The sequence below is a fragment of the Paenibacillus psychroresistens genome, from assembly GCF_009728935.1.
Lineage (GTDB): Bacteria > Bacillota > Bacilli > Paenibacillales > NBRC-103111 > Paenibacillus_AC > Paenibacillus_AC psychroresistens.
In genome coordinates this window covers 2,457,400-2,572,742 of record NZ_CP034235.1, presented here as the reverse complement: position 1 = coordinate 2,572,742, position 115,343 = coordinate 2,457,400, and the positions used below count along the sequence as shown (strand labels likewise).

The 115,343-nt window shown below is 41.6% G+C and carries 97 protein-coding genes, 1 pseudogene and 4 other annotated features (1 of these 102 running past the window's edge); of the genes and pseudogenes, 11 read left to right on the top strand and 87 right to left on the bottom strand.

Annotated elements, in window-relative coordinates:
• The 7 genes from EHS13_RS11455 to EHS13_RS36230 all read right to left on the bottom strand — a co-directional run.
• Nucleotides 1-863, bottom strand: the 5' portion of a protein-coding gene (locus tag EHS13_RS11455) for a zinc-dependent alcohol dehydrogenase family protein (RefSeq protein ID WP_155700481.1). Its footprint begins 175 nt before the window's first position; the window shows 863 of its 1,038 coding nt (coding positions 1-863); the start codon lies at nt 861-863; the stop codon falls past the left edge of the window.
• Between the two features lie 295 nt (nt 864-1,158).
• The gene (locus EHS13_RS11450) at nt 1,159-1,947 is read right to left on the bottom strand and encodes an HAD family hydrolase (RefSeq protein WP_155700480.1); all 789 of its coding nucleotides are present in this window, start codon (nt 1,945-1,947) and stop codon (nt 1,159-1,161) included.
• Between the two features lie 13 nt (nt 1,948-1,960).
• Nucleotides 1,961-2,968, bottom strand: coding sequence for a LacI family DNA-binding transcriptional regulator (locus tag EHS13_RS11445; RefSeq protein ID WP_155700479.1), 1,008 nt, complete (start codon nt 2,966-2,968; stop codon nt 1,961-1,963).
• Nucleotides 2,969-3,151: 183 nt separating this feature from the next.
• Nucleotides 3,152-4,165 carry a LacI family DNA-binding transcriptional regulator gene (locus tag EHS13_RS11440; RefSeq protein ID WP_155700478.1) on the bottom strand — a complete coding sequence of 338 codons (1,014 nt, stop codon included), beginning with the start codon at nt 4,163-4,165 and terminating at the stop codon, nt 3,152-3,154.
• 145 nt (nt 4,166-4,310) lie between these two features.
• Complete coding sequence (locus EHS13_RS11435) at nt 4,311-5,537, bottom strand: RICIN domain-containing protein (RefSeq protein ID WP_155700477.1); 1,227 nt, start codon at nt 5,535-5,537, stop codon at nt 4,311-4,313.
• Nucleotides 5,538-5,581: 44 nt separating this feature from the next.
• Nucleotides 5,582-6,295, bottom strand: a complete 714-nt coding sequence (locus EHS13_RS11430; protein WP_155700476.1) for a glycoside hydrolase family protein — start codon at nt 6,293-6,295, stop codon at nt 5,582-5,584.
• Nucleotides 6,296-6,324: 29 nt separating this feature from the next.
• Nucleotides 6,325-8,334 carry a family 43 glycosylhydrolase gene (locus EHS13_RS36230; protein ID WP_162463070.1) on the bottom strand — a complete coding sequence of 670 codons (2,010 nt, stop codon included), beginning with the start codon at nt 8,332-8,334 and terminating at the stop codon, nt 6,325-6,327.
• A gap of 562 nt (nt 8,335-8,896) precedes the next feature.
• Between EHS13_RS36230 and EHS13_RS11420 the strand changes: the two genes are divergently transcribed.
• Complete coding sequence (locus EHS13_RS11420; RefSeq protein WP_155700475.1) at nt 8,897-9,841, top strand: zinc dependent phospholipase C family protein; 945 nt, start codon at nt 8,897-8,899, stop codon at nt 9,839-9,841.
• Nucleotides 9,842-9,868: 27 nt separating this feature from the next.
• Here EHS13_RS11420 and EHS13_RS11415 read toward each other — a convergent pair whose 3' ends face one another.
• From EHS13_RS11415 to EHS13_RS11390, 6 genes are all read right to left on the bottom strand, one after another.
• Nucleotides 9,869-11,128: an MFS transporter gene (locus tag EHS13_RS11415; RefSeq protein ID WP_155700474.1), complete on the bottom strand. Its 1,260-nt coding sequence runs from the start codon at nt 11,126-11,128 to the stop codon at nt 9,869-9,871.
• A gap of 67 nt (nt 11,129-11,195) precedes the next feature.
• Nucleotides 11,196-12,518 carry a replication-associated recombination protein A gene (locus EHS13_RS11410; RefSeq protein ID WP_155700473.1) on the bottom strand — a complete coding sequence of 441 codons (1,323 nt, stop codon included), beginning with the start codon at nt 12,516-12,518 and terminating at the stop codon, nt 11,196-11,198.
• A gap of 265 nt (nt 12,519-12,783) precedes the next feature.
• Nucleotides 12,784-13,542, bottom strand: a complete 759-nt coding sequence (locus EHS13_RS11405; protein ID WP_155700472.1) for a tRNA threonylcarbamoyladenosine dehydratase — start codon at nt 13,540-13,542, stop codon at nt 12,784-12,786.
• A 14-nt stretch (nt 13,543-13,556) separates the two neighbouring features.
• Nucleotides 13,557-15,347 carry an aspartate--tRNA ligase gene (gene aspS / locus EHS13_RS11400; RefSeq protein ID WP_155705309.1) on the bottom strand — a complete coding sequence of 597 codons (1,791 nt, stop codon included), beginning with the start codon at nt 15,345-15,347 and terminating at the stop codon, nt 13,557-13,559.
• A 7-nt stretch (nt 15,348-15,354) separates the two neighbouring features.
• A complete protein-coding gene (gene hisS, locus EHS13_RS11395; protein ID WP_155700471.1) occupies nt 15,355-16,608 on the bottom strand; it encodes a histidine--tRNA ligase in 1,254 nt (417 codons plus the stop codon).
• A gap of 56 nt (nt 16,609-16,664) precedes the next feature.
• Nucleotides 16,665-16,915: a binding site (T-box leader), on the bottom strand.
• 110 nt (nt 16,916-17,025) lie between these two features.
• Entirely contained in the window at nt 17,026-18,882 is a 1,857-nt protein-coding gene (locus EHS13_RS11390; protein ID WP_155700470.1) for an arginine--tRNA ligase, read from the bottom strand.
• 48 nt (nt 18,883-18,930) lie between these two features.
• Nucleotides 18,931-19,156 (bottom strand) — a binding site (T-box leader).
• A gap of 310 nt (nt 19,157-19,466) precedes the next feature.
• On the opposite strand from EHS13_RS11390, the gene EHS13_RS11385 reads away from it, so the two are divergent.
• Nucleotides 19,467-19,748: a hypothetical protein gene (locus EHS13_RS11385; RefSeq protein ID WP_155700469.1), complete on the top strand. Its 282-nt coding sequence runs from the start codon at nt 19,467-19,469 to the stop codon at nt 19,746-19,748.
• 74 nt (nt 19,749-19,822) lie between these two features.
• Here EHS13_RS11385 and EHS13_RS11380 read toward each other — a convergent pair whose 3' ends face one another.
• From EHS13_RS11380 to EHS13_RS11340, 9 genes are all read right to left on the bottom strand, one after another.
• Nucleotides 19,823-21,742 carry an FAD-dependent oxidoreductase gene (locus tag EHS13_RS11380; RefSeq protein WP_155700468.1) on the bottom strand — a complete coding sequence of 640 codons (1,920 nt, stop codon included), beginning with the start codon at nt 21,740-21,742 and terminating at the stop codon, nt 19,823-19,825.
• Between the two features lie 653 nt (nt 21,743-22,395).
• Nucleotides 22,396-22,836, bottom strand: a complete 441-nt coding sequence (dtd, locus tag EHS13_RS11375) for a D-aminoacyl-tRNA deacylase (RefSeq protein ID WP_155700467.1) — start codon at nt 22,834-22,836, stop codon at nt 22,396-22,398.
• Entirely contained in the window at nt 22,833-25,013 is a 2,181-nt protein-coding gene (locus EHS13_RS11370) for a RelA/SpoT family protein (protein WP_155700466.1), read from the bottom strand. Before EHS13_RS11370 ends, dtd begins: the two co-directional genes overlap by 4 nt.
• A 184-nt stretch (nt 25,014-25,197) precedes the next feature.
• Nucleotides 25,198-25,713 (bottom strand): adenine phosphoribosyltransferase, encoded by a 516-nt coding sequence (locus tag EHS13_RS11365; protein WP_155700465.1) that lies wholly within the window; start codon nt 25,711-25,713, stop codon nt 25,198-25,200.
• Between the two features lie 54 nt (nt 25,714-25,767).
• Nucleotides 25,768-28,224: a single-stranded-DNA-specific exonuclease RecJ gene (recJ, locus tag EHS13_RS11360; RefSeq protein ID WP_155700464.1), complete on the bottom strand. Its 2,457-nt coding sequence runs from the start codon at nt 28,222-28,224 to the stop codon at nt 25,768-25,770.
• 44 nt (nt 28,225-28,268) lie between these two features.
• Nucleotides 28,269-29,222 (bottom strand): cation diffusion facilitator family transporter, encoded by a 954-nt coding sequence (locus EHS13_RS11355; protein ID WP_155700463.1) that lies wholly within the window; start codon nt 29,220-29,222, stop codon nt 28,269-28,271.
• Between the two features lie 138 nt (nt 29,223-29,360).
• Nucleotides 29,361-30,266 carry a protein translocase subunit SecF gene (secF, locus tag EHS13_RS11350; RefSeq protein WP_155700462.1) on the bottom strand — a complete coding sequence of 302 codons (906 nt, stop codon included), beginning with the start codon at nt 30,264-30,266 and terminating at the stop codon, nt 29,361-29,363.
• A complete protein-coding gene (secD, locus tag EHS13_RS11345; RefSeq protein ID WP_155700461.1) occupies nt 30,256-31,488 on the bottom strand; it encodes a protein translocase subunit SecD in 1,233 nt (410 codons plus the stop codon). Before secD ends, secF begins: the two co-directional genes overlap by 11 nt.
• 96 nt (nt 31,489-31,584) lie before the next feature.
• Nucleotides 31,585-31,845 carry a post-transcriptional regulator gene (locus EHS13_RS11340; RefSeq protein WP_155700460.1) on the bottom strand — a complete coding sequence of 87 codons (261 nt, stop codon included), beginning with the start codon at nt 31,843-31,845 and terminating at the stop codon, nt 31,585-31,587.
• A 194-nt stretch (nt 31,846-32,039) separates the two neighbouring features.
• On the opposite strand from EHS13_RS11340, the gene spoVB reads away from it, so the two are divergent.
• Nucleotides 32,040-33,587 carry a stage V sporulation protein B gene (gene spoVB, locus EHS13_RS11335; protein ID WP_155705308.1) on the top strand — a complete coding sequence of 516 codons (1,548 nt, stop codon included), beginning with the start codon at nt 32,040-32,042 and terminating at the stop codon, nt 33,585-33,587.
• Nucleotides 33,588-33,593: 6 nt separating this feature from the next.
• On the opposite strand, the gene EHS13_RS11330 is transcribed toward spoVB, so the two are convergent.
• Nucleotides 33,594-34,835, bottom strand: coding sequence for a cation:proton antiporter (locus EHS13_RS11330; RefSeq protein WP_162463069.1), 1,242 nt, complete (start codon nt 34,833-34,835; stop codon nt 33,594-33,596).
• 68 nt (nt 34,836-34,903) lie between these two features.
• On the opposite strand from EHS13_RS11330, the gene EHS13_RS11325 reads away from it, so the two are divergent.
• On the top strand, nt 34,904-35,320 hold the full coding sequence (locus EHS13_RS11325; protein WP_155700458.1) for a TIGR04086 family membrane protein: 417 nt from the start codon (nt 34,904-34,906) through the stop codon (nt 35,318-35,320).
• Between the two features lie 85 nt (nt 35,321-35,405).
• Entirely contained in the window at nt 35,406-36,254 is an 849-nt protein-coding gene (locus tag EHS13_RS11320) for a phosphatase PAP2 family protein (protein WP_155700457.1), read from the top strand.
• Between the two features lie 128 nt (nt 36,255-36,382).
• On the opposite strand, the gene yajC is transcribed toward EHS13_RS11320, so the two are convergent.
• The 35 genes from yajC to EHS13_RS11145 all read right to left on the bottom strand — a co-directional run bounded on the left by yajC (nt 36,383) and on the right by EHS13_RS11145 (nt 69,590).
• Complete coding sequence (yajC, locus tag EHS13_RS11315; protein ID WP_155700456.1) at nt 36,383-36,700, bottom strand: preprotein translocase subunit YajC; 318 nt, start codon at nt 36,698-36,700, stop codon at nt 36,383-36,385.
• A 21-nt stretch (nt 36,701-36,721) separates the two neighbouring features.
• Nucleotides 36,722-37,861: a tRNA guanosine(34) transglycosylase Tgt gene (tgt, locus tag EHS13_RS11310; protein ID WP_155705307.1), complete on the bottom strand. Its 1,140-nt coding sequence runs from the start codon at nt 37,859-37,861 to the stop codon at nt 36,722-36,724.
• A 30-nt stretch (nt 37,862-37,891) separates the two neighbouring features.
• Nucleotides 37,892-38,950, bottom strand: a complete 1,059-nt coding sequence (gene queA / locus EHS13_RS11305) for a tRNA preQ1(34) S-adenosylmethionine ribosyltransferase-isomerase QueA (protein WP_155700454.1) — start codon at nt 38,948-38,950, stop codon at nt 37,892-37,894.
• A gap of 5 nt (nt 38,951-38,955) precedes the next feature.
• Nucleotides 38,956-41,082 carry a SpoIID/LytB domain-containing protein gene (locus EHS13_RS11300; RefSeq protein ID WP_155700452.1) on the bottom strand — a complete coding sequence of 709 codons (2,127 nt, stop codon included), beginning with the start codon at nt 41,080-41,082 and terminating at the stop codon, nt 38,956-38,958.
• Between the two features lie 67 nt (nt 41,083-41,149).
• The gene (gene ruvB, locus EHS13_RS11295; protein WP_155700450.1) at nt 41,150-42,154 is read right to left on the bottom strand and encodes a Holliday junction branch migration DNA helicase RuvB; all 1,005 of its coding nucleotides are present in this window, start codon (nt 42,152-42,154) and stop codon (nt 41,150-41,152) included.
• Between the two features lie 60 nt (nt 42,155-42,214).
• Nucleotides 42,215-42,847 carry a Holliday junction branch migration protein RuvA gene (gene ruvA, locus EHS13_RS11290; RefSeq protein WP_155700449.1) on the bottom strand — a complete coding sequence of 211 codons (633 nt, stop codon included), beginning with the start codon at nt 42,845-42,847 and terminating at the stop codon, nt 42,215-42,217.
• Nucleotides 42,844-43,347 carry a crossover junction endodeoxyribonuclease RuvC gene (gene ruvC / locus EHS13_RS11285; RefSeq protein WP_155700447.1) on the bottom strand — a complete coding sequence of 168 codons (504 nt, stop codon included), beginning with the start codon at nt 43,345-43,347 and terminating at the stop codon, nt 42,844-42,846. Before ruvC ends, ruvA begins: the two co-directional genes overlap by 4 nt.
• 190 nt (nt 43,348-43,537) lie before the next feature.
• Nucleotides 43,538-44,056 (bottom strand): BofC C-terminal domain-containing protein, encoded by a 519-nt coding sequence (locus EHS13_RS11280; RefSeq protein ID WP_227013893.1) that lies wholly within the window; start codon nt 44,054-44,056, stop codon nt 43,538-43,540.
• Nucleotides 44,057-44,235: 179 nt separating this feature from the next.
• Nucleotides 44,236-45,594, bottom strand: coding sequence for a LysM peptidoglycan-binding domain-containing protein (locus tag EHS13_RS11275; RefSeq protein WP_155700443.1), 1,359 nt, complete (start codon nt 45,592-45,594; stop codon nt 44,236-44,238).
• A 192-nt stretch (nt 45,595-45,786) separates the two neighbouring features.
• Nucleotides 45,787-46,671, bottom strand: coding sequence for a branched-chain-amino-acid transaminase (gene ilvE, locus EHS13_RS11270; RefSeq protein ID WP_405083557.1), 885 nt, complete (start codon nt 46,669-46,671; stop codon nt 45,787-45,789).
• A gap of 53 nt (nt 46,672-46,724) precedes the next feature.
• A complete protein-coding gene (gene pheA / locus EHS13_RS11265; protein ID WP_155700439.1) occupies nt 46,725-47,606 on the bottom strand; it encodes a prephenate dehydratase in 882 nt (293 codons plus the stop codon).
• Between the two features lie 112 nt (nt 47,607-47,718).
• Nucleotides 47,719-48,669: a homoserine kinase gene (gene thrB, locus EHS13_RS11260; RefSeq protein ID WP_155700437.1), complete on the bottom strand. Its 951-nt coding sequence runs from the start codon at nt 48,667-48,669 to the stop codon at nt 47,719-47,721.
• A 39-nt stretch (nt 48,670-48,708) separates the two neighbouring features.
• Entirely contained in the window at nt 48,709-49,995 is a 1,287-nt protein-coding gene (locus tag EHS13_RS11255; RefSeq protein WP_155700436.1) for a homoserine dehydrogenase, read from the bottom strand.
• An 81-nt stretch (nt 49,996-50,076) separates the two neighbouring features.
• The gene (locus EHS13_RS11250) at nt 50,077-50,514 is read right to left on the bottom strand and encodes an ACT domain-containing protein (RefSeq protein WP_227014013.1); all 438 of its coding nucleotides are present in this window, start codon (nt 50,512-50,514) and stop codon (nt 50,077-50,079) included.
• Between the two features lie 189 nt (nt 50,515-50,703).
• Nucleotides 50,704-51,699, bottom strand: a complete 996-nt coding sequence (locus EHS13_RS11245) for a type I glyceraldehyde-3-phosphate dehydrogenase (RefSeq protein WP_155700432.1) — start codon at nt 51,697-51,699, stop codon at nt 50,704-50,706.
• Between the two features lie 116 nt (nt 51,700-51,815).
• Nucleotides 51,816-53,924 carry a molybdopterin oxidoreductase family protein gene (locus tag EHS13_RS11240; RefSeq protein ID WP_155700430.1) on the bottom strand — a complete coding sequence of 703 codons (2,109 nt, stop codon included), beginning with the start codon at nt 53,922-53,924 and terminating at the stop codon, nt 51,816-51,818.
• Entirely contained in the window at nt 53,921-54,964 is a 1,044-nt protein-coding gene (locus EHS13_RS11235; protein ID WP_155700429.1) for an anthranilate phosphoribosyltransferase, read from the bottom strand. Before EHS13_RS11235 ends, EHS13_RS11240 begins: the two co-directional genes overlap by 4 nt.
• A 78-nt stretch (nt 54,965-55,042) precedes the next feature.
• A complete protein-coding gene (locus EHS13_RS11230; protein ID WP_155700428.1) occupies nt 55,043-56,275 on the bottom strand; it encodes a nitrate/nitrite transporter in 1,233 nt (410 codons plus the stop codon).
• 319 nt (nt 56,276-56,594) lie between these two features.
• Nucleotides 56,595-57,899 carry a GTPase ObgE gene (obgE, locus tag EHS13_RS11225; protein WP_155700427.1) on the bottom strand — a complete coding sequence of 435 codons (1,305 nt, stop codon included), beginning with the start codon at nt 57,897-57,899 and terminating at the stop codon, nt 56,595-56,597.
• Nucleotides 57,900-57,910: 11 nt separating this feature from the next.
• Nucleotides 57,911-58,645, bottom strand: a complete 735-nt coding sequence (locus EHS13_RS11220) for a Spo0B domain-containing protein (RefSeq protein ID WP_155700426.1) — start codon at nt 58,643-58,645, stop codon at nt 57,911-57,913.
• A gap of 74 nt (nt 58,646-58,719) precedes the next feature.
• Nucleotides 58,720-59,028, bottom strand: coding sequence for a 50S ribosomal protein L27 (gene rpmA / locus EHS13_RS11215; RefSeq protein ID WP_155700425.1), 309 nt, complete (start codon nt 59,026-59,028; stop codon nt 58,720-58,722).
• A gap of 6 nt (nt 59,029-59,034) precedes the next feature.
• Nucleotides 59,035-59,379: a ribosomal-processing cysteine protease Prp gene (locus tag EHS13_RS11210; RefSeq protein ID WP_155700424.1), complete on the bottom strand. Its 345-nt coding sequence runs from the start codon at nt 59,377-59,379 to the stop codon at nt 59,035-59,037.
• A gap of 9 nt (nt 59,380-59,388) precedes the next feature.
• Nucleotides 59,389-59,700 carry a 50S ribosomal protein L21 gene (gene rplU, locus EHS13_RS11205; RefSeq protein WP_155700423.1) on the bottom strand — a complete coding sequence of 104 codons (312 nt, stop codon included), beginning with the start codon at nt 59,698-59,700 and terminating at the stop codon, nt 59,389-59,391.
• A gap of 14 nt (nt 59,701-59,714) precedes the next feature.
• Nucleotides 59,715-59,802 (bottom strand) — a sequence feature (ribosomal protein L21 leader region).
• 92 nt (nt 59,803-59,894) lie between these two features.
• Nucleotides 59,895-61,103 carry an Rne/Rng family ribonuclease gene (locus EHS13_RS11200; protein ID WP_227013892.1) on the bottom strand — a complete coding sequence of 403 codons (1,209 nt, stop codon included), beginning with the start codon at nt 61,101-61,103 and terminating at the stop codon, nt 59,895-59,897.
• A 22-nt stretch (nt 61,104-61,125) separates the two neighbouring features.
• Nucleotides 61,126-62,004, bottom strand: coding sequence for a M50 family metallopeptidase (locus tag EHS13_RS11195; RefSeq protein WP_227013891.1), 879 nt, complete (start codon nt 62,002-62,004; stop codon nt 61,126-61,128).
• A complete protein-coding gene (locus EHS13_RS11190) occupies nt 61,997-62,659 on the bottom strand; it encodes a M23 family metallopeptidase (RefSeq protein WP_227013890.1) in 663 nt (220 codons plus the stop codon). Before EHS13_RS11190 ends, EHS13_RS11195 begins: the two co-directional genes overlap by 8 nt.
• A gap of 107 nt (nt 62,660-62,766) precedes the next feature.
• The gene (locus EHS13_RS11185; protein ID WP_155700420.1) at nt 62,767-63,912 is read right to left on the bottom strand and encodes an FtsW/RodA/SpoVE family cell cycle protein; all 1,146 of its coding nucleotides are present in this window, start codon (nt 63,910-63,912) and stop codon (nt 62,767-62,769) included.
• 6 nt (nt 63,913-63,918) lie between these two features.
• Nucleotides 63,919-64,716 (bottom strand): septum site-determining protein MinD, encoded by a 798-nt coding sequence (minD, locus tag EHS13_RS11180; protein ID WP_155700419.1) that lies wholly within the window; start codon nt 64,714-64,716, stop codon nt 63,919-63,921.
• Nucleotides 64,717-64,746: 30 nt separating this feature from the next.
• Nucleotides 64,747-65,397, bottom strand: coding sequence for a septum site-determining protein MinC (locus tag EHS13_RS11175; RefSeq protein WP_155700418.1), 651 nt, complete (start codon nt 65,395-65,397; stop codon nt 64,747-64,749).
• Between the two features lie 38 nt (nt 65,398-65,435).
• Nucleotides 65,436-65,975 (bottom strand): rod shape-determining protein MreD, encoded by a 540-nt coding sequence (mreD, locus tag EHS13_RS11170; RefSeq protein WP_155700416.1) that lies wholly within the window; start codon nt 65,973-65,975, stop codon nt 65,436-65,438.
• 3 nt (nt 65,976-65,978) lie between these two features.
• Nucleotides 65,979-66,854 (bottom strand): rod shape-determining protein MreC, encoded by an 876-nt coding sequence (gene mreC / locus EHS13_RS11165; RefSeq protein WP_155700415.1) that lies wholly within the window; start codon nt 66,852-66,854, stop codon nt 65,979-65,981.
• A 39-nt stretch (nt 66,855-66,893) separates the two neighbouring features.
• A complete protein-coding gene (locus EHS13_RS11160; RefSeq protein WP_155705306.1) occupies nt 66,894-67,928 on the bottom strand; it encodes a rod shape-determining protein in 1,035 nt (344 codons plus the stop codon).
• Between the two features lie 43 nt (nt 67,929-67,971).
• Nucleotides 67,972-68,661: a RadC family protein gene (gene radC / locus EHS13_RS11155; RefSeq protein ID WP_155700414.1), complete on the bottom strand. Its 690-nt coding sequence runs from the start codon at nt 68,659-68,661 to the stop codon at nt 67,972-67,974.
• A 24-nt stretch (nt 68,662-68,685) separates the two neighbouring features.
• Nucleotides 68,686-69,288, bottom strand: coding sequence for a Maf family protein (locus tag EHS13_RS11150; RefSeq protein ID WP_155700413.1), 603 nt, complete (start codon nt 69,286-69,288; stop codon nt 68,686-68,688).
• Nucleotides 69,289-69,347: 59 nt separating this feature from the next.
• The gene (locus EHS13_RS11145) at nt 69,348-69,590 is read right to left on the bottom strand and encodes a DUF4321 domain-containing protein (RefSeq protein WP_155700412.1); all 243 of its coding nucleotides are present in this window, start codon (nt 69,588-69,590) and stop codon (nt 69,348-69,350) included.
• A 151-nt stretch (nt 69,591-69,741) separates the two neighbouring features.
• Here EHS13_RS11145 and EHS13_RS11140 point away from each other — a divergent pair, with 151 nt between their 5' ends.
• Nucleotides 69,742-70,983 carry an N-acetylmuramoyl-L-alanine amidase gene (locus EHS13_RS11140; protein WP_155700411.1) on the top strand — a complete coding sequence of 414 codons (1,242 nt, stop codon included), beginning with the start codon at nt 69,742-69,744 and terminating at the stop codon, nt 70,981-70,983.
• Between the two features lie 40 nt (nt 70,984-71,023).
• On the opposite strand, the gene EHS13_RS11135 is transcribed toward EHS13_RS11140, so the two are convergent.
• The 7 genes from EHS13_RS11135 to EHS13_RS11105 form a co-directional block, all read right to left on the bottom strand.
• Nucleotides 71,024-72,217: an SPOR domain-containing protein gene (locus EHS13_RS11135; RefSeq protein WP_155700410.1), complete on the bottom strand. Its 1,194-nt coding sequence runs from the start codon at nt 72,215-72,217 to the stop codon at nt 71,024-71,026.
• Between the two features lie 92 nt (nt 72,218-72,309).
• On the bottom strand, nt 72,310-72,690 hold the full coding sequence (locus EHS13_RS11130; RefSeq protein WP_155700408.1) for a response regulator: 381 nt from the start codon (nt 72,688-72,690) through the stop codon (nt 72,310-72,312).
• Between the two features lie 214 nt (nt 72,691-72,904).
• Nucleotides 72,905-74,287, bottom strand: a complete 1,383-nt coding sequence (gene murC / locus EHS13_RS11125) for a UDP-N-acetylmuramate--L-alanine ligase (RefSeq protein ID WP_155705305.1) — start codon at nt 74,285-74,287, stop codon at nt 72,905-72,907.
• A 7-nt stretch (nt 74,288-74,294) separates the two neighbouring features.
• On the bottom strand, nt 74,295-75,650 hold the full coding sequence (locus EHS13_RS11120; RefSeq protein WP_155700407.1) for a bifunctional folylpolyglutamate synthase/dihydrofolate synthase: 1,356 nt from the start codon (nt 75,648-75,650) through the stop codon (nt 74,295-74,297).
• Entirely contained in the window at nt 75,647-78,322 is a 2,676-nt protein-coding gene (locus EHS13_RS11115) for a valine--tRNA ligase (protein WP_155700405.1), read from the bottom strand. Before EHS13_RS11115 ends, EHS13_RS11120 begins: the two co-directional genes overlap by 4 nt.
• Nucleotides 78,323-78,370: 48 nt before the next feature.
• Nucleotides 78,371-78,623: a binding site (T-box leader), on the bottom strand.
• A gap of 180 nt (nt 78,624-78,803) precedes the next feature.
• Nucleotides 78,804-79,814: a LysM peptidoglycan-binding domain-containing protein gene (locus EHS13_RS11110; protein WP_155700404.1), complete on the bottom strand. Its 1,011-nt coding sequence runs from the start codon at nt 79,812-79,814 to the stop codon at nt 78,804-78,806.
• 113 nt (nt 79,815-79,927) lie between these two features.
• Nucleotides 79,928-80,797, bottom strand: a complete 870-nt coding sequence (locus tag EHS13_RS11105) for an RluA family pseudouridine synthase (protein WP_155700402.1) — start codon at nt 80,795-80,797, stop codon at nt 79,928-79,930.
• Between the two features lie 265 nt (nt 80,798-81,062).
• On the opposite strand from EHS13_RS11105, the gene EHS13_RS11100 reads away from it, so the two are divergent.
• Nucleotides 81,063-82,211 carry a phosphodiester glycosidase family protein gene (locus EHS13_RS11100; RefSeq protein ID WP_227013888.1) on the top strand — a complete coding sequence of 383 codons (1,149 nt, stop codon included), beginning with the start codon at nt 81,063-81,065 and terminating at the stop codon, nt 82,209-82,211.
• Nucleotides 82,212-82,280: 69 nt separating this feature from the next.
• Here the strand turns inward: EHS13_RS11100 and hemL are convergent, their stop codons facing one another.
• Nucleotides 82,281-83,579 (bottom strand): glutamate-1-semialdehyde 2,1-aminomutase, encoded by a 1,299-nt coding sequence (hemL, locus tag EHS13_RS11095; protein ID WP_155700401.1) that lies wholly within the window; start codon nt 83,577-83,579, stop codon nt 82,281-82,283.
• 116 nt (nt 83,580-83,695) lie between these two features.
• Here hemL and EHS13_RS11090 point away from each other — a divergent pair, with 116 nt between their 5' ends.
• The gene (locus EHS13_RS11090; RefSeq protein WP_162463066.1) at nt 83,696-84,355 is read left to right on the top strand and encodes a Crp/Fnr family transcriptional regulator; all 660 of its coding nucleotides are present in this window, start codon (nt 83,696-83,698) and stop codon (nt 84,353-84,355) included.
• Nucleotides 84,356-84,369: 14 nt separating this feature from the next.
• Here EHS13_RS11090 and hemY read toward each other — a convergent pair whose 3' ends face one another.
• The 3 genes from hemY to hemE are packed head-to-tail and all read right to left on the bottom strand — an operon-like array spanning nt 84,370 to nt 87,810.
• Nucleotides 84,370-85,803 carry a protoporphyrinogen oxidase gene (gene hemY, locus EHS13_RS11085; RefSeq protein ID WP_155700399.1) on the bottom strand — a complete coding sequence of 478 codons (1,434 nt, stop codon included), beginning with the start codon at nt 85,801-85,803 and terminating at the stop codon, nt 84,370-84,372.
• The gene (gene hemH, locus EHS13_RS11080) at nt 85,803-86,744 is read right to left on the bottom strand and encodes a ferrochelatase (RefSeq protein WP_155700398.1); all 942 of its coding nucleotides are present in this window, start codon (nt 86,742-86,744) and stop codon (nt 85,803-85,805) included. Before hemH ends, hemY begins: the two co-directional genes overlap by 1 nt.
• 1 nt (nt 86,745) lies before the next feature.
• Complete coding sequence (hemE, locus tag EHS13_RS11075; protein WP_155700396.1) at nt 86,746-87,810, bottom strand: uroporphyrinogen decarboxylase; 1,065 nt, start codon at nt 87,808-87,810, stop codon at nt 86,746-86,748.
• A gap of 298 nt (nt 87,811-88,108) precedes the next feature.
• Here hemE and EHS13_RS11070 point away from each other — a divergent pair, with 298 nt between their 5' ends.
• Nucleotides 88,109-88,288 (top strand): hypothetical protein, encoded by a 180-nt coding sequence (locus EHS13_RS11070; protein WP_155700395.1) that lies wholly within the window; start codon nt 88,109-88,111, stop codon nt 88,286-88,288.
• A gap of 50 nt (nt 88,289-88,338) precedes the next feature.
• Here EHS13_RS11070 and melA read toward each other — a convergent pair whose 3' ends face one another.
• The 3 genes from melA to EHS13_RS11055 form a co-directional block, all read right to left on the bottom strand.
• Nucleotides 88,339-89,847 carry an alpha-glucosidase/alpha-galactosidase gene (gene melA, locus EHS13_RS11065; protein WP_155700394.1) on the bottom strand — a complete coding sequence of 503 codons (1,509 nt, stop codon included), beginning with the start codon at nt 89,845-89,847 and terminating at the stop codon, nt 88,339-88,341.
• A gap of 81 nt (nt 89,848-89,928) precedes the next feature.
• Entirely contained in the window at nt 89,929-90,840 is a 912-nt protein-coding gene (locus EHS13_RS11060) for an AraC family transcriptional regulator (RefSeq protein WP_155705303.1), read from the bottom strand.
• Nucleotides 90,841-90,869: 29 nt separating this feature from the next.
• Nucleotides 90,870-91,700 carry a helix-turn-helix transcriptional regulator gene (locus EHS13_RS11055; RefSeq protein WP_155700393.1) on the bottom strand — a complete coding sequence of 277 codons (831 nt, stop codon included), beginning with the start codon at nt 91,698-91,700 and terminating at the stop codon, nt 90,870-90,872.
• Nucleotides 91,701-91,858: 158 nt separating this feature from the next.
• On the opposite strand from EHS13_RS11055, the gene EHS13_RS11050 reads away from it, so the two are divergent.
• A complete protein-coding gene (locus EHS13_RS11050) occupies nt 91,859-93,919 on the top strand; it encodes a beta-galactosidase (RefSeq protein WP_155700392.1) in 2,061 nt (686 codons plus the stop codon).
• A 451-nt stretch (nt 93,920-94,370) separates the two neighbouring features.
• Here the strand turns inward: EHS13_RS11050 and EHS13_RS11045 are convergent, their stop codons facing one another.
• A complete protein-coding gene (locus tag EHS13_RS11045) occupies nt 94,371-95,306 on the bottom strand; it encodes a transposase (RefSeq protein ID WP_162463065.1) in 936 nt (311 codons plus the stop codon).
• 131 nt (nt 95,307-95,437) lie between these two features.
• Between EHS13_RS11045 and EHS13_RS11040 the strand changes: the two are divergent.
• Nucleotides 95,438-96,327: pseudogene (locus tag EHS13_RS11040) on the top strand (IS1595 family transposase).
• 295 nt (nt 96,328-96,622) lie between these two features.
• Here the strand turns inward: EHS13_RS11040 and hemB are convergent.
• The 14 genes from hemB to EHS13_RS10970 form a co-directional block, all read right to left on the bottom strand.
• Nucleotides 96,623-97,612, bottom strand: coding sequence for a porphobilinogen synthase (gene hemB / locus EHS13_RS11035; RefSeq protein WP_155700390.1), 990 nt, complete (start codon nt 97,610-97,612; stop codon nt 96,623-96,625).
• Between the two features lie 54 nt (nt 97,613-97,666).
• Nucleotides 97,667-99,202: a uroporphyrinogen-III C-methyltransferase gene (gene cobA, locus EHS13_RS11030; RefSeq protein WP_155700389.1), complete on the bottom strand. Its 1,536-nt coding sequence runs from the start codon at nt 99,200-99,202 to the stop codon at nt 97,667-97,669.
• A gap of 5 nt (nt 99,203-99,207) precedes the next feature.
• Entirely contained in the window at nt 99,208-100,167 is a 960-nt protein-coding gene (gene hemC, locus EHS13_RS11025) for a hydroxymethylbilane synthase (RefSeq protein ID WP_155700388.1), read from the bottom strand.
• A gap of 24 nt (nt 100,168-100,191) precedes the next feature.
• Nucleotides 100,192-100,839, bottom strand: coding sequence for a precorrin-2 dehydrogenase/sirohydrochlorin ferrochelatase family protein (locus EHS13_RS11020; protein WP_155700387.1), 648 nt, complete (start codon nt 100,837-100,839; stop codon nt 100,192-100,194).
• A gap of 16 nt (nt 100,840-100,855) precedes the next feature.
• The gene (locus tag EHS13_RS11015; protein ID WP_155700386.1) at nt 100,856-101,674 is read right to left on the bottom strand and encodes a cytochrome C assembly family protein; all 819 of its coding nucleotides are present in this window, start codon (nt 101,672-101,674) and stop codon (nt 100,856-100,858) included.
• A gap of 21 nt (nt 101,675-101,695) precedes the next feature.
• Entirely contained in the window at nt 101,696-103,081 is a 1,386-nt protein-coding gene (hemA, locus tag EHS13_RS11010) for a glutamyl-tRNA reductase (RefSeq protein WP_155700384.1), read from the bottom strand.
• Between the two features lie 107 nt (nt 103,082-103,188).
• On the bottom strand, nt 103,189-103,725 hold the full coding sequence (locus tag EHS13_RS11005) for a hypothetical protein (RefSeq protein ID WP_155700383.1): 537 nt from the start codon (nt 103,723-103,725) through the stop codon (nt 103,189-103,191).
• A 129-nt stretch (nt 103,726-103,854) separates the two neighbouring features.
• Nucleotides 103,855-104,256, bottom strand: coding sequence for an adenosylmethionine decarboxylase (gene speD, locus EHS13_RS11000; RefSeq protein WP_155700382.1), 402 nt, complete (start codon nt 104,254-104,256; stop codon nt 103,855-103,857).
• Nucleotides 104,257-104,567: 311 nt separating this feature from the next.
• Entirely contained in the window at nt 104,568-105,155 is a 588-nt protein-coding gene (locus EHS13_RS10995; RefSeq protein WP_155700381.1) for a non-ribosomal peptide synthetase module, read from the bottom strand.
• Nucleotides 105,156-105,347: 192 nt separating this feature from the next.
• Complete coding sequence (gene yihA / locus EHS13_RS10990) at nt 105,348-105,971, bottom strand: ribosome biogenesis GTP-binding protein YihA/YsxC (protein WP_155700380.1); 624 nt, start codon at nt 105,969-105,971, stop codon at nt 105,348-105,350.
• A gap of 15 nt (nt 105,972-105,986) precedes the next feature.
• Complete coding sequence (lon, locus tag EHS13_RS10985; protein ID WP_155700378.1) at nt 105,987-108,329, bottom strand: endopeptidase La; 2,343 nt, start codon at nt 108,327-108,329, stop codon at nt 105,987-105,989.
• A 52-nt stretch (nt 108,330-108,381) separates the two neighbouring features.
• Entirely contained in the window at nt 108,382-110,076 is a 1,695-nt protein-coding gene (gene lonB / locus EHS13_RS10980) for an ATP-dependent protease LonB (RefSeq protein WP_155700377.1), read from the bottom strand.
• A gap of 437 nt (nt 110,077-110,513) precedes the next feature.
• Nucleotides 110,514-111,356, bottom strand: coding sequence for a divergent polysaccharide deacetylase family protein (locus tag EHS13_RS10975; RefSeq protein ID WP_155700376.1), 843 nt, complete (start codon nt 111,354-111,356; stop codon nt 110,514-110,516).
• A gap of 85 nt (nt 111,357-111,441) precedes the next feature.
• Nucleotides 111,442-115,281, bottom strand: a complete 3,840-nt coding sequence (locus EHS13_RS10970; RefSeq protein WP_155700375.1) for a glycosyltransferase family 39 protein — start codon at nt 115,279-115,281, stop codon at nt 111,442-111,444.
• Between the last annotated feature and the right edge of the window lie 62 nt (nt 115,282-115,343).

Below are 115,343 nucleotides of genomic sequence, written 5' to 3'. Positions count from 1 at the left end.
ACACTCCGTTCAGTCGCAATAAGGTCGCTTGATACCTTCAGGTGCAATTCCTCCCCGTGTCCGACGCAGATGAGCACTCCTCTCTGGTTTAAAATATCCAAAGAAGACTGACGAGCTGAAGTTTTTCCACTGGTATCAATGGCAACATCAATACCCGTAAAACCCGCAGCTTGAATCGATTCAACCAAAGATTTATTTCCAAGATGAATGGGAATCGCCCCCATTTGCTCAGCTAGATCCAAACGATACTGAACAAAATCCATAATAAATACTGGGATTTCTTTGCCGAGCAATATTTTAGCCATTGCAAGCACGCCTAAACCTATCGGACCTGCACCTGCGATCAGAATCGAACTGATATCTTTGTGAACGAGTTGAGCTCGCTTGATAGAATGTCCGCCAGTACCCATAATGTCCAGTATTATTGTTGCTTCTGACAACGGAATGGAAGGATCAGTTGGATAGAATACATTTTCATTCACAACTATATAAGGAGTGTAGCCCCCATCATGTGTAAATCCATAGTCAGCCCGTTTGTTAAAACATTGATTGGTAAACCCTTTCTTGCAGCTGCGACACTCACCGCAGAAATCCATTAGAAATACTACTCCAGGTGTACCAATAGTTATTTGGACACCTTCCCCAACAGCTGCCACAATACCTGAGGCTTCATGACCTGGAGTCGTCTCTGAACCATCATAGAATTGAGTTCTATCGGAACCGCAAAGTGCGTTTGCTTTCACTTGCAGAAGAATCTGCCCTGGTCCAGGAGTGGGAATCGCTTTTTGCCCGTATTCGATTTTTCCAGCTCCAATAAATAAAGGAATATTCATAGATTCAGGTATGTTTTTTAAAGTTGTCATTTCATTTTTCCTCCATTTTGTTTTTTTGAGAATAGCTTTGTTTTGGCGAATACATTATCATGAATAAAATTACTAATGCACTGTCCTCTCTCTAAGTAAAATAAGAATTAGCATACTTGTTAGATCATTCATTTTCGACAACATTAATGTTAACATTAACGTTAATTAAACGATACCATCGATTCTTTATTATTGTCAATACTTTTTTGTTTGCACAGCATTATGAGATAAACTCTTCAAAATGAAAGGCAATCTTAAATACGCCATCCCTTTTCGATGACGTCTTTGCTATGAATTATAGGGTTATTGCCGTTTTAATAGCTTCTGCAACTGACATGACTGTAAACTTTGCTGATTGCTTAAGCTCTGGATGACTCTTGTTCATTACAAAGCTATTTGGTGTACAGTTAAACATAGCAAGATCATTGAATGAATCTCCTACACAAGCTAGTTCATCAGGAAAAATCCCTATAGAATTAATTAAAATGGCTATTCCCGATCCCTTATCTACATTCCTAGGCATAATATCAATCCCATCCGGATCTGAAAAAAAGGCTGTTATATTATCGCCAAATCTCTCATTTAGATAATTTAATAGTTTTTGGAGAGCGATTACATTTCCATATATAGATAATTTAGTTATATTTGAACCTTTTTCTATATCCTCAAGCAGCTCTCTATTTTCCTTTAACGGAGTTAAGAACCTCTCGCCTACTCTTATGGCTTCATTATTGTATTCAATCACATAATTATCGCTTGATGTACATGTGATAGTTACAAGTTCAGGAAACAGTAATAAAACGGAAGTAATAATCGATTTTATTATCGTATTATTGAATACCCTTGCGGCTATTAGTTTACCATTTTTATCATATATGGAAGCTCCGTTCTGGCAGACTGCATGATAATTCCCGCCTATCTGATTCATAATATTTATGATTTCACTATACATGCGACCTGAGGCTAGACAGAACTCTATCCCTGATTCATTCATAGCAACTATAGCTTCTATATCCGATTTTTTAATGTTTTTATTACTATCTAGTAAAGTTCCGTCGATATCGCTTACAAATAACTTTATCATCTAATCCTCCAAGTTATGTACTTTCTCTAATGATTAATCGAGTTTCGAGAACTTCACAAAATTTGTTTTTAATTAGCGGATCCTTTATTTTTCGAAGTAAAATATCAATTGTTCTTCGCGACATTGTGGTTTTAGAGTTGCTTACAGTTGTTAGCAGCATTGGAAAATAGAATCGTGATTGGATATTATCGAAACCAACCACAGAGAAATCTTTAGGAACACTAAAACCCTTTAAATTTAACATATAGATTGCTTCCCAAGCCATCATATCACTAAAAGCAAAAATGCCGTCGAACTCTATTCCATCCTGCAGCAGTTTTTTTATTTCATTACGAGATTCGCCCGCAGTAACCCCTATCTCCCTTATTAGTGCAGGATCAAATGAAGCACCAGCTTCTTGAAGTGCCAATTTATAACCCTGAAGCCGGTCTCTAGCACTAGAAATATAAGAGGGTCCATTTAGAAACAGGATTTTTTTTCTTCCTATATCCAACAAATGCTTTATTGCTATATACCCGCCATTTACATCGTCACACACAACATAATCAATGTCATGTTCTTCTTCAAATCGACGGCCCAATAGAACAAAAGGAATTCCCGTTTTCTGCAGAAAGTGAATGTTTTCAATTCCTCGTTGCGTCGGACATATAATAATACCATCTACATTCTGGGAGATAGCAGACTGAATAGCCTTTTCTTCAAGATGATCATCTTCTTCTGTGGTAATAATAAAAATGGTATATCCGCGTTTCCGCGCTAGGACTTCAATTTCCTTAACCGTAATCCCGAAGTGAGGATTCGAAATATCTCCAATAATTACTGCAATAGATTTCGTAAAGCCTGATCTTAATGAACTTGCTATTGTATTTACGAAATAGCCCATTAATTTAGCCGTTTCTTGAATGACTTTCCTTGTAGATAAAGATATTTCTTCTTTATTTTTTAAAGCTCTGGATACTGTATTAATCGTAAATCCTGTCCTTAGGGCTACATCCTTTAATTTGATTTTCTTAACTTCCATCTTCTAAACGCACTTCCTAATCTAGTATTAAGATGCTTCGCTCTCATCATAAAAAAACTTAATTAACGTTAATGTAACTGTTAATGTAATAATAACAAATTTATTTCGTAATGTCTATTCCTTTTCCACGCAAAAAAACCTGAAAGTCATTTATCATGATCTTCCAGGTTATGATGAATCCTTTTAGGTGCTGTCTCTTACAATTAGCTGAGTTTGAATAATTTCATTAAATATCGTATGTGATTTCGGATCATTTATTTTTTTGAGTAATATGTCCACAGCCCGTTTAGACATTTTGCTTTTTGAATTGGCAATGGTAGTAAGTGGAAACGGAAAGAAGAATCTAGACTGTATGTTATCAAAACCTACCACTGCGATATTGTCGGGCACCTTATACCCTCTTCTGTTCAAGGTATATATTACTTCCCATGCCATCATATCATTAAAAGCGACTACTGCTGTAAATTGGATGCCTTCATCTAAAACTCTCTTTATAACCTGCCTGCTGTCGCCTGAGACAACACCAACCTCTTGAATCAGTTCATTGTCGATCTCCATATGATGCTCATTCATAGCTTTTACATAACCATCAAGTCTATCTTTTGCGCTGGATATATAGTCAGGTCCTTTAAGAATCAAGATCCGTTTGTGCTCCTTTTCCAAAAGATGCTTCGTAGCCAAATACCCGCCATTGGTATCATCACAAATGACATAATCGAAATCTGTACGCTCGAATCTTCGCCCAAGTAAAACAAAAGGTATCCCTGTTCTTTTTAAGTATTCAATATTATCAACACTCTTTTGAACTGGACAAATAATAATCCCGTCTACTTGCTTTCCTAGAGCGGAGTTGATTGCTTGCTCTTCTAACTCACTATTTTCTTCCGTATTGATTACTAGGGAAACGTAACCATGTTTTCTGATTGATTTTTCAATTTCTTTCACCATAATTGCAAAATGTGGATTAGAGATATCTCCTAATATGATAGCTATTGTTTTTGTTGAACCTGATCTCAAAGAGCTGGCCAATGAGTTGTTTATGTAACCCATATCTTTAGCTGTCTTTTGAATTAGTTCTCTTGTCTGGGTTGAAATATCATCTTTATTCTTCAGAGCTCTAGAAACTGTGTTTATCGTATAACCAGTCTTTAAGCTTATATCCTTAAGCGTTACTCTTGTTATTCTCGAATCTGCCATTTTATAAGCTCCCTTGCAATATCTTGCATTCCATTGCTATCAAGAGCGTACCATTTGTTACTTATACAGTCAATTCAAAGAAAAATAGAATTCTTGCTATGCAAGAATTCTATTTCATGATACTTCACAATTTCCAGAGATTTTTTTATTGTGGTACAATCGTCCAATCTTGATCAGGATTGTTTCCAAGATAATCCCATAGGTGAAGAAGAGTATTATTGGCCATTGCACCATTTACACAGGATAGTGCTCGTAAGCTGTTTTGATTTAATATCTTAAAATATCCTGTACTGGCTGCACTAATACTCCATTTTTGATCTGTGGCATTTACAAAATCCCACAAATGAGCTTGAGAACCATTGGTTGTACCTCCTGAGACAATAGAAAGGGCTCTGCCGCTCTTCTTATTAATTAATTTATTGTAGCCACCTCCAACATCGACGATTTGCCATAGTTGATCATCTGCATTAACGAAAGCATATAGAATCGCAGGGCTTCCGTTAGAAGTTCCTCCGGCAGAGATGGATAATGCTTTACCACTCAGCTTATTAATAATTTTATAATACTTTGTTGGATCATAAATACCTGTGTCATCAACCGATACATTGTCAAAATAAGCTTGCCCCGCAGAACTTGTTGTTTGTAGATCCACATAACTAGATGAAGGATTAAGCGAATTGTCCGATGCTGTTAACACCAGTGTACCGTTGTCATAAAGTTGAATTGTTGTTCCCGATACAACTAACTTTAATTTGTAAGTGGTATTATAACTTATTTGTGAATCTAATCCCGTAGACACTAACTTCGTATTAACGCCATTTACAATTTTTCCAATTGCATACTTCCCTCCCCAAGATGCAATACCCGCATAATAATAGTTATTAAGATTAGTGCTTCTAATATGCAATGAATTGTCTTTCGATGTGCTAATTGGTGTGACATCTACTGAAAACGAATAGTTAGGCGTATTTATTTTGACATTTCCTTGTAAGACTTGACTACTACCGGAAGGCGCCACACCCATTGTTTTCAACCTTCCAGCATCTATGGTAAATGTGCCGCCTCCAGCATAATTGGCGCCAAATGTTTTTGACCACTTCGCTGGATTTATTAGCGGTATACTATTATTCCATTTCGCTAACCCTATTCTCTCGTTCCATCCGGATTGTTTGTCCTTCGCATTATAATACAAATACTCCGTGCCATTTACATTAACGATGTACTGCCTATATATCATATCATCTTCAAATGTTCCGGCATTTCCAAGGTCAATTTGCATTTTGTCACGCGTTAAGTTCCAATTAATTCCATCGGTTGAAACTAGTCTGCCACCGCGTGAAGGGTAATCATTTTGCCAACCCACAACAGACATATAGTACAAATTATTTTTCTTTAAAACATTAGGACCTCCAATACCTAGATTCGCCCATCCGCCATCGGACTTATGAGGGGATTACCACTGTATTTTGTCCATGGCCCCGTTATTGAAGTTGCTGTTGCATAACAAATGAATTCTGGTTCACCACCGGCAGAGGCAATTTTACCTGCCGTGTACCACATTTTCCATATACCATTGTCACTGTCATACATTAATGAAGTATTATAGAGAAAATTATCTTCCCATGCCAACGTCGGAGATAGAATTGCACCAAATTTGGTCCAAGGACCTTGAGGGTTGGTTGCGTATGCATAAGCTATTCTTGCAACTTGATTATCGTGTATCATATAAGTCATGTGATAGATACCATCCTTATAGACAACACTAGGCACAGTTGTTGCGCCATCATCAATTGCACCGTTGGGACCATTTGCCAAAATGGGATTCCCAGCATATTTGGTCCAAGTGACCCCATCATTAGAAGAAGCATATCCTATGCCGCCTCCGGAGGCTCCATACCACATTTTAAACAAAGCCCCTCCACCCTGGTTATAGAGAACCGAAGGATCTTGCAACATGGAACCTTCCCATGCTTGGGTTAAATTAACAACAACTCCTTGTTTATCCCAACCTGCTATATTTGAAAAATCATCCTTAAGAACATTTGATGCGAAAACGGAACTTGCCATTGTCAAAAGAATTAAAAAGAAAAATAGCGTTCCACCTAACCACTTATAACCTTTTTTCGTCATAACCACTTGCACCTCCCTTTAATATTGAATTACGTTAAAATGATAGACCAATCTTGATCATCAACTCCACCAAGATAATCCCAAAGATGCGCATACGTATTGTTCGCAGTTCCACCACTCACTAAGGAAAGTGCGCGATTGCTTGCTGCGTTCAATACTTTCAAATAGCCGGTACTTCCCTGAGAAATTGACCAATGTTGATCCGTGGCAGATAGATAATCCCATATATGCACTGTGGAGCCATTCGATGTTCCACCTAATAAAATGGAGAGTGCGCGACCACTTTTCTTATTCAAGAATCGCACCGTACCATTTCCATTACTCAGTACTTGCCAATATTGATCATCAGCCGAGATGAAGTCCCAAATAATACTCCGGCTTCCGTTCGTTGTTCCGCCGGCCTCAACGGATAATGCTCTACCGCTTTTCTTATTTAGAATCTTGTAATACCGGGTGGCATTCGCCGTAACGGCGAAATTCGTGTATTCAGCTTGGGTGTCTTCAGTCACCATTCCGATTTGCCCGTTGGAAATTGCTAAGCTCCGTACTTGTAGAAGATTGTTATTTACATGGAAGTAGAAGTTGTTACCATCCTTAACGACTTTAATGTTATTGGCATTGTTTAAGTTGGTGCCGGGAGGTAATGCTGTATTTTGCCAAGCCTGTGCGACGCCGCCTACAATGGCATACGTGGCAAGCACACCAAGATTCTTATCGATCATTGCCATTACGTAATTACTTGAATCCTTATAGTTCGCATATATCCCATATTTCGGATTAGGAGAGACCGTTCCGGTTTTCAGCCACTTCACATCGGCGGATAGTGTGTAAGATGTTTGATTTACATCCCCGCGGAAAACTTGTTTGAAACCGCTGCCAAGATTATAACTTCGAATCGAGTTCGTACTAAGATGCGTCCAATTCCCGATTTCCAAGGTTCCCGAGCTGGAATCTCCCCATCCGTAATCGTTCCAAGCTGGTTCGCCTGATGGCGCAGTTTGACGAACAGTCGGCGAGATTGGAGTGCCGAAATTAGGTGTATCGTCCGTATTCCAGGTGAATTTTTGAAGATTCATAATGCGATCCCAAGCGGAACCGGATTTTCTTGCCGAATGGTACACGATCCAGTCCTCCGTACCGTCGGGCGATTTGGTGAATGACGCGTGCCCAGGACCGAATACATCGCTTGTCTTTGAGAATACCGGTGTGGACTTTTTGACCCAGTTTGCGGGATTCATTAGATTACCAGTCGAGTTAGTCAGTAAACCCAAACAATAATCGTCAGTCCAGCTTCCACTCGCGGAATAGACGATGTTGACCTTGCCGTTTCGAATCAAAACGGTAGGGCCTTCATTGATGTAGTCCGGCCCTCCAATCTTTTCCCAACTGTAAGTCGGGGAAGCGATCAGTACCCGATCTCCAGATATCGTCCATGGATTGCTCATCGTAGCGATATAAGTGTTCTGTGCTCCACCCGACGTGGTCCCAGCCCAACCCGACCAAACCATGTACATTTGACTATTGTACGTGAATACGTGTCCGTCAATCGCCCATCGATCAGTCGTCGCAGCAATTTTGCCTTTATCCGTATAAGATCCCTGAGGATCGGAAGAATTGCTTTCCAGCACAAACATACGATGATTATTGTTGTTGTCGTCACAGGTGGTTGCTGCGTAGTACACATACCACTTGTTATTTAGAAAGTGAAGCTCAGGTGCCCAAACTCCAGTGCAGTTGGCGCCAGAACCTGTAGGGAAAGCTTTAATATTAACTCGGGTCCCTTCTGTGGCGATTCTCGTAAGACTGTTTGAGGGGGATTTTGTCACCCACAAGCCGCCGCCTACGCTCTCAATTAAATAATAGTAACCATCTTTGTATACTACCCAAGGATCATTACCCATATTGTTAATCGAATTATAAAATTTTCCCGTATTGCTTGCTGCTGAGGCTTTCTGTGCCGGGAATACCCCCGGTATGAAAGATAAAGTAAGGAATAAAATTAGAAATGCTGATATCCAACGCGTTTTATTAATTTTCACTGATCATTCTCCTCCTTATAGTCTTTAATAAATAACGAAGCCCATCTTAAAGCCCTCCTCTCCCGCTTATTCAATCAATCCAATGAAAAAGCACACGATGATTATCGCAAGTGCTTGAGGATCCATTCTTACATTAACGAAGAACATTATTGATAATAATCTAGATAACAAAGCAGCAAGGAATCTGCCTGCATAGAATCCTCGATTTTTGCTAATCTACGGTTAAATGAAATAATTTATTCAATACGATAATACTTTCGGTTTTAACATTGATGTATCCACCGAATTTGTGTTGTAACTGCTAACTTCCCTAAACCGAAATATGCATTGATATTGTTTTTTTCACCACTATGTATAATTACATTAACGTTAATGTTATTCTACAACAAGATTATCATTAACGTTAATGTTTTTCAATCAAAGTTTTGTTACCGCTTTCATTTTTTTCGAATTCTCAAGCCTTCGGAGTTCTTTTTGAGTAAGCCCAACTTATATTTCCCCTTCTATTTAGTAAATGGTATCCTAATCATAAGGGATTACAACTTAAAAGGGAGCCTAACCAATGCCGAATATATGGGCGCACTTGATTTTTGGACAGGAAGTTCTGCAAGAGCTTCAACTAAATCACATCCTGGAACAGCCGAAGCTGCTGAATACATTTAATTTGGGCTGTCAGGGGCCGGATTTTTTATTTTATCATAATTTTTGGCCATGGCAGCGAGATAAGAAGATGAATAAGCTAGGCAGCGCGATGCATAGCACAGAATGTGGACCTAATCTCGTAGAGATGGTTCATGCCGTACAAGGTAAGAGAATGGATGACCCTGCACTGGTTTATGTGCTCGGCTTTCTAATGCACCATGTGCTGGATCGGAATATGCATCCATATGTATTTTATCGCTCGGGATTTAAGAAATGGGATCATCAGCATTTTGAAGTTGCCATGGATACCTTGATTGTGAAACGAAAGCTTAATCTGGAAACCTGGAAAACGCCTGTTTGGAAGCAGGTTTATATCGGGGATCAGATGCCAGTGGGAACCTTACCGATGCTCAATCGAATTGCCCAGCAATTGTATCCAGAGCTAACCAGCGAGGTACAGGAAACAGATTGGAACAAGGCTTACCAGGATATGATTCAGGCTCAGAAAATATTTCACGATCCTAGTGGAATCAAACGTATCCTAACTTTTAATCAAATAGAACCTATGGTTTTTAAACGTATTCTCACACATCACGATTATTTAAATGAAGCTCGTAAAGAATGGTTTCATCCCGCACTGGAGAATCAATCCTACACTTCAAGTGTTTGGGACATGTGGAATCCTGCATTAACGGACGGCATAACTGTCATGCGCGTGGCGTTAAACTTTCTCCAAGAAAACAAGCAACAAAAAGAAAAAGACGACCAAGATCTGCAAGCAGCCATTGGCAATCTTTCTTATGAAACAGGACTCTCTTGTGAAGAAGGACTGGAAATTAAATATGCGGATCCCAGCTTCTGGTGATCGGGATGGAGCGATTTAGGCGGAAGCTTAGATCGCTTCTTTTGCGCCTTTTTCGAGATTGACTTTCATTAGCAGCAGGATCCCTACAGCAAAGAATAAGAAAAGTGAAAGGATTCCAAATCGTGCTGAGCCCGTAAGCAAACTAACCATTGAGAAAACAAACGGACCTAATATAGAAGAAAACCGGCTGGAGACGTTAAGGAAGCCAAAAAATTCAGACGAGCGCCCCTTCGGGACCATCTGGCTAAAGATCGATCTGGCAATCGCTTGGCTTCCCCCTTGCACCAGCCCAACCATAAATGCAAGTATGTAGAAGTGTAAAGCACTGGTCATAAAATATCCTAAAATGACAATCAGCATATAAACGAATAAGGATATGTAGAGCGAGCGTTTGGAGCCAAGGCGTTCCGCTATTTTACCGAATATTAGCGTAAAAGGAATTCCAACGAATTGAGTGATGATTAGTGCTGTAATCAAATCCGAGGTTTCAATCCCAATGGTTTTACCGTATGTCGTCGCCATTGTAATAATCGTATTAATTCCATCATTAAAAAACCAAAAAGCGACAATAAACTTAAACAGCTCCGGGTATCGTGAAATATGCTTTAAAGTACCCCATGTACGTGCGAAAGCAATCGCTGTATACTCTTTAACTTTCTTACCCGTGTTCAAAGGTATATCTTTTACCCGCCTAAACAACGGGAGTGAGAATACAAACCACCAAACCGCCACAGTGATAAAGGCTACATGAACACCTACGAGTTTATTTGGAAATCCGAAAACTTGAGGTGTCTGGATCATTACTAGATTTACAATTAGCAGCAAGCCTCCACCAATATAACCAAAAGCAAATCCTTTGGAAGATATCATATCTCGCTTTTCTGGAGGTACCAAATCTGGTAAAAGAGCATCATAGAATGCAGATGAACTGGAATAACCAATTGACCCGATGATAAATAATACCGACGCTAATATATAATCACCCTCGCCTATCAATGCGAACAGTCCAGAAGCTAGTATTCCCATTAAAGAGAAAACACGCAGGAAGCGCATTTTGGTTCCGGAATAATCGGCGTATGCACCGAGAATTGGGGCTATTAGGGCTGCGATCAGCATCGCGATTGTCTGAGTAAATCCCCAATAGGACAAAGCAAGATTCGAATCTCCTAATGTCAATGCAGCCGTATCCACATAAAAAATCGGCAGTACTGCAGCCATCATTGTCGTCGCAAAAGCCGAATTCGCCCAATCATAGTAAATCCAAGCACGGACCTTTTTGTTATCCATATGTTCCTCCTAGCAAAATACCTACGTAAAATTAAAACCTAATCTATCGATTTAACCTCTTACTCTATCATCGGTTTGGAGCGCTCGGTTTTTTACGTGTTGCTTGGTTTTGCTTCATTTTTTCTTCCATGCCTTGCTCGGAAGCTATGAAAAAGCTTTCCTCCTGCAATTCATCCGGCAGATAGGTTTGATCCACATAATGATTCGGGTAATTATGCGGGTATTTGTAGCCTTTATGGCCAAGCTTCTCTGCCCCGCTATAATGGGTATCGCGCAAATGCATCGGCACCTCAGCCGACTTCATCCGATCCATCGCTTTCATCGCACGGTCAATGGCGATCGGGATCGCATTGGATTTAGGGCATTCAACTGCGAAGAGAATCGCCTGAGCAATGATGTATTTGGACTCTGGGAAGCCGATTTTGTGATAGGCGTCCATTGCGGTGACGGCCTGGACCATCGCCTGCGGGCTGGCAAGGCCAATGTCTTCGCTGCATGCGACGATAAGCCGGCGCAGGAAGGTCATCGGGTCCATGCCAAGCTTTTCCACGGCATAGAGGAACCAGAACAAGGCGGCGTCGCTTGAGCCGCGCACGCTTTTGTGAAAGGCCGAGAGCACATCGTACTGCGTGGACTCGTCCGCTTTCACCGTCGGACGGCGAATCGATTCCTCCGCTACTTCGAGCGTGAGTTGGATCGTGCCGTCCGGCTGGGACGGCGTTGTGAGCGCTGCGAGCTCCAACGCATTGAGCGAACGGCGGATATCGCCGTTTGCCATGCGGGCGATGTGCTGCAGCGCTTCTGGCTCTGCCATGAGCGGCAAAAAGCCCAAGCCGCGCTCACGGTCTTCGAGCGCGCGGCGCATCGCTATCAGCGAATGCTCATGCGTCAGCGCCTTCAGCTCAAACAGCGTTGAGCGCGAGAGCAGCGCTCCATTCACATGGTGAAACGGATTCTCCGTCGTTGCCCCAATAAAAATAATAATCCCCTGCTCAACCGCAGGCAACAACGCATCCTGCCTTGCAGTATTAAAGCGATGGACTTCATCTAGAAAAAGGATCGTTTTCTTGCCATAAAGCGATTTATTCTGCTTAGCCACTTCGATAACCTCGCGAACATCCTTAACTGTTGCATCAACCGCATTAAGCTTGATAAACTCCCCTTTGGTACTATTGGAGATGACATGAGCTAGCGTAGTTTTTCCAGTTCCTGGTGGGCCATATAGTAAAATCGAGCTCACCTGATCCGCAATAATGGCACGACGCAGCAGCTTCCCCGGTCCTACAATATGCTCTTGCCCTATATAATCATCCAACGTTGTTGGACGAATTCGATCCGCCAGCAGCTTGCCTCCCGTATCCTGAGAGGACTGATAGGTAAATAAATCCATAACGCTTACACCCCAATTCATATAATACCTAAAAATCGTATCACAGTTCCCTCTAAAAACCAACAACTAGCCTTCAAGAATTTATGCCAGCCATGCATTCTATTTGAGCGTTATCCCTTTGCCTCAGCATTCCTGTAAGCCGTTAAATTTGGCCTTTTTATCAACGACTGAGCTTAAGGGATAACGCTCAAAAGAAATAAACCACCTGATCTCGCTTTCCATTAATCAAAGGAAAGGAATATCAGGTGGTTCATACTGGTTCAGCTTATGCCTTCTTTTCAGCTGCTTCCAACAAATCTTTTATTACCGCACTGACCATGATAAAGCCAGCTACTGGCGGTACATATGAATTACTAGCCGGAGGTTGCTGTGCTTTGCGTCGATCAGGTGCATTTTCTGGAACGATTTGCTCCGTAACATCCTCACGAGGCTTAACCGGTATTTCGGTTGAGAAAACAACCTTAACGCCTTTTTTAATGCCTTCTTTACGCAGCTTCGTGCGAATGACACGCGCCATAGGATCCATGGAGGTTTTCGAGATATCCGCTATCTTAAACTGCGTTGGATCGGTTTTGTTCGCCGCTCCCATGCAGGAGATAAGCGGGATTTTTCTAGCTAAACATTCCTTGATCAAATGAATTTTATAGCTAATCGTATCCGATGCATCCACTATATAATCCAATGGATAAGCGAAAACCTGCTCACAGGTTTCTTCTGTATAGAACATCTGCAGTGCTACAGCATCACATTCCGGATTGATCAATGCGATCCGTTCCTTCATTAACTCTGTTTTTTGCTGACCTACAGTCGTCAATAATGCATGCAGCTGACGGTTGATGTTCGTAATATCCACTACATCTTTATCAATCATGATAATCCGTCCGATTCCACTTCGAGCTAAGGCTTCAGCAGCAAAAGATCCCACCCCGCCAATACCAAGCACAGCTACTGTACTATTCTTCAGCACATCCAGCCCTTCTGGACCGATAGCCAGCTCCGTTCTAGAAAATTGATGAACTGCCATTCAAACTCACCTCGTTATACTAATGCTTCCTTTTTAGGAGCCACTGGCTTCAATGCCAATTTAATCGAAAGCATCTCTAATTGACTATCATCCACTTCACTTGGCGCATCCATTAACAGATCCGTTGCACTTGCCGTTTTCGGGAAGGCAATCGTTTCACGTAAATTAGTGCGTCCTGCAATCAGCATTACCAAACGGTCAAATCCAAAAGCAATTCCGCCATGCGGAGGTGTTCCATATTCAAAAGCTTCCAATAAGAAACCGAATTTCTCGTTTGCTTCTTCTGGGCTAAATCCTAATGCAGCAAACATTTTCTCCTGCACTTCACGCTTGTAAATTCGCATCGATCCGCCGCCAACCTCATAACCATTAAGCACTAAATCGTAAGCTAAGGCGCGAATTTTACCTGGATCCGTATCAAAATAATGCACATCTTCTTCATTAGGCCTAGTGAACGGATGATGTTCAGCAACATAACGTTTCGCATCTTCATCATAGCCAAGTAATGGGAAATCTACGACCCATGCGAATTTGAATTGCGATTCATCGATTAAGCCTAATTCTTTACCAATCCTTAGACGCAAAGCACCTAATACGTCCGTAACAACTTTCTTCTTGTCTGCTGAGAATAACAATAGATCACCTTCTACTGCATCTACACGTTCTTTAATGGCTTCAATGTCTGCTTCGCTAAAGAATTTAACGATTGGACCTTTCATTTCGCCATCCTTCATTTGGACCCAAGCTAAACCTTTGGCACCATAACGCGATGCAAATGTACCGAGATCGTCGATTTCCTTACGACTCCAAGAAGCACAGCCCTTGGCATTCAATACCTTTACTTCACCACCGCCAGCAACTACGGAAGCAAAAACTTTAACTCCACATTCTGCTACAATATCGGATACATCCTTCAGCTCTAAGCCAAAACGTAAATCTGGCTTGTCTGAGCCATATTTATTAATCGCATCTGCATAGGTCAAACGCTGAATCGGCAATGAGATCTCTTTGCCCGTTGTATCACGAATCAAACGAGCCACTAGCTGCTCCATCAGCTCCTGCAGCTGATACTCTGACATGAATGACGTCTCAATGTCTATCTGTGTAAACTCTGGCTGACGATCTGAGCGCAAATCTTCATCACGGAAACAACGTGCGATTTGATAATAACGCTCTAGCCCAGCAACCATCAATAATTGCTTGTAAATTTGCGGGGATTGCGGTAAAGCAAAAAACTCACCTGGATGAACACGGCTTGGAACCAAATAATCACGCGCACCTTCTGGTGAGCTTTTCGTCAAAATCGGTGTTTCCACTTCGATAAATTCATTAGCATCCAAAAAATCACGGAAAATCTTCGAAGCCTTCGCACGCAGCACCAAAGTCTTCTGCATTTCTGGACGACGCAAATCCAAATAACGATATTTCAAACGCAAAGACTCATCAATTTCAATGCCATCTTCGATAAAAAATGGCGGGTTTTTCGCTGCATTAAGAATTTCAAGCTGTGTCACCTGAATTTCTAGATCACCTGTAGCTAGGTTTGTGTTTTTAGTTTCTTGGGCGCGTTCAACAACTTTCCCTTTAACAGCCAATACGAATTCGTTACGTGCTTTATCTGCAAGCTGTAAGGCTTCACCTGAAAAATCAGGGTTGAATACCAATTGAACAATCCCGCTGCGGTCACGTAAGTCAATGAATAAAACCCCGCCTAAATCGCGTCTTACTTGGACCCACCCGTTTAATGTTACTGTTTCGCCAACCTGTGATTTGTTAATTTGACCGCAATGATGTGTTTTGAGCATGGACATTTTATATTTCCTCCTTCATTCTGTTTACAAATTCGTCTAAGCGATAAGTTACTTGCTGGCCTGTTTCCATGGTCTTAACAATTATCTCACCTTTTTGCAGCTCATCTTCACCTAGAATAGCCACATAACGAGCGTTGAAGCGGTCTGCCGACTTCAGCTGCGCCTTCATTTTACGACCTACATAATCCTTCTCAGCAATATGGCCATTCTGACGCAATTGGAATAATAGTCTTACTGCCACTTTTTCTGCTTCATCACCCATGGCTACCAAATATATTTCTAATGGCTGTGCAATCGGTAATTCAACCTCTTGCGCCTGCAGAATCAACAAGGTTCTTTCCAAACCAAGACCTAAGCCAACTCCTGACTGATCATTCCCGCCAATCGAGCCAACTAGCCCATTATATCGGCCACCGCCGCCAATCGTATCAATAGCACCAATCCCGTCAGCTTTATATTCAAAAGCTGTATGCGTATAATAATCCAGCCCGCGAACTAAGCTTGGATTAACGATATAGGGAATGTCCATTTCAGTGAGATAAACCAACAGCTTGTCAAAATGTGTCTGACTTTCCTCATCCAGATACTCAAGAATCGTCGGAGCTCCCTTTACCAGCTCCACATCTTTCTTGCAATCCAGAATTCGCATTGGATTTCGCAATAACCTAGATTGACAATCCTCACAGAGTAGGTCCTTCATTGGAGTGAAGAATTCTACAAGCTTCGCTTTATAAACTTCTCGGCAAGCTGGAGTTCCCACAGAATTGACTTCGACACGAACATCCTTCAAGCCAACCTCTTTATAGAAACTAAGACCTAAAGCGATCACTTCAGCATCAATACTCGGATCCGTAGCCCCAATCGCTTCGATCCCAAACTGATGGAGCTGACGATACCGTCCAGCCATTGGGCGCTCATAACGAAACATCGGCCCCATGTAATAAAGCTTGTTGATCTCGGTTTCCCCATGCAGCTTATTCTCGACATAAGCCCGCACCACGCCTGCAGTACCTTCAGGACGTAAAGTAAGGCTGCGATCGCCTTTATCCATAAACGTGTACATTTCTTTTTCAACGATATCTGTTGTTTCCCCGACACCACGTATATAAAGCTCAGTATGCTCGAATATAGGCGTACGAATTTCTTTATAATTGAAGCGTCGGCAAAGATCTCGCGCCTTATCCTCCATATACTGCCATTTCTCCGAAACACCCGGCAGAATATCCTGCGTCCCCCGCGGCTTTTGTATACTCATTGCCATCACCCTTTCGCTAAAAAATAGAAAAATCCCCCGCCCCTAGCTATATAATAGCCAGGGACGAGAGATTGAACATCCAATCACCCGTGGTACCACCCAAATTCGGAATCCAACATATTTCCGCACTTTACGGTTAACGCCCGCTTACGCATAACAGCTAATGAATGAAATCCTTACGGATTCATCGTTCACAGTATGTTCTCCAGGAGGTCTTTTCACTCGTTCAACAACGGAAGCTTGCAGCCTAAGGCTTCCTTCTCTGGTGTTGCGAATCCGAATTACTTTGTCCCATCAACGAATCACTGATCTATTGAATAAACTTGTATTGATTTTAATATTGCTGGCAGCTAATGTCAAGCGCAAATGACAGGTTAGTTTATAATTTGGCGGAATTCATGTCGAATGGCTAAGATTTTACATTTGTTTAGGCGTCGGCATACCTAATACTTGAAGTGCTGTTTGCAGCGTTTCCTGAAACAATTGGGTCAGCCATATACGAAGCTCTATTTTATGGGCAGGTGCTTTAAGAATGGGACAGGTGCTATAAAAGTGATTAAACAAGTTGGCAAGCTCAAAGGCATATCCACATATCAAATGGGGTGAAAGCTGATTAACTGCCGATTGAAAGGATTCTGGCCAATAAGCGATTTGCCTCAACAAATGATATTCCTGCACTTCGAGACCAGCTAGAATTACTTGCTTTTTGGCACCTGACAATTGTATTTTTGATGCTTTGTTCATAATACTAACAGCTCTCGCATGCGCATATAAAAGATATACGCCGGAGTTCCCCGAAATCTCAGTAGCTTGCTGTAAATCGAATACAACCTCCGTCTGCAAATGATACTTCAACAAATAATAACGAATCGCCGCCGCTGCAATCGCTCTGCTCGAAAGGCCTTTGTTTCTCTTACGCTTCTGCTGAATAATAATCTCCATCTGATCCAATAACTCAGACACCTTGATCCCAATCCCTTGACGCCCAGACATCGCATAAGCGCTTTTACCGCTCGATACATCAATGCCAATCCCCGCTGCCGTTTCTGGACTAAGTGAAACTACCCCATAACTTACGTGCTTTAATCTTCCGGCTTGCTCACTGAAACCAAGCACCTCTAAAGCAAGCTTAACCATAGTCTGGGGATATTCCTGTCTTTGATCAATTACATTGATCACCACATCCGCTTGCCCAATTTTCTTCTTAATCCCTTGCGGGTCAGTTGACCACACGCGATCCGTAAATTTTTTATAAGTAAAATCCTTGTTAAGCAGACCAAACTTCCAGAGGTGATAAGCAATATCTTTAGCTGTATAGGTTAGAATTCCATTGGACCTTACCAGCACTTTATCTGCTTGAAAATTGGAATCAGCATTCGTTTCCAGTTCATCCGGATTCTTCAATACCCAACAGCCTTTTAACTTTCCATTGCTTACTTTATGAAACACTTGAGTTTGCTGCAGCAAGGCAAACGCACTCGCCCAAAAGCCTTCTTTGACAATATTGCTTTCCCAAACCAGGACATCATAATGAATCCCGAATTGCTTCATCTCTTCCAATTGCTCACGCACAATTTTCTCAGCAACCAAAGATCCGACCCAAGCCAGATTGGAGTGGCCCGCTTCTAAGGAATGCAGCACCTTAGTTCTTTCTTCCTGTAGATCCGAATTAACCTTATAAGCTTGATTTACCTCTGCATAAGTCTCCCAGCAATAATCACCAAAACGTGTGAAAGACTGCTCTGTTTTCGTGTGTAGAATGCCTACAACCGTATCCGCTAATTGATTTCCTAAATCATCGATGTAGTTATGAACCTCAACTTGGTTGCCTGCAAAAGTCAGCATGTGAGCTAACGCATCACCGATACAAGAATTCCTTAAATGCCCAATATGGGCTGATTTATTGGGGTTAATCGATGTATGCTCAATTAAAATCTTTTCTTTAGTTGGAATCGATGCTTTAAACTCTCTAAGCGCCCACACCTGCCAATCCACATAAAAATTAATAAAGCCCGGTGCAGCAACCGTTATTTTATAGAATAATCCGTCCAGTATTTCGGCTTTTTCAAGATTAGCTTTAATTTCATTAGCAATTTGTAAAGGGGATTTTCTCAGAACCTTTGCTAAGAGCATGGCGATATTAGTGCTATAGTCTCCATGATCCGTATGAATAGGGTGCTCAATACTGAACTGTGGGCAAACAGCATTCTCATTTTCCGTCAGCAGCTGATCGACTTTTTCTTTTATCACGCTCGCAAGCCAGATATGGATCATTTTCAAACCTCCTTTTTATTTGGGTAACACAAAAAGCCCTCGCCTCAAATAAGAGACGAGAGCTATATATTCCCGCGGTACCACTCTAAGTGCTAAACCCATTTAAAGAAGCTTAACCACTCATCTGATAACGGCATTTACCGGATCTTCCTACTTATTGGTTCAGAAGATCATTTCCTGAGTCCGCTTCATCCAAAACGTCTGTACCGGATCTCACCTTTCCCGGCTCGCTGTGACTCTCCGTCTTGACTACTGTCTCGTTCATTAATTTTTTCACTATAAAGTTTGTGAAAATACTTAGCTCATTTATACAGCAACTTGTGAGAATAGTCAAGATAAAGGACACAAAGAAACCTACAACATTAGCTGTAGGTTTTAAAAAATATATATTCTAAAAGGGGGGTTAATTAGTATTATAGGCTTCAAACGTTAAGGAAGTGTGAGTATTCGATTACAATTATATTACAATTAATAAAACGCTTTCTTTAATATATTTATTCTAGTTTTTGTTCTAAACTATTAATCTAGCGCATATATATTAAATACAAGGGTTACACCTTGATTATATGTGTGGAGGGATTCGAATGAGCAACGAAGAAAGCTTTGCGACACAAGAGCCTGTAGAGGTAGTTTTAATCAGTGAAGAAGATGGAGACGCAATCGAAGCTGAAGAAGAAGTAGCAGCTGACGCTGAAGAAGAAATTGCAGCGGATGAAGAAGCTTCTGATGAGGAAGTAGCGGAAGAAGAAATCGCTGCTGACGAAGAAGATGCTGAAGAAGGTGCTGAAGAAGTCGCTGCTGATGAAGAAGACGATTCAGCTGACGAAGCTGATGCTGAAGCATCCGACGAATCTAGCGAATCGTAGTACCCTATACATAAGCAAGAGCCAATCCTAATGAGAGTTTCATTAAGATTGGCTATTTGTTTGTGCAAATCTACTTATTCAAAATGCAAGTCTACCTTAGCTGCTAGAACATCTTTTAGAATCATATAAAGATTACCGTTTGTTAGACTCTCTTTATTCTTAATAGAATTCAATGTAGCTTTTGAAACCAACTTCATTTCTTGTAATTTGCCCAATGCTTGATCAAGCGAGGCGGAAATGTTCAATGCACTAGAGATGGTATAACTAACTTGGTTTAAACTAGCAGGTACTTTATCCGGTAAGACCATATTTAATTTAGCAGCTGAAGGATCTCCTGTGAAAACTTGTGGATACTTTCTTTTAGCAGCTAAGTACTCATTAATAACCGTTTGCGCATTAGCTGGTTTATCCAGACCGAAATCATTTCCATAGCTTCCATAAGCAGATCCTATATATACAGCAACCTTTAGTCCTTCGTAATCTTTGTGACTCATGTAATCTTCCTTAGGTGCTTTATAAGGCTGCAAATCCATGCCTTGTTTATTCAGAAGACTTTGCATAAGTACAATACTATCTTTTGAAGCACTCATTTGTCTAAACGTTAACTTGCGATCCTTCGCTACTTTTGCAGCAGCACCCGCGGCTTGTCCTTCTGCCATCCCATTTGGAATCACACGAGCACTTCCATGAGCTAATGTATCGTAACTAGCAGAGCGACCAACTACTAATATTCCATCCACTTTCAGAGGAACAATGCTGCGAAAAGGAATCGCATATTTATAAGGGTCGAGTACAACTGCAGCTCCACCACCAGATCCTGGTGATGATGGCTGGATATCTCCCTCGTATGAACCAAATCCAATTCGGTCCCAATGGTCCTTATTCTCCAGTAAATCAACAATAGTAAGACGGTATTCACCTTGCATATGTCTCGTCTCTCGAACGTATAATTCTGGAGCTATTCCATCCAACTCCACAGATGCAAACTCAGGATACATTTTCTTCATAAAATCCAAAACGTGGGGTAATTCTTTCTTAGCTTGTTCGACCGCCTTATTACGTGAAGCTGGATCAAGAGGATCTATTTGATAAAGAAGTAAAGAGTTTAATAAAATGGTATTGTCATTCTGTCGACCAATATTCAGCCCTCTCATACTTGCAAGCTTTGGATCAACGGCTTTATAGTCATACATTCCCTTATATCCCCACGCAGAGGTCTCATCTGCTCCTGGGCCACCCGTGCCATCATTTAAGCGTTTTTTAATTTGCTCCCAAACCTCTTTTGTTACATTCTTTAAACGGAATACAGCTGTAACCGCCATTTGTGCTTTGCTGTCACCTAGATCCTCTCGACCGATTGTAAACGGAACCCCAGCTGCATAGGCAATATCAGCATCCTGTGTGGCATCTATTATTGCATCGGCTCGAATGGATTGTTTAGTTCCATTTTTTAATGTAATAGTCAAACCTGTAACTGTAGAATTCTTCATTTCAGGTACTATAGTCTTAGTCTCTAATAGTACATCAATGTTTTTTTCTTTTTTAACCAATTCATAAAAGGCATTAGCAGCTGTTCGCACATCAAAGGATTTACCTTCTATCCTACTGTACCACTCCGAAAAAATCCCCTCATTTAAATAGGCATGCTTTCCAGCAAGAACAGATTCTTTAGCATAATCATAATTGAGATCAATACTATTCAACCAGCCTAATGTCATTAAACCACCCAAAATTTTACGGTCCCTGCCATCTACCAGCAATGTCTTCAACCCATTTCGAGCTGCAGAAACGGCTGCTGTAATTCCTTCTGGGTCTGTTCCAACGACGATAACATCGTATTTATTCTGAACCTTAGCAACGGACTTCACTGTCAGTAAAGCCTGCAATGTCTGATCCACATGTTTCTCGTGATTAGCACTATAGATTAACCATCCGCCTCCAGATGAGATCAATACAACAACCGTTATGAATACAATTAACCAATTTCTTAGCATTCTACACCTCAGCTATTTCATAATTTGGAAGCTACTCTCCCATTAACTATGTTAGTTTAACATATTAGCTGCGGCAATTGAAAGCAAACGATACAGCTGAACTGTTTGGTTTGTTTGAATGCACATTTAGCTCAACGAGATGTTTTTCGGGGGATGTATTTAATTGGCATGGAATTTACACCCTGAATAAACGGTGCTTCTTCCTTTAATTTATCTGTTTGTGTCGTTATAGCCTCATAATAATTATTTAAAAGCATGCAGTTTCCTGTTTCTTGGATACATGTTGCTTTAGCGGATTGTCGCATGTTTATCATATCCCTTCGCATTATGCTGAGAATTAAGAATACTTGTAATGTCCCCAAACACAACAAAAAATAACCCTCGAGAGGGTTATTAGACTGATAAAAATAACTGATCATGCCTTGTAGGTATGAAAAGGATTTAGATATTCTATATGCACAAAAACTGTGCTAATGCTCATACTAACCGATTCAAATGGGTTGTTAAGCATAAAATATGTGCTAATTCTTCGGCAGCCGACACTAAAAACCTTGATTTCGTTCATATTAGCACAATTCTTGTGCGTACACATTGCAAGGAGAGATAAATTAGGAGCATAGGCACAATTGATGTGCTTATAGAATAACTCCCCGTTACTTACTATCCAAAATCAAAGTAACTGGTCCCCAATTGGTTAAAGTAACATCCATCATTTTGCCAAAAGCTCCGGTTTCCACCTGTAAGCCCAGTTTGCGAAGCCGATCATTAAAGAAGTTATACAAAGCCTCAGCGGGCTCAGGTTTTGCTGCAGCCATGAAGTTGGGACGCCGACCTTTACGGCAATCCCCATAAAGTGTAAATTGTGAGATGGAGAGGATTTGACCTTGAATATCAATGACGGAAAAGTTCATTTTCCCAGCCTCATCTTCAAAAATCCGTAAGCCCGCAATCTTCTCGGCTAAGTAAATAGCATCCGCTTCTTTATCTTCATGCGTCACAGCAACTAATAATACTAGCCCCTGTGTAATACTTCCTATGCTCTGGCCTTCAACGGTAACTTCTGCTGCTTTGCTGCGCTGGACAACGACCCTCATGATTGCATAATCCGCTGCACCGAGTATACATCCTGAATTCGCTTGATTTTATCGACCACCGCTTGCAATTGATCAACATTGCGAATGAGAATGGTCATATGAATCATTGCCATTTTATTCTTATCGGAGCGTCCTGATACGGCAGAAATGATTGTTTTACTTTCCGATACGGATTGCAGAACTTCGTTCAATAAACCACGACGGTCATGGCCGGTAATTTCAATTTCAACGCTATAGTTTGCCTCAATGGAATCAACCCATTCGACCTCGATCACACGATCGCCCTCTTCACCTTCTGTCACAGGAATATTCGTACAATCCTCACGATGCACAGAAACTCCTCTACCGCGAGTTATATAGCCAACAATAGGATCGCCAGGCACTGGATTACAACAGCGCGCAAACCGCACCAGCATGTTCTCAACGCCCCGAACCTGAACGCCGTGTGTGGGACGAGACTTCTTCTCAGGAGCTACTTTTAGATCTCTTACTTCCGTGGTTAACTCAATCACTTGAGATTCTTCATTTTCGCGACGAAGCTTCTCTGTAAGCTTCATGCAAATTTGGATCGCGGTAATCCCGCCAAAACCAACAGCTGAAAGCATATCCTCTATATCATGGAAATTAAATTTACCTGCTGTTTCTTGTAATTTGTCCTCGGTCATGAAAACGGAAGGCTCAAGACCCATGCGTTTTAGCTCACGCTCAATATTTTCTTTGCCTTTAATCGTATTCTCTTCGCGTTTTTCTTTTTTAAACCATTGTTTGATTTTACTGCGAGCATGGGAAGATTGTGCAATTTTGATCCAGTCCTGACTTGGACCGTAGGAATGCTTAGAAGTGAGAATTTCAATAATATCACCTGTATTGAGGCGATGATCCAGGGGAACAATCCGTCCATTTACTTTGGCCCCGATGGTTCGATTACCCACCTCTGTATGAATCCGATAAGCAAAATCCAATGGCCCTGAACCAGCAGGAAGCTCGATAACCTCTCCTTTTGGAGTAAACACAAATACAAGATCGGAGAAAAAATCCATCTTTAAGGATTCCATGAACTCGGACGCATCTCGCGTGTCGTTCTGGAGTTCTATGATTTCACGGAACCAACCCATTTTATCCTCAAAATTCCCCGCTGGTACCGCCGAACCTTCTTTGTAAGCCCAATGTGCCGCGATTCCAAACTCAGAGGTTTTGTGCATTTCCATAGTGCGAATTTGTACTTCCAGCGGCTCTCCCTGAGCACCAATAACAGTGGTATGCAGAGATTGATACATGTTGGCTTTAGGCATAGCTATATAATCCTTAAACCGCCCAGGCATCGGCTTCCACAGGGTGTGAATGATACCTAAGGTCGCATAACAATCCTTAATATTATCAACAATGACACGGATTGCTAGCAGGTCATAAATTTCATTAAATTGTTTGTTACGCGAGGTCATTTTTTTGTAAATGCTATAGATATGCTTAGGCCTGCCTGAGATATCACTCTCAATGCCCATTTCAGCAACTTTGTCGCGAATGCTTTTAATGACATCCTCGATATATTGTTCACGTTCTGTGCGCTTTTTCTGCATGAGGTTGACGATACGATAATATTGCTGAGGGTTCAAAAAGCGTAAAGCAATATCCTCCATCTCCCACTTTATAGCCGAAATACCTAGTCGGTGAGCGATTGGACAGTAAATTTCTAAGGTTTCATCGGCAATACGCCGCTGGCTTTCCTCGGATTGATATTTCAACGTCCGCATATTGTGCAAACGATCGGCAAGCTTTATTAGAATAACGCGAATGTCCTGTGCCATAGCTACAAACATTTTGCGATAATTTTCATTTTGTTGTTCTTCTTTGGACTTGAATTGGATTTTTTCTAGTTTTGTTAAGGCGTCTACCAGCATCGCGCAGGTTTTACCGAAGTGCTGCAACACACTCTCTAAGGAAACCGTTGTGTCTTCTACGACATCATGTAATAAGGCTGCGATTATTGAAGTCACATCCATTTGCATATTCACTAGTATATCCGCCACTGCAAGCGGATGTAGAATGTAAGGCTCCCCTGATTTACGCAGCTGACCATGGTGGGCCTGATCCGCGAAATCATAAGCTTCCTGTATCTTATTCAGGTCCGTTTCTTTCAGATAAGGCTTAGCCTTTTCAAGTAGTTGCTCTATGGTCATTCTGTAACCCTTTCCTTATGTCCGATATTCATTATATGAGTTTAATTCATTATGCCCTCCGAGCAGGCATTACGTCAAGAATGCTGTCGAAACCAAATAAGGAAAACTGGCGCATAGACTCTCTGTAATTCAGAAAAAACCGCCTGCAAGGACGGTTGAATCATTGAAAAGGCCAGATATGCGTTTAGTTGTATTGGATTAATGATTGAACGTTAATTCCATTTAGCTTCTCTCTACCCGGTAAATAGCCCAATTCAATTAGAAATACAGAACCAACAATATCTCCACCGAGCTCTTTAATTAAGTGAATCGAAGTTGCAATAGTCCCGCCAGTAGCCAGCAGATCATCAGCGATTAATACCTTTTGCCCAGGCTGGATGGCATCCTTGTGCATGGCAAGCTTGTCTTTTCCATACTCCAATGCATAATCAGCTTCTATAACCTCGCCAGGTAGCTTTCCGCTTTTGCGAATGGGTACAAAGCCTACTCCTAAAGCATATGCAAGAGGTGCTCCGATGACGAATCCGCGCGCCTCTGGGCCTGCAATTAAATCGATTTTCAAATCCTTAATCATTTCCTTAAGTGCATCAATAGCTGCTTTATAAGCGGGGCCATTATTCAGCAATGTTGTAATATCCTTAAACCGAATACCAGGTTGGGGGTAATCGGGAATCACACGTATATAGTCTTTAAAATTCATTAGTAAGTCCTCCTAAGTTAAATAGCCGGCGTGTTTGCAATCTGGCTTTATTAGTTATGCATAAGCTTCAATCGAATCTTTAAGTAAAGCTGCGAGCTGTGGAAGCATCCAGCGACTCAGATCTAGTGCCGAGCTATACAATAAGGTTTGCTCTACTTCCTGACGCTGCAATCTCATCTGATAACGTTCAGAAGTAGACAATTCACGTTTCTGTGGTGCTAAAGTACAGGTATATCGCTGACCAATCTGTTCGATCAAGCCAAGCTCTTCGAATACATCGAGGATAAAACGAATCATAGGTGGTGTTAGTCCCGATCGTTTACTGAACGATACCGATAAACTGTTCATATCCATATTAGGCTTCTGCTGAATCGTCCCATAAACACTTTTGAATAAATCTCTACCGGGTATGGCTGTGTGTTGAGTTGGATCCGAATCATGGAATAACGTATATATGCGTTCTGCACTAGTCGCTAATGACAATGATATCCGCAATGGCTTCAAGCTTGAGGGTAAGAAGTAATAGATAACATCCTTGCACTGAGCATATATAGAATCCCTGGCAAAAGAGTTCAAAGGCTGAATATTCCCTGAGGAATCTGCCAGCCAGATCGAACAGCCAAGCATGGTTAATGCTTGAGGAAGCTTAGCTTTCTCAGCCTCATCAAAAACAACAATGGCTACGGTGCTTTTCTTGGTTTTATCCATCCCTGCCGAAGATTGAGCTGTTAAGCTTCTCGAGGCAACTTCCGTCCATCGTTTCTCAAAATCCTTCGTGCCACGCCAATCAAATAATTGAGACTGCTGAACTTGAATATCCTGCATCATCAGCTGGGGCTTACGTTTCCCGTTCCATTCGTTTACAGATAGCTCACCGTAGACATCAACCTGGGCTGTAGATGAGATTAACATGGAGAGTGTGCCTTTGCCAAATGCTATGGCTTCTATCGAACAAGCTGCCTCGCCCTTGGATTCAATCAATACCAGTTTAAGATGCTGCTGTTCTCTTCCCATGGTTTTCATCTCATCAATCCCCAACCCACGAAAGATAAAGCGAGGCGATGGATTTCCCATTCCATAGGGAGCCAATTGTTCAAGCTGCTGGATCATTTCAAGCGGCATTTCTTTCAGGTCACAAACCAGATCTGCTTGCATAATCGGTAAAAAATCCTCTGGACTAAGCCATTGTTCGGCGAGAAGCTCTAATCGACGACCAAGCTCAGGAATCCGATCTTGTTGAATCGTCATGCCTGCTGCTGCTTGATGCCCTCCGTAATGAAGGAATAAATCAGCTGACTCGGATAATGCTTTATACAGATCAAAGCCGACAATGGAGCGTGCCGAGCCTTTAGCTAAGCCTGTTTTAGCGTCGATCCCCATAATTATGGTCGGACGATAATATCTTTCCAAAAGCTTGGAAGCGACAATTCCGATTACGCCGACATTCCAATCTTCTTTTGCCAGAATAATTACTTTACGTTCATGGAAGTTTGGATCCTTCTCAACCATCAGCAATGCTTCCGTTAGCATCTCTTCGACGATTCGCTGACGCTCTTTATTCAGTACATCCAAATCAAAAGCTAGATGCTCCGCTTCCTGTTCATTATCGGTTGTAAGTAACCTTACAGCAGTATCCGCGCTATCTAAGCGGCCGCTTGCGTTGATTCTTGGCGCTACTGAAAAGCCGATATGAGAAGCTGTAACCGCACCTCGTTCGATGCCTGAGACGTTCAACAAAGCTTTAAACCCTGGAAGTGCCGTTGACCGCAAGCGTTCCAAGCCGAGCTTAACCATTAATCGATTTTCATCCTGAAGCGGCATTAAGTCAGCAATTGTCCCAAGTGTAGCCATTTCAAGCAGCTCATGAGGCAATCTACCCAATAACGCATGGGCAAGCTTAAAGGCTACACCCACACCAGCAAGCTGTTTAAAAGGATACGGACAACCCGGTTTTTTAGGGTTTATGATTGCAAATGCTTGAGGCAGCAGCTCTGGCGGCTCATGATGATCTGTGACAATAACATCCAAACCAATCTCATTGGCATAATCAATTTCCTCTGTTGCACTTATCCCCGTATCCACTGTGATTAGAAGGGAAACTCCACTTTTCTTAGCAAGCTCAAGCGCATTTTTATTCAAACCGTAGCCTTCATTGACGCGATGGGGAATATAATAATCAAAATTCGCATTTAACGTTTTTAGAAGGAATACCATTAACGAAGTACTGCTAACACCGTCAGCATCATAATCACCATAAATGCGAATTTTTTCATTGTGCGTCAATGCTTTTCGAATTCGCTCTACTGCCTCAGTCATGCCATCAAGTAAATAGGGATCGTGAAAATGCGCTTCATCCGCACCCAGAAAATGTCTGGCATCCACCTCCGTTTTGATTCCACGAGTGACTAATAATTTAGCAATTAACGGGCTGATTTTTAGCGCTTCAACAAGCTGCAGCTCAATCGTTTCATCACCTTGGCGAATATTCCATCTAGCCTTGGATTGGAGCATATTTCACCTCGTTTCAAAAATTTATTCAAGAGTTAATATTAAAACTAGTGTAGTAAAGAAGCATTTTCACTATGATCTGGATCTACATTGTTTTTGTAAGGAAAGCCTGGGTCATAAGGATTTACTTGAATGTATACATCCGAAACGTGAATGAATCGCTTCATTAGCTGCTGTTTAACCAGCCTAGCAATTTCATGGCCTTCATGTACGGATATTTTGGGATTAACACTAATTTTCACATCAACAAGCACATAATGCCCACGTTCTCTAGCCCGCAGCTCATCCACTGTAATAATCCCTTTTATCTTCTGTACGGTACTAATTAATTCAGCTGCATCCTCAGCATGCAAGAGATGCTCATCTGTTGAATGAACGGTTTCCAGCACCAGCTTATAAGCCATTTTCAGAAGCAGTATGGCAATAAAAAAACTAGCAACCGTATCAAAAATATATAAGGACTTCATCTCTAAGGAATGCCCAATTAATGCACCTGTAACACCTACCAACGCAACAAAGGAAGCATACATATCCGTCCTATGCTCCCAAGCACTGGCAATAAGGGATTGGCTGGCTAATTTCTTACCCCTTGCATAATTGTAACGAAACATCACTTCTTTAACCAGAATTGAAATTACGATTGCAACTACTGCATAACCTTCTGGAGGGCTGCTAACTCCTCTAAAAATGGTTTTCACAGCTGAAATACCTATTTCCATTGCAACCACTAGCAGCAATACCGCAACCAATATAGCTGTAATCGTTTCCGCTTTAGCGGTTCTTGACGTTTGCTCTTCACTTGAAGATGTTTTTGTTGGGCTAGCCCCAAGCCTTATAGCTAACGATCCAGCAAAAACGGAAGCTGAATAGGCCGCATCGGCTATTAAGGCCCTACTGTTGCTTAATAAACCAACAATGCCCTTCATCATAATTAAAAGGATCGCAACGATCATTCCCGCCCAAGCTGTAGATTTCGCTTGTATTAACCGCTGATCTGACATAAAAACACTTCCTTACTAACGGATTCAAGATATACACGCAACGGGCAACCTTATAATAAGATCAGTATAAGCACACAGCCATGAAAAAGACCTTATTATTTGAAAAGCCGCGTAAATGTGAATTTACGCGGCTGCTTACTATTCTTTTGCAGCAAGTACTTTTCTAGCAGATGTCACTGACTTGTTTTTCATGACCAACCATAATGGAGAAGCAATAAATATCGAGGAGTAGGCTCCGCTAATTAACCCAACAATCATGGCTAAAGAGAATATCCGGATACCCTCACTTCCAAAAACGAACAAACATACTGCCCCGATTAGCACCGTCATAATCGTATTAATGTTTCGCGACATCGTCTGCCAAATGCTGCGGTTAACTAGCTCGGACAAATCATCATAACCTTTAATTTTAGCAAATCGCAGGTTTTCACGTACTCGGTCAAATACAACAATTTTATCATTAATCGAGTAACCAATAATAGTCAGTACAGCTGCAACAAACGGTAGATTAACCTCCCAGCGAAAAATGGAGAAAATAGCAATTACCATAAATGCGTCATGAAATAATCCAACCACTGCAGAAAGTGCAAATCGCCACTCAAAGCGAATAATAATATAGAGCATAATGCCTAAGCTAGCTATTAATACAGCAACTATGGCTTGTATCGCCAACTCGTTTGCTAATTCGGTATCCACTGTACTCTCTTCATGTTCGACTTTGACCCCATAGAATTTATCAAAAGCATCCATAACTGTATTAACTTGGATCATGGTGAGCACTTTATCGAACCTTGCGCTTGCCCGATCCTCTGCAATGGTTGTTGTTGAAGGCTGATAGGTGAGACTATCGTTGATAATTTTAACTACCTGAATCTTTTCCAACGTCTTCCCCGGCACTGTAATATCCAAGGTCGTTCCAGCTTTGAAATCAACCCCTTTATTCAGTCCAAAGATAGCAAGAGATAAAATTCCAATCAAAGTAATAATTATGGAAATCATAAAGTATCTATTTCGGTTTTTTACAATATCAAATTTATAACGCATTGATTTCAGCCTCCTTAACGCCAAAATAATGAGGTTTATTAACTACACCGGATTTAACTAACAACTGCAATAAAACTCGAGAAAGGAATACATTGGAAATTAAACTGACTAATACACTGAAAATCAATGTTAGAGCAAATCCTTGAATTGCCCCACTGCCAATGAAATAAAGAACAGCTGCAGCTAATAAAATTGTTACATGTGAATCAATGATAGTCCGGAAAGATGTCTTCGAGCCTGCTCTTAACGAAGAATAAATACTTTTACCACTTCGCAACTCTTCTCTAATTCTTTCGTAGGTGATGATATTCGCATCGACAGCCATCCCAATCCCTAAAACGAAAGCCGCGATTCCCGGTAAGGTCATTGTTGCATTCAATAGATCAAATACAACCAATAACATCCAAGTATAAGTAAGAAGAGTAAAGCTTGCAATTGCGCCTGGAACTCTATAATAGGCAATCACTCCAATCATGATGAGGACCAATGCAATAATACTTGCTTTTATTGTATCGTCTAATGACTTTTGACCTAATGTAGCACCTACGCTTTGTGTATATTTCTCTGTCAGCTTAAGCGGCAATGCTCCCAAATTAATTGTATTAGCTAAATCCTTGGCTTCTTGAATGGTAAATGTCCCCGTAATGGTTGCAGTATCGCTATCAATTACAGTTCCTACATTGGGATTGGACTTTAATACATCATCTAAATAAATGCCCATTTGTTTACCTAATAACTCGGTAGTCACTCTTTTGAAGTTGGCTGCGCTTTTTAATTTTATCGCAACGATAGGACGAGTCCCATCCTCATATTCAACCTTAGCTCCATTGGGTACGAAATCTCCTCCGTCCATCACTACCTTGCCATCTGGACCTCTAAAGTTTAATACGGAAGGCTTGCTTAAAACTTCCCTAACCTTCGTTTGATCAGTAACTCCCGCGATTTTCACACGGATTCTGTCATTACCTTCTGGATTAATTTCCGGTTCGGCAATCCCTTGGGCATCAACACGTCTTAATAAGCTTTTCGCCGTTTCTTTCAATGATTCTTTGGTGACTACCCCCCCCTCATCAATTGCAGAGGCAACATAAAGCGTTTCAAACCCACCCTTTAAATCTAAACCCAATTTAATGTTTTTCATGAAATAAGGACTTGTCCCGATTACAGTTGCCAAGATAATCAAAACAATAAATACAAAAGCAAATAACTTTTTGCCATTCATAACCAATTTGTCTCCCTTCAAAGATCAATAGTCCTATTATACTCATCGAAGAAAATGGAGTCAATTTACTTCGGTTAACAAAAAAAGCACCTTTTGTTAAAAGGTGCCTTTAAATGCCCTCATCGTCATCCAATTCATAAACTGTGTCGTTTTTAAGGATAAGATATCATTTACTACCTGATGCAAAGGCGGCACACCTTTTTTAATATATTTATCGCTTACGCAATCCCAAATATCTTTACCCGTTAATGCTTCATACCCGAGCTTTTTGAATTCCTCCGATTTGCTCCAGCACAAATTTTCAATGATTTTGTTCAGCTCTTCTTCGTTATATTCTGTTTCCGTTGTATCTGTCATTATGATTCCTCCCGAACAGCCTAACTGTAATTAGTATACTTATTCGCTGAATAATTTAAGAATCCTCCCCATCCGGTTGAAAAGCCTTTGTAAAAATATTGCATGAGCTTGGACACTTCCTGCATATCCATAAAGAGATACATAGCAACATTAGGGAAGAAGGTATTCGATTGAGCAAATACAAGCAATCCTTTATGAAAGGTACTCTGATCTTATTAGCAGCGGGCATTGTTAACCGCATCCTTGGTTTTATTCCACGTATTGCCCTTCCACGTGTCATTGGTGCTGAAGGAGTAGGGTTGTATCAGATGGGGTACCCCTTCTTAATTGTCATTATCACCATAATTACTGGCGGCATACCATTAGCACTTTCTAAATTAATAGCTGAAGCTGAGGCTCAAGGAAATGAATCCAGAATCCAGCGGCTTTTATGGAGCTCTCTAGCGATCACGGGTACACTGGGGGTTTTTCTTACAGTCATCTCAATTAGTGCAGCCTCTTGGATCACTCAGCATCTATTCACCGATGACCGTGTATACTATACATTTCTTTGGATGAGTCCGATTATTATCCTTGTTAGCATCTCCTCCGTATTTAGAGGTTATTTTCAAGGTAGACAGAATATGATCCCCACCGCTGTATCCCAGGTTTGTGAAACATTAATGCGCATCTTCTTCGTCTTGTTTTTTGCCTATATGATGCTTCCGCGTGGAGTTGAATATGCTGCTGCTGGCGCAATGGCTGGAGTGCTGGTTGGTGAAATTGGCGGCTTGCTCGTCATCATGTTCTACTACTGGAGAAACAGAAAAGGCTACAAGATTTTCACAAAAGTAGCTATAGGCTCCATGTCCGCTTTAAAATCCAATAAAAATATTATTAAACGAATCTTCCGGATCTCACTTCCCGTAACTGCTAGCCGCCTGGTTGGCTCGCTTTCCTATTTCCTTGAATCTATTGTAATTGTTCAAAGCTTAGCTATTGCCGGAGTAGCCACTATTACAGCAACAGCACAGTATGGAATGCTGCAAGGGATGATAATTCCAATTATCCTACTGCCAAGTGCGCTCACATTCTCACTTTCCGTCTCGTTGATTCCCTCTTTATCCGAAGCGGCAGCTCGTAAAGATATGAAAACCATCCATAAAAGATTGCAGCAATCGCTTCGCCTTGCGCTTGTAACAGGAGCCCCATTTGCAGTCATTATGTACGTTCTGGCCGATCCGATTTGTCATTACTTATTCAACATTCCCGACTTAAATATTATGCTAAAAATGATGGCGCCGATTGCACTTTTCATTTACTTCCAAGCCCCCTTGCAAGCTGCTTTACAAGCGTTAGACAAGCCTGGCAGTGCTTTAGTGAACACATTTATCGGAGCTGCAATCAAGCTGCTGTTGATATACTGGCTAGCTTCCAAACCCAGCTTCGGTATCTTGGGTGCAATCATGGCAATTAATGTGAATATTATCGTTGTCACTATTCTTCACTGGTTTAGTGTTTCCCGCTTACTTAAATTTTCGATGGATTCTGTGGATTTCTTCAAGGTTGGAGCCTCTATGCTTATCATGGGTGCAGCTTGTTATATGTGCATGAACACCAATTGGACGGATTCGTATATATGGCGTTTCATTGCTTCAAGCCTTTTGGGAATCCTAGTTTATCTGATTTGTGTAGCTGTTCTAAAGCTGGTTGATAAATATGATCTGCGGCGCATTCCTTTTATCGGTAATAAAATACAATGAAGCTTATTATAAATCATCGGATTCCCTTATATTTAGTTTCCTGGCGACATATGGAGTTGAGCTTGCTTGTACGATTAAGGTAACTAGAATCGCTAAGAAAGTGACAGCCGATAGCAGCTTTCCATCTGGCAAGCCGCTGCTAACTACAATCCCCATTAATGCGGCTGCAATTACTCCCGTTTCTCTGGCCCAAAAGAAGAACACGATCTCTTCGCGCTTCCATTTAGCCTTCCGATCCGGCAGAAGACTAGCCAATACGGTAATTGGCCGCGCAATAAACATAAAAATCACTACAACTAATAAACTGGACCAACCATAATGTTTAAGGATGGCAAAATCCACCTGGCTTCCAAGCAAGATAAAGATCAGCATACGCAGCTTTAAGCCAACTGCATCAATAAATTGATGGGCAGCATGCTCCTGCTCTGGTAAAACAGTCAGCTTCAATGACTTGGCATTTCCCACCATCAACCCCGCGACGAACACCCCCATAAACCCGCTAAAATGTAATTTTTCACAGAGTAAATAAACAGCTAAAACCGTTAATACCACAACCATTGGAGTAAATTCACGTAATAGGCCACGATCATTTTCTGAAATCAAGAATGCTGCAAACCAGCCTATAGCAGCGCCAACGACAATTCCACCAAGCGCAAGCTGGATAAATTGCCAGCTTATTGTAAGTCCGTTAACAGAAGCACCCGATTGAATAATTCCAAACACAACTACAGTCAATATTGCACCCGTTGCATCGGTAAAGGCAGATTCCGCTATAACTGTCTGCGATACTTTCCGTCGGATCGGGAATTTCTGAAAAATAGGAACTAAGGCTGCAGGGTCAGTTGATGCAAGGATCGCTCCTAATAAAAGCGCCACTTTAAAATCTATTTGAAAAATCAGACTGGCTGCAATGGCAACAATAAAGGCGGTTATCAGAACACCCAGCGAAGAAAGTAAAGTGATTGTCTTCCAAACCTGCTTCAATATGGAGAAATGCGTAATCATGCCGCCATGAAAAATAATAAAGGCTGCCCCAAACAATAAAATGACTTGATTAATCGTTGAATCCGTATGTATATCGATCAGATCTAGAGCATTAGAGCCCAGAAGTATGCCAATGAGCAAAAATATAACAACATCTGGAATATTAAATTTACTCGCAAGCTTGCCTCCAATTGTACCAATCAAGAACATAATTAAAATGGAAGTTAAAAATTCTTGAGCAAGCAAGACAGATTCTGAATGCAAAATAGCCACTCCCTTCTGCATAAGTATAAGCGACTTGGCATAAACAATATAGCTTGACCATACAATGAATGAAAAACGAAGAAAGAGGCGATTATATGGAACCTGTCAAAAATGCGACAACTGTCCGTTTTACTTCACCACTGTTTTCCGGTATGGTTTATGCTTTTATCACCATGGCTATCTCTTCCCTAATTTATTCTTTTGTTTTAACGCTTACTAACCAAAGCGAAGACTCCCTTACATTCTTTGCCTATTTAATTCATGCCTTCGCAATTTTTATCGGCTCGTATGCATGCGGAAAACGGATAAACAGCAGAGGATGGTACTATGGAGGAATCCTCGGTTTGGTGTATGCAATCATTATTATTCTGATTGGATTCTTGACAATGGATAATGGAATATCCTTGCATACTTTGTTTGCGCTAGCAGTAGCCTATCTTACTGGTGCGTTAGGAGGCATTCTCGGCGTAAATCATACAAAGTAGTTTCTCTTTTCCTCTAAAAATATGGTATACTGTTTAAGTTATTTTAATCTAGCTATATGTTTACCATATTTTAGGGGGATCTACAATGTTTATTATCCATTCTATGACGGATGTCACCATAGGTATTACCTTAATTGTATTCTTTACCATCTGGATTGCAACGCGCAAACTTCCTTTTTATGCTGCTGGCTCCTTTGTCCAAGAGGTATTCACTTCACGCAAATTTGCCTTTCACTTTATTGGTTTAGTCGCTATCCTATTCATAAACAAGCTCGAGCAAAAAGTGGCTGGCACTATGCACTTCAAAAATGATTTCACTCCATCTATTTACAGCTTGGAAGGTGATTTTGTTGCTGGATTTCAGCATTTATTTATGAACAATGCACTTTCTACGATCACGATTTTCATCTATGTGATGATCTTCCCTTCCTTGATGATCGCCTCTGTATTCATTTACAGCTACCAAAAAAACTATAAAATGTTTTATGCCGTATGTTACGCAATCATGTTCAATTACCTAATAGCGATTCCTTTTTACCTCTTCTTCTCCGTAAGTGAGGTTTGGTCCTTCAGACCCGATGTACAGGCATTGATGCTGCATGCTTTCCCAACCTTTGAAACAGCTTACCGACCTACATCTGGCCTAACCAATTGTTTTCCAAGCCTGCATACTTCCATCTCTGTATCGATGGCGTTTCTAGCGATGAAATCGAAGAATAAATTCTGGGGACGATTCACTTTAATAAGCTGTGTATGCATTATCTTCTCAATCTTTTACTTAGGCATACATTGGTTGACCGATATGAGCGCTGGACTTGTATTGGGTATCGTTGCTGCTCGCTTGGGCATTCGCATTAGTGAAGGTCGTGCTTGGATCAGCAGCGTTTTCAATCTTAATAAGAATCGCGACTTTAGCAAACAAACTTTAGACTGAGATATATGTCCTAAATAACAACAAAAAAAGGAGCCTTCGTTTTTATGCGAAGAGCTCCTTTTTTTGTTGTTTAGCGTGAGATTGCGAGATCAGTAAACTCCGCTAGTAAAGAAGTATGTAAGAGTGATTTACTTGGTAGTTTGAGTTATTGCGTTAACGGATGAACGGTCAAAAGTAAGCTTTGTTGTATCATTAACACGCAATACAACTGTTTTAGCATCATCATCCATCTCCATGATAACGCCATGCAAACCACCAACAGTAACAACCTTATCCCCTTTTTTCAAAGTGCTAAGCATGCTGTTTCTAGTTTTCTGTCTTCTTTGTTGAGGACGAATTAATAAAAAATATAGGACTAAAAACATTAAAATGATAGGTCCGAACGTCCATAATGGATTAGATCCATTTTCTGGTGTAGTACCAGCTGCCAATAAAAAATGCTCCATAGTTTCCCCTCCTTTCCTAAGTTAGAATCCGCGATTGCTTTCATTCATCCCATACAGCTCAAAAAACTCATTTCGATAATCTAACAGTCGATCCTCGGAAATAGCCTGTCTCACATTTCGCATCAAATTCAATAAGAAATGAAGATTATGGATAGAAGTCAGCCTGATTCCAAATGTTTCTTCTGCTTTGATCAAATGCCGAATATAAGCACGTGTATAGTTCTTGCAGGTATAACAATCACAATTGGGGTCCAACGGCATAAAATCCTCTGCATACCTGGCATTACGAATGACCAATCGCCCACTACTTGTCATCACAGTGCCATTGCGGGCAATCCGTGTTGGAAGTACACAATCAAACATATCAATACCACGTATCGAGCCTTCTATTAGCGCATCTGGAGAACCAACACCCATTAAATAACGGGGTTTATTAGCTGGCATTAGTGGAACCGTATAATCCAAAACCTCATACATTAAAGGCTTAGGCTCGCCAACACTCAATCCACCAATAGCATACCCCGGAAAATCCATTGAAGTCAAATCAGCAGCGCTTTGGCGTCGTAAATCCTCATGCATGCCGCCTTGGATAATTGCAAACAGTCCTTGATCATTGGGTCGTTCATGGCTGGTTAAACAGCGCTCTGCCCAACGGCTTGTTCGTTCTAAAGATTGCTTAGCATAGGCATGGTCAGCTGGGTAAGGTGGACATTCATCAAAAGCCATCATAATATCAGCGCCTAAAGCATTCTGCACCTGCATGGCAACCTCCGGTGACAGGAATAGCTTATCTCCGTTTAAATGAGAGCGAAAATGCACGCCTTCTTCCGTTATCTTACGCATTTCACTCAAGCTGAAAACTTGAAACCCGCCACTATCTGTAAGGATTGGACGATCCCAATTCATAAACCGATGTAACCCGCCAGCTTGACGGATTAATTCATGGCCTGGCCGTAAAAATAAATGATAGGTATTACTAAGAATAATATGTGCATCCATTTGTTTTAATTCTTCAGGGCTTATAGTCTTCACTGTCGCTTGTGTACCTACTGGCATAAATGCCGGTGTTTCGATTACACCATGCGGTGTATGCACGCGGCCTAAGCGAGCTCCGGTTTGTTTACAGCTCTTAATATGTTCATAACGTATGGCCAACCCAATCGCTTCCTTCATAATCAATTTAGATGTTATTCAATATATAAACATAGCATCGCCAAAGCTAAAGAATCGATACTCTTGCTCCACAGCTTGACGATAAGCTTCGAGAATATAATCCCTGCTTGCTAGCGCACTTACGAGCATCAGCAACGTAGACTTCGGCAAATGAAAATTGGTGAGCAAAGCATCGACCAGCAGCAATGATTCCCCGGGAAATAGAAAAATCTCTGTCAAGCCTTGAGAAGCGCTTATTGTACCGACGGCTTTCTCATCTTGCGTCAATAGATCCAAGCCACAAACGCGTGCAACTGTTTCTAGCGTACGGGCTGAGGTTGTTCCAACTGCAATAATTCGTCCTCCATTTGCACGAGTCTCATTAATTGCATTCGCTGTCTCCTGAGGCAAGCTGTAATATTCTGCATGCATGACATGCTCTTCAATGCGTTCTACAGATACAGGCCGAAACGTCCCTAATCCTACATGTAACGTAACATAGGCGGTTTGTATCCCCTTATCCCTTAACTTATTCAAATAGGCTTCTGTAAAATGCAAGCCTGCTGTTGGTGCAGCAGCTGAGCCATCATGCTTGGCATAAACTGTTTGATAACGTTCCTTCTCGCTTAACCGTTCTTTAATATAAGGCGGCAGCGGCATTTGCCCCAGCTCATCGAGGATTTCATTAAAAATCCCCTTATAGTAGAATCGAATATGGCGAATTCCCATATCACCTTCCGCTTCTATTACCGCACTCAGCTGTTCGCCGAATACAATTTCCGCTCCTTTTTTGAGCTTCTTTCCTGGTCGAATTAATACCTCCCAGCAATCATCGCCTAAAGCATGCAACAGCAAAACCTCAGCTTTAGCACCCGTATCGCGTTTGATACCAAAAAGTCGTGCTGGAATTACCCGTGTATCATTAAGTACGAGTAAATCTCCTGGGTTAAGTAAATCATCGAGCTGTTCAAACTGTAAATGTGCTGTATTGCCGTTGTTTTTATCCAATGCCAGCAGCTTGGACTGTGTTCGCTCCAATAAAGGCGTTTGCGCGATTAGGCGCTCAGGCAAGCTATAATCATAATCCATAACGTTCATTTTATTCAACCCTTAACTATATCGATTCCAGCAAAATAACTGTTCAATATTTTCTTATAATCATAGCCTTGTTGTGCAAATCCAAATGCTCCATCCTGTGACATACCTAGACCATGTCCGAAGCCTTTGCCTGTGAACATGAATTGTGGAGTCGAAGTAACCACTCGAATTTGTTGAGCGGTGCTTAATATAAACCATTGTTTAGAGGCTGCTTGTGCATTAGCATTTGCTTGGATTACATATAGCCCGGCAGATTCAGAGCCCTGCGGATATGTAGTTGTGACTCCGTTTGCTCCCAATACAGTATAACTGCCTGTTTCTTCAATATCAAACAGGGTACTCGGTAAACCTCCTAATACAGTTCGATAAGAGTCTGGACGTGTAACTTTTACATCCTGCCCGTTGGCCTGTATAAGGGTAACTCGCCCTGAAGGACCGCGGCTGGCTACTTGCAAGCTCTGTAAAGGTCCAGAGAACGTGGTACCTGGTACCTGCTGGTTAATCACAGTTGCCAATGAAGCCGCATTTACAGGACCACGCTGCCAAATATAGGAGCCTGATTGCAGAGTTTGTCCAATAATGGTTACTTGCTCACCTTTGTTTATCTGGCCAATCGAAGAGCTGATATTGTCTCGAGATGAAGCAATTGCACGAACATTAACGGCGGCTTCAGTAGCTTCATAAATCGCTAAGCCTGCTTCATTGTCGATTCCAGTATCTTTCAGATAAGCAGAATGTACATAACCAGTTATCCCACTCGCAAGAGCAACTCGATACCATATGGTATCACTTTGCGAAGAATTATCACCCGCACTTGGAAAGCTTTTAAGATAACCATCACTGCTGCCCCAAACCTCCGATGGATCTGACGTTACCCCACCTGCGTTTGCCGAATAAAAAGGGGTAATCAGGCCTTTGCTGTCAACTAGAACCTCGCCTTTGGTCTCGTCAATTGCTTGAATTACATCCGCATATTCAATGCCTGTGTAGACTTGGTCTGTTGTACTATCAGAAATATTGGCGATTTTATAAGCGTTGCCTTTAATTAAAGCATAAGTTCTTGCAGCTACAGCCTGCGCCTTTAACGCTTCCTTCGGCCAGCCTGTTGCCATTTCTGAGCCTACAACTCCATATAAATACTGCTCAAAAGGAAGCTCGTTAATTAACGCCATTTTGCCATTATATAAACTGAGCTCCATACTTCCGCGGTAGGAGTGATTGGTTTTTTCTTTAATTGTAATTTTCCCTTGAGCTTCAGCTGTTACCCAAACCTTTTGATTTATAGCATTAAAGAAGTAATGAGCCACTGGCGCTTGCCCACTGGTAGTTGTTGTAATATCATCGCGCTTTAGTATATAAGGAGCATTAGAGTCTACGGGTTTTAAAGCTACAGTAGGAGCTAACTCTGCTGCTTTTTGCTTTAAGGAGTCTAGTGCTGCCTGATCTATTTCGTTACCAACCCAAACCGCATAACTCACACTGCCTGCAGCATCAGCTTGATAAACCAAATCAGCAATAATTCCCGCTTGTGATAGGTTTGTTTGGCTGTATACCGCTTCATTGACCGTTGAATAGCTACCTGCACTCCAGTGCATATTGCCTGTAACCTTGGGAGCGACGGCTAAGGCCATGATTGCTTTATTATTGTTGATAGCTTCCTTGGCTATTGTCGCAGCTTCTTTAGTACCATAGGGACCTGTCCATACTTGGATTAATGCTTTACCTAGCTTAGACTTTTGAAATAGATAAGGAACATAGCTAGCTTCCGATAATTTCTGTTTTAGAGCGGTTGCTAGACTGGCATCACTGGTTTCTAGCACCTGCACCATGAATTGATCCACTGTACCACGCGCACTCTTAAGTGCCGCTCCACCTAACCAACTCTGTATACCTGTTGCAGTACGAATGCCAATCTTTAAACCGCTAGTAGAAGATAGGGTCACAGATGGGGCGTTGACTTTATAGCTAGGGGTGTCTATTAGCAGAGCAACTCGGATGTTATCAAGCTTAGGAACGGCAGCAGCAAATGCATGGCCTTGATTAGATAGAAGTCCACCTGCAGCCATTAAAAAAATAATAAGTAATATTAAGCTACGTTGAATCGAGTTGCTTATGAGGTTGCTTTCAGTCACAGGAATGTTCCTTCCTCTCTTACTGCTCAGATGATAAATAAATCACTGGGCAGTGTCGTTGCGAGCATTATTTGGGTTCAGGCGGCTGCATACCAAGATGCTTGTAGGCTAAAGGAGTTACTGTTCTTCCGCGAGGAGTCCGTTGCAGAAAACCGATCTGCAAGAGAAAAGGCTCATAGACATCTTCGATTGTCTGACTTTCCTCACCAATCGTAGCGGCAATTGTATCCAAACCAACAGGCCCACCTTGAAAATTGGTAATTATGGTACGAATCATTTTATGATCGATTTGATCCAAGCCCAGATCGTCAATTTGCAATAATTGCAAGGCGCTTTTGGCTAGCTCCAATGTGATAACCCCGTCACCACGTACTTGGGCATAATCTCTTACGCGCTTTAAAATTCGATTCGCAATCCGCGGTGTCCCTCGGGAACGCATGCCAATCTCATGTGCGGCTTCACCAACTATGGGTACCTGCAGGATTTCAGACGCACGTGTAACGATAAAGGTTAGCTCATCAATCGTATAATATTCTAAGCGGCTAACCACTCCAAAGCGATCCCGTAATGGTGATGAGAGCAAGCCTGCTCGGGTTGTTGCCCCAATAAGTGTGAAGGCAGGCAAATCCAAACGCACGGAACGTGCGCTTGGACCCTTACCTATCATAATATCGAGTGCAAAGTCTTCCATTGCCGGATAAAGCACTTCTTCAACTGTACGCTGTAGACGGTGAATTTCGTCGATAAAAAGCACATCGCCTTCTTGCAGATTCGTTAGAATTGCTGCCAAATCACCGGGCCGTTCTATAGCGGGTCCTGAGGTTACTCTTATATTGACACCAAGCTCATTAGCAATAATGTTGGATAAAGTCGTCTTGCCTAATCCTGGCGGACCATACAACAAGACATGATCCAAGGCTTCCTTGCGCATTTTGGCCGCTTCAATATAAACCTTAAGGTTTTCTTTAACCTGTGTTTGTCCAATATATTCAGCCAAGTATCGCGGACGCAGACTCAATTCCACTACCTGATCTTCCATCATAAGATTGGCCGATATAAGTCGATCTTCCATCTTAATCCTCCTAAGAGTTTTCGTAAGAAAACTTTCTTCGTAAGCATGTGCTTAAATATTCTATCCTTTGAAAAGCGCTTGAAGAGCTTGCTTAATTAATACATCCGTTGTTACGCCATTATTCGCGTTTTGTTGCACTTTTGGCCAAATTCGATCCAATTCTGCTTCTGTATAACCAAGCGCAATCAAAGCCATTTTAGCCTCTTGCCAAGCCAATCCTCCAGAACGAGAAGAACCAGTTGAAGAAGTCGGAATAGTCATTTGTCCAGCTGCCGGCGTTTGCAGCATTGGCAAATCACCTAGTTTATCCTTCAAATCCAGTACAATACGCTGCGCTGTCTTTCTTCCGATCCCAGGCAGCTTAACCAAGAAATCAATATCCTCTTGATATATAGCCGAAACAATCACTTCTGGGCGACCATAAGAAAGAATGCCAAGCGCCACACGCGGACCAATTCCTGTAACAATTAACAGCCTACGAAATAACGTCTGCTCCTCGCGTGATTGGAATCCAAACAAAGTCACAGCATCCTCACGAACATTATGGTGAACGTATAGAACAATTTCTTTACCTGTTTCTTGTTGGATGGCTAATGGATTCGCACAGAATAGGCGATATCCCACTCCATGCACATCCAGCACAATATAATCTACTTCCCTATGTACAATATGACCTCTCAGAAAATCTATCATCGTTTCACAACCTCATTTATCTTTTGTGTAAGCAAATAGGAATGGGCATGGCAAATAGCAATGGCTAGCGCATCCGCCACATCATCCGGCTTAGGAACTGCTGATAATTTCAGAAAAATACGAACCATCTCTTGAACTTGTTTTTTCTCTGCACGTCCGTAGCCAACAATGGCTTGTTTTACTTGGAGTGGTGTATACTCAGCAACCGGGAGCCCTCGCTGGACTGCTGCTAAGATCATAACACCTCTAGCTTCAGCAACTGTAAAAGCAGTTGTGACATTTTTATTGAAGAAAAGCTTCTCTATCGCCACAGCATCTGGCTTATAACGGTCGATCAATTCACCTAGTGTATCATAAACCTGCTTTAATCGCAGGGAACTTTCTGTTTTTGAATCTGTTTGGATGGCGCCATATTGAACGGGAACCAATTTACTGCCCTCTTTATCGATAAATCCAAATCCAACAATAGCAATACCGGGGTCAATACCTAGAATGCGCACGATTTATTCTCCTCTGATTGTGCTTTTTTAAAAAAGTATTATTGCAAGATGAGGTTTTACAATTGAAAAATCCTCCACAACCCAAATAACGCGAACATATGTATCTTTAATGATTATAGCAGATAATTAAACCAATGAGTATAGACAAAAAAACCTCATAGCTAGGAGCTATGAGGCCATTTGTATTCAACTAGGATCGACCGGTGACTTCGATTGCATAATCGCTAAAAGTCGAGAGCACACTGTTGTATTCCGCTAAATCACTTATTGGAATCCCTTGTTTTAATTGATTGTATGTTCCTTGAGGAAGACTGGTTTTTAAATGCTCCACATTTAATTGAAAAAAGGTGCGGATGATTTTCTCTTCATTTGGCGGACCTTCGAATAAAGAGAGGCTCCCATGCTTATCAAGTCCAAAAAAGGCATTATGCTTGCAAGCAGCTGAGATATCGTCAACTTGTTCAACAAAATAAACCTGGCCTTCATTAGTTAGCTTAATCTTATCCTGTGGATGATCTTTGTAATATTGAGCGATTTGATCTGAGCTTAGCTTCCCGATTTCAGCTAACTCTTGACCACAAACATATACCTTTTGTGCAAAGACTCTATGAGCATTCCCGCTATGCTCAATTTGATCAAGCACTTGCTGCTGCTGAGTTTCAGGTGCTACAGTCGCTTCTAAGGAATCGAAAGCTTTCCATTTTCCCATTCCTATATAAGCTCCTCCGAGCATAAACAATATAAGCCCCAAGGTTAGTCGACGTTTTCCTGACTTCAATTGTTTTTTTAATTGTTTAATCAGATTCGCAAAGCTCATATAAATCGCCTTCTTCCGACTTTTTTCTAGCTTGCCCACGGAAGTGGAATTTATACACATTTCTGCTAGCTTTAGCGATTCATCCAAGGCTCACTTAATCTTAGCTCACGAACCGATTGACCACTTGACGATTTCTTTTGTATAAAATTATGCAATATAACTCGGTCATTCTGCTTTTGCTTGGAACGAGTGGATGATTTGCGCGGAACCTTAGTCCGCTTTTTAACCGGTTCACTTACTTCAGTTGCTCCAACTACGGTATTCATATGTTCATTGATATTAGCATTCTCAGCTTTCTCAACATTCTCAGCTAAAGTACTAACAGCTGGCATATTCTCATTGGAATTTAACCAAGGTGAGTAAGGCGTTTGCATTCCGTGCAGATAGCTCATATCCCCATAAGCTCCCATCGGATAGCAAGGTACCATATATCCATAAGGCGAACCTGAAGCCGCTGAAGCCGGAAACTGCATTGGATTGTAGAAAGACGATGGCGCAGCTTGTTGCATACCCATTGTATCTTGCATCGGATTATAATTAGCCCCTTGCATAGGCTGCTGAGGTTGAATTTGCATAGGGTCTTGCATCGAATAACCCAGCATAGGCTCAGGTATATAATAAGCAGGCATAGATGAGTTAGCAGCTTGGTACTGATTATATGGCATTGCGCTCACTTTTTCTCCACAACCGCAGCCGCAATCGACCTTTGCCGTATAATCTGGAGCAGATGCTGGCTCCCATTGTGGCATTGCTGGAGCATTCCATTCAGGCAATTCATAAGCTGGCATGTTTTCTACTTTACTTGTGGCTTCAACTGCTGGAACATTAAATTGCATAAATAAAGGATTGGAGCCTTGTATCTGCATATTCTCATTATTGGATTCCGCAGCAACAGGTAATTTAACCTCAGCTTGGACGAGCGTTTCAACTACTTTAGGCGCCGTTTCATTAACCATTATTGGTTGTGCGGCAGTTGGCTGAGGCGCGTTAATTGGCATAGGAACATAGGCTGGCGAAAAACTATTGGAGATATTCGGTTGTACCAATGCCTGGGCTGCACTCATTGTATTCGATGTTCCATGATTCGGCATATGAGCGGATTTAGGAATATTAACGACTTCACCTGTAAGTAAGACACTTGGATTCTTCAATTGCGGGTTCGCATCAACCAACTCTTTTAATGACAGCCCCCATGCTTTAGAAATTTTCCATAAAGAATCTCCTTGAACAACAACATGTTTATGCGCATAATCTACCGCTGGAGCACCTTCATGAATAGCGGCTGACGGGATTTTCACCTTCATCCCTACCTCGATTTGATCTGGATTACTAATTTGCGGATTAGTCGCAATTAATTGCTCCAGCTTGACACCATACTTTTGGGCAATGGTGTACATGGTATCTCCTGATTTAACCATATGGATTTTCAAATTAAAAACCTCCTCCTATTGATTCATAAATGACCCCGTAGCAGGCAAGTTCTCTGCCCAGAATGACACTTACATTTTATGCAGGATATAGGCATTTGACATCCTTTTCGAAAAATAATCTTTTTCTGAGACTTCTGCGCTGAAATAAAAAAAATAACCCACCGCATAATTCGCAATGGGTTTATACTCTATTTAGTTGATATCATATACCTTAGCCCCGTCAACTTCGACAACAGCACGGAATTCTTTAAGTAACCGGGTTGTAATTGGACCTGCTTTACCTTCACCAATCGTACGGGCATCTACTTCTCTTACAGCAATTACTTCTGCTGCAGTTCCCGTGAAAAACACTTCATCCGCAACATAAACATCATGTAAGGTGAATGGCTCTTCTTTGCACGGAATGCCGATTTTTTGACAAATCTCGATAATTGCAGCACGCGTAATACCTTCTAAAGCCCCACAATAACAAGGGGGAGTGAACACAATCCCGCGTTTAATTATAAAAATATTGTCAGACGAGCCTTCAGCAACAAAGCCTTGTGAATTCAACATAATTGCTTCGCCAACACCAGCTAAATTCGCCTGAATCTTCACCAATATATTGTTTAAATAGTTCAAAGATTTAATCTTAGGATTGAGTGCATCTGGAATATTGCGACGAGTGGATACGGATACTGTTTTTAACCCATTCAAGTAGGCTTCCTCCGGATAAATCGCAAGCTGCTCCACAATAATAACCACGTTCGCTTTCGGAGAACGTCTTGGATCTAACCCAAGATCTCCAGGACCACGTGAAACAACCAAACGAATGTAACCGTCACGCAGCTCATTCTTACGCACTGTTTCAATTAAGACACTTTTCATTTCTTCATAAGCAAGGGGGATGTCCAGCATAATTGATTTTGCTGAATCATATAAACGATCCAAATGCTCTTTACATTTAAAAATATTGCCGTTGTATATCCTTATTCCTTCAAAGATACCATCTCCGTACAAAAAACCATGATCATAAACAGATATCATTGCGTTTTCTTTTTGAACGTAGCTGCCATTAAGATAAATCCATTGTGCCATAATCTACTTACACCTCCGTAGTTGGTCCTGCAAATATACCGTTAATCAGCAAGCTATAAGACTGCCCTTTGGCTATAAGAATAACTTGGATAAGAGCCTAATACTCGCACCAAGCAACCAATTGCTTCAATTTCAGCTATGGCACCAGGCAAGAGAACCGAATCTAATGAACCTTTGATATCAATGTAAAAGTAATAGCTGCCGAGCTTAAGCTTAGTTGGTCTTGACTCAATCTTAGTCAGATTGATCCGGCGCCAAGCAAACGCAGATAAAACCTGATGTAGGGCACCTGGATAATCCTCAGGCAGTGTAACGAGTATGGTTGTTTTCATTTCATCCGATGGTTTTAAAACGGGTGGATGATGCCCAATAAGCAAGAAACGGGTAAAGTTATTCGAATGATCCGTAATATTAGGAGCTAATAAATCAGTTTGGTAAAGCTCAGTTGCAAGCTTGGAACCAATTGCTGCATAGCCTTCATTCGGATTCTCCTTCACATAACGCACACCTGCTGCTGTACTGCTGCTGAATTCCAATTCGGCATTGGGTAAATGCTTCTTTATGAAATCCATGCATTGTGCTATGGCAACATCCTTAGAGAAAACCTTTTTGACACGACTTAGATCTAATTCCCCGGAAGAGGTTATGTATTCCGCACGAAGCCCAATTAAATTCTGAATCGAAGGATAATCCCATTCCGCCTGAATCGGCAGATCTACCCCATGAACTAATAAATCTATACTATCCTTAACGGAGCCCTCAATCGTATTCTCAATAGGGACAAGGCTCAAATCCGTTTCATCTGCAACCGTAGATGCAACGGCGTCCGCAATCAGCCGATAAGGAATAAATTGATGGGGTTCTCCTGCAAAAAAATAATGAGCTGCTTCATGGGTGACCGTTCCTTCCGGTCCTAAAAAGGCTATTTTACGCAAGCCCGAACCTCCTCTCGTTGCTAATAATCGACTAGTCGATTATTCTAAAAAATGGTATCACCCGCCAAGAAAAAAAGCAAGTTGTTCGAGGGAAGACGTCTTGTCTACCTGATTACTTATGGGCGGCCAGCTCCGCCAAACTAACCGAATTCGCTAGAACCTGTACACCCAATGCCTCAGGCTTAAGCCACATCATCGTCGATTTAATATCTTCTTTAAGTAATGTATTCTGCATAAATTCCGCGAGACCCGCTTTCTCATGGCTCGTCTTATCTACCAGAGCAAGCAATGTTGGACCTGCCCCACTCAAGGCCACACCAAGCGCTCCGTGATCTGTCGCTTCTTTTAAGATCATTTCCATCCCCGGAACTAACGCTGCCCGGTATGGTTGGTGCAGTACATCCTGCATGGCATGCCGGATCATTTCCAAATTACCGCTGCATAGAGCAGCTACTAGTAAAGACGAGTGACTGAGATTGAAGACTGCATCTTTCATAGATACTTCTTTTGGTAAAGCATGGCGTGCAAGTTCTGTGGAAAGCTGGAATTCGGGGATTGCAACCAGCACTTCCAAACGTTCATGTGGCGCAATACGAATATAATCAGCACGTACACCATCCCACGAAGCTACAACGATTCCACCGAAAAGTGAAGCCCCCACGTTGTCAGGATGTTTTTCTAACTGGGTTGCCATTAAGAATATCTTATCTTGAGATAATAGATTGCCAATTAGTGCATTTGCAGCAACCATGCCTCCAATAATCGCTGAAGCACTGCTACCCAAGCCACGAGTCAACGGGATTTCGCTGTACATGGCAATCTCTAATTCAGGATGACTTACTCCCGCTTCAGCAAAAACCATTTGTGCTACTTTATAAATCAAGTTCGATTTATCTAAGGGAATCCCTAGCATTTGTTCGCCGTGGAGAATAATTTTAGTTTTTAGCGCAAAATCCATTTCAATCCAAGCATAAATATCAAGCGCCATCCCCAAGCAATCAAAACCTGGTCCTAGATTAGCTGTGCTTGCTGGTACTTTGATGCAAACCTTTGTCTGGTTCATTCCCCCGCCACCTTTTCATACCACCTTAGCATTGGTTTATTAGCCCTCTACACGATAGACGCTTTTTATTGTTGAAATAACATCCATGGTTTCAAAATGCTCCAGCACCTTTTTCATGTCTGCGCGGTTAGCATCGTGAGTGATGATGATAATTTCTGCTTTTGGGTTACTGCGATTCGGATGCTGCAGCACGGATTCCAAGCTAACCTCATATTGGCCAAATACTTGGGTAATTTGCGCGAGTACTCCAGCTTTATCTTCCACATGCAGCAGTATGAAGTTTTTGTAAGAAATCTCTTCATCTCGCTTAATCTTCTTTACTTGAGTAGGTGCAAAGCTCTTCAGCCCATTCACACCAAGCTTCAAATTCTTTACAACAGCAACCAAATCCGCAACAATCGAGGTAGCCGTCGGCATTGCACCAGCACCAGGACCATAGAACATAGTTTCGCCCACTGCTTCTCCGTGCACATAAACCGCGTTAAAGACGCCATTAACAGAAGCAAGCGGATGAGTTGTTTTTACCATCGTTGGTTCAACAGTGATACTTATGCTGTCATCCTGCTGCTCAGCAATCCCCAACAGCTTAATTTCGTAGCCTAATTTCTTGCCATACAAAATATCTTCCTTCGTTATCTGCGAAATTCCTTTGACTGAAACATCATTTAATGAGACGTGAGCATGAAAGCCTAATGTACTAAGAATCGTCATTTTGCGCGCGGCATCAAGTCCTTCAACATCGGAAGTGGGATCAGCCTCAGCATACCCGAGCTCTTGAGCTTCCTTCAATACATCCGCATAAGCTACGCCTTCTTGACTCATTTTAGTTAAAATATAATTGGTTGTACCATTAACTATTCCCATTATTTTGGTTAGCCGATCGGAGGAAAATCCTTCGATTAGGGTGCGGATAATGGGAATACCGCCAGCTACACTTGCTTCGTAGAAGACATCGCAGCCCATTTCTGCCGCTTTTTCCATAATCTCGGCTCCATGCAGGGCCATCAAATCTTTGTTCGCAGTTACAATATGTTTTCCATTGGCTAAAGCTTCGAGAATGTATGATTTAGCAGGCTGAATTCCACCCATCACCTCAACAACTACATCAATTTCAGGGTTGTTGATGATATCGGAAGGATCCTCCGTAAGCTTAAGAATATCTACATTAACATCACGGCTTTTAAGGCGATCCTGCACCAAGACCTTCTCAATAATGATCGGAGAACCCACTTGCTGCTGCAAATCATTTTGATGTTTTTCAACAATACGTACGACACCACTGCCTACAGTGCCTAATCCAAGTAACCCTACTTTAATCGATTTCATTATTTGTATCCTCCTGTGGGCTTTCTTTAGAAAGCCATCATCGTAAGCATAATCTTGTTTCATAAGCTTTTGCTGTATTAGTTAACCTTGCCCAATAATCGCTGCGCGTATTACACCTTCTTGCATGCGCAAGGTGCTTAATAGCTGATTAATCTTCTCACCCATCAAGGACGTATCCACTGAGATAACGGCATTTGCCATTCCCTGCAATGGAATCGATTGATGAATGGTTAAGACATTTGCTTCGAGTCCTGCGATCAGGACTAGCACCTTCGATAAAATCCCCGAACGATGCTCTAAATCCATGGATATCGTAATAATCCGTTCCCGATCCAGCTTACTAAGCGGAAATATCCCATCCTTGTACTTATAAAATGCACTACGGCTTAAGCCAACCTGATCTACAGCATCGTGAATGGTCTTCACAGCACCTTGTGCGAGTAGTTCCTTGGCTTGCACTGTTTTAAGCACAGCTTCCGGCAAAATATCCTCACGAACTAAATAATATTGTTCTTTAATTTCTTTGTGTGGCACGTTTGACAACGTCCTCCCCAAAAACACCCTTGTATGTGTATAGTGGACATTATATCGAAAAATACGTTGGAGAGCAATAGACATTTAGTGTTGAACTTATGAAATCCGCTATTTGGATAGCATCAAAAAAGCCCGCATCTCTGCAGGCTAGATTATTGCCACGTGTTAAACTCGCTATTTGACTAGATAAGCTGCAACCTCAGCTAGTCGGCTAGCATAACCCCACTCATTGTCGTACCATGTTGCCACAGATAGAAGCTCGCCTTGTACTTGGGTCAATGGCAGATCAATAATCGAAGAATGTGAATCGCCGACAATTCGGGAGGATGCCCATTCGCCTTCTAATATTCCCAAAACTCCCTTTAGTGAAGCTTCCTCAGCAGCTGCGCGGAAAGCATCGTTGACCTGCTCTTTAGTAACGGTTTTCTCTGTAATGAGGTTTAACTCAGCTATGCTTCCAGTTCTAGTAGGAATTCGATACGCCTTACCTGTTATCTGCAGATCCTTCCAGATGAATTGCAGAGCTCTTGCCGCTCCGGATGAAGCAGGAATAATATTCTCTGCAGCAGCCCACGAATCCCGGCGGTCCTTCATGGGTTGATCCGTCAACGCCTGTGAATTGGTATAGGAATGAACCGTTGAAAATAAACCATATTTGATCCCGAAGTTTTCTTTGACAATTTTGACTACTGGCGCTAACGCATTGGTTGTACAGCTCGCCATACTAATAATTTTATGATTTTCCGGATCGAAGCTATCTAGGTTAATCCCTTTCAGCAAAACGGCATCACAATCATCCAGGCTTTTACTCGGTGCACTAACCAAAACTCGCTTGGCTCCACGATCCAAATGAACTTGAGCTCCTGCACGGGTTACAGCACGGCCTGTACAATCAATCACTAAATCAATATTTAAGGCTTTCCAATCCGGTACTTCTTTAGCTGAATTGAAATATTGAATCTCACGACCACCAATCACAATTTGGCCTTCCTGCCCTGAAACGTCTTCTTGCCAGCGTTTATAATTAGTATCCACCTCAAAGAGCGCAGCAAGCGTTGCCTCATCCTTGATATCTGCAATTGCTACGGGTACAAAAAGCTTGTCCTGCAAAGCTACTCTTAATAACTGTCTGCCAATACGTCCAAAACCGAAAATCGCTATATTTCCCATTGGAAACCTCCATCTAAATAGTCATTTCATACCCCTATAGTAAACAATTTCGCTAAAAATAGCTATTTCATGTCAATCCTTAGCAAAAAAAGAGCCCAGAGTTGATGGCCCTGGTTCTACTTGTTCGAAGCTATATTTAATTCCATTGGATCTTCTCGTTCTGCTTTTACTGCACAAATCTTGAATTCAGGCATCCGGCTGATTGGATCTAATTGATCATTAGTCAAGCGATTAATGGATAAAGCGCCGCCCCAATGAAAAGGTACAAAAATTGTTCGCGGATGAATTCCCTCCGTTATTTTCACAGTGAATACCAAGGAATCGCGGCGACTGGTTAACCGAATGCGACTGTTAACCCCCAAACCAATTTGATTGGCTAACCATGGGTGAATTTCCGCTACAGGGACTGGAGCTTTTTTGTTCAAGGCTTCGGTTCTTCGCGTTTGTTCCCCGCTCAAATAATGGTTGCCCAGTCTTCCAGTCGTGAGTACATATGGGAAATCAATATCAGTCGGTTCTGCTGGCATTTTAGGGACGATTCCAAAGAACTTGGCTTTGCCGTCCGCATGATCGAAGCCTGTCTTAAACATCTGTGGAGTACCTGGATGGCTTGGGCTTGGACAAGGCCAGAAAATCCCCTTCTCCTCAATCAACCTCTGATAGGTTATTCCGCTATAATCTGCTTTTCCGCCGACTGTAGCCTTTGCTAATTCATTGAATATAGCTTCGGTTGACTCATATTGAAAATACGCGCCTCTGCCTAAATACTCCGCTAGCTCACAGAGGATATTAGAGTCCAGCTTACTATTCCCAGGTGTCTTAAAGGCTTGAGCACGATGAAAAACGCGTCCCTCTAAATTTGTCATGGTTCCCTCTGCTTCGAGAAAGGATGAGCTCGGGAGAATCCAATCAGCTAATTTGGCTGTTTCTGTTTCAAACATATCAACCACTACAAGCAGCTTGAGCTTCTTCATCGCCTTTTCAACAAACGGTGTATTAGGAGCTGAGACGATTGGATTGGAGCCCAACACAATCATAGCCTGAATTTCATCCTGATCCACTTTCTCGATCATTTCATAGGCAGAGACCCCTTTGCCTGGCAGTTCATCTGGTTGGATCCCCCAAACCTTAGCTACACGTTCCCGAGCGAGCGGATCCTCTATCAGCTGATAGCCTGGCAATTGATCTGCTTTTTGTCCATGCTCACGTCCACCTTGACCATTTGCTTGCCCCGTAACAGCTCCATAACCACTGCCTGGTTTGCCCATTTTACCAGTAAGCAAACTGAGATTGATATAGTTCAATGTATTCTCAACCCCGTTGACCTGCTGCTCCAGCCCTCTTGCCGTAAGCACGATTCCCGATTCTGCATGGGCAAAGCCGCGAGCAATTGTCCTTGTTACCGCCGCTAAGACACCAGTTAATTCTTCCACTCTTTGTGGAGTATAGCTTTTTACTGCTGCTGCTAATTCTTCAAAACCATGCGTGTGTTCCTTAACAAAAGCCTTATCATATAATTTTTCTTCTATAATGACATGCAATAAACCGTTTATAAATGACGAATCAAAGCCTGGCTGCAAGCGGACATGAATATCTGCAATTTTTGAAGTCATCGTATTCCTTGGATCGATTGTGACGATAATTGCTTTATTCTTCTTCGCATCCATCAAGTAAGGCATCATGGTCGGCTGACATTCGGCTACATTAGTCCCTGCAAGAATAATGTATTTGGTACGTGATATTTCGGATAAAGGCAAAGTCATGCCACGGTCTACCCCAAAAGCTTTATTGCTTGCCGCCGCTGCAGACGACATACAGAAACGCCCATTGTAATCCATATATTTGGATTGTAAAGCCACTCTCGTAAATTTGCCTAATAAATAACTAACCTCATTGGTTAATGATCCTCCACCATATACTGAAATGGCATTTTTACCATAGCTCGTTTGCAATTCTTTTATAGAGTTAGATATTTGGATATAGGCTTCTTCCCAGCTAACCTTGATTAATTCACCCGAAGGCAATCTTTTTAACGGCTCCGTAATTCGTGAAGGATGCAGCGTATGCTCCATAGAATTAAAGCCTTTTTGACATAGTCGACCTGTTGCCACTGGAAAATCGGGGCTAGCTTTTACGGTATATGTGATTGGTTCTGAATGGTCAGGAATTAGTTCGATGCCGCACTGCATACTGCAGAAGCAACAATGAGATTTGAGAATGGTCATCCTGTTGCCTCCTTGCTCTTTGTTTGACTTAACTCAATCCACCGAGTTAAAACCCGTTGAGCTTCTTTACGGGCATAAAGCTGCTTGGCTAAATAAAAACCTTCCTCATAGGAGGATACACGATCAAACCAGAACAAACGTAGGCCTGCATTAAAAATAACATGATCCCGCTCAGCTTGAATATCCGCTCCAGTATCCCCAGCTATGACTCGTTTCAGAATTTGAATTTGTTGATCTTTACTGATCTTTTCCAATGGGGCACTATGAAAACCAAACATGGTTGGATCTATAATGCTGGATTCATCCCCCCAGGCTGTTACTTTACGCAAAGCACTGCTTTTATAAATCGGGAAATCTTCAGAGCCTTCAATCCCCTGAACAATATAAGCTGTTTGAAAGCCCGCCTTCGGGATAATTTGCACCAAATGCTGCATAGCTGTTTTATGGTTGACACCAATAACAATTTGATTAGAGTGTATAGGATTTATTACTTTTTCCACCGTATTCACTAAAGTGCGAAGACCCATTTGCTCACGAATGTGACGAATCCGTCTTAAAGGCGGACAAACGCGTTCAGACCAGATAAAGCCAATATGTGTTTCTGCAAAAATTCGCTCCCATTCAATCGCATCAACATCAATTTGTACACCTAAACCTTCTAGCAGCTCCTTCAAGGAAACACCAAGCTTAGGAGGAAGTGATTCAGCACCATGCAGCACCTGAGGAAATCCAACTGAAGCGAGCATTAAACAAACGGGAATTGTTATCGGAAAATAATTACGTCCATCATAGGGACCTGCACAATTTAATGAATCGGAGAAAGAGGTAAGCGGCAAGGAATATCTGCGAAACACATCAATAAAGGCCATAATTTCATTATCGGATTCACCTTTCATTCGCTCAGCCATAAGAAACGCAGCAATCTGCGCATCTGTAGCCTCTCCTCGCGAAATAGCAAGTGCGGCAGCCACTGCTTCATCATAGGTAAGATCTCTTGAACCTAACTTCCCTGTGCCAACTGCCTTTATCCATTGGATCATGCCACTCACCTCAAATCCTGCTAAGGAATACCACAACGAGAGATAGATTATATCTCTCGTCGACTATCCTCATCTGCTCTAGTAATTTACTCCAGACTCTGTTGTAGCCCAGCTTTTCTTCCAGCTGCGGGTTACTGCATAAAAAGCTAACGTACCAACTAATACTATACATCCAACCACTATAAACCCGGCAACATGTGAACCTGTCGATTGCTTAAGTGGACCTAATAAATACTTCGGTAGAATAAAGCCGCCTAATCCGCCAAATGCTCCAACGATACCTGTGACAACACCGATTTCTTTAGGAAAGCGCTGCGGTACGATTTGAAAAATTGAGCCATTACCCATCCCTAAGCACGCCATCATTACACTTGTAAATAACAACATGACCAAAAATGATTTAGGCATACTGGCAATTAAGAACGAACAAGTGGAAACGCAAGCGAATAAGATTAGTAAAAATTTCATTCCGCCTATTTTATCAGCAATATATCCGCCAATGGGTCTAAAAAAGCTGCCTGCAATTACTGTAATCGTCACCAGATAACCCACTTCAATCTTCGTCAATCCTCCGACCATTGCTTTTTCCCCATAAACATCATAGAAGAAAATACTAAAGTAGGTTGCGAATCCAACAAAGCCACCAAAAGTAATCGAGTAAAACAAGCTAAACCACCAAGTATCAGCAAACTTGAACATACTGAGATAATCGCCAATTTTTTTAGGAGCAGGTTGATTGGGACTGTCTTTTGCAAAGATGATATAGAATAAAAGTACGAGTCCTAGAGGAATAAGCGCCATCCCGAACACTGCATGCCAGCCGTAAGCTTGCGCTAGCTTAGGACCAAAAAATGTAGCTAATGCTGTACCGCTATTACCAGCCCCTGCAATCCCCATAGCCAAACCTTGATGTTCAGCCGGATACCAACGACTTGCTAAGGAAAGTGCCACTGCAAAGCTTGCACCAGCTATCCCCAGTAAAATTCCGAATATGTAAACTTGGTTTAAGGTAGTTCCCATTTGCCAAGCCCACATTAAGGGGATAACGGTTAGAATCATACCGATAATGCCTGCTTTCCTCGAGCCAATACGGTCAGCTAGCAATCCCATTGGAATTCGAAAAATAGAGCCTCCTAATGTAGGGATCGCAACCATGGTTGCTTTCTGCACATCTGTTAATGCAAAGTCCTTTGTAATATACAGCGATAACGCTCCACACATTACCCAAATCATAAAACTAACATCAAAATAGAGGAAAGCTGACATTAAACTCGGAAAATTACCTGACTTTCGAAAACTTTTTGCTTCCATAGCTGTTTCTCCCCTTAATTATCTATTTTTTCTCTCGTAATGTCAATTAACATTACATTACATACTATACAATGACATTTTAAAAATTTCAATGGGTTTTACGAAAAAAGTTCACGATTTGCTATTTATTTTCGCTAATAGTTCTTGTTTAGGTAATTAATTGTTTTAAAACACGAACGATAAATATTAATTTAATTATATTGTTCGTGTTTTTTACAGATAGATTATGACCTCGCATATATGAGCAAACAATTTTGCATATAAAAAACGGACATGCCACATGCTTTCGCACGTAACACATCCGTTTATCCTAATAATGCTAACCCTTATCACTAAATTCAAATTCAAAATCACCAATTCGCACCAGCTGGCCATCCTCTGCTCCAAGCTCACGCAGTTTAGCATCCACACCCATTTGCCGCAAAATTCTCGCAAAACGCATAATCGCATCATGCGAAAATAAATTGGACCGCTTGATCATCTTCTCAATCTTGATGCTTTCAATGACGAAACCATCATTTTCACGATGGACTGTAAATTCAACTTCATCCGCTTTTCTTTCCAGACGGAATACTTTTCGACCTTCAACCTCAGGCACTTGCTCCAGTCGAGTCGCTTCTTCCACGACATCCAACAAACCAGCAATCCGATATAGCAAGTCTTGTACACCGTCTTTGGAGAAGGCTGAAATGGCTAATATTTCAATATCTCCGAAACCATCGATCAGCTGCTCACGGAATATTTGCAGATTGTACGCAGATTCAGGCATATCCATTTTATTAGCAACAATAATTTGTGGTCTTTGTTCTAGCTTCTCACTATATAGTTTTAGCTCTTCATTGATTTTCAACCAATCATCAAAAGGATCTCGTCCATCAGCTGCAGACATATCAATAATATGAACAATAATGCGCGTCCGTTCTATATGACGAAGGAATTCATGCCCCAGACCAATACCTTGATGTGCACCCTCAATTAAACCAGGTAAATCCGCCATCACAAAGCTTCGTCCATCTCCAACGTCTACAACTCCTAGATTAGGCGACAAAGTTGTAAAATGATACGCGGCAATTTTCGGTTGAGCTGCTGATACAACGGAGAGCAAAGTCGATTTGCCTACACTCGGAAACCCAACTAACCCAATATCCGCTATTACCTTAAGCTCAAGGATAACATTGCGTTCTTGGCCTTCTTCACCATTCTCAGCAATTTCAGGGGCTGAGTTTGCTGGTGTTGCAAACCGTGCATTACCACGGCCACCGCGACCACCGCGAGCGACAACAATTTGCTGGCCCTGAAGCGTCAAATCAGCGATTTTTTCCTCGGTATCCTCATCCATGACTATCGTCCCTGGCGGTACCCGAACAATCATATCCTTGGCATTGGCGCCATGCATATTCTGTTTCTGGCCTTTAACTCCACGATCCGCTTTGAAATGTCTTAGATAACGAAAGTCCATAAGCGTACGCAAGCCTTCATCTACCCGAAAGATTATGCTGCCTCCATTACCTCCATCGCCTCCAGAAGGACCACCTTCTGCAACATACTTTTCACGTCGGAAAGCAACAATTCCATCGCCGCCGTCTCCTGCTTTTACATAAATTTTCGCTTTATCCACAAACATATGAGCACCTCTTAATGGTGAAACGGCAGTCGAATAGTGATAACCGCCTGATTCGCCGTATATTCCTCTTCCATCGTTGCAAACTTCGTTGTAAAAAATTCTAATATCCGCTTAATTTCATGACGTAATGCAACCTCATCATAACCACCTTGATAAATTAAATCAAACACCAAGGCCTCGCTTTCCAAATCGAATTGAACGCTAAGGATATTAGGCTCATCATTGGAAGGTATGGCTAGCGAGTTAAATAATTTCACGGTCATTTGCACCAAATGCGATACTTTTTCTTTATCTAATGGCAAGGAAGCCAAATTAATTTCTTCTTCCATTTCCAGTTCCAAAGCTAACGCATTATAATACAAACGAAAGGAAACAAAGAAGGCAACTAAGGAGGGAATCCCCAATTTAGCGATCCCGCTTTCTTGCAATGCTTTTTCTCTTATTTTGTCCATACAATCATTTAATTTATCATATTTCTTTAAAGTCACGTAACCAAACAATAATTGAATGTCATTCATCCAGTCATGTCGATAGTGACCGATCAAATCAATCATCTGACGCCGATTCTCAGCCTTCAGTTGTTTACGCTCTTCTTTTATGGAGATGAAGATCCCCGCACACCCCAATGCACCAAGTAAAGCCAACCCAACAGATAACAAAGTAGCTGGGGCAGCCCAAATCAACAGCAATATAGACACCAGAAGAACAACAGTTGATATGGAGCGTATCCGTTGCCATTGTTGCATGTCCCAACACTCCGTTCTGCTTGGTTTACTCACAAAAAAACCCCGGCGCCAAGGCCGGAGCTTAGGATACTAAATTATGCCTGAACTGCTGCAGCTACTGCCTCTACAACTGGATAGACACTTACCTTTTTGCGCTCACGACCCCAACGCTCAAATTTGACAACACCTTCAACTTTCGCATAAAGTGTATCGTCTGAACCAATTCCAACATTATTCCCCGGATGAATTTTAGTACCGCGTTGGCGATATAGAATACTTCCAGCTGTAACTGTTTGACCGTCTGCACGCTTAGCACCAAGGCGCTGAGATGCACTGTCACGACCATTCTTTGTAGATCCAACCCCTTTTTTCGAGGCGAATAATTGTAAATTTAATTGCAACATAGTTGTTTACCTCCTTCTTACTTTACTTTGTTTAACTTTTATATAGTTACCATAACTAGTTTCGATAGATTGCAGCATGACAACCATGGATTCAAGCAACAGCTGCAGCTTTTCCTGCTTCTGGCTATCTAAATTCCCTGGAGCTTCTGCCTGCAGAAAACCATCCTTCATCTGCGACTGCATTTCGAAGCCAAGTAAAGCTTCTACGGCATTAACTGTACCAACGGTAACAGCAGAAACACCGGCACAAACAATATCTTGTCCTGGATCAGCAAACATCGCATGACCTTTTACCTTAAACGAATGGATATGATCATTTAATGAAAGTCTTTCGATCGTAACACGTATCATAGCAGCCTCTTACGCTTGGATCTTGTCAATTGTGACTTTAGTGTATGGCTGACGATGTCCTTGTTTACGACGATAGTTTTTCTTAGCTTTATATTTGTAGATAATGATTTTTTCGCCTTTTCCGTGTTTCTCCACTTTCGCAGAAACAGCAGCACCTTCTACTAGCGGAGAACCGATTACTAAACCGCTCTCTTTGGAAACCGCTAGTACTTTAGTAAAAGAAACGACATCACCTTCAAAAGCTTCCAATTTCTCGATGAAAAGAACATCACCTTCAGAAACCTTATATTGCTTACCACCTGTTTCAATAATTGCGTACATATTTGTTGCACCTCCCCATGTCTCAGACTCGCCTTTATCCAGGTGATATAGCATCCTAAAACGCTATATACTTAAACCCGACCCGTGCGGTTATAGCATGTTAAACAACATACTGATATATATTAGCACAGCATGCTTTAGAAATCAATAAAAAAAATATCAGTAATAAATAATAAGGTTAAGCTTAGCTTGCTTTATTCATACAGTGTTAACGAATCCCGGACTTTTTTACGTGTAATTTCCATCAAACCAAGCTTAGTCCAGCCCACAATAATCGTTTTGGTACGATCTTCCGCACAGCAAGCCTCTAGCTTCTCAACAACTAGCCTGCGGTTCTCATCTTTAGTCATATCAATAAAATCGACAATAATAATGCCTGATAAATTCCGCAGTCGAAGCAGTCTGGAAATTTCTTCAGCCGCTTCTAAATTAATGGTAAGCACGGTTCGCTCTAAATCTTGATCCCCGACGAACTTCCCCGTATTCACGTCGATTACAAGCAATGCTTCCGTTTGGTCTAAAATTAAATTCCCACCACTCGGCAGTGTTATTTTCCGTTCTAAGGCTCTTTCAAGCTCACGGCTAACTGGGTACTTCGTAAAAATGGAAGCTTCCTCTGTGTAAAGAATTACTCGATCTGTATAGCTTGGAGATATCTGATGGAGCAACCACTTGATTTCTTCCGCCATTTGCTGCTGATCCACAACAATTTCGCTCACTTCCTCTGTGAATAAGTCACGGATCAATCGTGGAATCATCGCCAAATCTCGATACAACAGCTCATGGTGAGCATTGGACTCCCTTTGCTTTTGCATAGTCTCATCCCAGATAACTCGCAGCTGTCTAATGTCTAGCTCCAGCAATTCCGCAGATACCCCATCTGCAACGGTACGCAGAATCACCCCTTCACCTGGCAAGCGCAATTGTTCACCAATCTGCTTTAAGCGACCACGCTCGACCTCATTTTCTATTTTCTTGGATACAGCTACATAATCGGCATTGGGCAGCAAAACAACCCATCTCCCAGGTATCGTGAAATGAGTGGTAATTCTTGCCCCCTTGCTGCCGCTTTGTTCCTTTTTAACCTGAACAAGAATGGATTGCCCCACTTGAAGCAGCTCCGTAATCGCTGGTTTCACAATTGGCCTTTTCTCTAAATGAGCTGGAAGTAAATCATCTACAAGCAAAAAGGCATTTTTTTCTAAACCAATATCAACAAATGCAGCTTCCATTCCCGGAAGCACATTAACTACACGGCCTTTATATATGTTACCTGCTCGTTCTCGCTCCATAGGACGTTCCATATAAAATTCAATTAATTTACCATCTTCCAATAAGGCAAGCTGTTTTTTCTGGAGTTCGTCTCGAACAATCATCATCTTGTTCCGTTTTATTTTGCTCACAGAATTCACCTCTAAGCCTATCTTACCTGAAAATATCAGAAATCGCACGATTCGATCTGGCTTCTAAAAAATAAGATTGGATTAAACGCTGCTCCGTAAGTGCTTTTTGGATGATTCCCTGCTTGCTTAAGATATAGATCAAGTGATATTTTTCACGCATTAACATTTGAACAATCGCGGATATTTCTTTATGACCGCCTACCATAATAGGCTGTGCCGTGGTTCCCTGAGCTAAATGCTGAATAGCTCTCGCTTCGCGGCTCATCAGAAAACGGCGGAATTGATAAGGAATGTGCCGATAGCTCATCCAATTAGAATAAACAAGAAAGAGCCCGATCATTAGTAAGTTTAATTGAACTCCGCCGTTCATCCCAATTCGCATAAAAGCGTACATGACAATCCCACAGCTAAAACATAAGCTAAACCAAGAACAAATATGTAATGTCTTATAGTAACAAACACGAAAGCTAAGCAGGGATACTAATATTTTACCTCCGTCTAAAGGAAGGATTGGCAATAAATTAAATAAGCCGATCAGCAGATTTGCCTGCAGAAAATAACCCCACCACAAAGTGTCTCCCCCACTGTATTTCAGCATACCAAAAGCAAAGCCTGCCATCCAAGCATTCTGAGCGGGTCCAGCCAGAGCCACCCATAATTCTTCAAAAGCAGGTATATTCCCTGATTCCTCTACAATCGCAACACCGCCAAAAGGAAGCAGCTGCACTTCTTTGACATGCCAACCAAAGCTTTTCGCCATAGCAACATGTCCCAATTCATGAATGAAAACAATGCCAAACAACGTAATTAGCTCAATAAAATAACCGGTTAAAATCGAAAACATCATCATTAAAATAAAGAACGGGTGAAACCGATAAACGGTACCAAACCATTTAATCAAATGAAATCACATCCGTCGGATTTATATATTCGGCATCCTTCATCAAGGCAAACACGATATTACCTTTGGCTTGGCCTTTGGGCGTTGTAGCTTTACCCACCACCTCGCCTAAAGTGATCCAATCGTCCTTTTTCCATTGCATAGGCTGCAGCCTGCCATAAGTCGACTGATACCCACCTGCATGCTGAATAACAACCGTATACCCAGAGTCTTCTCTTATCCCAGCAAAGACCACTCTGCCCGTTTCTATAGCACACACCAAGGCATTAGCCTGAGTTTGCAATAAAATGGCTTGATGAGTCGGGCTATACGGTATTAACGCCTTGCCAAATACGGGCATAAAAAAACTCTTCACTCCTGGTGCAGTGACTTTTTTGGCAGCTTCTCCTTCAGATGGATGAAGAGACGGGATAAAGGAAGGTGTTCCGCTAAAGGTATGCTCGTACCAAGATGAAACCGATTGAAAAGCAATTTCCTGATTCAAGGCATTTTTAACCACTAGCTGGCCTTTCATAGCCCAAGGTGTGTTCAGGCGGAACATGCCCCATATCCCCATAAAAAGAATAAAGGCAATGATGATTTTAAGCTTCATCCCCTGTCTAGATGGCCGCATTGTATAATGTTCAATCTCATCATCATCCATATCATAACTCATATTTATTTCCTCCAGACTCAGATAGCTTGTTTACATCTAAGCTATGAGATCATCGAGAAGAATATACAAGCTATAATTAAAAAAACCACCAAAGTAAATTTGGTGGTTTATTCCTGGAACATCGAGACCTTTTCTTGGTGAACTTTAACGCTCATAACAATTCCCATAGAAATCATATTGATCATCAGGGAGGTTCCCCCATAGCTTACAAATGGCAAAGTAATACCTGTTACTGGCATGAGACTAATCAACATCCCAATATTCTCAAAAATTTGAAAAACAAACATCGAAACGATCCCGACTATAATATAAGAGCCGCTTAAGTCGAGAGTTTGGATCGAAATGAGTATCATTCGATAGATCAACAAGAAATAGAGCAAGAGTAATGCCGAAGCTCCCACAAAACCAAATTCTTCACCGACTACAACAAAAATGGCATCCGTGTAGGCTACAGGTACGAAATTTTTATGAATGGAATCACCCTTGAGATAACCATCGCCAGTCAAAGAGCCTGATCCAATGGCTCGCTTAGAGTTATCTACCTGATATTTATCCTTGTCTGATGCATTGGCAGGATCTAAAAAGGGATCAATGCGTGACATCCAATGCTCTTTATCATGAGCTTTCAGATAGGTTTCAATTTTATCATGATTATTCATGTAATAATAATAGAAGGACGTCATCGTAATTGCTATACCTATTGTGCCTATGAGGACATACTTAAATTTAATATTGCCGATCCAGAACATGCCAAGCAGAATAATTAAATAGATACTCGCATTGCCCAGATCATTTTGACTAAATACTAAACAAAAAGGAACTAAACCAAGGATACATACTGGAATGACATCACGGACTAATTCTAATTTAGCTCCCTCACGTCTAGCAATAAATGAGGTTATAGCGATAATCAAGATTATCTTCATTAGCTCTGCCGGTTGAAAATCCAAGCCAAATGCAAGTTCAATCCAGCCTTTTGACCCAAACCGTTCTACACCTTTTACCAAAACATAAATCAACAATAAAATTCCAAAGCCATAAATATATAGCGCTAATTTAACAAAGATCCGAAAATTAATAAAAGTAACCACAAAAAAACAAAACAAGCCAAAAATAAAGTTGTAAATATTCTTCATATAGGACACTTTAAAATTATCTAGATTTGCACTATAGACGAGCATAGTACTGACAACCATAAACAACAGTAAAATGAAAATAATCGACCAATCAATTCTTTTTATTTTCTCTAGCAAAGGCAATCAACTTCCTATTCCGAGAAACTTCCTCACGCGAGTAAACATACCTAGTCTATCATCAAGCTGCATTAAAGGCACCGTATCTCCTAGAATCCGACGAGCGATATTGCGATAAGCAATCGCCGCTTTAGAAGAAGCGTTCATTACTGTAGGCTCTCCACTATTAGCTGCTTTTATAACATACTCATCGTCTGGAACTATACCAAGCAGATCTATAGACAGCACAGAAATAATTTCATCGATATCAAGCATCTCGCCTTTTTTCACCATATTAGGACGTATGCGATTAACGATCAGCCGAGAATTGCGGATTTTGTTGGTCTCCAGCAGTCCGATAATCCGGTCCGCGTCACGCACGGCTGCATTCTCAGGTGTTGTCACAACAATAGCTTTATCCGCTCCTGCTATGGCATTCTTAAACCCTTGCTCTATACCTGCCGGACAATCAATAATGACAAAATCAAAATCTAGTTTTAAATCTAGGATGATTTTTTTAATATCTTCAGGTGAAACGGAGTCCTTGTCCCTGGTTTGCGAAGCGGGCAACAAATATAGCTCATCAAACCGTTTGTCTTTAATTAGAGCTTGCGGCAAGCGGCATCTCCCCTCAACCACATCAACTAAATTATACACAATACGATTTTCCAAACCCATGACGACATCCAAGTTGCGCAGCCCAATATCCGTATCAACCATACACACTTTTTTACCTAAAAGTGCGAGCGCTGTACCAATATTAGCAGAGGTCGTTGTTTTACCAACTCCACCTTTTCCTGACGTAATGACTATTGCTTCTCCCATTTCTTCACCCCTTAGCATTTAATGTACTTATCATTGATTATCTGGCCGAACATGCTGCAGCTGATTGATTTTGTCAATTTCCATGACACCATTACGAATATACGCAAATTCCATAAAGGCTTCTTCAATCCCCCACTCATCCGGTGGACGGCTAATTACTTCTGCAATTCTCAACTGAGTTGGCCGTAAATGGGAGGCTGCGATAATGGCTGTCTGATCTCCGTTGATTCCGGCATGAGCCATCCCACGTAACGAACCCATGATGTAAATATCGCCTGTACATTCAATAATTCCGCCGGGATTAACATCGCCCATTAACATCAATTTGCCTTCATGCTGGATCGTTTGCCCCGAGCGAATCATCCCATAAATCATTTTAATCGATTGATCCAATATAATGGGTGTTGCTTCTGGCAGGTCAGATTCAATGCTTTGGACGATTAGATTCCCTCTACTTTTAATAAGCTCGCGAATTTGTTCTTTCTCCACATCTACTAGCTGCCGCTTTCCCAGTCTCACTTGTACATGAACTAAGGGACCAAATAGTATTTTGCGATGTGTCTTTTCTAGCTTGTGCTGCAGCTCTTTAATTACATCAACGAAAAGGCTGTTATCATTGAGTATAAACACAAGTCCGTCCTTAACACCTTTTATCGTTACCAAATTCTTCGCAACAGTCATGCTATTTCCCCTTGCCCTTTACAATTCGGTTTTCGTTATTAATTAAAATCTTCTTCCTCTTCCCTTTCACGAGCAGCACCGACGTTTTCCAGTAGTTTTCGAATAGGTACATAGATTAAGATTGCAAAAAGAAGGTTAATTAATAAGCTTGGCAATATATGATAGGTTAGGGCAAAATGAACGCTGATGTGCGTAATCTGAAAAATCCGATAGATTCCGTATAGCAAACATTCTAATAAAAAGTCACCCAAAATGATTAACAGCATGCTTCTAAGTAAATTGGCTTTAGAATAATAGGATAGCAAACCTATCAAATAACCAACAAGTCCAAAACCAAATGTGTAAGTTCCTAACATCGGTCCATAATAAACGATGTCATGCAGCATACCAAAAGCAAGTCCATAAGCCAATGCCCAATGACGGCTCACATAAATCGCAATGAACAAAATGACAATAAATGTGAAATGGGAAGTTAAATCGATTCTAGATTGCCAAGCCGCTGGCGTAATCAAAGGCATTACTGTACCCTCGATTAGAAATAATACGTACAGAATTACAGGCAAAAAATAGCGCTGCATACTTTACCTCACATCCGGCACTTCGACAACCATGACATAACGCAAATGGTTAAAATCTGCTGCTGGTTCTATTAGTGCTTTATAGTTAATTCCGAAATCATCTGGCTCCTTCGAAATCACTTTGCCAATTACAATACCTTTTGGGAAAATTTGACCCATACCTGATGTGATAATGGTGTCACCGACCTTCAACAAATCAGACGTATCAATCTTCGTCATGACCAAACGCTTCATTTCTGGATTATCTTCATTGATTTCTGCTTTCTCGATGATCCCAAATGAAGCTTCATTTCCTTTAACAGTCGCAGATATTGCTTTTGTATTAGGTGTGATAGATATACTCTCATCATCGATATCGATTAATCTTTGTACCGTAGAATAGAAATTATCCACTCTAGTAACCCGACCAATCAACCCCTCTGAAGAAACTACCGCCATATTAACTTTGATGCCATCATTAGAACCAAGGTTAATGTTAATGATGTTGCTATAGGGATCTGGACTTATCGCAACGATTTCTGCAACGTGATAGATGTACTTATCTGCCAGCTTTTGACGTTCTGTAAAGTTAAGCATCTTTTTGAGATCCTTGTTCTGGATTTCCAGCTGGTTCAACTTCATCGTATCAATCGCAGACTGAGAAAGCCTGGATTTCAGCACTTTACTCTCTTCATAAGTTAAGCGAATACTACGAATATCCTCAACCCAGCCTCTTACATAACGTGCTGGCTTAATGAAAAGCCCCTGCGTCCACGAAACCGTATCTTTAACGAACATTTCGGGCCAGGTTAGCTTTTCCCTGCTTTGTATAGTCAAACCCATTAGCGCTATAAAGACAATCAGAAAAAATAATAACATCAGAAGCTTCTTGTTTCCCATCAGCTTAAACAAAACCGACACCTTCTACTCTGCCCATATTTAGCGTCTTGACTTGCTAGTAGGACCTGATCTCATTTTGAATAAATGAATATTCTCCAATGCTCGTCCTGTACCAATAGCTACACAATCCAAAGGATTATCCGCGACCATGACTGGCATTCCTGTCTCACGAGTAAGCAGCCTGTCCAAATTGCGAAGCATTCCACCACCGCCAGTTAGCACAATCCCACGATCCATAATATCCGCAGAAAGCTCAGGTGGACATTTCTCTAAGGTTACTTTTACAGCATCTACGATACTCGAAACGGTATCCGCTAATGCTTCTGCAACCTCGTCTGAAGAGATTGACATGGTTTTAGGCAATCCGGATACTAAATCCCGACCGCGAATTTCCATTCGCTCTTCCTTCTCCATTTGCATGGCAGAGCCAATTTCCATTTTCATTTGTTCGGCAGTGCGTTCACCAATTAATAAATTGTATGTTTTCTTGATGTATTGTGTAATCGCTTCATCCATTTCATCTCCAGCTACACGAATCGATCGACTCGTTACAATACCGCCTAATGAGATAACAGCAACCTCTGTAGTGCCTCCACCAATATCAACTACCATACTGCCTGTTGGCTCCCAAACGGGTAAATCGGCTCCAATAGCTGCTGCAAAAGGCTCTTCAATTGTGTAAGCTTCTCTAGCTCCAGCTTGCTTAGTAGCATCCTCAACCGCTCTTTTCTCAACGGGTGTAATCCCAGAAGGCACACAAACCATTACATTCGGGTGTCTTTGGAATAAGAAACGCTTTTTCTGCGCTTGTTTAATGAAATATTTAATCATGATTGCGGTGGTTTCAAAGTCTGCAATCACTCCGTCCTTCATTGGACGAATAGCCCGGATGTTCCCTGGTGTTCTACCAATCATCTTTCTTGCAGACTCACCAACCGCTTCAATTGTCTTAGTATCCGTATTGATGGCTACTACCGAGGGCTCCCTAACGACTATGCCCTTCCCTTTTACATAAACCAATGTATTGGCCGTTCCTAGATCTATACCCAAATCCTTCGTAAAACCGTTAAAAATCGACATCGTATGGTTACTCCCTTCATGCTAAGCATTCATTATATTACATAAACCCTTTTTCCTTCAAACTAACAAAGTTTTGATCGCCGAGAATAATATGATCGAGCACTTCAATTCCAATAATCTGCCCCGCTTCAACAAGGCGTGCGGTCATTTGAATATCCTCTGGACTTGGAGTTGGATCCCCGCTTGGATGGTTATGCACACAAATAATCGATGCGCTGCTACGCTTAATTGCGGCACGAAAGACCTCTCGCGGATGAACGATCGAAGCGTTCAAACTCCCCATGGATAACGTTTCTTGTCCAATAACATGATTCTTGGTATTCAAAAAGAGACAGACAAAGTGTTCTTTCTGCAAATAACGCAAATCTTCCATAAGGTATGTAGACACATCCTGAGGGGAACGAATAGTGATTGTATCACTCATCGATGTGCGTGCCAAGCGTCTTCCCAATTCAATGCTAGCTTGAACCTGCAGCGCTTTGGCTGGACCGATGCCTTTAATCATCATCAATTGATCCTTGCTCATATCCACTAAATTACGTAACGAGCCTGCTTCGATCAGGACTTTTTGTGCCAAATGTACGGCTGATTCAGCAAAGGTTCCTGTGCGAAGTAATATAGCCAATAATTCGGCATTGCTTAATGCTTGAGCCCCAAATAGCTGCATGCGTTCTCTAGGTCGTTCGTCGTGGGGAACATCGCGCAACAATAAATTGTGCGACTCCATAAATAACCCTCTTTCACTAATAAATTATAAAACGTCTACACCAAGTTCTTTTAACATCTCACTTAATAGCGATAACGGCAATCCAACCACATTAAAGTAGCAGCCCTGAATGGAAACCACTATAGTAGCTCCAATCCCTTGGATCCCATAAGCCCCCGCTTTATCCCGCGGCTCTCCACTTGCTATGTATCGACTAATCTGTTCAACAGACAATTCTCGCATAGTTACTTCTGTCATCCGATGCTTGACCAATCGTTTGCCCGATTTTAAATCTATACAGGCAACACCGCTAAATACTTGGTGGGTACGACTTTGTAACATCATTAACATTCGCATAGCATCTTGATCATCAACAGGTTTATTCAATATTTGGTTGTCAAAGACAACAATCGTGTCAGAGCCTACAACAACCCCATCCAACGAATCTGCAAGATGATTATTGGCTACAGCCTGTGCTTTGCGTAATGCTAATTCTTCTACTATCTCATTCGGCGCTGTTAATGGCGCATAAGATTCATCTACATGACTGACTTCTATCTGTACGGGAAGCTGAAAGGTGCGGATTAATTCTTGCCTTCGCGGAGACGATGAAGCTAATAGTAACGTTCGTGTTTCTTGCAAAAGCATTTGAAGCCTCCTTAAGAGTTTTCGTAAGAAAACTTTCATCGTAAGCGTAATCCCAAAAACTACATTCGACGATAAATCCAAATTGCGCCAATCGCGCATAAAATGCTAATTAAATTTAGTTTAACCTGAATATCCAAATCATATTTGAGAATCTGTAAATCGGCTTTAGGGTGCCAATTCATTTGAGCTGATTTGGTTAAAAAAGCGAGGGATGAAACAGGTGTAAGGAGCTCAGCAATAATCGTACCTGCCAATAAACCAAGCACAATAAAAATGATTAGCGTTAAATTTGTCTTTTTCAATGGATCACATACCTTATTGAATTTTTACAAACCTTAGGTACAGTATAAGGGTTAAAGGAATGCATTACAATGAAACCCCAGATATTTGGTTGATTTTCCCTGCATACATCCCCCCTTGCTTGCTTGTAAAATAAAGTCGAAGGGAGGCACTATGCGTAAACTTTTATTTATTCTGCCCATATGGTTATGTTTGGTTATTATTTCTCCTTCCTATGCTCATGCCATTAAAATTGTAGTTGATGCAGGACACGGTGGTTCGGACCCTGGAGCCATTGGAATTAATGGTTTAAATGAGAAGGATATCACTTTGGACATCGCACTTAAATTGCAGGACCAACTTGTAAAACGAGACTACGAGGTTGTTCTATCGAGAACCGATGACCGTTTTATCAGCTTGCAGGATCGTGTTGATTACACCAACAAACAAAGCGCAGATTTATTTATTTCGATTCATGGTAATTCCTATCCTAGCTCGCAAGCCAAGGGAACATTAGTGCTTTATTACGATAATCAATTTCCCCAAAGCAGCTATCCAGCCAGTGCACAAATGGAAAGTCTTACACCCATTAGTAAAGCTTTCGCCCAACAAGTGTTGGATGCTTTTATTAATAAGCTACATACGGAAAACCAAGATATTGTGCCGAGCTCTGTTTATGTAGTCCGAAATGGGACTATCCCAAGCGTGCTCATAGAAACAGCCTTTCTATCGAATCCTGAGGATGCTGCTCTTCTAGCGGATCCAATAGTTCGATCCCAGATGGCTGAAGCGATAGCAGATGGTATTCAAGCCTTTCGTCCGCTGCCTGCTAAATTAGCTTTTACAGATATTAATGGGCATTGGGCAAAAGATGCCATTTTAAGCTTAAATGAAAAAGGTATTGTTACTGGAGAGAATCATTTGTATTACCCCGATCGATCTCTTTCCCGTGCCGAGCTTTTGACTCTATTGGATCGTATTCACCCTTTTGAAAGCTTAAGTGAGGGGTATGAGAAAGCTGTATTTAGCGACTTAAATGAACAGCATTGGGCTTATCCCACCTTCGAAAAAGCTATCGCGGCAGGATATATACGTGGCTACGATGATGGCAGTATTAAACCGGATCAAGCTGTGTCTCGTGGAGAAGCAGCCGCGTTAATCGACCAATTTGTTGAGAAAACGGAACCTGCTCCATCTACTGACGGCGCTGCACCGCAGATAGACGAAGGTATTACAGATGTACCCGCAGCTTTTACTGATGTATCCGCAGATTCCTGGTATGCACCTGCCATTAATCATCTTAGATCATTAGGCATCTTAACAGGCAAGACCCCTGATTTATTCGCGCCCAATAAAACGATTACTCGTGCAGAGATTGCTGCATTATTGGATCGCTGGACAGACAAAAACCGTTGAACGTTTTATCGACGCCAACGGTTTGCTTTCTCAGCCTATATTATACACTTGCAATATCAGTCAATAATGCTTTCTCAGTGATGATAAATTGCAGAATGTTTGTTTGCGTCTGCCATAACATCTCAAATGAAGGAGATTTCTTATATTCGTCTAAAGAAAGCTTCGCTGTGTTCATCGCATTAGTCAATTTCTGCAAAGTAGGTTTGATATCTGCAGTTGCGTCGTTGAAAACCTGCGAAGAAGTTTGGGTCCAAGTTTCAAAGTTGCTTTGAATAGATTGCAATGTTGAATCGGAAATAGCTGTTAGTTCACTTTCCTCTAGATGTACCAGCGTAATCCCACTCAGCATCTGCACTAGCTGATCTGCTTGCGTACAATAGGTTTGCAGGAATTCTGCATTGCCATTCCATTTCATCTCTTGTAAGGCGGGCAAGCTGTAAGGTTTTTTATAGATTTCCAAATTCTTCGTCTGCAATTGCTCGCTTAATGTTAATGCGCTATTACGATCTACGGCAACACCTACATATACAAAAAACTTATCTGCTGCCTCCGTAACGGCTGCAATCCCTTGATTTCGTATATCAGCACCTGCTTGATCTGCTCGCTCCTGAGTGCTAAAGCCACCATTTTGCAGAAAAGTATAAGTTCTTGCTGGAATTTGGACAGGTATTACCCCAGCTTGCACTTCGGATGGGAGAGTAACCGAAACTTCCTTGGGTGCATCATCCGTAATTGCTTTTGTGTCATCTGTGATTGCCGTTTTGTCTTGGGGTGGATTATCTCCAGTGAACATGGTTAGGATTAGATATCCAAGCAATATTCCTGTTACAACTGCACCTACAGCCGTACCAGCCACCTTAAACCAAGGAATATTTCTACGCATATACATTGTTCCGCTCGTAGTATGAGTCGAGTTCTCACTATATTCTTCATGTCTGAATCGTTGTTCTATTTCGTAAACGGACAAATCTTCGTTTGCCCTTGGTGGTTTTTTTTTAATTGTTGACATGTTGGATTCACGAATTAATTGCTCAATCCGCTTGGTTTCCGCATCAATCGGACTGTTCCATGCACCATAATCAGTCGTATACTCAGGCAGAGGACGCCCTTCATTAACAACACGAAACTCATCTTCATACAAGGGTACTACTCTTTTTCTTTCTTCCTGACTGATCCGCTCCAAAGGCTTCTCAGCTTGATTATCCAAACGATAAGTAATTCTCGTTTTATTCAATGACGCCAACTCCCTTGTCCAATATACTTCTAAACTATGAAGCAATCGGTGGGAATATGACTTTATAAATGCTTACCGCGCAGAATGGGGTTTTATACTTTCAGATGTGGTAGGGCAAGAACCTTCAACAAAGCTTCTTGTACTTTTTCTTCTTGAAATGGTTTTACGATGAAATCCTTAGCTCCGGCCATCATGGCATCGACAACCATTCTTTTCTGCGCCATAGCCGAGCACATTATAATTTTGGCATGCTTATCCATTTTTATAATCTCACCTACAGCAATAACCCCATCCATCTCCGGCATAGTGATGTCCATAGTAACAACATCTGGCTTTAAATCTGAAAATTGCTTAATGGCTTCAAGCCCGTTTCGAGCTTCCCCAACTACCTCTAAGCCCATTTTTGTTATCATATTTCTCAGCATCATTCTCATAAAGGCCGCATCGTCTACAATTAAAACTCTGGACATAATTTCCCCCTACAATGATTATTATAATCACTATACAGGGTGCTACTGAACAAATACTGAACAACTTTTTTTCGCGCACACAAGGATAAACGACTTAGCCTTCCTTCCGAAGGAAGGAAGGGGCGTTTGTCCGGAATTATAAGGTCAGTATAAGTGACAAAACTTATACTCTTGTAATTAAAAAACGGATGAAAATTAATTCATCCGCTCAATTTGATTACGTCAAGCTCTTGCTTTTGAGCCCTTTAACCAGCCCAACTGCTGCTTTCCAAATATCCCCAGCCCCCATAGTTAATACGAGGTCTCCACTTTGTACGTGATTGATCAGATAAGCCTGCACTTCTTCTTTGGAAGGGAAATAAGTAACTTGCGGATTGCTATTAATCCGAATCAGCTCCACCAGCTTGGCAGAAGTGATCCCTTCAATTTGTTTTTCTCCAGCAGGAGAATAAATATCCGTAATGATGACTTCATCCGCTTCAGCAAAGGCCCGACTAAACTGATCAAATAAATAAAAGGTCCGCGTATAACGTTGTGGCTGGAAAACGGCAATTATTTTTTTACCTGATGCCTTAGAAGCAGCTATAGTTGCCTCAATCTCCGTAGGATGATGCGCATAATCATCAATAACTAGAATGCCATCCACATCCCCAAGAACTTGGTATCTCCGCTTTGCTCCGTTAAATTCTGTAATCGTATTGGCAATTTGTTCAAAAGAAAGCCCTGCTTCTAGACATGTAATTAAAGTAGCTAATGCATTATAAACATTATGCTTTCCCGGAACGGATAACGTAATTTGACCAAGCTTTGCCTCTAAATAGAAGACATCAAAGCTTACCTTTCGATCACCAAGTTGAATGTTGGCTGCCCGATAATCCGCCTGTTCTTTAATTCCATATGTAACAACCTTGCTTTTTAGATGTGGCAGCATTTCTTTAAGATTAGGATCATCCAAACAAACAACTGCTTTTCCACCGTCTTTTACTTGACTTAGAAATTGGGCATAAGCCAATTTAAGCTTATTGAAATCTCCATCATAATTCTCTAAATGATCTGCTTCAATATTAATGACTACGGCAATATTAGGCGTATATTGCAGAAAAGATCCGTCACTTTCATCCGCTTCTGCGATGACATACTCCCCTTTGCCTGCTTTGGCATTGCTGCCTAAATTCATGATTTCTCCACCTATAATGTAGGTAGGATCCTGATGATTAAGATGCATAACAAGCGAGATCATCGATGATGTCGTCGTTTTTCCATGTGCACCAGCAATAGCGATACCTTTTCTCTCATTCATCAGGCGAGCTAGCATCTCTGATCGATGAATAACAGGAATCCCCAGCTGTTCCGCTCTTTGAACCTCTATATTGTCTTTCGCTAAGGCTGTGGAATATACAACTAAATCTGCTCCTTCGACTTGTACAGCCTCATGCCCCAGATAGACTGTTGCCCCTTGCGCGATAAGCTTTTCTGTTAATTCTTGATGTGCCACATCTGAGCCTGATACCTTAAAGCCTATCTCCAGCATAACCTTGGCGATTGCGCTCATGCCATATCCGCCTATACCGATAAAATGAACGTGTTGTTCTGCTTTCACGGCTTGTTCACCAACCTTTTTCAGAATCGGATTGATATAAGATCCAAGAACGAACATCGGAGATTAAATATAGTGTGCCCGAAATCACACCAAGATCTTCCACGGAAACAAAATTCTTTAAAGTTAGCAATGCTTGCTTCCAATTTGGTTCTACAACAATTTCCACTTGAAGGTTCATCTCAAGAGAAATTTCTTTAGCTAACTCAGCTAGTTTATTTGCACTCATTTGACTGCGGAAATCAGGTTCGGTAACTACAAGGGTATCCACCATTGGTAGTATATGCCTTAAATAGGCAGAATGATGCTTCGTTCCCATCATTCCCATCATTAAATGCAGTTTTTGATATTTATAGGTTTGTTTTAAAGCTGCAGCCAGGGTTTGCGCTCCTTCAGGGTTGTGTGCACCATCTAATAAAATTCGCGGCTGCTCGCTAATCATTTCTAAACGCCCTGGCCATTTTGTTGCATGGAGCGCACGAATCAGCACTTCATCCTCAACAATTAACGCATAATATTGACGTAGGATCTCCAAGGTCATGATCGCTATTGCCGCATTTTTATATTGGTGAGCCCCATTTAAAGAAATCCCCAAACCATCGATTCTCCGGAAAAGTCCTTTGAAATTAAATTGTTGCTTGTTAAGCTCAGAGGAGACCACTTCATATTCATATTCTCGATCCATGAGATACAAAGTTGTCTTCTTGGCAGCGCAAATTTGTTCGAGAACAGCAATTGCCTCTGGTTGTTCAACAGCACTAATAACCGGGACACCTGCTTTGACGATTCCAGCTTTTTCAGCCATCACAAGTTCAATCGTATTGCCGAGAATTTCCATGTGGTCATGCCCTACGTTAGTAATTACAGATACCACGGGGTTGACAATATTCGTCGAATCCAACCTACCGCCGAGCCCAGTTTCCCATACCACATAATCAGGGTAAACAACCGTTGCATAATAAAGAATAGCTAAGGCTGTACTAACCTCAAACATCGTTGGTGAACCAAGCTCCGTTTCGGCAATTGCATCCACATGCGGCTTAAGCTTATTACATAATTGCAGCAAGTCGGCTTCGGGGATATTGGCCCCATTGTATTGCATCCGGCTTGTATATTTCTCAATGTAAGGTGAAGTGAATGTCCCCACGTCATAACCACACTCAATTAGTACACTAGTTAAAAATGCACAGGTCGAGCCTTTTCCATTAGTTCCAGCAACATGGATAAACTTCAAGCGATTCTCGGGGTTTCCCAGTCTCTCCATCAATTTCTCCATGCGGCTTAAACCCGGTTTAATCCCGAAGGAAATGCGTCCAACAATCCATTCTATTGCCTCATCGTAATGGTTAAAGTCCAAGCGACTCATCCTTTCAGCTCAGCCAATCGAGCAATAACTTTATCACGCTTGTCTGCGTAATCTGCTAGCTTGGCTTTCTCTTCATCTATGACTTTCACTGGAGCTTTGGCAACAAAGCCTTCATTTCCTAATTTCTTTTCAATTCTATCCACTTCGCCATGCAAGGTTTGCAGCTCTTTATCCAAACGGATAATTTCTTGCGAAATATCAATCAAGCCCGCTAATGGCAAGAACAATTCCACGCCTGTAACAATCGCAGTCATCGCTTTCTCAGGAGAAACCAACTGACTATTGATTTCGAGCTGGGACGTATTGCAAAAACGACGAATATATTCAATGTTTTTCTGGTATATCGCTTCAATTTCTGGACTGCCTGGCTTTAGTAAAAGCTCAATTTTTTTGCTCATCGGTACATTCACTTCAGCACGAATATTACGAACTGCCCTAATCACTTCCATCAGCTGCTCCATCTCGCGAACGGCGTCGTCTGCAACAAACTCAGGTTTGAACACAGGCCATGCTGCTAATGAAATAGTAGCTCCTTCATGAGGCAAATGCTGCCAAATCTCTTCACTGATAAATGGCATGAAGGGATGAATTAATCTCTGGGTTTGATCCAGAACATAAGCCAATACGGATTGTGTGTTTCTTTTGGCGTCAGCATCTGTGCTGTAGAGTGAGAGCTTGCTGAACTCGATGTACCAATCACACAGATCATCCCAAATGAAATCATATAACAATCTTCCGGTTTCCCCGAACTCATAGCTATCGATTAAGCGAGTAACCCGAGCCACTGTATCATTCAAGCGATGCAGAATCCAACGATCGGATGTACCAAGCTTTCCGGTTAGATCAATATCTGCAGCTTGAAAGCCTTCGAGATTCATTAAAGCAAATCGCGATGCATTCCAAATTTTATTAGCAAAATTACGCGCTTGCTCAACCTTCTCCAAGCGGAAGCGCAAATCCTGACCAGGCGTGCTTCCGGTTGAAATCATAAACCGCATCGCATCTGCACCATACTGTTCAATGATTTCTAATGGATCGATTCCATTGCCTAATGATTTGGACATCTTACGACCGTCAGCATCCCGAACTAATCCGTGAATCAGAACATCCTTAAATGGAATTTGTTCAGTAAACTCTAAACCTGTAAAAATCATCCGCGCTACCCAGAAGTAAATGATATCGTAGCCTGTTACTAAAACTGCAGTAGGATAATAACGCTGTAAATCAGCCGTTTGCTCCGGCCATCCTAAGGTAGAGAAAGGCCAAAGCGCTGAACTAAACCAAGTATCCAATACGTCATTATCTTGATCGAATTTCGTACTTTCGCATTTAGTGCATTGTGTAGGTTCTTCTTTGCTAACATGCAGTTCCCCGCAAGCCTGACAATAATAAGCAGGAATGCGATGCCCCCACCACAATTGTCGCGAAATACACCAATCACGCACATTCTCAATCCACTGCAAATATATTTTTTCAAAACGATCAGGTACGAAATGAACCCCTTTACCATTTTTCTGCGCGTTAATTGCCTTTTCTGCTAATGGCTTCATCCCTACAAACCATTGTGTCGATAGGTAAGGCTCAATAACCGCCCCCGTACGCTCGCTATGGCCAACCTGATGCACGTGGTCTTCAATAAGTACTAGCACACCTGACTCACGCAAATCTGCAACTAATTGCTTGCGGCATTCAAAACGATCCAGACCGTTATAAGGACCAGCGTTTTCATTCATCGTTCCCGTTTCATCCATAACCAATACCTGCGGCAGGCTATGACGTCGCCCTACCTCAAAGTCGTTTGGATCATGCGCTGGTGTTATCTTCACAGCTCCACTACCAAATTCTTGTTCGGCATAGTCATCCGCGATAATCGGAATTTCTCTGCCTGAAATCGGTAATATCACCATGCTGCCTACTAAATGCTTATATCTTTCATCCTTTGGATTCACAGCTATTGCCGTATCTCCCAGCATCGTTTCTGGTCTTGTAGTTGCTACCGTAATGAATCCACTGCCATCCTTAAGTGGATATTGCAGGTGGTACAAGTGACCTTGTACTTCTTTATATTCCACTTCAATATCAGATAAGGCTGTACGTGCAACCGGATCCCAATTGATGATATATTTGCCGCGATAAATCAGGCCTTTTTCATATAGCTTGACGAAAACCTCACGCACGGAATTGGATAAGCCTTCATCTAATGTAAAACGTTCACGGGAATAATCCAGCGATAACCCCATCTTGGCCCACTGCTCGTGAATAGAATTGGCATATAACTCCTTCCATTCCCATACCTTCTCAAGGAACTTTTCTCTTCCAAGATCATATCGAGTTATACCTTCTTCACGCAGCTTCTGCTCTACTCTGGTTTGCGTAGCTATTCCCGCATGATCGGTCCCTGGCAACCATAGCACATCAAAGCCTTGCATTCTTTTGGTACGAATCATAATATCCTGCAGCGTAAAATCCAAAGCATGCCCAATGTGCAGCATACCCGTTACATTCGGAGGCGGTATTACAATGGTATAGGTTTCAGCATCAGGACGTGTGCCTGCAGCAAAATAATTCCCTTCTAACCAATACTTATACCATCTTGCTTCTGCTTCCTTGGGTTCATACGTAGTGGAAATCGTATTCAATGATTCTGTAGTTTCAAGATTTTCTAAAGTCATCGCTTACCCCTCCATTTCAATAAAATTCAATAAAAAAAACCCATCGCCGCAAAGGACGAAAGGTTCAGCTTCCGTGGTACCACCTTCATTTCGCACCTAATAAAAAGATACGACACTTAAACAGATAACGGCTGCGACCGATAGATGGCAAGCCTAACCTATTCCGTAATAACGGCTGTTAGGGAACGCAATCTACAACTCCAGGGCGACTTCGGCAATTACATCCTGCGGAACCTTCCAGCTTGGTTCATTCCGCTCTCTGAAGGGTTGGCTGCCTACTACTCCCTCTCTTCGTTTTATATTTTATAATAAACATTTTATATTTTATAATAAACATTTTCTAAGATGTAGTCAATATTGGAACTGAGCCAAAGGGATACAGGTCAAAAGGATTTAGAAAATATTAATTAGAATGCGAACAATTAAAAAGCCTTCAGCAGCCATAAAGGCGCTGAAAGCTTTTTAGTTTAAAGATTATCATTTAAGAGGGGATATAAATCACTTGGCCTGCTGCAATCTGATAATTGCTCATCCGGTTAAAGAGCATAATCTCCCGTGGATTAATACTGTATCGTTCCGCTATTCCGTCCATTGTCTCTTCTTTTTGCACAATACAAAGCCTTACCTTTTGAAAGCTTCGCTCATTTCCCCGCTCACCTAGAAAAAGCTTCTGCCATTCCAATTCATCACCACGAGTACCTTCTCGAGTCTGATCTGCATTCGTTTCGCGTTCTCCACTGTACCTTGTTTTGCCTTCGGGATCGCCTTGTAATAATTTTTTAATATTCTGCAGATGATCCTGCGCTAAAGATGGTTTGCTGCCAAAGCCAACCTTAAGTTCTTTTTTGTCCTCAATTATGGGGGAAGCCAGCGGTTTAATAACCTCGGGTTCATTAAAAATTGACGGCTCTTCGGACCAAATAGATTCTTGTTCAGCTAAGGTTTCTGTGCTTTCTAGCCAAGTGCCATCTTTCTCTACCGTATCAAACCCAATATATGTCTCCGTTTTTGATTCATCCGGGAAATTTGGCTTTGCCTCGGGAATTATTAGCGGCTTCGGTTTAGCGCGGTCTTCTTCAATCTCCTGCAAAAACAGCTGGCTTTCTTCCTGCCAATCTCGTTCCACTGGCACATTGTCAAAGCCTCGTAAGGAAAGTACTCCTGTCACATTCAATAATCTGGACGAAAGTAAATCAATATCAAAATTTTCAATTTCAACCGAAATATCCTCTAATCGCTCTACACGATTTAAAGGCAGTGTAATTTCAACAGGAATCCAATGCTCTAAGGTGCGCGTTTCATTATCTTCATCACTGAAGTATTGCCCTGTTAACAATAAATTACCTTTCAATTGTGCATGTTCACCTTCTGCGTTCACTTGTATGAGTGGAACCATTTCGATGGAATCCAGTGATTTCATGTCGGGCTGATCTTCAGCAAGATGTACTCGCTCATAAATGTCAAATCGCAGCCCCGATGTTTGTTCGGTCATTTTATTCCCTCCTCAGGGCTTGCCTTGGCAAGCCAGCATCATCTAATCCATAACTCTTTTTATTATATGGACTAGGGGAATAGAGCATGCCTACATTTTTTGAGGATTATGATTTATTGCAGTTTGGCTTGAAGTTCGCTTAAATCTGGAGGCCAAGCTGCCTCTACTTCAACTAAACGATTATAAAATGGATGAGGGAATTGTAAAAGCTCACCATGCAAGGCTTGTCTGTTGATAGCTTTAAGATCTCCACCATAAAGCTTATCCCCTAGAATAGGATGTTGGATATGACTTAAGTGCACACGAATTTGATGAGTACGGCCTGTTTCCAAACGTAAACGAAGCAATGTTGCCTGCCCATAAGCAGCTATTCGTTCGTAGTGGGTCACAGCTTGATCTCCGGTCGCACTCACTCTACGACGGCTTGGATGATGACGATCTCGCCCAATGGGCTCGTCAATCCGCCCTTTGCTTGCTTTCACTTTCCCTTGAACAAAAGCAACATATTGCCTATGGATCAATTTTGCACGCATGAATTCATCTAGTTTAAGCTGTGCCAGCTCATTCTTGGCATATAAAACAGCACCGGAGGTAAACTCATCCAGCCTATGTATATGCCGAATTTTACAAGCTTGACCTGAATGTAAATAATGTGCAGCAACCGCATTTCCCAACGATATCTCCCCGACCACCGAAGAGTGTACCTTCAATCCGGCAGGTTTATTGACCACTAAACAAAAATCGTCCTCATAAACAATTTCAATATCCATCCAATGAGCTTGATACTCATCATTTTCTTCAGGAAATAAGTTCAGCATAATGCGATCGGTTTTTTGGCGAATGCCATGTGCCTGCCTCAATTTATCAATTAATTTCTGGGGTATGCCGCCGACAGCTAACAGCCATTCATCTAGAGATTGCTCGGCTTCAAGCCTTAACGGAATTTCCAGCCATTCTCCTCTTCTTACACTAGATTCTCTCATTTAATCAGTTCTCTCTTTAGGTTTTTTTATAAAAAATAGTATAATCAGCAATGCCACACAAAAGCCAAATACAATAACTAACAAGCCAAGAGGGATTCCCCAAACACTATATTTATCCATAATATCTCCTTTTTAGCTGCCATACTTCATAACTTTATATCATTCTATCAAAATATCGACACAATTTGCTAATATATTCGCCTGCCCTATTATGTTAAAATAAAAAGGTGTGTTTAAAAAACGTTGTCATTTAGGAGAGGTTACATTGGGTACAGCTATACAACTTTGGTTCCAAAACACCCGCCAGGTTAGGACCTGGAGTTGGTTTAAGAAATTTTTATTATTAATTTTTGGCCTTGGTTTTATTATAGCCAGTTTTCTATTCGTTACGCCACAAGGCTTGAATATTCGTGAAAAATTAGCTCAAACTGTCATTGTAACGCAGCATAGAGAGTTGGCTTGGATATTTATAGGTGCCCAGAATCGTGATAAAATGGTAGCCGATTTAATAGCTAGAAATGAAGAAAGAGGGAAAGACGACCTTAAATTTGGGATGATTCAAATCAAACACAAAAATCTTTCTGCAGATGAATTAATAAAAGTTGAAGATATCTCTGGCCCCCGCTGGAAAGGTAAAAAAATGTACGTCTACGATCCGAAAAGCATTCGTGTAGTAGTTCCTTCCAAACCAAAAGAAGGCGAACGAATTTCATCGATGGTTGAAAGAACAGGCGCTTTAGCAGGCATAAACGGAGGCGGTTTTGACGATCCGGACGGCTTAGGAAATGGCTTTGCTCCTATTGGATTCATTGTCTCAGGCGGAGATCTCCTCTATAGCGGTTATCAAGGTTACTTCCCGCAGCATGTTGTAGGCTTTGATGAAGATGGGTTTATGATTGTAGGCAAATATAGCACCAATACACTTAAGACTAGACATGTCACCGAAGCCGTTTCATTCTACCCGCGAATCATTGCTAATGGCGAACGCTTAATTAAATCCGGCGACGGCGGTTCCGGTATTCAACCACGTACAGCTATCGGGCAAAAGGCGGATGGAACCATTATTATGATCGTAATTGATGGTCGACAAGCACATAGCGTGGGAGCAACTGAAAAGGAAGTTCAAGAGCTATTCATGGCTGAAGGAGTAATTAATGCCGGTTTCCTTGACGGCGGAGCTTCTTCTGAGCTTGTACTCAAAGATGGCGGGCTTGTAACTAAGCCTTCTAGCCGATATGGCGAACGACGTTTACCATCGGCATTGCTTGTGTTTGAACATCCTGAGGATTACGAGGCAACTCACGTATGGGATGGAATGACAACAATCGATCCTGGCGGTGCTTATGATCATCCAGAGTATCTTGCTGAACAAGCGGCAAAGAAAGCTAAAAGAAAAGCTCAAAATAATAATTAAATCGGATATAAGCGACAAAACACCTCTGAAGTTATTTCTTCAGAGGTGTTTTGTATAGGCAGATTCCAATCATAACCGCTTCAAGGCTTCTCGATGCTGCTCAATCGTCATTTCAATATCCTCATCTGAGTGAGCTGCAGAGACGAACATACCTTCAAATTGCGATGGGGCCACACTTATCCCTAAATCCAGCAGACTCGCAAAATATCGGTTAAAGAACGCAGTATCTGAGGTTTTTGCCAATTCGTAATTGGTCACATTATGTTCCGTAAAAAACGGACAAATCATCGAACCTACACGATTAATTGTCGATGCAATCCCTTTTTCTATAGTGTTGCTGCTTAACCCCGCAGCCAGACGTGCTGATTTCCGTTCTAAGTCTGCATAAACTGCAGGCTGAAGTAAATTTAGTGTTGTAAACCCTGCTGCCATAGCCAGTGGATTGCCTGATAAAGTCCCCGCCTGATAAATCGGACCGCTTGGAGCAATCATCTCCATGATTTCGCGTCTCCCGCCATACGCTCCTACTGGAAGCCCACCACCAATAACTTTGCCTAAGCAAGTCAGGTCAGGTTCAATCCCATACAAACCTTGAGCACAATGGAAATCTACACGAAAGCCTGTCATAACCTCATCAAAAATTAACAGACTGCCATATTCCAATGTGATTGTTCGCAAGCCTTGCAAAAATCCTTCAACTGGTGGAACAACACCCATATTACCAGCAATGGGTTCGACAATTACTGCAGCAATCTGTTCACCGTGAATCTTAAAAGCCATCTTTACAGCTTCAATATCATTATAAGGAACAGTAATGGTATGCGCCGCCACACTCTCCGGTACACCTGGACTATCAGGCAGCCCCAGTGTAGCCACCCCTGAACCTGCTTTGATCAACAAAGCATCTGCATGGCCATGATAGCAGCCTTCGAATTTCAGAATTTTGCTTCTGCCTGTGTATCCCCTAGCTAAACGTAAAGCGCTCATAGTTGCTTCTGTACCACTGTTGACCATACGTACCATTTCTACGGAAGGAACTCGTTCACATACCAGCTTAGCCATCTTGGTTTCTAAAAGTGTTGGTGCGCCAAAGCTCGTTCCCCTAATTGCCGTTTCCAATATTACTTCCATAACTTCTGGATGGGAGTGTCCTAATATGAGCGGCCCCCAAGATCCGACATAGTCGATAAAGGAATTGCCATCAATATCGAATATTCGCGATCCCACACCTTTATCTGCAAAAAAAGGAGTTAATCCGACAGATTTAAACGCCCTAACTGGGCTATTCACGCCACCTGGAATATAATTTTTAGCCTCTGCAAATGCAATTTTCGACTTTTCATCGACACGAATAGGAAACTGTTCCATTTTCTTTCACACCTATCTTCTATTATGGATGGCAAATATGGTAAACTGTTAGTAACCGTATGCTTGGACAGCGTACAAAGATTCGAATAGGAAGCCACCAAAAGGAGATACCAATCATGTTCCAAGCCTTTTTAAAGCAGGTTCAATTATTCGCACAGTTAAATGATGAACAAATTGAAATGATCTCAGCAGTTTGTCAAAAAAAATCATTTAGAGGCGGCACGGTATTATTTCAACAAAATGAACCTGGAAATACTTTCTATATTGTTTTCTCCGGCTCTGTCAAAATTTTCACAAGCCATAATGGCGATGAAAAGGTTTTATCGATGTTTAAGAGCGGTGATAGCTTTGGAGAATTGTCGCTTATTGACGGCAGACCCCGTTCAGCTTCAGCGCAAACATTAGAAGATTGCTCGCTAATCACGCTGACTGTCACTCATTTTATGGATATCCTCAAATCAAACTTTGAAATTAATCTTTGCATTATGCGTGAGCTTTGTCAACGATTACGCGATACCAACCAGCATGTTAACGATCTGACTTTCCTCGATGCACGTACACGGATTCTTAAGAACTTGATTATGCTAGCTAATAAACATGGCGTTCGAGAAGGTAATCTTATTAAAATTCGTGTAGCCTTAAATTATGATGAGCTATCCCAAATGTCAAATGTACAAAAGCCAATTCTGATGCAAGTGCTGCGAGATTTGCAAGAAAAACAAATTTTAGTGCCGACTTCAACTGAATTAAGACTTGACTTAACGAAGCTTAGATAGGAATAGAAGCATTATCATACATAGGAGGCTGCTAGCGAGTTTACCACTTGCTGAGCAGCTTCTTTGCCTTGCCGGATGCAATCCGGCAGACCTACTCCTTGATACGCAGCCCCGGCTAAGAAAACATGAGGCATAACCGCATTAAGCTGATTGCGTGCAGCTTTAATGGTTTGCAGATGGCCAACCGGATACTGAGGCATAGAATTTAGTAAACGTGTAACCTCATAAAAAGCAGGCTCTTCCACGATCCCTAGAATTTGCTGCAAATCATTACGCACACGCTTCACAATCTCATCATCGCTTAAAGCTATCCAGCCTTCATCACCAGATCTGCCTACATAGCAGCGGAGCAGGACTTTTTCATTAGGTGCCGTATGCTTCCACTTGGCAGAAGTCCATGTACAAGCAGTAATGAACCGTCCTTCTCTACGAGGCACTAAAAAACCAGAGCCATCTAGCTCATGCCCTATATCTTTATGGTCGAAAGCCAGAATCACATTGGCTACAGATACATAAGGAATTTCGCTCAATGCCTTTACCTGAGAAATTTGAGGTAGCAGCTTTGCTGCTGCAAATGCAGGTAAAGCCACAATGACAGCATCAGCTGCAATTCGTTGTCCACTAGCAAGCGAAATTTCATAGCCTTGATCTATAGCTTGAACAGATGTGGCTGTTTGATTGGTTATAAGACTTGTCCCTGCTAAAGCGCTAATTAAGCCGTCAATAATCGTTGATAAGCCATTGCGATAGGACAGAAACATACTATTCTTGGCAACAGCAATCGTTTCTGCACTTTTAGGAGCATTTTTTTTATTAGCCAGCATTCCCTTGATTAAGCTGCCATAATTCCGCTCAGCAGACTGGAATTGCGGGAAGGTCGCTTGCAAGCTTAGCTTGTACGTATCTCCAGCATAAATGCCTGCAAGCAGAGGTTCCGCGATATGCTCGACAACCTCTCTTCCAAGCCTCCGCTCCAAAAATCCGCCTAATGATTCATCCATATTTTCTTTGCGTTTGGGTATTAATAAATCAAGCCCAGCTCTTGCTTTGCCTTTTAAAGACAGGAGTCCCGTTTTTATTAATGGCATAAATTGGGTGGGAATGCCCAGCATTAAACCAGCCGGCATGCGATGCAGCTGGCCTTGATGCAGGATATACGTTTTTTTAGCTTGCGGATTAGTGGCAACCAACTGATCCTCTAACCCAAGCTCTTGAGTCAATTCAATCATTGGCAGTTTACGCGCCAAGAATGAATCCGGCCCTTTCTCAATCACAAAGCCAGCTTTATGCAAAGTGCTTATTTTACCGCCTAATCCAGCACTTTGTTCGATAAGGGTAATCGTTATAGGCAAATTATGCTCGCGGAAGAACCTTTGAACATAAAAAGCTGCGCTTAGGCCAGTGATTCCTCCACCTAGAATAACAATATTCTTAGGTTTCTGTCCCATTAGGCTTGTTTCCTTTCAAGGTTAACTGCTATCGCCTCACTCAAAGCTTCCATATATAACGGATCTGTATTCAAAGCAGCCGTACGCTCCAAATGCAAGCCCAATTCTTTGGCAAGTGCTTGAGCTTCAATGTCTAAATCATATAATACTTCCAAGTGATCGGAAACAAATCCTACTGGGCAAACAAGTGCTTGTTTCACCTGTTCATCTACGCTAATCGTACGTAAAACACTTAAAATATCCGGACCTAACCACGGCTCCGCTGTACGCCCTGCGCTTTGCCAACCAAATTGCCAATTTGTTAAATTCAAGCGATCGGCAATGGCTTGCGAGGTTTCCAGAAGCTGTTGCGGGTAAGGGTCACCGATTGATAAAATCCGTTCAGGCAAGCTATGCGCTGTAAAAATAATGCGTACTTGCTCGCGATCTACCTCAGTGAAAAGCTTTAAAGCATTCTCAACACGAATGCAAAGCGCATCTAGAAGCTTGGGCTGCAAATGATAGCTTTCGACAAATTGAATGGAGAGACCTTTTTCTGCTGCCGTAGCCTCTGCTCTTTTGATATAGCTGCCTACACTCATGGTAGAATAATGCGGAGCTAGTACAACGCCAATGGCTTGAGTTATACCGTCCTTGACCATTTGTTCAACACCCTCCTCAATCATCGGATGCGCATGCTTCAAGCCTTGATAACAAACAAACTCCGTTTCTGGGTTAAGGCGATTTAATGTCTCTTCCAAAGCTTGCACTTGTTTATTAGTATTCTCACGCAGAGGAAAGAAACCACCAACAATCGCCTCGTACCTGCGAGTTAAGTCCAAAAGCATCTCAGAAGTCGGTGCGTTGCCGCGGCGTATATGCGTATAATAAGCTTCAATTTGATCTAAGCTTGCTGGCGTTCCATAAGACATCACCAACACACCGATTCTAGGCTTGCTCATATTAAACTACACTCCCTTTAAGCTGCTGCTGAATGGCTTTGGCTGAGTAAGAATGGACAAATTCGGTTAATAGCTTTAATTTATCAAGCGATGCTTCCGGGAATAAACCATGGCCTAAGTTAAAAATAAAGCCAGGCTTCTGGGTCCCTTCATCTATAATTTGCTTGGCGTAATCTTCAATAACAGACATTGGCCCAGTCAGAATGGTCGGATCCAAATTCCCTTGTACGGCATATCGATCACCTAAACGTTTACGGCCTTCTGTAATCGATACACGCCAATCCAGTCCAATTACATTAGCTTCAATAGACGTTAGATGAGGTAAAAGCTCCCCTGAGCTGACACCTGGGAAATATATCTTCGGCTGAGGCAAGTGCGCTAGCTCTTTGAATATTCTTGTTATGGTAGGTAATACATATATTTTAAAATCATAGGGCGACAATGCTCCGACCCAGCTATCGAATAATTGTACAGCTTTAGCTCCAGCCGCGATATGTGCTTTTAAGTAGGTAATAACCATATCGCCTAGCTTTTCCATCAAAGCATGCCAAACCTTAGGTTCACTATACATCAGTTGCTTAGTTAACAAATAATTCTTCGAAGGCTTGCCTTCAATTAAATAACTGGCAATCGTAAATGGCGCACCTGCAAAAGTAATTAATGGTACAGTAAGCTGACTATCTAGGATTTGAATAGTCTTGATCACATGTGATAAATCCTTCTCGACATCAATAGGAGTAAGTCTTTCTACGTCAGCAGATGAACGAATCGGATTATGAATAACCGGTCCGATGTTTTTAACAATATCAAAGTCAATTCCTATAGAAGCAACAGGGTTCATAATATCGGAATACAGAATAGCTGCATCCACGCCAAGCTTATTTACAGGCATCATAGTCACTTCGGCTGCAAGCTCAGGTTGACTGCAGATTTCAAGTAAACTGTATTTCTCTTTAATTTTCCGATAATCCGGATCATAGCGCCCCGCTTGGCGCATATACCATACCGGTACAATATCTGTGGATTGTTTCAGACAGGCAGCAATAAAAGATGGTTGTACAGTCATTTATTTTCCTCATTTCTCAAAATCTCATTACTTTAATTATGCCCTATTCATTTATCTACAACAACTCCAATAGCTATGAAAATCCGACAAATCTTTGACAGTTGCAATTAATAAAGCAGTAATCCGACTTCACTTAATAGATCCCATTCTATATTTATGTAAATATTTACCTGAACTACATTTTACTTTGTACGGACATAAAGAAAGTTTTAATAACGAAAGATATGCTGAATAGAACAATAAGCTATAGCTATGCCACTAACAATCAAACTAAATACACCTAATGGGAGGATTTCATATGACCTTTTCTTTAGAGATCTTAGAAACAAGCTTAGGCGCATTAAATGATCAATTGGACGTGCTAGACAACAAGCTTAGCAGCCTTGAAAGAATTTCTGACCATTCTTTCTTCGAATTATACATACTCGCCCAACAGATGAATGTAAGCTTAGCTGATTCATTACTTACGGCGAAATAGTCAAAAAAAAGCCACAATGCGAGTGACGCATGTGGCTAATTACTTAAATATTAATGCTTAGCTGCTAAACGTTCTTGGGCTTTATCGGATTCACCAGCATTTTTGTTCGCTGCATCACGGTCGAGCTGCATTTCTTCAACGGTTTTTATTTGCAAACGAGCAGCGCCTTCATAATTCGAACGCGTTGGGATTAAATTCCCTTTAGCTAGTCTCTCTTCAGCAGCAGCTGAAGCTGCCTGATATTGTGGCAGCCACCCAGCTTGGGCAACTAAAAACTCGTCTGTCATCTGCCAAATTTCCTTCGGATTACATACGGCACCCGTTAGCGGGTCCATCATCATTGCTTGTCGAAGCAGCATATCATCACCGTTAATGGCTGCTTCAACAGCCAGACGCTGTACAGAAATACTAACATTACAAACGGCTGCACAGCCCAGAGGCAGATCTCCTACTCTCGGCATATTAATCCCATTCCTATCTACATAACCTGGCGCCTCGATAATCGCATCATTAGGTAGATTAGCAATTATACCGTTGTTAACTACATTAAAATGACCTCGATAAACCCTACCCGTTTCAAGTCCTTCAATAATATAAGAACCGTGCTCTTCACTGCGCTTATCTTGCAAATACTCAATTGCCGGTTCTTTCATCCAATTTGGAAAATCTGTTTCAAACCAGGTACGCCCTTCCGTACAAACACGTAAATATCCACCGGTTTCCCCGTTAATCCAGGAACCCATATCTATCCAATCCATAATTTCATTCTCACGTTTACGATACCAAGGTAAATATTCACTCAGATGACCATTAGACTCCGTACTGTAATAACCAAAGCGTCTAAGCATATCTATCCGAACCTTTTCGGTTTGCTTGAAATTCTCATGATTTTCGAAAGCTTCCAAAAGCTTGCCCGTCATATCAACCCCGTTATGGCTTACTTGGATATACCAGGTTTGATGATTAATTCCTGCACAAATGATATCTACTTCGTTCTTCTGCAGTCCCAACGCTTCAGCAATTTGTTTATGCCCACCTTGTACGCCATGGCAAAGACCAATCGTCTTAACACCGCCATATTTGTTCGCAGCCCAAGTCAGCATAGCCATTGGATTGGCATAGTTCAATAATAAACAATCCTTAGCAGCGACTTCGCGGATATCCTTGCAAATATTCATCATTTCAGCAATTCCACGCTGTCCATACATAATTCCACCTGCACAAAGCGTATCGCCTACGCATTGATCAATCCCATATTTCAAAGGTATCTCAACATCTAGCTTAAAGGCATCAAGACCACCAATCCGCACAACAACAAAAACATACTTAGCTCCCTTTAAAACCTCTCTACGATCGGTTGATGAGCTAATTTTGATATTTAAACCATTCTCATCAATATCCCGTTGGCATAGCTGAGTCACCATGTCCAAATTGTGAGCATTGATATCGTTAAATGCGACCTCCAAATGATTAAACTCAGGAACCGCAAGCAGATCACGCAATAATCCTCTCGTAAAACCAATACTTCCAGCGCCAATAAAAGCAATTTTAAATGACATTTAAACAGCCACTCCTTCACATGTGTATAGTTGGAATTATAGCTGTAAAGCAAAAGGAAGCGATATCAATATCAGTACCTCTTATTGCGTTGGATGTATAAAATCCTCACTTAGATTGGTCCAACTCATCTTCTCAATTGACTTGCGATAACCCCCTGGAGTATGCCCTGTATACTTTTTAAAGATCGCACTAAAATACTCGCGACTGTTAATCCCAATTGAATCTGAAATCTCAGCAACAGGAATATCTGTATGGGCCAACAGCATTTTGGCTTTCTCCACACGAAGCGAAGTCAAATATTCTACAACGGTTTGTCCAGTATTACTCTTAAAAATTCGGTGAAAATACCCTGGGTGTAAATTGACCGAAGCGGCTATATCTTTTACTTGGATGGGATAGTCATAATGATGATGGATGTAATCCATGGAATTCTTCACGTAAAGATCAATCTGCTGATAGCTGGGGTCTTCCAATTCAGCAGCAAGTCCTGCCATCCGGATCAAGAGCTGGGCAAGCTGGAGCTGTACCATCCATTCATTATTCAGGCTGCCTTTATCTAATTCGAATACGAGATTTTTGAGCGTATGATACACTTCATCTGAGTCTCTCAAAAGAATATACGGCCGCGCCCTTGCAAGCAAAGAAGCTAGCACCGGATTTCCCTGCTCCAGATCCTTAATGGAAGGGAAATTAGCCGTTTTTTGCTCAAAAATAAATTCAATGTTCAACATCCGGCAAGGACTATCCTTATCGACAACTAAATTATGAGGCACATTCGCATCCAAGAGAATAAAATCTCCCTTCCGCATCGAAAAAGAATCATTTACAGTATTGACTATACACTTTCCCGATATCACATACATGATTTCTACAGAATTGTGCTTATGATAAGGCATGTTGAAATCGTTCCAATGCTTATAATAAAAGGCGACGACCTTTGCCTGAAATTCATTACTGCGTAAATCAAGGTTGTATAAACTATTAAACTCCATAACGGCCTCCATTGTTCCTAAATAACGTTTCAACTATACATTTTACGATATTCGTTTGGCGGAACCTGCTCATACCTGCGAAAAATTTGAATAAAGTAGCTGCTCTGGGCAAAACCCGATTCCAAGGCAATTTGTTTGATCGACATTCTGCTTGAAACAAGCAGCGCTTTTGCATGTAAAATACGGCATTCCAATAAATATTGAAAAGGTGTTTTGTCCATAATCTGATGAAACATCCGATTAAAATAATAGCTGCTATAGCCTGCAATAGCAGCCATTTCCTCCAGCTTCAAGCTCCGGGTACAATTGGCTTGAATGTAATCCGCCGATCTTCTTATTTTATCTTTATAGGTGAGCAAGGACAAGCCTTGAAGGTCCTCCGAATTTTGCAGCAATTCAACCAGTATTTCATACAAAACTGCCGAAATCTTGGGTTCATTCGTGCTTTCAAATACTTCCCCCAACCGATATAAGTCATCGGTTAATTGAATAAAGCGATCTATTTTACCAAAAGAGAATAACCAAGCTGCACCCCAGCCTTTACCTGCGAAGAGCTGCTCTAGCCCAACTCCATCAAAATGAATCCAACGAATATCCCAAGGTTCCTGCAAATCTGCTTTATATTCCTGAACCAAATTCTTACCGTAGAGAAAACCGTTCCCTGCAGTTAACTCAATCCAACGTCCCGCTTCTTTCACATAACCTTTACCAGCAAATATAAAATGCAAATTATAAAAAGGTAAATAATTTGCCGTTCTACGTTCTGCATGCTGTGAAAATTCTTTATAATGGCCAAACATATCTGGATAGCAAAGATAGCTGGAAAAGCTTGGGCGTGGGATATAAACATTTAATCTCATGATTCAACTCCATCTACGTAATTTCGCAATTTTCTATTATAAATAGCAAAATCCTTTTATATTATTCTTAATAATATTGCTTTAATATGAACTTATCAACATCATATTTTGCAAAATAGTACTACTTTTACATTATATTATTGGGAGGAAGATTCACAATGACATCAAAATCAATCCATTTGGATGAATTCGCTTTAGGTGTTTGTTATTATCCGGAGCATTGGGATGAAAGATTTTGGGCGGATGATTTTCGCCGGATGAAGGAAATGAAATTCTCTGTGATCCGGATAGCAGAATTTGCATGGTCGTTGTTTGAACCCGAGGAAGGTGTTTTTCAATTTGATTTATTTGATCGCGTTCTGAATCTGGCAGATGAATACGAGCTCAAAGTGATACTTTGTACACCTACAGCTACACCTCCAGCATGGTTGACGTCTAAATATCCTGAGGTGCTGAATGTAACCTTAGAAGGGGTTACCTATCAGCATGGACAGCGTAGGCATTACAATTACAGCAGTCCGATTTATCGCGTTTTATGTGCAAGAATCACTAGAGAGATGGCGGTGCATTATAAAAACCATCCTGCCGTTATAGGCTGGCAAATCGACAATGAGTTTAACTGTGAAACAAATGTTTTTTACGCAGCTGCAGATCATGCTGCCTTTCGCATTTGGCTGCAGCAGAAGTATGGCAGCTTGGAACAGCTGAATTTTGCTTGGGGTACCGTTTTTTGGAACCAAATTTATTCCGATTGGGAGCAGGTGCATTTACCTCGCCCAACCCCATCCAATTCACCCAATCCGCATCAAGCATTAGATGAGAAACGCTTCATCTCGGATAATGCAATCAGCTTTGCCAAAGTGCAGGCTGATATTCTACGAGAGATAGCAAGCAACCATTGGGTCACAACCAATGGTGTATTCGGTCATTTAGACAGTCATCGGATGACAGATGAGCTGTTAGATTTTATCTCCTATGATTCATATCCGCTTTTTGCTCTTGGTAATGCTCCAAGCGCAGAAGTAAACCCAATGCAGGATCGTGGATGGAGCAGGAACTTGAGCAATGTACGTTCCATCTCACCACACTTCTGTGTCATGGAACAGCAGTCAGGACCAGGTGGCTGGGTCAACCGAATTGCGCTGCCTTCACCACGGCCTGGACAAATGCGTCTGTGGGCTTATCAATCCATTGCACATGGAGCGGATATGGTCCTGTTTTTCCGTTGGCGTACAGCAACAATCGGAACTGAAATTTATTGGCATGGGATAAACGATTACCACAACCAACCTAATCGTCGTGTAGCGGAGGCTACGCAAATTGGTCATGAATTAAATAAAATTGGCAGGCATATTGTGGGTTCTAGCTTCATTGCTGAGGTTGCATTGATCAGAGATTATGATAATGAGTGGGACGGCGAGCTGGATTGCTGGCATGGTCCTATGGAGCGCCATAGTCTCAGTGGTTGGTATAAAGCGCTGCAGCATCGTCATATTCCGGTGAATATATTAAACATGACTCCTCATACAACCTTAGAGGAACTAGTTAACTATAAGCTGCTCGTTTATCCACACCCGACAATTCTATCTGATGAGTGTGCAAAGCTTCTTGAGCAATATGTGCACCAAGGTGGGCAAGTCGTTTTTGGCTGCCGTACCGGGTACAAGAATATTCACGGACATTGTAATATGCGGGTATTCCCTGGACCTGTCGCTAATTTATGCGGGGTAACCGTAGAGGATTTCACCTTAATTACAGGCTTTTACAAAGCCCCTCCCATACGTTGGCTAGATCAGAAAGTCACAACATTGGCAACCGCTGATCTCTTTAATGATATCATTCATGTAGAATCACCAACTGTTGAAATTATCGCTGAATATGCGGCTGAATACTATGCGGGAAAACCCGCTTTGACTAGAAATAAGTTCGGCCAAGGCCATGCTTGGTATTATGGAGCCGCTTTTAATGATGCTGTAGCTGATGAGATTATTTCACAGATTGGACTGGAATCCTGTGTAAATCAGCTTTGTTCAGTTCCATTGGAGATTGAGACTGTAATTCGCCAATCAGGAGATCAACAATTAATTTTCCTGCTGAACTATAGCGCTCAATCACAAAAAATCCAGCTTAAACTTGAGGTTACTGAAATGCTTAGTGGAGAGCAATTAGAAGGTGATGCAATTATAGAAGCTTTTGGAGTGATGATTATAAAACGGTGATGTTGTTAGAAAGATATATGCGAGTGTTATTTTCGTGTTCTTTCCAGCTTCCTTTTGACCGTTATCCCAATGGCTCAGTACCTGCCGGTAGCAATGTCTAGTTTATTTTTTCGCCTACCATTGGATTACCTTGTTCCAGATAAATAATTAGTTCAACTTGCTCCAACTAAACACTTAGTTCAATTGCTCTAGCTAAACACTTAGTTCAATTGCTCTAGCTAAACACTTAGTTCACTTGCTCTAGCTAACACTTAGTTCACTTGCTCTAGCTAAACACTTAGTTCACTTGCTCTAGCTAAACACTTAGTTCAATTGCTCTAGCTAAACACTTAGTTCAATTGCTCTAGCTAAACACTTAGTTCACTTGCTCTAGCTAAACACTTAGTTCAATTGCTCTAGCTAAACACTTAGTTCACTTGCTCTAGCTAAACACTTAGTTCACTTGCTCCAGTTAAGCAAGTAATTCACCTTTTTTAAGAAGCTTTGCATATGTAGTGGTTGATGTAGTAACACAAAGTCGTAACATAGACTCGAAGAGAGGATTGTTTTGCAGCTTCGTGTTGAAACGCCAGCAGAACTCGTTCCAATAATGCTGCAAATGCCCTTGACCTAAACCGTGATACGTCCGCTTCAACCAAGCTCTGGCTATCTTGAAAATTGGATAGCCTTTCATATCTTTGCGTTTCATTCTTTTCCTTTCAGTAACAGTGACGATGGAGTCTAATTCAATATGCTTTTCGCAGAATGATTCTATGCCCTCTGACAGGACATGGAATTCGTCGTATTGTGACTCGGGTACTATCTGCATTTTGATATAATCAAGCTGGTCGCGATTATCTGTGGCTACTCCCACTAAAACGGGATACTCATCTGCTTCATAATGGAACCCTGTATAGGGCCTCCCAAACTTGGCATTATCAATATAAACATTTCCGGTAAGCTTGGCTGCGTCATCCGCTTGAGTGATGGATTGGCGAATCTTTCGCAGCATTAGCCAAGCTGTCTTATAAGTAACCTGAATCAAGTGGCTAAGCTTCAACGCATTGATTCCGGATTCAGTAGCCGAGACTAGAAACATAGCTGTAAACCATTTGCGAAGATCTGTGGAGCTGCTTTCCATGATAGTACCAACAATAGGGGAAACCTGGTAATGACAATGATTACATTGATAGAGCGGCAATCGCCGTGTGTTAATCCTAGTGGACTGTGTATGCGAGCAACGAGAGCAAATAAACCCATGAGGCCATTTCTGGGCGAATAGATAATTGGCGCAGGCTACCTCCGAGTCAAACCGAGCTTGGAAGTCTTCTAATGCAGCCATATCTTTGAGCAAATCACTTGTGAAATTTACTCTCCTAATATTAGGTAACAGCGTTAAAATACTCACTATGAATACTACCACCTTTCCACAAAAAGCAAACGTTTGTTCTGGATGTGCACTCTGCTCAGGATGCATTTCAAAACACGAACGTTTGTGCTATAATGAATTTAACAAACAAATGTTCGGGGGTCAATACTATGGCAAAAGCTCAATCTATGAGTTTAATGGAATTTGAAAAATCATTCGGATCCGAAGAAAAATGTGAAGCGTATTTGATGCAAAAACGTTGGAATGATGGTTTTATCTGCCCTCATTGTCAGCACAGTGAATATTACTATCTTCAGACACGAAAGTTGTTTGAATGTAAAAGCTGTCAAGCACAAACTTCACTCACAGCAGGTACTTTATTTCATAAATCAAAGCTGAATTTAAAAACATGGTTTTGGGCAATGTTTCTTGTCGCACATGACAAACGAGGAAGATCTGCCTTATCTTTATCCGTCGTTTTAGAACTGAATTATCGAACAGCCTTTCGTTTGTTGCGCAAAATCCGAGAAGACATGAAAGAAAGAGACGCGAATTACATGCTTTCAGGCACTGTAGAGATGGATGAAGCTTATTTTGGCGCTCCGCGCAAAGGCAAAGATGGACGAGGAACGGATAAAGCCCAAGCAATCGTTGCTCTTTCCAAAGACGAATTTAATCACCCACTTTTTCTTCGTATTGAAGTCATTGAAGCGGCAACAATCGAAGAAATTACTCGTGTAACGAAACAATATGTGAAGCCTGGGAGTAAAATCGTATCCGATGGTCATGCATCTTATAAGGCCTTGGCTAAAATCGGATATATTCATGAACCTAAAGTTTACTATAAAGAAGATAAGGAAAATTCCTCAAATTCCTACACAAGATGATTAGCAATGCGAAGACTTTTATTTTGGGAACCTATCATGGGTTAGACAAAACTTATCTCCAATCTTATTTTGATGAGTTTTGCTTCCGTTTTAACAGACGCTTTAATCCGAATGAACTCTTTGATCGATTGTTTAATGCATGTGTTTTAGCCACTCCTCATCCTCAAACCTGAGATATGTGCATAGCCAGAACGTTTGTTCTTATATTTATTTTAACAGGTATTCGTTTCCATATCAAGATCAAATTTAAAAATAAGCAAAAGCAACACTTTCAAGATCAGATTTAAAAAAAAAAAGCAAAAGCAACACGATCAATATCAAATCTAGGTGGAATTTTAAAGTATCTCCGATTGGATCCTTTTTGCTGCTGAGCGATTGGGATAACGGTCCAAAGAGGCTCGAAAACAACTGATTAACCAACAAAAAAACCTTCCAGTCGCATAATAGCGTCTGAAAGGTTTTTTATTGTTATCGCAGCCAGCGGGCTACGTCTTTGGAGAAATAAGTAATAATAATATCAGCCCCAGCACGCTTAAATCCGAGCAGCATCTCCAGTACAATTGCTTTCTCATCAATCCAACCATTCTGAGCGGCTGCCTTTACCATGGAATATTCAGCACTTACATTATAGGCAACAATGGGAAGATCGAAATGATCTTTTAAGTTGCGAATAATATCCATATAGGCTAGTGCTGGTTTAACCATCAGCATATCTGCACCCTCGATGACATCCGCTTCTGCCTCACGTAAAGCTTCTCGCGCATTGGCTGGGTCCATTTGGTAGGTTTTACGGTCTCCGAACTGTGGAGCTGAATGTGCCGCATCACGAAATGGACCGTAAAAAGCGGAAGCATACTTAACGGAATAAGACATAATGGGAATATCTTCGAATCCAGCATCGTCTAAACCATTGCGAATGGCGTGAACAAAACCATCCATCATATTGGAAGGTGCAATAATATCGGCGCCTGCCTGCGCTTGAGAAACAGCAGTTTGGACTAATAGCTCAAGGGAAAGATCATTTTTCACATCTGATCTATTCGTCAGTGAATTATGCTCGATCACTCCACAGTGACCGTGGTCCGTGAATTGACATAAACAGGTATCTGCGACAATTAGCAGGTCTGGCTTTTGTTTTTTGATCAGCCTTGTTGCTTGTTGTACAATGCCATCCTCTGCATAAGCTGAGGTACCAACAGCATCTTTATGCTCTGGAACACCAAAAAGCAAGATAGCTTGAAGCCCTAATCCACTTATTTCCTCAATTTCTTCTTCTAAACGATCCAATGAGAAATGATATACGCCAGGCATAGAAGCAATCTCTGATTTAATATTAGTGCCAACTGTAACAAATATCGGATATATTAAGTCATTCACCGTAAGTTGTGTTTCACGAACTAAGTTACGCAATGCATGTGAACCACGAAGTCTTCGGTTTCTGACAATTGGAAAGCTCATAAATTAAAACCTCCTTGGTAAGTTGTAAGGCTTATATGGTACGAACGAAATAGATTAGGTTTTTGCAGCAATTAAGGCTTGTATAAGTGATGTTACTGTTGCCTCTTCGGCGATATAACTTACTTTTAGCCCTAAAGATTCCGCTGTTTGTGCAGTTACTGGGCCGATACAAGCTATATCTATGTTCTCGAGCAGCTCAAGCGGTTCAGAAACCCCCAACTGTTTCAAAGCTTCGAACAAGTTGGATACCGTTGAAGAGCTTGTAAATGTGATCACATGAACAGCTCTCTTCCGCAGCAGTTCCAGAACTTCATCTCCATGATCTGTACAAACTACATTTTCGTAAACATCTATTTCTGTCACTTGTAAACCAAGCTCATGAAGCTTTTTAGGTAAATAATCTCGTGCTATGTCTGCCCTAGGCAGTAAAACTTTTTGTCCTGGTTTCAGCTGCGGTAATAATGATTCAAGTAAATCTTCAGCTTGGAATCTACTAGGCAAAGCTTCGGTAATTAAACCTCGCTCTCGCAAGGCTTCAGCTGTCTTAGGTCCTACGGCTGCAATGCGGGCTTTAACCATACTTCTAATATCTATTCCGTTCTCTATTAAACTGCGGTAAAAATACTCAACACCATTTGCACTTGTGAAAATAACCCAGTCATACTCAGCTAGTTGGTTTAATGCTTGGCTTAATTGGTGTTTGATTGTTAAATCAGAAGGAGCCTGCAGTTGAATAACCGGAAACTCCAACGCTTCTCCACCTAAATCATCTATTGCATCCACTAATTCACTTGCTTGATTGCGCGCTCGTGTAACGAGGATTCTTTGACCAAATAATGGTTTCTTCTCAAACCAGGCAAGCTTATCTCTTAATTTAACTACTTCACCTACGATTATTACTGCAGGCGATTGGAAGTTCGCAGCTTTTACTTGATCTACAATGGTTTCCAAAGTGCCCGTTAATGTTTCTTGCTCCATCCACGTTCCCCAACGGATCAGGGCAACCGGTAAATCAGGAGATTTTCCGCAACGAATTAACTCGTCACGTATATTAGTTAAATTGGCCACACCCATTAGGAAAACCAATGTTCCAGTTGAATTCGCCAGCTTATCCCAATTGACATCGGTATAGGTTTTATTCGTATACTCATGTCCCGTTACAATGGTAAAAGAGGATGTATAATCACGGTGAGTAACAGGGATACCCGCATAGGCCGGGACACCAATTGCCGAGGTAATACCCGGAATAATTTCAAACTCGATCATGTTTTGAGCTAATAATTCGGCTTCTTCACCTACTCGGCCAAATACACAGGGATCGCCGCCTTTAAGACGTGTTACGATTTTCCCTTGCAGGGCTAAATCAACGAGCAATTGGTTGATTTCCTCTTGCTTAAGCATATGTTTATCCGGTAGTTTACCGACGAAAATTTTTTCTGTACCTGGCTTTGTGTTCATTAGCAAGCGCGGGCTGGCCAAGCGATCGTATACAATTACATCTGCCTTCTTAATCGCCTCCATCCCTCGGATGGTAATTAATTTGGGATCACCGGGACCTGCTCCAACTAGGAATACTTTGCCTTTGTTCATTGGACTCATCCCCTCACATCAGCTAAAATTTGCTCTGCTCCTTGAGCTTTCAATAGCTGGGCAAGCTCTTCGCCCAGCTCCTCGGGCAGTGTGCCGCTAACTGTGGCACGCAAAAGCACTGCACCGTCGGGGGAACCGACGATGCCCGTAAGCGTAATGACGTCGGCATCGCCGCCTGACGTCACAGCTTCTTCCGGCGCCGCAATGCGGCCGTAGGCGCCGATAGGTACCTGGCAGCCGCCGTTAAGGCTGCGTAGAAAGCTCCGCTCGGCGCGGACGCAGCGGGCGGTAGCTTCATGCTGGAATCTGCGGAGCAGATCCAGCATGAAGCCGTCGCCCGCGCGGCACTCTATGCCGAGCGCGCCTTGCCCTACCGCCGGCACGCAAGCGTCGGCGGTCAAAAACGCGCTGACGCGATCCGTCCAGCCCATGCGGTGCAACCCCGCAGCGGCAAGCAATATCGCGTCAAAGTCTTCTGATTCGAGCTTCTTCAGCCTCGAATCAATATTGCCTCGGATCGACTCCACTTGGAGATCCGGCCGGTGAAACTTTAGCTGGCACGCTCTGCGCAAGCTGCTGGTCCCTACACGCGCTCCTGTGGGCAGCGCGTCCAATCCAACCCCGCCACGTGAGATGAGACAATCACGTGGATCTACGCGCTCTGGAATGGCACCTATGGTCAATCCATCCGCTAAATCCGCAGGCATGTCCTTCATGCTATGTACCGCAATATCAATCACATTGTCCAACAAGGCTTGTTCAATTTCTTTAACGAATAGACCTTTGCCACCAACCTTAGAAAGCGTAACATCAAGAATTTGATCGCCTTTAGTTACAATTTTATGAACCTCAAACTCACATTCAATGCCATCACGTTTACAAATTTGCTCCAATTGGGCAATAACTTGATTGGTTTGTGTCAAAGCCAATGCACTTTTACGAGTACCTACAACAATTTTACGCATTTTACTCTCCTTACTCAACAACTCTTATTTGGCAACCCCTAATAACTTTTCAAACAACCTCATCTTGTTAAACGATCCATTCCGGATCGAACCTAGCACGTCCAACTCCAACACTGTTTTGAGAATTCGCTTCCGTTCCTGCGCCTCTAACACCTGATCTTGAACCAACAAACGCAGCTCGCCAAGAAAATCAAGATAAAGCTCATATTCCTCGCCATATTCTTGCTCAAGCTTTTGGCGAATTTCTACAGCTAACAAAGGACTCGCTCCATCAGTAGAAACAGCAATACTAAGCTTTCCGCGGCGAACCACGGCCGGAACAATAAAATTACTTTGCTCTGGACAATCAACGCGATTGATCAATTGCCCTCTTGCTGCTGAGTCAATATAAACACATTCGTTTACTTCAGTAGAATCTGTTGCAGCAATTACAAGATAAGCGTCACTACTATATTGGGAATCATAGCCTTCCATTATACCTTCAAGCTTCCCCATTGCTAACCATTCAGAAATAATCGGGGTTACCTCAGGGCTGATAACCGTTACTTTCGCTTTAGCTTCCAACAAAGCAGCAATCTTACGCTCTGCTACGCGACCTCCACCAACAACTACACAGCTTTTCCCATTCAAATTAAGCAGGATTGGATAGTAAGTTGAATTATCAGTGCTCATTCTCTCACAACCTTATCTATCGATGAAATCCGGATAAAAGATTAATCACCAAAAAATTGACAATCATAAAAGCAAAAGCACCTATATTCCACCATGCCAAGCTAGTTCCCGAGGATTGCGAAAAGCGACGTTGAAATAAATAAGCCGTATAAATCAATAATATAAATGTAGAAAGTACAACTTTCGGATCAAACAACAGATTGCTGTCACCACGCAATGTTATCCAAATCACTCCCAAAACTAGTGAAAGCAGCAACAAGGGAAATCCGCTAAGGATGGAATAAAACGTGTAGATTTCAATTTTCTCCAGGCTCGGCATACGTTTCATTGCTGGGGACCAATGCTTTTCTTTAAGCTGACGGTGTAAGAATAAATACATTCCCGAAAAAATGGCAGCGAGTGAAAAAGCAGCATAGCTGCAGACAGCAAGTGTTGCGTGAATAAATAACAGCTCATTTAAAGCTTCTCCCTGCGAAATGTCGGGACTGTCGATATGATGACTGAAAAAGTGAAGCGCCAGTACGGCAAAACCAACTACATTTGCAAAGAAAACCAATGGCTCTATCCGAAAAAAACGATTAAGTATCAGCGAAAAAGTGACCATTAACCAAGAAAATAGCAATAAAGCTTCAAATAAAGTGAAGACAAAATGGCCTCTTTGCTCTATCGCATTAGCTACTAGATAAAAGGTCTGCAAGACCCAAACAAAAATAAGAAGCCCTGTTCCCATCCGTTTTGCATTCCGATTAACACCAACAAAATCGGAGAAATAAAACAGCAGGCTCAAGGCATATATATATAGTATCGCATCAAACATCCAGCCTTGAGTAACCATCCAGTCCTCCTACTCTAAGCCTTATGAGCCAGCCAATAAAGGCTGCCCTTGTAATGAAACAAAAACAGATGACTCATTGTCTTTTTTCTGCTGAGTGGATTTTTGCAGTTCCTCTAGCTCAGCTTGCTTTTGTTCAGCTATTTGCTCTTCCAATGCAAAAATTTTCGTGAACATATCTAAAGCTTCATCCGCATGACGTTCTCCTGCCATTTCTTTAACACGCAGGATTGGATCACGCAGCATCTGATTGACAATGCTTTTTGTCAGCTTGCGAATAATTTTAATTTCACGCTCGTCCAGATCAGGAATTTTATTCAACAAGCTATCCATTGTTTCCTCATGAATCAAGCTTGATTTATGCTGAAGCGCTTGAATAATCGGGCTAACGCCTAAGGTCTTGTACCATTGCTCATATACCAGATGTTCCTCTGTAATCATCGTTTCAATCTTCGAAACCTCTTGGCTGCGCTCCGATAAATTACTCTCAACGATGGCTTCCAGGTCATCAATATCATGTAGGAAAACATTTCGCAATTCACCAATTCCCGGATCTAGATCACGAGGAACGGCAATATCAATCATGAATAAAGGTCGGGCTTTGCGCTTAAGCAATGCTTTTTGCACCTGTTCCTTGGTTAAAACTATTTCTGCCGATCCAGTCGAGCTGATCACAATATCCACATACTCCAGCTCTTCATGCAGTTTTTCGAACAAAACTGCCTTTCCCTGAAACTTATGTGCGAGTTCAATGGCTCTTTCATGCGTCCGGTTTGTTACTAATATTTTCTCAGCTCCGTTAGCATGCAAATGCTTGGCTGTTAATTCACTCATTTTACCTGCCCCAATGATCAAGACAGTTTTATTCGCAAAGCTGCCAAATATCCGTTTGCCCAGTTCAACAGCAGCATAGCTAATTGAAACAGGGTTCTCGCCAATTGCCGTTTCCGAATGGGCACGTTTGGCTAAAGTTATGGCTTGCTTAAATAGCATGTTAAACAGTGTGCCCGTTGATTTTTCTTCCTGGGCTAATAGAAAGGCATCTTTAACTTGACCAAGAATTTGCGTTTCACCAATCACCATTGAATCTAGACTGCAAGTAACGCGAAATAAATGCTCAATTGCTTTCTGGTGCTCGTACATGTATAAATGCTGGGTAAATTGTTCTCGAGAAACGCCAAACCATTTCTCCATAAAACCGCGTATATAATGGTTGCACATGTGTATTCGATCAACAACAGCATAAATTTCTGTTCGATTGCAGGTACTGACGACAACACATTCAAGTATACTTTTGGTTTCCTTCAGTTCCTTTAACGCAGCAGGTAATTGCTCAGCCGCCAAAGTAAACTGCTCTCTAATTTCAACAGGGGCTGTTCGATAATTTAAACCAACGACCAAAATATGCATGTGTATCACCTGCCTTTATCTAAGATAGTCTAACAAACTAAAGCTAATTATAGCATATTACATCCGCTATTTAGAGCTTGAATATGAAGAAATTATGACTGTATGCATTATTGCAGCAGCTTTCGACTAAATATATTATAAATGGCTAGATCATCTTTGTGGATTTTCTTATTTACTGCAGCTACAATTCCGTCATTATCCTCTACCATAAGCTTGGCGTATTCTTCGTAAAGCTGTTTAAACAATACGCTTGCGTCAATAAAAATACGGATTTCCTCCGGCTTTAATTGCCTATCCCCACCAATTTGAAGTCTTAGTATATAATCCATCATCCGTTTTAATGAGCTTAGCTCAGCTACTTTATTCTCCCCAATAGAAATTAAAAATCTCTCATGAGTATAGTCTACAGCGTATGCCATTTGCTTCAATATCGTTAATTGCTGTGTTGCCTTTAAGTTCGGAATATCCACAAACGCACTATTAAGCATTTCAATTTGAAAAACGGCAATTTGATACAAAAGGTGTGAATCACTTTGCTCCTGCTCTGGTGAGCTTACTACATGATAAACCGAATTTAAAGTCCATCCCAGCATTAACGATATTACGAGTATAATAAAATTTTGGCTCCCTCTCATCTTCCCCATACTGAACCCTCCATATCCATAGCTATTCCACTTTTATTCTATGGACGAGAGGTACAAAAAAAGACCATGGATTTCTCCATGATCTTCTTGGCATAATTTAATGTTTATTTAATACGTATCGTACTACTTTTACTTCGCCAATACGGCTTGTTTGATTTCCGGTGTTTCAACCTGAAGCTCGCCCATACCACGGATCAATTTCTTTGCATAAACCGTTTCGGGCTTTAGCACGGAAATCATATGATCGATCGCTAATTGCGGATCAACCGTTTCTCCACACGTATAACAATCCAATGCGGCGAAACCACGTTCAGGATAAGTGTGAATTGAAATGTGACTTTCTGATAATAAGACTAATACTGTTGCTCCTTGTGGTTCAAATGCTTGTGCTTGCACGGATAATACGGTTGCTCCGCATGCCTCCGCAGCTTCTACCATTTGAGCTTTTAACCATTCTGCGTTATTGAGAAGTTCAAAATCCGCTCCCCATGTGTCCACAGCAACGTGTCTTCCGAAAGTTGAGTATTCCATCTCTCGGTTCCCCCTTCCTAGGAATAAAATGTTTGATTTCATCCGCTAGGACCTACGTCATTCACTTCCCGAGGGAAAAAGCCTCTCGCAACATATAATGTCCTGAGTGAATCCTGGTTCCTATATAGTTTTTTCAACGAGATTAAAAATAACATCTATTGCTGAGAAATGCAATACTTTTTTTTAAATCTTAATATTTAAAACTCATGAGGGCTTTTATATCGATTTTATTCTATGCAGCAACACAGCAAAAAGGAAGCCTCGCGGCTCCCATAGTATAAATTGGACTATAGTTTAGATGTAATTACCTGCTACACTTCAAGACTGAACAGACGATGTGACAGCTGCTGTAAACGCTGGTCTATTTGTGAAATAAACGTGGATTCTATACTCAGGTTACGCAAGTCCAGTACCTCATTAATTTGTTGATGAATCGCTTGTATTTCATATTCTACATTCTGTTTAAGAAAGAGCAGCTTTAACTGATCTACTGTATCTTTGTATTCATAAATAATTTTTTCATTAGCTGCTTTTATTTCAATAATTTTAATCACAGCACCACGGTTGTATTGATACACCATTGTGTAGCTAGGATAAATGCGATTAACTGTCGCGCTGCCTTTGAACTCGGCTACCGCTTTACGCATTACAGTAACTAAATTAGGATTACTTAAACGACATGAACCTGTAAAAACATATTTACTATCCAAACGTTCAAAAGACAACACGATTTCATCTTCGCCGGCATCTTGAAAAACAACGTCTTGACTTCCATTCTCCAATACCTTGACTTGCAATTGTACCTGATGGTCTGCGAATATGGTAACAAATTTAAACATTTCGGCTTCTGTTAATACCAGGCAGGTTTTGACATATTCAGTCGCTAACCTTTGAGCCATAAAAATCCCTCGATTCTGTTTGTAAAACCCTTTGAAACCTATACATTCATATTATACTACATCAGGTATAAATATTCCTACTATCAAAATAGCGAGATAATCAGCCAAATTACTGAAAATATCGCTAAATAAGGCTTGGATGATCACACAATCTTTGATTTGCTCTTTAATTTTAAGTAATACTATCAAGGGTTAGCTCTGAAGAGCTTCATCCTCTTCCTCTTCTGAGGCAACTTCAATTGCGTCCTCGATAACCTGCCATAATTCGTCCTTGCCCATCCCTGTTTCCGAAGAAAAAATAATTAAGCGATCTGAAGGATCAAATATAAGTGCATCACGTACGATTTTCAAATGCTTTTGCCATTTGCTTTTTGGGATTTTATCGGCTTTAGTAGCTACAACACAGATTGGTACATCAACATGCTTTAACCATTTATACATGCCCACATCATCCTTGGAAGGTGGATGACGTAAATCTACTAATAGCAGTAAAAGCTTGATTTCTTTACGCTTCAATAAATAATCTTCAATAAATTTACCCCAAACCTCGCGCTTCGTTTTCGATACTTTGGCATATCCATATCCTGGTAAATCAACAAAATATAAGTCTGTATTGATCAAATAATAATTTAAAGTTTGCGTTTTACCAGGCTGTGAGCTTGTCCTTGCTAAATTCTTACGCTGAATCAAACGGTTGATTAATGAGGACTTGCCGACATTAGAACGCCCTGCCAGAGCAATCTCTGGCAGAGCATCGTTAGGGTATTGACTGGGACCAACGGCACTAATAATAAATTGAGCTTCATTGACTTTCATGGGTTCACACTCTTTCTAGTGTATCTCGGCAGGCTCTGGCTTTAACAAGGCATGCCCCAATACTTCATCCATATGGCTTACCGGGTAAAAAGTGATATCGTTACGTACACTTTCTGGAATATCCGGTAGATCTTTTTCATTATCTTTTGGGATAAGGATTGTTCTAATTCCAGCTCGGTGCGCTGCTAAAGACTTTTCTTTTAATCCACCAATTGGAAGAACGCGTCCTCGAAGTGTAATTTCACCTGTCATAGCTACATGCTTCGAAACAGGGATCTGCGTTAATGCAGAAATAATTGCGGTTGCCATAGTAATACCTGCAGATGGACCATCTTTGGGAATGGCTCCTTCTGGAATATGAACATGAATATCATTCTTTTCGTGAAAATCTGCTGGAATATTAAATGTTGCTGCCTTGGATCGAATATAACTGAATGCCGCTTGAGCAGATTCCTTCATCACGTCGCCTAACTGTCCAGTTAGAGTAAGTTTGCCCGACCCAGGAAGCACTGTGACTTCAATGACAAGTGTATCCCCGCCAACCTCAGTCCAAGCCAATCCTGTAACCGCACCAACTTGATCTTCTTCCTCTGCTGTTCCATAACGAAATTTAGTTGGCCCTAATAGCTCTTTCAGCTTTTCGTCGGTAATTTGAACGGACGTTCCTTCATTTGAAACAATGAACTTGGCTGTTTTGCGGCATAAAGCCGCTAGCTGCTGCTCCAGATTACGCACACCTGATTCTCGAGTATATTCACGAATTAACTTCAATAAGGTCGGTTCTAATACTTCAAGCTGTTCTGGCTCTAAGCCATGCTCTCTCTTTTGTTTAGGCAGCAAGTATTTATGGGCAATTTGCAGTTTTTCAAGCTCTGTGTAACCAGGAATATAGATCATTTCCATCCGATCCATTAACGGGCGTGGAATATTATGGGCTACATTCGCCGTGGTAATAAACATAACCTTGGATAAATCATACGGAATTTCGATAAAATGATCACTGAACGTACTATTCTGTTCTGGATCGAGGACCTCAAGCAAAGCAGATGACGGATCCCCACGGAAATCCATGGCCATTTTATCGATTTCATCAAGCAGGAACACAGGATTACTAGCGCCCGCATTCTTCATCCCTTGAATAATTCGTCCAGGCATAGCTCCCACATAGGTGCGTCTATGACCTCTGATCTCAGCTTCATCTCTTACTCCGCCTAAAGAAACACGTACAAATTCCCTACCTAAGGAACGAGCAATGGAACGTGCGATCGATGTTTTACCTACACCAGGAGGTCCCACTAGGCAAAGGATCGGCCCTTTAAGCTTTTTAACCAGCTTTTGAACAGCCAAATATTCCAAGACCCGTTCTTTAGGTTTTTCCAAACCAAAATGGTCTTCATTTAGAATTTGCTCCGCTTTTTCAATATCCAGATCATCATCGGATTCCTTGGACCATGGCAAGCCTAACAACCAATCAATGTAATTACGTATAATTCCGCCCTCTGCAGATGCAGCAGGCATTTTTTCAAGGCGATCGATTTCTTTCTCAATTTTCTCACGAACCTTATCGGGCAATACGGATGCTTCAAGCTGGCTTCGCAAATCCTCAACCTCGCCTGCGCGCCCTTCCTTTTCGCCCAATTCCTTCTGGATCGCTTTCATTTGCTCGCGCAAATAATATTCCTTTTGCGTTTTTTCCATTTGTTTTTTGACACGTTGACTGATCTTGCGTTCAAGCTCTAGCACTTCACGTTCATTATGCAAAATGTCTAAGAGCTTTTCCAATCTTTCGCGGACGTCCACGGTTTCAAGAATTTCTTGTTTATCTTTTATTTTCAACGCCAAATGACTGCAAATGACATCTGCCAATCTTCCTGGCTCTTCGATATCTGAAACCGCAGCAAGCGTCTCTGGTGTTACTTTTTTCGATAAGTTAATGTAATGCTCAAATTGATGAAGTACCGTACGCATTAAGGCATCCGTTTCAGGATCGGATTTTTCTTGCTCTGGCAGCTCTTTTATGTTCACTTCGTAATATTCTTCATTAGCTAGAAATTCGATGACTTCTGCACGAACTATGCCTTCAACTAAGACACGAATTGTGCCATTGGGTAATTTCAGCATTTGTCTGACTTTGGCCACGGTACCTATTCGATATATATCTTCTACTGTAGGCTCTTCTATATTGACTTCAGATTGCGAGCAGAGCAGAATCAGCCCATCATCCACCATTGCTTTTTCCAAAGCTTTTACAGATTTCTCACGACCTACATCTAAATGCAGAACCATACTCGGATAAACCAGCAATCCCCTTAAAGGCAACAAAGGCATTCGTCTAATTTTTGATTTATTGATTCCCATCCCTCAACACCTCCATGGTCATTCCTGTAGATACATTCTAGCAAATGTAAAATCAAAACACCAATTCATGGGAGCTTGATGAAGCAATTAACACATCGTTGGCGCTTGGCAGGTGTATAATACTATCCAGATTTTGCGTTTTAAATGCAACCTCCAGCACCTCTTCTATGGTATCAACCGCGATTACGCGCAATCCATCCAGGTCTGCAAATATATCCTGCCAATTCTCACGAGGAATAACAACCGTAGTAGCACCGGCTTGAAAAGCTGCCTCTACTTTGGCAACCACGCCTCCTATCGGTTTAACCTTGCCATGGATGCTCATTTCACCTGTCATAGCCATCTTATTGTCTACGGGTAATTTACGAATTGCCGAGGCTATAGCCGTTGCCATGGATATACCTGCAGAAGGCCCATCGATCGGAACACCGCCCGGGAAATTAATATGTAAATCATAGTCGTTTGGTTTATATCCAAGCCGCTTTAGAACGGTCAGAACGTTTTCTACCGAACCACGTGCCATACTCTTACGTCTTAGGGTCTTTGCACCGCCATTGATTTCCTCTTCATCTACAACCCCTGTAATCATAAAACTGCCTTTACCCGGATTATCTCCAAGTGTTGCCGTAACTTCAATTTCCAGCAATGTTCCCAAATTCGGCCCATATACAGCCAATCCATTAACGAAACCAATGCGAGGTTCACTCGGTATTCTACGTTCAGGGCGCGGTGAGATTTGGCTGCTATTCACCACCCACTCTACATCAGCAGCAGTTAATTCTGTTCTTTGATCCGTTAAAGCTAACCCCGCGGCTAGCTGAATGACATTAACCGCTTCTCTGCCATTTGTGGCATAACGCTTGATAACATCAACTGCCGCTTTACTTTCGGGAAAGCCAATTTTACGAATCGCATTCAGCGCAATTTGGCCGATCTCATCAGGCAGCAAGGGACGGAAATAGATTTCCATACAACGTGAACGAATAGCTGGCGAGATATCCTGGGGTGAACGTGTTGTAGCTCCAACCAACCTAAAATCCGCTGGCAGCCCATTCTGAAAAATATCATGGATATGACTTGGAATATTCGTATCCTCGGAATTATAGTACGCACTCTCTAGAATAACCTTGCGGTCCTCCAATACCTTGAGTAGTTTATTCATTTGAATCGGGTGGAGTTCACCAATTTCATCGATGAATAAAATGCCGCCATGTGCCTTAGTAACAGCTCCAGGCTTGGGCTGAGGAATGCCTGCAACTCCCATAGCACCAGCACCTTGATAAATGGGATCATGGACGGAGCCAATCAACGGGTCCGCTATACCCCGTTCGTCAAAACGTGCTGTAGTTGCATCAATCTCTGTAAACTTCGCATCTGCCCGAAAAGGTGATGCCGGATTCTTCTTAGCTTCCTCCATTACAACTCTTGCTGCCGCTGTTTTCCCAACTCCTGGGGGGCCATATATAATTACATGCTGCGGATTAGGTCCACAAATGGAAGCTTTCAAGGCACGCAAGCCTTCTTTTTGACCAATAATATCACTCATGGAAGAAGGTCGAGTCTTCTCGGCTAACGGCTTTGTCAAAGAGATCGAGCGCAGCTTGCGCAGCTTCTCTAATTCCTTGCGAGATTCTTTATCAAGTGCAGATCGGTTCGCTTGCTGGCTGCGCAATAAATTCCAGAAATACATGCCTATTACTATGGCAAAAAACAGCTGAATCATCATTAGTACTATGCTTATGCTCATTTTTATCCTCCTATGGGGTTTTTGTATCACATAAAAAACAAACCTAGATGTAATTAAGTTTTGTTCATGAGCTAGTTACGTAGCTACATGCACCACGGGCTCCGTTGCAGACGCATTTCCTTTTATTTAATGGGCCTTCGGTCGGAAGAAATACGCCTACAAAAGTCGCCTCTTAGGTACATATAGCAACTCCAATACTCTCTTCTCAAACTCAATTTCATTAAGATTAGTATTGCCTTGCAATTCACTGTGTAATCTTCAAAAAGAGAAAGTCTTTTCAAATAGATGACTACGTGAGCCCATAACTTTTCTTTTGACCGTTATCCCATTCGCTCTGTATTTCTGAAAATCGACGACGAACTGAGGTAAAGGGATAACGGTCAAAAGGAGCTCGGAAGCTCTAGGAAAGACTCAATCATCGGCCCCATAGTCCCTTGCTAATGAGCAACATCCAGCTTATGCTGAGCCTTAACCGACAGCATTTGCAGCAATGAGACAAACTCAAGTTTGTCCGCGAGATTACGCGATGCTTGGTTTAGAGCGGCTGCTGTTTTAGTTCCTGATGGGCCAACATGACCGATTACGACACACTCATCGTGTTTTAATAAATAGGTAACTATTAAGGCTACCTGCTTATTAATATGCTGAGATGTATACTGATCATCAAGAAAAATGTGATTGTCCAAGGTTCTGACCTCTAATTGATCTGCTAGTTTGGAAACGACACTTTTATAATTTGTGCGGCTATCCAGAAAGAATAAACCGCGGTCATGGCATACCTCTAAGACGACTTTCATCACACGAGGATCTGCAGTTGCTTTTGAGCCCATATGATTATTCATCCCAACTGCAAAAGGCACATCATCAATGGCTGCATTTACTCGTGTACGAATTTCTGCATCGCTTAAGGAGGTTGTTATTGCTCCTGGTCCTAGCCAGCTGCTTAAGCCACGAATGGGTTCCATTGGCAAATGTACAATGACATCATGGCCCAGACTGTGAGCCCATTCTGCATCGCGATGTGTCGTGGGCAGAAAAGGCATGACCGCTGCTGTAAATTGGATTTTTAAAGCCATCATCTCCGTTGTACCGTTCATATTATTGCCAAAATCATCAATGACTATCGCCACTTTTTTCTTAATTTGCTCATCAACGTATTCTTTTTCGATTTGGTTTTGAGCGGATACGTGAGGATAGGTTGAGCCACAAAAGAATAGAGATACAAATCCAATCCAAATAATAAAAAAACGCCTCCACCGACAAATGATCACATTAAGCATTTTCGACCTCCATTATGGATTCAAAAGTACTTATGTTATTTGTCAGTCAAGGCGAATTTATGCAAGGCTTCTAAAGGTTAAGCATTTAAAAAACCCAAGAGCTAATCCATTTTAAAGTATGATCGATGTACGAGCGACTCACTGTTGCTCCCGACAAAATCGGGTAGAACATGAGAAACAACAGGAACACAACGGCATAGTAACTATAAATCACAGGATTTAAATTCGATCTCGGGTTGCTTTCTTTAAAGTGTCGAATAACATACACAATGCAGAAAATCATAAATGGCAGCATGGCGAAAAAGTGATAAATAAAGGTTAATCTTGCAACGAGCATCCAAGGTACATAGTTCGCACACATCGCAATGAAGAGAAACAATACTGTTTTATCCCTTTTCTTAAACCCAATCCAAAGAGTACTGAAAATCGCTACAATTCCAACCCACCAAATTGCAGGATTGCCTAAAGCTACAATAAGAGAAGCTTTTCCTGCCGGTGCTTGGCCGCCATAATACCATAATGGCTTCTGCATAATCGGCCATTGGTACCAGACAGAGGAAAATGGATGCGTAGCAACAAGATTCTTATGATATTCATACATATGCTTCTGATAAGTTATTACTTCATGCAGACCATGACCTGGCCCCGGAACCAGCATAAATGGAATAAAAGAAAGTACATAAATCACGGCGGGTATTCCTACAAAAAACAACATGCACCAGGCAAGCGTCTTGATTAAACTTGGTTTAAATGCCTGAATAACATGGCGGTAATAGCTTTGTGTGTTGTCCTCTTTTTTGACAACATGTTTAGTAACTAGTGATTTTTGGGCAAAGGCAAATTCCCTATACCTCTCATATAAAACCAGGAAGAGGATTACAGCCAACCCTGCACCTGCGTAGATCGCAATCCATTTACTAGCTGCTCCTAGGCCAAAAAACAAGCCAGATAGCGCCAATGGCGTCAAAGTTTGGCGCAAAGATGTATTGTAGAAACTTAGTCGATAGTACTTGTACATGTAGTAATACATTAAGATGATGAAAAACACGCCATACACGTCAATGGTCGATATACGCGTTTGCACAAAATGCATGAAATCAAATGCTAGCAAAAATGCCCCCATAAAGGCGTATTCCGTCCTACGAAATAGCATTTTTCCAAATGCATAAAAAATCGGGATCATCCCTACACCGAATAATGTCCCCATAATCCGCCAACCAAAAGGGTTGGTCCCAAAAATAGCTGTTCCTAATCCGATGATTATTTTGCCCAAAGGTGGATGGGTGCTTTCATAAGGCTCAATCTTGTGCAGCTGCTCATAAGCTGTTCTTGCATGATAAATCTCATCAAAATAAGTACCATTCATAAAAGATGGTTTATACGCGGCTTGATCCGGCTCATCAAATACATAAGATGGCTTGCCCTTTGAGAGAGAGCTTTTCGTACCTGGTACAACGATTTCAACATGTAACGGCTTCGAGGAATCCTCACCGTACAAAGCGATTTCATTCAAGCGGAAACCAGGCTGTTTGGCGGTCACTCTAGCATACTTCGCTTTTATATCGATATCCATGCTTGTCCAAGCAAAAACTACTCCACCATCCCGATTAATTAAACGAGCATCACGCCAAGTCTTTAAATCACTGGAAAAATCAACATCGAAATTCCCGTCTCCTGGCCCGCCAAAGGTATTGATCTTCTTAATAGCTTGCTCCGAGTCCAAGGAAATATAGAAGCTTTCACCTGCATTCGCCGGCTGCCAAAAGGTTTCAGGCGCTTTAAAGGACCCAAGATTAATTAAGGCAAATACTAGATAAACAAGCGTTAAACCAGCAATTAAGCGGTAATCCAGCTTATTCAGTTTAATTTCAGGCTCCGCTTCACGGGTTAATCGCATTGCAGGCTCCCCTGTCTTTTTTGAATCCAACGGCAGCAGTTTATCTGCAGCAGTTGGTGTTATTTTATCCTTAACGAGAACATCCCAACCTACTTTAATCATGTAAATGAACATCAATGTATTGGCTAATGATGTGTAAATTAAGATCATCCCATAACGGTTCAGCTTGAAATTATTCGTTAAACTGTACCCGAGAATTTCATCCGTATTGAAAAAATGAGTTAAACTGAGACCGAAAAAGAGATACAATATCCGCCGATCCTTGAAATGAATAAAGCTCATCAATGCAAAAACCAAGGCGTAGAATAAATATCGCTCATGCATTTTTACTGTGACCATAAAGACGGCTGTCATAAAAAAGAAAGCGATCCAATAAAGCTTTGTATCATCCGCCTTGCTCTTAAAGTACAGCACCCCGCAATAAATCAAGCTTGCTAGGATCAACAGGTAGCTCCAATGCGTGTAGGATAAGAATAAAATTTTATCCGTAATGGGTTGCCAGTTTCCTCCTACTAAAGTTATTACGTTATAAGCGTTAAGTGAAGCATAGTTATAGGAGCCTAATGTGCTGGTGTATAAATCAATCAAATAAAGCGGCCCATTATGCTGGTGAATAGTAAATGGCAACGGAACGATGATTAGCACTAGCAACCCGGTTACTACACTAATCAGTATCGTTTTATAATCTTTGCGAATCCGGATAAATACGAAAAGCAGTAAAGGTCCGAACATTAAAGCCTGTGGCTTTAAGAGAACTGCTACCGCAAATAACGCCGTTGATAGTGGAACTTTGCCTCTTACCAACATAATAACCGCAATAAGTACAAACATCGTAAAAAATGAATCCACTTGCCCCCATGCTGCGGAATTGAGAATTATCGCTGGATTAAACGCATATAATGCGGCTAAGCCAATTGCAGCTGTAGTCGGCAGCATTTTTTTGGCAATACGATAAATAAGGTAGGTAGTAACTAAATCCGCAATCATTGCAGGCATTTTATAAAGAATTAATGAAGCATCCGACTTATAGTTCATCCCAAAAGCATGTGAAATTTTCCCTAGTATGTAGAGTACAATCATATACCCTGGTGGGTAATCCGCAAGAAAATCAGGCCGCCCATAAAAATGCGCCATTCCGTTTGTTGATACATCCTGCGACCAGCTCATAAAGCTGTAAACATCTGAAGCAAAGCCTACCATACTTGGTGCTACGAGCAGCCGGAAAAAGGCAGCAACACAAATCAGAATCGCCATAACAACTTTAGCTTCCGACAGAGAATAAACTAGAAATTGTCTACGAATCATCAAGCGATTAACAAATATAAATAAGCCGATGAAGATGAGAGTCCACCAAATCATTCTTGTATAAGAGATGATAACTCCATCTCCCTTAGGTGCACTGCTCGCTTCTGCTTGTTTGACAGCAGCGCCCAATTGGACGACATTGGCTCCTTCAGGTGCAGCAGCTATTTCTTCAACTGCTAAATCGTCAAAGGAAGCTTTTCCGGTATTAGCCGAACCATAACCCCCAAGTCTTGCTAAAAAAGCCAGTTCCTCTTGTTTCTTATCGGTCTTGAGATACATCTCAAGCGGCTGCCAATCCGAGGTTCCCTTTATATCGACAGAGCTATCTGCGATGCCTTCTATAGAGATGTTAGCCCCTTTAGCATTAGTTCCAACATTATCTGTCTTAGCCCAACCAGATAATTTATAGATTGTGTTTGCTTTGACCTTTATTTTCTGAACCCAACGTGCATCGTTAGCTTGCAGACTTTCGATCGTAATATAAGATGAGCCCGAATGTGGCCCCTCTTGGCCGATAGTAAAATTGGTTTTTCCTTCCTCGTAAACCACGGTTGACCACAAGGTAGGTATATCCGAGGAAATTTCTTCTAGGCCGCTATTTCCTAATAAATTCTCAGAAGCACTAGTTGTTTGCGTTGTAAAAGCAATCAAAATGCAAACTGCCATAATAAAACCTAAAACGGTAATCATTCCAAGCTTCAATCGATTCGTTAACCCTCTCATAACGTAAATCAAAGCCACCTTTCCTCTTGTCTAAATATGTATTAAATTTCCTCTCAATATAA

Coding starts and splice junctions, on each gene's coding strand:
- secF (WP_155700462.1), bottom strand. CDS start 30,266: ATGCGTTATAAATTTGATATTGTAAAAAACCGAAATAGATACTTTATG.
- queA (WP_155700454.1), bottom strand. CDS start 38,950: ATGAACGTTATGGATTATGATTATAGCTTGCCTGAGCGCCTAATCGCG.
- rplU (WP_155700423.1), bottom strand. CDS start 59,700: ATGTACGCAATTATTGAAACAGGTGGTAAGCAATATAAGGTTTCTGAA.
- EHS13_RS11055 (WP_155700393.1), bottom strand. CDS start 91,700: ATGAGATTAAATGTTTATATCCCACGCCCAAGCTTTTCCAGCTATCTT.
- yajC (WP_155700456.1), bottom strand. CDS start 36,700: ATGGAGCATTTTTTATTGGCAGCTGGTACTACACCAGAAAATGGATCT.
- EHS13_RS11450 (WP_155700480.1), bottom strand. CDS start 1,947: ATGATAAAGTTATTTGTAAGCGATATCGACGGAACTTTACTAGATAGT.
- EHS13_RS11370 (WP_155700466.1), bottom strand. CDS start 25,013: ATGACCATAGAGCAACTACTTGAAAAGGCTAAGCCTTATCTGAAAGAA.
- EHS13_RS11445 (WP_155700479.1), bottom strand. CDS start 2,968: ATGGAAGTTAAGAAAATCAAATTAAAGGATGTAGCCCTAAGGACAGGA.
- EHS13_RS11355 (WP_155700463.1), bottom strand. CDS start 29,222: ATGTCAGATCAGCGGTTAATACAAGCGAAATCTACAGCTTGGGCGGGA.
- EHS13_RS11105 (WP_155700402.1), bottom strand. CDS start 80,797: ATGAGAGAATCTAGTGTAAGAAGAGGAGAATGGCTGGAAATTCCGTTA.
- speD (WP_155700382.1), bottom strand. CDS start 104,256: ATGGAATACTCAACTTTCGGAAGACACGTTGCTGTGGACACATGGGGA.
- EHS13_RS11070 (WP_155700395.1), top strand. CDS start 88,109: ATGACCTTTTCTTTAGAGATCTTAGAAACAAGCTTAGGCGCATTAAAT.
- EHS13_RS11175 (WP_155700418.1), bottom strand. CDS start 65,397: ATGACTGTTGCGAAGAATTTGGTAACGATAAAAGGTGTTAAGGACGGA.
- EHS13_RS11210 (WP_155700424.1), bottom strand. CDS start 59,379: ATGATACGTGTTACGATCGAAAGACTTTCATTAAATGATCATATCCAT.
- EHS13_RS11245 (WP_155700432.1), bottom strand. CDS start 51,699: ATGGGAAATATAGCGATTTTCGGTTTTGGACGTATTGGCAGACAGTTA.
- hemA (WP_155700384.1), bottom strand. CDS start 103,081: ATGCATATTTTGGTCGTTGGTTTAAATTATCGAACAGCCCCTGTTGAA.
- EHS13_RS11320 (WP_155700457.1), top strand. CDS start 35,406: ATGTTTATTATCCATTCTATGACGGATGTCACCATAGGTATTACCTTA.
- mreC (WP_155700415.1), bottom strand. CDS start 66,854: ATGGGAAACAAGAAGCTTCTGATGTTATTATTTTTTCTGATTGTCTTT.
- EHS13_RS10995 (WP_155700381.1), bottom strand. CDS start 105,155: ATGGCTCAAAGGTTAGCGACTGAATATGTCAAAACCTGCCTGGTATTA.
- cobA (WP_155700389.1), bottom strand. CDS start 99,202: ATGAACAAAGGCAAAGTATTCCTAGTTGGAGCAGGTCCCGGTGATCCC.
- EHS13_RS11060 (WP_155705303.1), bottom strand. CDS start 90,840: ATGGAGTTTAATAGTTTATACAACCTTGATTTACGCAGTAATGAATTT.
- EHS13_RS11115 (WP_155700405.1), bottom strand. CDS start 78,322: ATGACTTTAGAAAATCTTGAAACTACAGAATCATTGAATACGATTTCC.
- EHS13_RS11050 (WP_155700392.1), top strand. CDS start 91,859: ATGACATCAAAATCAATCCATTTGGATGAATTCGCTTTAGGTGTTTGT.
- EHS13_RS11190 (WP_227013890.1), bottom strand. CDS start 62,659: ATGAGTTATGATATGGATGATGATGAGATTGAACATTATACAATGCGG.
- secD (WP_155700461.1), bottom strand. CDS start 31,488: ATGAATGGCAAAAAGTTATTTGCTTTTGTATTTATTGTTTTGATTATC.
- EHS13_RS11280 (WP_227013893.1), bottom strand. CDS start 44,056: ATGGGAAAATGGAAAGCTTTCGATTCCTTAGAAGCGACTGTAGCACCT.
- EHS13_RS11240 (WP_155700430.1), bottom strand. CDS start 53,924: ATGACCATTCTCAAATCTCATTGTTGCTTCTGCAGTATGCAGTGCGGC.
- thrB (WP_155700437.1), bottom strand. CDS start 48,669: ATGAACCAGACAAAGGTTTGCATCAAAGTACCAGCAAGCACAGCTAAT.
- hemH (WP_155700398.1), bottom strand. CDS start 86,744: ATGAGCAAGCCTAGAATCGGTGTGTTGGTGATGTCTTATGGAACGCCA.
- EHS13_RS11380 (WP_155700468.1), bottom strand. CDS start 21,742: ATGCTAAGAAATTGGTTAATTGTATTCATAACGGTTGTTGTATTGATC.
- EHS13_RS11390 (WP_155700470.1), bottom strand. CDS start 18,882: ATGATCCATATCTGGCTTGCGAGCGTGATAAAAGAAAAAGTCGATCAG.
- EHS13_RS11235 (WP_155700429.1), bottom strand. CDS start 54,964: ATGATCCAATGGATAAAGGCAGTTGGCACAGGGAAGTTAGGTTCAAGA.
- EHS13_RS11325 (WP_155700458.1), top strand. CDS start 34,904: ATGAAAAACGAAGAAAGAGGCGATTATATGGAACCTGTCAAAAATGCG.
- EHS13_RS10970 (WP_155700375.1), bottom strand. CDS start 115,281: ATGAGAGGGTTAACGAATCGATTGAAGCTTGGAATGATTACCGTTTTA.
- rpmA (WP_155700425.1), bottom strand. CDS start 59,028: ATGTTGCAATTAAATTTACAATTATTCGCCTCGAAAAAAGGGGTTGGA.
- EHS13_RS11440 (WP_155700478.1), bottom strand. CDS start 4,165: ATGGCAGATTCGAGAATAACAAGAGTAACGCTTAAGGATATAAGCTTA.
- dtd (WP_155700467.1), bottom strand. CDS start 22,836: ATGAGGGTCGTTGTCCAGCGCAGCAAAGCAGCAGAAGTTACCGTTGAA.
- EHS13_RS11090 (WP_162463066.1), top strand. CDS start 83,696: ATGTTCCAAGCCTTTTTAAAGCAGGTTCAATTATTCGCACAGTTAAAT.
- EHS13_RS11230 (WP_155700428.1), bottom strand. CDS start 56,275: ATGGAAGCAAAAAGTTTTCGAAAGTCAGGTAATTTTCCGAGTTTAATG.
- EHS13_RS11110 (WP_155700404.1), bottom strand. CDS start 79,814: ATGACCGAACAAACATCGGGGCTGCGATTTGACATTTATGAGCGAGTA.
- hisS (WP_155700471.1), bottom strand. CDS start 16,608: ATGAGTATACAAAAGCCGCGGGGGACGCAGGATATTCTGCCGGGTGTT.
- melA (WP_155700394.1), bottom strand. CDS start 89,847: ATGTCATTTAAAATTGCTTTTATTGGCGCTGGAAGTATTGGTTTTACG.
- yihA (WP_155700380.1), bottom strand. CDS start 105,971: ATGAAAGTCAATGAAGCTCAATTTATTATTAGTGCCGTTGGTCCCAGT.
- EHS13_RS10975 (WP_155700376.1), bottom strand. CDS start 111,356: ATGCTTAATGTGATCATTTGTCGGTGGAGGCGTTTTTTTATTATTTGG.
- hemE (WP_155700396.1), bottom strand. CDS start 87,810: ATGACTGTACAACCATCTTTTATTGCTGCCTGTCTGAAACAATCCACA.
- lonB (WP_155700377.1), bottom strand. CDS start 110,076: ATGAGCATAAGCATAGTACTAATGATGATTCAGCTGTTTTTTGCCATA.
- EHS13_RS11150 (WP_155700413.1), bottom strand. CDS start 69,288: ATGCTTTTGCAAGAAACACGAACGTTACTATTAGCTTCATCGTCTCCG.
- minD (WP_155700419.1), bottom strand. CDS start 64,716: ATGGGAGAAGCAATAGTCATTACGTCAGGAAAAGGTGGAGTTGGTAAA.
- EHS13_RS11435 (WP_155700477.1), bottom strand. CDS start 5,537: ATGTCTGTTGTGGGTTGGCAAAATGATTACCCTTCACGCGGTGGCAGA.
- recJ (WP_155700464.1), bottom strand. CDS start 28,224: ATGCTCCAATCCAAGGCTAGATGGAATATTCGCCAAGGTGATGAAACG.
- EHS13_RS11410 (WP_155700473.1), bottom strand. CDS start 12,518: ATGGATTTATTTACCTATCAGTCCTCTCAGGATACGGGAGGCAAGCTG.
- hemY (WP_155700399.1), bottom strand. CDS start 85,803: ATGGGACAGAAACCTAAGAATATTGTTATTCTAGGTGGAGGAATCACT.
- obgE (WP_155700427.1), bottom strand. CDS start 57,899: ATGTTTGTGGATAAAGCGAAAATTTATGTAAAAGCAGGAGACGGCGGC.
- ilvE (WP_405083557.1), bottom strand. CDS start 46,671: ATGGCACAATGGATTTATCTTAATGGCAGCTACGTTCAAAAAGAAAAC.
- spoVB (WP_155705308.1), top strand. CDS start 32,040: ATGAAAGGTACTCTGATCTTATTAGCAGCGGGCATTGTTAACCGCATC.
- EHS13_RS11120 (WP_155700407.1), bottom strand. CDS start 75,650: ATGAGTCGCTTGGACTTTAACCATTACGATGAGGCAATAGAATGGATT.
- hemC (WP_155700388.1), bottom strand. CDS start 100,167: ATGCGTAAAATTGTTGTAGGTACTCGTAAAAGTGCATTGGCTTTGACA.
- ruvB (WP_155700450.1), bottom strand. CDS start 42,154: ATGGAAGATCGACTTATATCGGCCAATCTTATGATGGAAGATCAGGTA.
- EHS13_RS11020 (WP_155700387.1), bottom strand. CDS start 100,839: ATGAGCACTGATAATTCAACTTACTATCCAATCCTGCTTAATTTGAAT.
- EHS13_RS11220 (WP_155700426.1), bottom strand. CDS start 58,645: ATGCAACAATGGCAACGGATACGCTCCATATCAACTGTTGTTCTTCTG.
- mreD (WP_155700416.1), bottom strand. CDS start 65,975: ATGCAGCGCTATTTTTTGCCTGTAATTCTGTACGTATTATTTCTAATC.
- aspS (WP_155705309.1), bottom strand. CDS start 15,347: ATGCTCAAAACACATCATTGCGGTCAAATTAACAAATCACAGGTTGGC.
- EHS13_RS11005 (WP_155700383.1), bottom strand. CDS start 103,725: ATGGGGAAGATGAGAGGGAGCCAAAATTTTATTATACTCGTAATATCG.
- hemB (WP_155700390.1), bottom strand. CDS start 97,612: ATGAGCTTTCCAATTGTCAGAAACCGAAGACTTCGTGGTTCACATGCA.
- hemL (WP_155700401.1), bottom strand. CDS start 83,579: ATGGAACAGTTTCCTATTCGTGTCGATGAAAAGTCGAAAATTGCATTT.
- EHS13_RS11365 (WP_155700465.1), bottom strand. CDS start 25,713: ATGAATTTTAAAGACTATATACGTGTGATTCCCGATTACCCCCAACCT.
- radC (WP_155700414.1), bottom strand. CDS start 68,661: ATGGAGTCGCACAATTTATTGTTGCGCGATGTTCCCCACGACGAACGA.
- EHS13_RS11385 (WP_155700469.1), top strand. CDS start 19,467: ATGAGCAACGAAGAAAGCTTTGCGACACAAGAGCCTGTAGAGGTAGTT.
- lon (WP_155700378.1), bottom strand. CDS start 108,329: ATGGGAATCAATAAATCAAAAATTAGACGAATGCCTTTGTTGCCTTTA.
- EHS13_RS11340 (WP_155700460.1), bottom strand. CDS start 31,845: ATGACAGATACAACGGAAACAGAATATAACGAAGAAGAGCTGAACAAA.
- EHS13_RS11015 (WP_155700386.1), bottom strand. CDS start 101,674: ATGGTTACTCAAGGCTGGATGTTTGATGCGATACTATATATATATGCC.
- EHS13_RS11420 (WP_155700475.1), top strand. CDS start 8,897: ATGCCGAATATATGGGCGCACTTGATTTTTGGACAGGAAGTTCTGCAA.
- EHS13_RS11140 (WP_155700411.1), top strand. CDS start 69,742: ATGCGTAAACTTTTATTTATTCTGCCCATATGGTTATGTTTGGTTATT.
- EHS13_RS11430 (WP_155700476.1), bottom strand. CDS start 6,295: ATGACGAAAAAAGGTTATAAGTGGTTAGGTGGAACGCTATTTTTCTTT.
- EHS13_RS11255 (WP_155700436.1), bottom strand. CDS start 49,995: ATGAAATCGATTAAAGTAGGGTTACTTGGATTAGGCACTGTAGGCAGT.
- ruvA (WP_155700449.1), bottom strand. CDS start 42,847: ATGATAGATTTTCTGAGAGGTCATATTGTACATAGGGAAGTAGATTAT.
- EHS13_RS11405 (WP_155700472.1), bottom strand. CDS start 13,542: ATGGCAGTTCATCAATTTTCTAGAACGGAGCTGGCTATCGGTCCAGAA.
- EHS13_RS11415 (WP_155700474.1), bottom strand. CDS start 11,128: ATGGATAACAAAAAGGTCCGTGCTTGGATTTACTATGATTGGGCGAAT.